Here is a 113,608-nt window from a genome sequence, read left to right as displayed (position 1 = left end):
GACGTCGTCACCGTCACGGCCATGGACTTCCTCGAGAACCAGCTGCTCGAAGACGCCACCGGTGGTGTCCGCGTCATGGACATGCTGAGCCGCAACCTTGCCGGCATCATCAACTCGCTCGCCTTTGTCGTGGTCGCCTTCGTGGTCGTCTGGATGGGCCTGCGGCCTCTGGTGCGTAGCGTCAGCGGCAACGGCAGCTCTACGGCTTTCGGCGACGCCACGCCGGATGCGGCCGGCCTCGAACTTCCGGACTTCGCGCCGGCATCGGGAGCAGCCGGGGGCGCTCTCATGGACGGCTTCGGGTCCGATTTCGGCTTCGACAGTACCGAGGACCTGCTCAGCCTCGGCGACGACGACGGAAACTTCAATCGGCGCGTCAAGGAAGGCCCGGAACGCAAGCTTTCCCGGATGGTCGAGATCAACGAGGAACGCGCCGCGAAAATCCTCAGGAAATGGGCGATCGACGAGGCAGCGTAAAACAAAGGCCGGGCAACCGGCCTTTTTTTATGTCGGTACCGAAGCTTGTTTCCCCAACCACTGTTTGCTGAAAAGCCGTGACTGGGATGCGAGAAACTCGGGCATGGCAATCAGGGTCCGGAATTTGAACAGGGCCGTATAACCGACCGCGTTGAAATGCGCCTGTAGGGCGACACGATGAGATCGACTCGCGTAAAACGCGAAGCAAGTTGCGGTTCCGCCAGAATCACCTTAGCCTCCCTCTATCTTGAAGGCTGGAATGAATGGTCGAATCAGTGCATTGGCGACTGCGAAAGTAAATCCCTAGAAGTCGGAGATGGTGATTTGCATCGACTGGCTTACCCTTGGGTGATTCGAAATGGGATTCGAGTGGGACTTGAGTTGAATCCCCTACAGAAAAATTGCTGTTGCACCGAGTTCGATCGTTTCTCAGCCGCAGGACATTGCCAATGGATATGAATGTAATTCAGGCGAGCAAAGGCGAGAGGCATATGGCGAATTTCGCGAGTGCAGTGGTGCCGGATCTGCTGCCACGTGATGAGCTGCTCCAGCGCCTTCACGGTGTCGCTAGCACCGGTAGGTTGCAGTCTGGTTTGCGCGCACTGACGGATTACGTGGGTGCTTCGCACTACCTTCTGGCGCGCTGCGATCTCCTCCAGGAAAGTGGCCTCGATTTCATCGTCTCGTCGGACTGGCCCTTCGACCTGGTCAGGGACATCGCCAATGATCTGGTCCGCGGTTATGCCCGCTCGACCGAGTTGGAAAAATGCATGCAAGTTTTCCAGCCGAATTTTGCCCTCCTGCCTGACAGTGCCGAGATTCCGGACGGCGCTAGCCGCCAATATTGTTCGGTGACCTTCAATGTCGGCCGGTCGCGGCTGGCTCTGATGTTCCTGTTCGGCGAGGGGTTCATCCTTTCGCCGGAGCGCCTGCGGGATGTAGGCCTGCTTGCAGGTTATGTCGCGAGCTTCCTGCGCTGCGGTGGTACGAAGGTCGATCGCGATTTCGAATTGACCGACCGCGAGCTGGAATGCCTGTTCTGGATCGCCGAGGGCAAGACCAGCGACGAGATCGCGATGATCCTCGGAATCTCTCGCAATACCATCAACAACTACATCACCAGCGTGATGCGCAAGACGGCGACCAAGACCCGGTCCGAGGCCATTGCCTTCGCCGTCCGCAATAATCTCGTATAGGGGGATCTATGGCGTATCCAGCAGGCAGGACCATGAGCAGTGCTGAGCAGCTGCGCATGGTGCGTGTGAACAGGATTTCCAGTCGGTCCGATCTTTTTCCGCGGCTGATTGCGATGCAGAAGCTCACCGATGCGCAAGGGTTCGCAATCTTCCGCGTCAGCGGCTCGGGTCTGCCGGCAAAGCAGCGCCTTGTCTGCGAGCTCGAGAACTGGGGGCCTTCCAATGCCGGTTTCAACAAGGCCTTCACGGATGCTTACGGCGATATTCTTCTCGACCATATCGACAAGTCGCTGCTGCCGCTCTCATGGGCCGGCGGTTATGACCGCGCGGCACCCGGACCGGCGGACTTCTCGCCGTTCATGACGCGGCTGCAGGACGGTATTCTGCCTTTCTCCGGCCTTGCCTTTCCGGTGCGGCTCGGCGCCGTCGGCAATGGCTTCATCCTTTTCACTGGTGATGAGCTCGATCCCTCGAGCGATACCATCGTCGAGCTGCACGGTCGCTGCTGCCATATCATGATGGATCTTCTCTCGCTCGACGAACGCCGCACGGCTGCTGCCGAGGCGCTCAGCGAACGCGAGATCGCCTGTCTGCAGCTTGCCGGCGACGGCCGCATCAGCGAAGAGATTGCCGACAAGCTTGGCCTGTCCGTGCACACCGTGAACGCCTATCTCGGCTCGGCGACCATCAAGCTCGATTCCGTCAATCGCATCCAGGCGATCGCCAAGGCGATCCGGCTCGGCTATATCAGCTGAACGCGTGCCATCGCTTACAGCGTCGCGCGTCCTTCAGACCCGCGAGAGCATATCGCGCAAAAGTGTGCAGCGGCTTTGCGATAACGACAGGCGTAAAACAAAGACCTAGAGCAATTCCAGCAAAAGTGCGTAGTGGTTTTGCGTCCGGAATTGCGTGAAAACAAAGAGGTAGAGCATTTCCGGGATTCGGAGAAAAACGGAAATGCTCTAAAGCGCGACAAGCGAATCTGAAAAATCGCGATGTGCTTTAGGACGCTGTAACGCTTTGAATTGCAAGGCGAATGAAAGCTTTGTTGTCGTGAAAGAGGTTAGCCGGCCAGCGCCTGAGGCGGCTGGTTGACGCTGTAACGCGCTTCCCGAAGGCTCTTTTTGAGGAAGATGGTGTTCTCGTCGGGATCGGCCGAGGGATTCTGGAAAGCGATATGATTGATCTCGATGCCGGCGTGATCTTCGGCAAGGGTGAGCTGCGCGTAGACGGTGACGCCGCGCGGCTTGATTTCCAGGTCGAGAACGACTTCGGGCTTGCCGCCCCACTCCAGCGTATAATTGCCGCCCAGGCCGAAATTCACGGTGCCCGGATGAAAGAAAAGCTCCGCCGCCGAAGCGATGAGATCGGAAAGATTGCCGTAATACTCGAAGCGCAGCAGTGAAATAAGGTCAGAAGCATCCAGAAGGCGCAGTTCAGTGGCGACCGGGCTGATGGCGTCTGCGAGGATCTTTTCACGCTGGGTAGAGTGGGGACATTTTTTCATTCGGCTTATCTGACCCGTTTGTTCTTGGCGTCCGCGGCGTAGACCCGGTGGATCAGCTCCGCAACCGCCTTATAGAAGACTGACGGGATGACACTATCGATCGAGACTTGCGCAAACATGGAGCGCGCAAGCGGCGGATCCTCGAACACCGGTATGCCGTTCTGCTCGGCAATCTCCCTGATTTTGAGCGCGATCAGGTCCTGACCCTTGGCCAGCACCACTGGCGCATCGTTCTCTTCACGCGCGTAACGCAGCGCCACCGCAAAGTGCGTCGGGTTTGCAATCACCAGCGTCGCCCGGTGCACGTTGGCGATCATGCGCCGGCGCGCGCGGTCGCGCATCAGCGAGCGCTGCCGGCTCTTGACGAAGGGGTCGCCCTGCGCCTGCTTGTTTTCTTCCTTTATTTCGTGCCGCGTCATCTTCAACTCGGTGAACCAGTGATGGCGCGTCCAGAAAAGATCGGCGATGGCCACGATCGCGGTGGCGATCAGCATGACGATGATGATCTTGCGCATCGCTGCCATTATTCGCACGAGAATCGTCTGCGGATCGGAGAACATCGCGTCGATCGAGCCGAAATATTCGCTCCTGAGCACAAAGAACAGGATCACCCCGACGACGACGACCTTGAACAGCGATTTTCCGAATTCGACCAGGCCGGGCACGCTGAACAGCCGTGACCAGCCTTTGATCGGCGAGATACGCGAGGCCTGCGGGCGGATGCGTTCAAGCACCAGTGTCGGCAGGTTCTGGAAGACGGAGGAGGCGATGCCGAACACCATAAACAGGATGAAGGCGGGCGCCACCAGCGCCGCACTTGCCCAGCCGAGCCGGCCGAACAGCGCCAGCACATCCGGTCCCGTCTCGATCTTCCATTGGTCGGGCTGTTCGAAGATATCGCGCAGCGTTTCACTCATGCGCCCGACGCTGTCGGGAAGGAAGAATACGAGGTAAATGAAGGTAGCGAGGATCGTCGCAAAGATCGAAAGTTCGCGCGAAGACGGCACGTTGCCTTTTTCCGCGGCATCGCTTTGCTTTTTCGCGGTTGGGGCTTCTGTTTTGCTGTCCTTGTCATCGTCTGCCAAGTCGCGGGCCTCCGTCAAAAAAATAGGCCGCAGCTAATGCATGTCGCCCAAAAACGTGCAGCGGTTTGGGATGACGACATGCATCAAAACAAAGACCTAAAGCGCGTCGCACGAACCGAGTTTCATGCGACGCGCTTTAGAGCGCAGCCTGTTGCGGGAAGGGTAGTCGCCTGTGGCACGGCGATCAACAGCGGCCTTTCGGCATGCCGGATTTGTCAACAGTCTCGAAGAGCCAAAGCATGTCGCGCAATGGTGTGCAGCGGTGCGACAACGACATGCGTAAACTAGAGACCTAAGGCGCGAGGAGCGAATCTTAAAGATCGCGATGCGCTTTAGGCGGCTGCCGAAGCGTCGCCTTCCTTTTCCTTGAGCTCGATCTGGCCGGAATTGGCCAGGCGAATCGCTTCCTGTGCCACGGCGCGGCGGGCAATCGCGATCTCGCGCGGATTGACGCCGCCCATGCCGCTCTGCAGATCCGATTCGATCATGCGGCGCTGGCGTGGGCTGATGGCGGAGAGAACCGACTCGCGGATCTCGGGCGGCGACCCGCGCAGAGCGACGGTGAGCACATCCGTCGAGATGTCGTTGAGCAGCATGACGCGGCTGCGCTGCGGCATGTACATGAGGTCCTCGAACAGGAAAATCTTCGGGCGAACCTTGTTGACCGACTCGCGGCTGATCGATTCGAGCGAGGTGAGCAGCGTGTCGACCTGCGGCTTGTCGAGTTCGTTCATCAGATCGGCGACCTTCGTCGAGCCGGCTGCATTACGCTCTGCCTCGACCTCGGCAAGCAGCGTCATGACCTGGTTTTCGATGATCTGCGCAGCCTTCGGGCTGACCGCCTTCATGTTGACCGTTCTGTTCATGATGTCGGCGCGGCGATTGTCGGGAAGCTGCAGCAGCACCTTGGCGCCGAAGGAGGAGGGCATCATCGAAAGAATATAGGCGACGGTCTGCGGATGTTCGCGCAGCAGGAACTGCGCGACGAATGTCGGCTCCGCCTCGCTGAGGCGATCCCAGATCGAGGTTTCGTAGGCCTGGAATGCGGTGCGGCGGCCGAGCAGGCTGTCGACCTCGTCGGGCGTCAGGCCTTCTTCCAGAATGGCCTCGATCGCCTTGGCGTTATCCATCAGTCCGGCGCCCTCGGTGAAGAGGTCTTCGAACTCGGAGACGAGCAACAGCAGTTCGTCCGGCGGGATGGCGCGCAGCGATTGGGCGGAAGAGATTATGGTCTGTAGTTCAGCCTGGGTGAAATATTTCAACAGCCGGCCGGCGACTCCTTTTCCCATAGCGAGAAGAACAGCCGCTGCCTTTTCAGCCTGGGTCAACGGTTTCCCGGCTAGCGCGCCGCCGAAATCGTCAAAGTCCATCATGGTCTAACCTCTCCGTCCCACACAGGGATCAGGCTTTTTTCGTACTCAAAACTTCTATCAGTTTCACACCGAATCGTGTGTCGTCGTTATCAAGCACCGTAATCTCGCCGCGGGCAATCCTGCGGCCATTCACCATGATCTCGACCGGTTCGCCGATCTTCTTGTCGAGGGCGATCGTCGCCCCTTCATTGAGGTTCATCAGGCCGGAGACCTGCATCCGGCTGGTGCCGAGCATGATCTGGACGTCGATCGGAATGTCCATGATCAGGTCGAAGTTGGAGTTCAAAGCGCTGCCGAGCGGGGCCGGCGACGCCTCGAAGGAGGAGCTGCTGCCGAAATCCATGCCGGCAGCCGGGCTGGCATCGCCGCCGAAGTCGCCGCCGAAATCGTCGCTGCCAAAGGGGGTTTCCGAAGTCTCGCCGCCAAAGGCCGCCAGGTCCGTTCCTGCTGCGAAGGGGTCGCTCTGCAGGTCGTCGCCAAACTGCGACAGGTCGCCATCGGCATCCTGCTTCAGCACGCCGCGCAGATCGTCGATCGCCTGGTCGAGATCTGCTTCGCTGCCCGGAAGATCCAGGGAGAGGTCGCTGTTCTGCTGTGTTTTCTTCGTAGCCATGAAATCACTATTCCAGTTGAAACTTGCCTCAAACTGCCTTTGCAGCCCAAAAGCCAGAGAACCGATTAATTCATTAAATGACGGATGAGTTCATCATCCGAGTTCATCGTATCCTTGACGCGGACCATGTAATTTTCGCCTGAGCGCCCGAACTCGCACACATACAATTCCTTGGTGTTGGCGCTGACCTCGACGCGCACATCGCCGTGGTCGCGGAACGGAATGACGTCGCCGACCATCAGCTTCGATATTGTCCGCAGCGTCAAGTCCTGCAGCCTGATCTTGGCCTCGAGCGTGACATGGGAGCGGCGGACCTGATCGCCGAGCTGTTCGGTCCATTCCGCTGAGTTGCTGCTGGCCTGGCGTTTCGGCTTCGGCGGCGTCACCTTGGTCTTGAGCAGTGCCGTCTGCGGAACGATCAACGAAAATTCCGAAACGATGCCGGCAAGCGTGATCGACATGTTGATGGCAGCCGCGAATTCGTCCGGACGATCCTCCGGCGGCCGGGCGCGCATGTCATGGGCGTGCGGGGCCGAAAGGCTCGGTTCGAAACCGCCCGGCGCGTTGACGGCCGAGCGCAGCACCTTGGCAATCTTGTCGAAGACCATGACCGCCAGATCGAGCTCGATGATCGAAAGCAGCCGTTCGGCCGGTTCCTCGATCGTATCGGCTGTGGCCCCGAGCAGATGCTCCATCAGCGTGATGACGAAGCCGTTTCCGCAGGCAAGCGTAATGTTCTGCGACCAGTTGCGCAGCGTCGCGTCGACGAGTGTGACGTTCGCGCTCAGGTCTTCGATGAGGTGGTTCTTGTAGCCGATCTCGCAGCCGAGATAGTTGACCGTCACGTCGAGGCCGGTCTCGCTTTTGATGACGTCGGGAAAGAATTCGCTGTAGATTTCCCCGAAGGAACTGCAGATCTTGGCGACCCTGCCTCTGTCGCCAAGCCCGCCTGTCAGCTTGGCAAGGAGGGCAGGATCCATTGCCGGTTTGTCGTGCGAAGCATTGCTCATAGTCATTTAAGCCGCCTTGTTTTCGCCACCTGGGTTCATCATTTCCTGCTCGACCGCATCGATGGACGGACGCTCGTAAGCCGAGATCGTCTTGCGGCCGTATTCGAGCGCGACCTGCGGCACCGAGCCGTTCATATAGGCAAGCAGCGTCTGCTTGACGATGACGTAGAGACGGTGCTGCTTGTTGCGCACCACCTTGATCTGGGAGACCAGCGGCGAGCAGACGCAGTAGGACAAGAGAATGCCGAGGAAGGTGCCGACGAGCGCCGAGCCGATCAGGTGGCCGAGCACCTCAGGCGAATCGTTGATGTGCGCCATCGCCTTGATGACGCCGAGAACGGCCGCAACGATGCCGATCGCCGGGAAGGAATCGCTCATGATCTGGATCGAGTGGTAGGGCTTCATCTTGTCGTGCATGATGGTGTTGAGCTCTTCGTCCATCAGCGCCTCGATCTCGTGGCTGCGGGCGTTGCCGATGATGATCAGGCGGACGTAGTCGCAGATGAACGCCGTCAGCTCCTTGTTCTTCAGAACCGTCGGAGCCGACTGAAAAATTGTCGATTCGGCCGGATTGTCGATATGGGCTTCGATCTCGTTTCGCGACTTGGTGCGCAGGTCTCGCATCAGCGAATAGAGCACGCCGAGCGTATCGAGATAGTTGCGTTCCTTCGGCACGGCGTGCCTGAAGGCTTCGCTGAGCGCCTTGCCGGAATCCTTCACCACCTTCATCGGGTTCGCCATGATGAAGCTGCCGAGGCCGGCGCCACCGATGATGAGGAATTCGAAGGGCTGGAGCAGCGCATCCACTTCGCCGCCCATCGCCATAAAGCTGCCGACGATACAGCCGCAAGTCACTATAAATCCGATAATGATATTCATCGTCAGCCCAATCTGAACGTTGCTTTTCTTTGAGACGGATAGGGTTTCTGCCTTGCGTGAGGCTGATGAAAGGCCCGGTCGCCAAGCATTTCCGCGTGCCAGCTTCGCGCAAGCATCTGCCGTCAGTCTAAAGGAGACGAATGGGTGCCCGCACCCGTTTCTGAGATGCTGCCTCAGCGAAATCCCGGCCGAACCAGATGTGACGACGCCCGGCTTTTCGTCCCGTTCATCGCCAATGCTTGGAGCTTACCGACATGCAATCCGGTCTTTATGTTTCTCTGTCGTCGCAGATGGCCCTCGAAAAGCGTCTAAACACCATCGCAGACAACATGGCGAACGTGAATACGACCGGTTTTCGCGCTACTGAGGTGAAGTTTGACGAAATGGTGGCGAATACCAAGAACAAGCTGAACACCAAGGTCGCCTTCGTTTCCCAAGGCAACGACTACCTGAACGAGGGAAACGGCGAACTGCAGCACACCGGCAACATGCTCGATTTCGCCATCAAGGGTGATGCCTGGTTTTCGCTCGATACGCCGGCCGGCCGCGTGCTGACGAGGGATGGCCGCTTCACCATCAAGGAAACCGGCGAACTTGTTTCGATCCGGGGATACCCGGTTCTCGATGCCGGCGGTGCCCCGATCCAGCTCAACACCAAAGGGGGCGAGCCCGCCGTCGGCACCGACGGCATCATCTATCAGGGCGGCCGCCAGGTCGGCTCCCTCGGCCTGTTCGAGGCCGATATCAGCAAGGGTTACCTGCGCTACGAAAACAGCGGCATCATGACCACCGACCAGCCGCGCGCCGTCGTCGACCGCTTCAATGTCGGTGTCGAGCAGGGTTATCTCGAAAACTCCAACGTCAACGCCATGCGTGAAATCACCCAGCTGATCGAAGTCAACCGCGCCTTCGAAAGCGTCTCGTCGCTGATGCGCGACAGCGAAGATTCCTTCAAGGAAGCCGTCCAGACACTTGGGGGCAGCCGCTAATGCATGTCGCTCAAAAGTGTCCGGCGGTTTTGGAAGGACGACATGCACAAGAACAAAGACCAAAAATACGTCGCATGCAGCAAGCTGCACGCGGCGTATTTTAGGGCGAGAGTTAAAGCATGAGCACCACGCTACTGTCTGAGGACGGCCTTTCCCCGAAGCTGGCGCACCTGGCGAACCTCGTCGACCGATACGCATCGCCGGAATTTGCGGTTGCCCATGGCGGTCGCGTGCAGACCATCGCCGCCGGCCACTACACGGTTCACGGTCTCTCCCGCCATGTTCGTCTCGGCGAGTTCGTGGCCCATAAATCCGCGACCGGCATCCATCTCGGCGAAGTCGTGCGCGTCGAACCGGAGCTGATCTATGTCTGCCCGATCGAACCCGGCGAGCCGATCGGCATCCACGATACCGTGATCCGCAAGGGCGCCTTCCGCATTTCGCCGTCGGACAGCTGGTGTGGGCGCACCGTCAACTCGCTCGGCGAGCCGATCGACGGGCTGGGTCCGATCACCGAGGGGCTCGATCGCCGCTCGATCTCCAATACCGCGCCGCCCTCGATGACCCGCAAGCGTGTCGAGACCGGCTTCAAGACCGGCGTTCGCGCCATCGACATCTTCTCGCCGCTCTGCCTCGGGCAGCGCCTCGGCATCTTCGCCGGCTCCGGTGTTGGCAAGTCGACGCTCCTGTCCATGCTCGCCCGCGCCGATGCTTTCGACAAGGTTGTCATTGCGCTCGTCGGCGAGCGCGGCCGCGAGGTGCGCGAATTTATCGAGGATACGCTCGGCAGCAATATGAGGAAGGCGATCGCCGTCGTCGCAACCAGCGATGAGAGCCCGATGCTGCGCAAGATGGCGCCGCTGACGGCCGTCACCATCGCCGAACATTTCCGCGACAAGGGCGAGAACGTTCTCTTCATCGTCGACAGTGTCACGCGTTTCGCCCATGCGATCCGCGAGGTGGCGACCGCCTCCGGCGAGCCGCCGATCGCGCGCGGCTATCCCGCTTCCGTCTTCACCGAGCTGCCGCGCCTGTTGGAACGCGCCGGCCCCGGCCCCGAGGGCGCCGGCACCATCACGGCGATCATCTCGATCCTTGTCGACGGCGACAATCACAACGACCCGATTGCCGATTCGACGCGCGGCATCCTCGACGGTCATATCGTCCTGCAGCGCAGTCTCGCCGAAGAGGGGCGTTATCCTCCGATCGATCCGCTCGCCTCGATCTCGCGTCTTGCCCGCAAGGCCTGGACGCCGGATCAGGAAAAGCTGGTGTCGCGGCTGAAGGTGCTGATCCATCGTTTTGAAGAGACGCGCGACCTGCGCATGATCGGCGGTTACCGCCAGGGGGCCGACCCCGATCTCGACATGGCGATCAAGCAGGTGCCGATCATTTACGACGTTCTGAAACAGTCTCCGGGGGATCGCGACTCGCTTGATGCCTTCGCCGATCTCGCCGGCGCACTCAAGGCTGCGGCCGGCATGGGCAATCAGGGCGCACCCATTCAGAGGAGAGGCTAGACGTGGCTGAATTCGACGACGAACGCATCGCTTCCCTGAAGCAGCGCAGGAAAACCGTCATCCTGGATCGTGTGCTGACCTTCAGCGGCCTGGCGCTTGCCGGCGCCTCCGCTTTTTTCCCCTGGTACGTGTTCTTCAACGCGGACAAGTTCGGCATCAATGTTGCCACCAGCAGCAATTCGCGCGAACTGCCGGATTGGCCGGCCCGCAATGTCTTTAGCGTCTCGCCGCTTGCCATGGTCAACAAGAACGAGGGGGACAAGAAGGCCCCGCCGATCGATCCGCTGACGACCGCAACGGTGTCCGATCTCGGCAAGGAGCGCGATGGCGGCCCCATATTGGAGGATCAGCCCTTCCCCGGGAAGTCTTCTTTTCGCCTGCTGCACGTCTCCAACGGCCGGGCGCTGATCGAGGATCCCTCCGGCATGTATGTGGTGCGCATCGGCTCGATCCTGCCCGACGAAAGCCGCCTTGCGACACTTGAGCAGCGCGATGGCAAATGGGTGATCGTCACCTCAAAGGGTGAGACCTACCAGAACAACTGAGCCTGGCCGCAAATCCAGGCAACAGGGGCTCCGCCGCGAACCGGCCGGAGCCCCTGTTCTTTTGCCCCTGTTCTTTCGATGGCGGCGGCGTTCGCAGAAAAGCCTCTCGAAGCCTGAATTCCCGTAAGTCCCACGCAAGATTACCGCACTAGGTTCGGGACAGTAAAAACGGAGAGTTTCATGCAACCAATCCAACTTTTCGACTTGGCTTCGCGACAGGCGGAATGGCTGACGATCCGTCAGCAGGTTGTTGCCGGCAACATCGCGAATGCCAATACCCCGAAGTTCCACGCCAAGGACGTCACGCCCTTTGACGCGGTGCTCGACAAGTCCGACATCGCCATGGCGCGCACCAATCCGGCGCATCTCAGCGGTAACGATTTCAGCAACAGCGGCGATATCGACGTCAAGGAGGCCGCACTCGACCAGGAAATCGGCGTCCAGGAATCCGGCAATACGGTCGGTTTGGCCGAGGAGCTTTCCAAGTCCGGCGATATCAAGCGCCAGTACGATCTGAACACGTCGCTGGTCAGTTCCTTCAATCGCATGATGTTGATGACCGTCAGGAAGTAAAAGTCATGGATCCGCTTTCAGCAGCAATGAAAATCGCCGGTTCCGGGCTCGAGGCGCAGTCGACGCGGTTACGCATCGTCTCGGAAAACATCGCCAACGCCCGCTCGACCGGCGACACACCCGGCGCCGAGCCCTATCGGCGCAAGACGATCACCTTCGGCCAGCAGATGGATCGCACCAGCGGCGTCGAGACGGTCGGCGTCAAGAAGGTCGGCGTCGACGAAGGCGACTTCAGCACCGAATTCGATCCCAGCAATCCGGCCGCGGACAAGAAGGGCGTCGTCAAGCTGCCGAACGTCAACATCCTGGTCGAGATGGCCGACATGCGCGAAGCCAATCGCTCGTATGACGCCAATCTGCAGACCATCAAACAGACCCGCGATCTCATCTCCTCCACGATCGACCTCCTGAAGAGCCAATAATCAATGATCAGCAGCGTCCAGAATGTCAGCAACCTGTCGATGACCCGTGCGCTTGGCGCCGTCGACACCGAAAATTCCGCCTCCTCGTCTGCCGCCGCCATGCCGGGCACCGCGGGTGCCGCCAACGGCATGAGCTTCGCCTCCGTCATGGGCAACATGGCGAGCGACGCGGTCAGCAGCCTGAAGGGTGCGGAAAGCATGTCCTTTGCCGGCATCAAGGGAACGGCGACGACGCGTGAAGTCGTCGATTCCATGCTCCAGGCCGAGCAGACGCTGCAGACCGCGATTTCCATCCGCGACAAGGTCGTCTCGGCCTTTCTCGAAGTCACCAAGATGCAGATGTAACTGATTTGAGGACGAACACATGAGAGCGCTCGCCATCGCAGCAACGGGCATGGATGCCCAGCAGACCAATCTGGAAGTCATCGCGAACAATATCGCGAACATCAATACGACGGGTTTCAAGCGCGCCCGCGCCGAATTCTCCGATCTTCTCTACCAGACCGAACGTGCCAAGGGTGTCGCCAACCGTGCCAACCAGGCCGTCGTTCCGGAAGGTGCCAATATCGGCCTCGGCGTCCAGACCTCGGCGGTCCGCAACCTGCATCTCCAGGGCGAACTGACCCAGACCGGCAACGATCTCGACGTGGCGCTGATCGGCAAGGGCTTCTTCCAGATCCAGTCAACCGACGGTACGACGCTTTACAGCCGCGCCGGCGCCTTCAACAAGAACGACCAGGGCCAGCTCGTCACCATCGATGGCTACGAGGTCCTTCCCGGCATCACTATTCCGACCGGCTCGACCGAGCTGACGATCAGCCGCTCGGGCGAAGTCTCGGCCAAGCTGCCGGGTGCGGCGGCGGCGACCGTGCTCGGGCAGCTGACGCTTGCCGACTTCGTCAACGAGGCGGGTCTCCAGCCGCTCGGCGACAATCTCTTCCAGGAGACGCCGGCCTCCGGCGAAGCCGTCATCGGCAATCCCGATGAGGAAGGTTTCGCCTACATGAAACAGGGCTATCTGGAATCCTCAAACGTCGACCCGGTGAAGGAAATCACCGAGTTGATTTCGGCCCAGCGCGCTTACGAAATGAATTCCAAGGTGATCACCACCGCTGATGAAATGGCCTCCATCGTCAGCAAGAACCTGAAGTAAGGGAAGGGCCGAAACATGATGTTTTGCCGGGCAGGACACATCTCAGGATGGGTGGCAGCAGCCACGATCGCAGTCGCGGGCATTGTCTTGCCCGCGTCGGCGGATGCCGGCATGGGTTATGCCGTCGTCCCGACCACGATCATCTACCCCGGCGACACATTGTCGGCCAGCCAGCTCCAGGAAGTCGAGGTCACCAACCCCAACCTCGCCGGCGATTATGCCAAATCCGTTTCGCAGGTCGAAGGCATGGTTTCCAAACGCACGCTGTTACCGGGCCGCACGATCTCGGTCTCGGCCCTGCGCGAGGCCTATACGGTGACCCGCGGCTCTTCGATTCGCCTGGTCTTCACGCTCGGTGCGATGACGATTTCCGCCGCTGGCACGCCGCTTGAAGACGGCGCGACCGGGCAGGTCGTCCGCGCCCGCAATATGGATTCCGGCGTCATCGTCAGCGGCACGGTGCTTGCGGACGGCACGGTCCATGTGAGGGCAAAATGAAACTGTTCTTCCGTTTCGTCACTCTTGTCGCGGTTCTCGCCATGAGTTTGGCTGATGTCGCGCCCGCCTGGGCGCTGACCTCCCGCATCAAGGACATCGCCTCCCTTCAGGCCGGCCGCGATAACCAGCTGATCGGTTATGGACTCATTGTCGGCCTCCAGGGGACCGGCGACGGCTTCCGGTCCTCGCCCTTCACTGAACAGTCGATGCGCGCGATGCTGCAGAATCTCGGCATCTCGACGCAGGGCGGCCAGTCCAACGCCAAGAACACCGCGGCCGTGATGGTCACCGCCAACCTGCCCCCTTTCGCAAGCCCCGGCAGCCGTATCGACGTGACGGTGAGCTCGCTCGGTGATGCGACGTCGCTGCGCGGCGGCACGCTCGTCATGACCTCGCTTTCCGGCGCCGACGGACAAATCTATGCCGTTGCGCAGGGTGCCGCCATCGTTTCCGGTTTTCAGGCGCAGGGCCAGGCGGCGACCGTGACCGAAGGCGTCACCACTGCCGGCCGCGTTCCGGGCGGCGCGATTATCGAGCGCGAACTGCCGTCCCGCTTCGAGGACTCTGTCAATCTCGTCCTGCAGCTGCGTAACCCTGACTTCTCGACGGCGATTCGTATCGCCGACATCGTTAACGGTTATGCCTCGGCGCGCTTCGGCGGCCCGGTTGCCGAAGCCAAGGATTCGCAGGAAGTCGTGATCCAGAAGCCGCGCACGGCCGATCTCACTCGGCTGATGGCCGATATCGAAAATCTCATCGTCGAGACCGACACGCCGGCCAAGGTGGTCATCAACGAACGCACCGGAACGATCGTCATCGGCTCGGACGTCCGCGTCTCGCCGGTCGCCGTCAGCTACGGCACGCTGACGGTTCAGGTCACCGAGACGCCGCAGATCATTCAGCCCGAACCCTTCTCGCAAGGCCGGACCGCCGTCCAGCCGCAGACCGATATTTCCGCCGAGCAGACCGGCGGGCGCGTCGCCATCATCGACGGCCCCGACCTCAGGACTCTCGTCGCCGGCCTCAACAATATCGGCGTGAAACCGGATGGCATCATCGCCATTCTCCAGGGCATCAAGTCGGCGGGAGCCCTGCAGGCGGAGCTTGTGCTGCAATGATCGATATCATCAACCGTGACATGACGGTTCTGCAACTGCTGCGCCGGTTGGCGCTGCCGGCCGCGGGCCTCGTCCTTCTGTCGATCCCCGGCGCCTTCGCGCAGGAACATGCGCCGGCTGGCGACATCATCTCCCAGGACGAGGTCAAGCAATTCTGCACCAACATTGCCGATCCCGCCCGCGACCAGCGTTACCTCTTGCAGAAGCAGGAACTGGAAAAGCTTCGCGCCGATATCGACGCCCGCATGGCGGAGATGGACAAGCGCAAGGCCGAATACCAGGATTGGCTGAAGCGGCGCGACGATTTCCTGAAGCAGGCGGAAGCCGGCCTCACCGAGATCTACAGGAAGATGAAACCGGATGCGGCCGCCCTACAGTTGCAGGACATGAAGATCGAGGTGGCTTCTGCCGTGATCATGCGGCTCGGCCCGCGTCAGTCGAGCCTCATCCTCAACGAGATGGACCCGCAGAAGGCCGCTGTCATCGCCAGCGTCATTGCCAGTGCGTCCGATCCCAACACGTCGAAGGATCCCTCATGAATATGCGTTTCCCGGCCGCGATCGCCGCCCTCGCACTCCTTGCAGGTTGCCAGTCTCCGACGGCTGTCAGCGAGATCGGCCGCGCGCCTGCCATGAGCCCGATCGGCAGCGGCCTCGCCTATGGCCAGACGCCGCAGATGGCGCTTTATCCGAAGCAGCCGCGCGCCGTCGCGCAAGGCTATTCATTGTGGAGCGATTCGCAGGCCGCACTTTTCAAGGACGCGCGCGCGCTCAACGTCGGCGACATCCTGACCGTCGACATCCAGATCAACGACAAAGGCTCCTTCGACAACGAGACCAACCGCAGCCGCAAGAATTCGAGCGGCATGAACTGGGACGTCAACGCCCAGATCTTCGGCTGGACGCCCGAGTCCAAGACCGACCTGACCTATGGGTCCGACACCAGCACCGACGGCAAAGGCAAGATCGAGCGCACCGACAAGCTCACCCTTCTGGTCGCCGCCGTCGTCACCGGCATTCTCGAAAACGGCAACCTCGTCATATCGGGCTCGCAGGAAGTCCGCCTGAACCAGGAACTGCGCATCCTGAACGTCGCCGGCATCGTTCGTCCGCAGGACGTCAATGCCGAAAATCAGATCTCCTATGACAAGATTGCCGAAGCCCGCATCTCCTACGGCGGCCGTGGCCGCCTGATGGAAGTGCAGCAGCCTCCGCGCGGCCAGCAGGCCGTCGATCTTTTCTCGCCGCTTTGAGGCTGAACGACGATGGCAGAGCCAGACGTAAGCGCAGGTCAACCGAACAAGAAATCCGGCTCGTTGATGACGATCATCGGCATCGCCGTCCTGACGCTCGTCGGCGCCGGCGGCGGCTGGGCGGTCGGCACGATCGTCGCACCCAACATCAAGGGTGCCAAGGAGGTCGAGCAGGCCAAGGGTGCCGAGGCCAAGAAGAAGGCCGAGGAAGGTCTGGCGCGGATCTCGACCGAGGCCAACAACGTCGTCCAACTCGAGCCGATCACCTCGAACCTCGCCTACCCCTCGGAAAACTGGGTCCGACTCGAAGTCGCGCTGCTGTTCAACGGGCCGCCGGATGTCAAGGTTTCAGAGGATATTCATCAGGATATCCTCGCCTATATCAGAACCGTTTCCCTTCAGCAGATCGAGGGGCCGCGCGGCTTTCAATATCTCAAGGATGACATACAGGAACGTGTTGACCTTCGCTCGCAAGGGCGGGTATCGAAGGTCATGTTCAGGACATTTGTCATCGAATGATTCGTCTCATAGTTTTCCTTGCCGCCATGATGGCGGTACCGGAACTGGCGGTGGCACAGCAGCTGCCGACTGACTTGTTGAACGTCCCGGTCGATGGCTCCGTCGCCGCCTGGATCATCCGCACATTCGGCCTGCTGACCATTCTTTCGGTCGCGCCGGGCATCCTGATCATGGTGACGAGCTTCCCGCGCTTCGTCATCGCCTTCTCGATCCTGCGCTCAGGGATGGGCCTCTCTTCGACGCCTTCCAATATGATCCTTTTGTCGCTGTCGCTGTTCATGACCTTCTACGTCATGTCGCCGACCTTCGATCAGGCCTGGCAGAACGGCGTGCAGCCGCTGCTTGCCAATCAGATCAATGAGACCGAGGCGGTCCAGCGTATCGCCGAACCCTTCCGCACCTTCATGGCGGCCAATACCCGCGACAAGGATCTGGCGCTTTTCGTCGATCTGGCGCGCGAACGCGGACAGAATATCCAGACGACCAATCCGATCGACTATCGGGTGCTGATCCCGGCCTTCATGATTTCCGAAATTCGCCGCGGCTTCGAGATCGGCTTCCTCGTCGTGCTGCCGTTCCTCGTCATCGACCTGATCGTCGCGACCATCACCATGGCGATGGGCATGATGATGCTGCCGCCGACCTCGATCTCGCTGCCTTTCAAGATTCTCTTCTTCGTGCTGATCGACGGCTGGAACCTGCTGGTCGGCAGCCTGGTGCGTTCGTTCAACTGACCGGCTGCCGCCGGTTGATATTCGCCAATGAGAAACCCGCCGGATCGCTCCGGCGGGTTCTTTTATGCGGATCGAAAAGCCCTCACTCGGCCGCGAACGGCGCCGTGCGCGGCGGCAGCGCCGGAATGTCCATGTGATCGGGTGCAAGACCCTGCTTGGCACGGTCGGCCATGGCTTCATAGGCCTGCTCCAGATGGTCGCAGAACCGTTCGGCATCGAAGAGCGGCGCGATATAGCGCTTCTCCTTGAGATGCGCCTTGTATTGCGCGATCCGCACGGGGTTCTGCGCCAGTTCGACGGCAAGATCCTCATAGGCCTGCAGGTCGGCTGCAACGAGTTCGGGCAGGTCGATGGCCCTGAGCAGGCTCTCGCTGACGCGTGAGGCGAAGTTGGTGCCCTTGACGGTCAGGACCGGCAGGCCGCCCCAGAGTTGCTCCGAGGTGGTCGTGTGGCCGTTGACGGGGAAGGTGTCGATGCCGATGTCGGCCGCCTGCTGACGGTCGATGTGCTCTTCATAGGGCGCGCGCGGGCAGAAGATGATCCGCTTGGCGGAGATCCCTGCCGCCTGGAATTGCTTCAGGAGGTTCGCCTGGTTGCGCGGCGTGTTCGCCATCAGCCAGAGCACGCTGTTCGGCGCGCGCTTGAGAATGCGGCACCAGCTGTCGATCGTCTCCGGCGTGATTTTGCGGTTGCCGTTGAAGGACGCGAAGATGAAGGCGTCTTCCGGCAGGCCGAGCTGCTCGCGGCTGACAGGGCGCGGCTTCGGGCGATGCATCGGGTCGTTCGGCTGGTAGCTCTCCGGCAGCCGGCAGAATTTCTCATGGTAGAAGGGCTTGGCCACCTCGGGCAATACCGAATGGTCGCCGATGACGTAGTCGAGATCGATATTGACCGTGCTGCCGGGGAAACCGAGCCAGCCGACATGCACCGGCGCGAGCGGCAAATTGAAGGCCGACGCGCGGCTGCCTGAAGTATGACCCTTCAGGTCGACCATGATGTCGATATTATGCTCGCGTACCGCTGCGAGCATCCCCTGGTCGGAGAAGCCGTGAACGGTGACGACCCGGCCCCAGCGGCTGCGGTCGGTATTGTTATGCTTGAGGTACTCAGGGCCTGTATGGCAGAAGAGCGTCACCTCGAACCGGTCCTTGTCGTGCAGTTCGAGGATGCGCTGCAAGAGCTTCATCGTCGCGTGGCGGTCCCAGAAGTCAGATGACATGTAGCCGATCCGGATCTTGTCCGACCAGTTGTGCGGCTGGTTGCGGCGGAAGGCCACCCGTTCCGGGTTGAGGGGAGTGGTGCCGATTGTCGCATATCGATTGAAATCCTCGTTGCCGCACCAGTGCAGATGATAGAACGGGTTATCCTTGCGCAGGATCTCGACATCGCCCTTTGCGAGTGAGGCATCGATCACCGCCTGGTGTTTACTTGCCTCTTCGAACTCATTGAATTCGCGAGCGAAAACCAGATGCAGGAAGCGGAATGCGAGATTGCCTGGAAACCGCTTGAAGAGGTTACGCGACAGGCTCTGGTTGGTTGCGTCGTTCAGATCGTCGCTCAGAAGCAGGGCTGCCAGGCGCATATGATCGGGATTGGCACTCTGCGACAGCACCGTCTTGAACGGGCGGATGATATCGCGCTGCTGCCGCTTCAGATAGATCGCGGTGATGATGAAGGCGAGTTCCGGGTCTTCCTGCGCCTTGCTAAGGTTTCGCATGGCGATCAGCAGAGCATCGTCCTCGCTGCCGGTCTCGTAGTGCAGCTTGGCCGCCTGCTTCTGGTATTCGTAGGAATTCGGTCCTTCGCAGCTGCCGGCCAGGCCATAGGCTTTCGCGGCATCGGCCTTGAAACCGAGCTGCACGAGGTTCTTGGCCAGCAACGCATAGGTCTTGGCGTCCTGCTGAATATCCATCAGCTGATTGAGCGTCGCCAAGGACTGTGTGTAGCGGCCCATCTGGTAATCCTTGGATGCCGCAGAGAACGAAACTTTGCTGTTCAAAACCCAACTCCGTGAAGGAAATGTTCTGGCGTCGACCGCCGAGGCACGGACAGGCCGTCCGCCGCAAAACGGGGCGGTTCGGTCCGATGGTGCTATCCCGGCGCCTGCCACATTGGCATTCGAAGCTTGCTTGAAACCGGTGCGCTTGATGAGCCTCTGTTTTTGCGGGAAAATGCCGACTTTGCCTAGGGAAAGCGCTTGGTTTTCAAGAAAAATAGGATGCCAAGGAATATATTCAGCAAGCATTAACTATGCCCGCGAGGAGCCGGTCTGGGCCCTGTATTTTTAAGGAGTTGGCAAGCATTGGCTGCGAGATTGCCCTGGACATGACGGGTTTGGGCCAAACAAAAAAGGCGCCGAGTAGCATGAAGCTGGTCCGTCATCGCCGGTACTATAGTCCGGTATGTCCTCCTTTTTGTATCTAGTTTTCCAGGGGACAGACTTATGACAAGCATTAACACGAATACTTCCGCAATGGCCGCTCTCCAGACGCTGCGTAGCGTCAACCAGGGCCTCAACCAGACGCAGAACCACGTTTCGTCCGGCTATCGCGTTGAAAAGGCTTCCGACAACGCCGCTTACTGGTCGATCGCAACGACCATGCGTTCTGACAACAAGGCTCTCTCGGCTGTTTCCGACGCTCTCGGCGTAGGCGCTGCCAAGGTTGATACCGCTTACACCGCCATGGACAGCGCCATCGACGTCGTCGGCGACATCAAGGCCAAGCTGGTTGCCGCCACTGAAAACGGCGTCGACAAGGCCAAGGTGCAGGAAGAAATCGGCCAGCTGCAGCAGCAACTCCTGAGCATCTCTCAGTCGGCTTCCTTCAACGGCGAAAACTGGGTTGCCGGCGCTAGCGGCACCAAGAGCGTCGTCTCCTCGTTCGTCCGCGACGGCTCCAACGCCGTTTCGATCAAGACGACCGACTACGTTCTCAACAGCGGCTCCGCGGGCAACGTTCTGTTCGGCATGAGCGGCGGCGCGGTCGAAACCTCCACGGGTATCCTCGGTACTTCGAATGGTGCGACCGGTTCTGTCTACGCAATGGACATCACCAACTTCACCTCAGGCCAGATCGCGTCGGCTCTGACCAACGTTGAATCGGCTCTGAAGGCCATGACCAGCGCCGGCGCTGCTCTCGGTTCGCTCTCCAGCCGCATCGACGCCCAGGACAACTTCGTGTCCGCTCTCAGCGACTCGATCGACTCCGGTGTCGGCCGTCTCGTTGATGCCAACATGGAAGAAGAGTCCTCCAAGCTCAGCGCCCTGCAGACCCAGCAGCAGCTGGCGATCCAGTCGCTGTCGATCGCGAACTCTTCTTCGCAGAACATCCTGTCGCTCTTCCGTTAAGACCGGTCGGCACAAGGTTTCCAAGTTTCGCGGCCGGGTCATCCCCGGCCGCGAAATGTTTTAATATAAGGTTAATGAAAAACCTTCTAAGTCTCAGATATTTTTGATTAATTTCCGATCCTGATTTAGCTTTCCTTAACCATCTTGCTGTTTTCTAGGCCCATCGAAACGGCGAGTTAACCCTAACAGAGATGGTTAACAGGCATGATGCTGATCGCTGTGGGCCGGCCGAAAATCCGGAATGTCCCTTCTTAAAATCTGCCAACAAGGGGCAAGCAAACTATGACGAGCATCAACACCAATAACGCTGCAATGGCAGCCCTCCAGACTCTTCGTGGCATCAACCAGGGTCTCCAGGAAACCCAGGCCCACGTTTCGTCCGGCTATCGCGTCGGCAAGGCTTCCGACAACGCTGCTTACTGGTCGATCGCAACGACCATGCGTTCTGATAACAAGGCTCTCTCGGCTGTTTCCGACGCTCTCGGCCTCGGCGCTGCAAAGGTCGACACCGCTTACTCCGCCATGGACAGCGCCATCGACGTCGTCGGCGACATCAAGGCCAAGCTGGTTGCCGCCACTGAAAACGGCGTCGACAAGGCCAAGGTCCAGGAAGAAATCAGCCAGCTGCAGCAGCAGCTCCTGAGCGTCGCTCAGTCGGCTTCCTTCTCCGGTGAAAACTGGGTTGCCGGCGCTGACGGCACCAAGAACGTTGTTTCCTCGTTCGTCCGCGACGGCTCCAACGCCGTTTCGGTCGTGATGACCGACTATATTCTCGACGACAGCTCCACGGGCAACGTTCTGTTCGGCATGAGCAACGGCTCGGTCGAAACCTCCACGGGTATCCTCGGTACTTCGAATGGTGCGACCGGTTCTGTCTATGCAATGGACATCACCAACTTCACCCTCGGCCAGATCCAGTCGGCTCTGACCAACGTTGAATCGGCTCTGAAGGCCATGACCAGCGCCGGCGCTCAGCTCGGCTCGATCTCCAAGCGCATCGAACTGCAGGAAAACTTCGTATCCGCTCTCAGCGACTCGATCGACTCCGGTGTCGGCCGTCTCGTCGATGCCAACATGGAAGAAGAGTCCTCCAAGCTCAGCGCCCTGCAGACCCAGCAGCAGCTGGCGGTCCAGTCGCTGTCGATCGCGAACTCCTCTTCGCAGACCATCCTCACGCTGTTCCGCGGCTAATAGCCCTTGGAAATATTGGCCCGCCGGTCTCCGGCAGGCAGCCAGGAATCGAGCCGCGCTTCCATGGAGCGCGGCTTTTTTAGGTTCCGTTAACTGTTGATTAACCATAATGCTGTCTTCTGCGGTCAACGAGACGGCGGGTTAACCAAATTTAAGAACCGGTTAACAGGCATGAGGCTGGTCCCCGTTCCCGGTAGCTTTCCGGAATGTCCCTTTTTTCCATCTGCCAACAAGGGGCAATCATTTTATGACCAGCATTTTGACGAACGTCGCGGCGATGGCCGCTCTTCAGACACTCCGCGGCATCAACGACAGCCTTGAGACGACGCAGAACCACGTATCGTCGGGTTACCGCGTCGAAAAGGCCGCCGATAACGCCGCCTATTGGTCGATCGCAACGACCATGCGTTCGGACAACAAGGCACTATCCGCCGTTTCCGACGCTCTCGGCCTCGGCGCCGCCAAGGTCGACACCGCTTACTCTGCCATGGACAGCGCCATCGACATCATCAGCGAAATCAAGGCGAAGATCGTTGCCGCGACCGAAAAGGGCGTCGACAAGACCAAGATTCAGGAAGAAATCAGCCAGCTGCAGCAGCAGCTCCTGAGCATCGCGCAATCGGCTTCCTTCTCCGGTGAAAATTGGGTTGCCGGCGCTGACGGCACCAAGAGCGTCGTTTCCACCTTCGTGCGCGATGGCAACGGCAATGTCTCGGTCAAGACAACGGACTACATTCTCAACTCGGGCTCCGCAGGCAACGTCCTCTTCGGCATGACCACGACTGGCACGATCGAGACGAGCTCCGGCATTCTCGGCACATCATCCGGTACAATCGGCTCGATCTACTCGATGGATATCAGCACGTTCGGCTCACCTGAGATCGCCATGGCCCTGACCTCAATCGAGGCCGGCCTCGAAGCGATGACCAAGGCTGCGTCGCAGCTCGGCTCGATTTCCACTCGCATCGAGCTGCAGGAAAACTTCGTCGGCGCGCTCAGCGACTCGATCGACTCGGGCGTCGGCCGCCTCGTCGATGCCGACATGGAAGAGGAATCGAGCAAGCTGACGGCGCTGCAAACGCAGCAGCAGCTGGCCATCCAGTCACTGTCGATCGCCAACTCCAGCGCTCAGAACATCCTCACGCTGTTCCGCAGCTAAATCAGACGCTGAAGCTGGACCGAATCTTGCGCCATCGTCTGGCAGCAATCGAAAACCCTCCTGGACCGCGCCCGAAACGGCGCGGTTTATTCTTTTATATCAAAGCCTTGGTCGGCACTTCGATCGCTGCGCCATGCTCAGTGCTGCGCTCTTGCCCAACAGGTTGTTATCGAGTTAACTTCGCCTCGAGTTGATTTGCTTTTGCGACACGCCGGTAGAAACGCTGCCGGAGGCATGACGCCACTTCAGTCGCCGCCGGCAATCCGGCCTGCCCTATCACCCCGATTCCGAGACCTGTCGATGACCGTTAAGATTACCAGCGCGGCCGCGGTGAATGCGCTTGCGGTGCTGCGCAGCATCAACAAAGAAGCCAACCAGACCCAACAGCAGGTGTCCTCGGGGTATCGTATCGAGACGGCCGCCGACGATGCGTCCTACTGGTCGGTCGCGACCGTCATGCGCTCGGACAGCACCAATCTCGGAACGATCGGAGATGCGCTCGGTCTCGGCGCTGCCAAGGTGGATGCCACCTACACGGCGATGAACTCGGCGATCGATCTCATAGGCGACATTCGCGCCAAGTTGGTTTCGGCAAGAGAGCCGGGCGCCGACAAGGACAAGATCAACGCCGAGATCGGCGAGTACAAGGAACAGCTGCAGACGGTCGTTGAATCGACGTCGTTTGCGGGTGAAAACTGGCTGTTGAACGGCGATACCGCCGCGCCGCCGAACTGGCAGGTCATCTCTGGTTTCGTGCGCGCTCCGACCGGCGAATATCAGGCCCAGACCATCGATTTCCCATCCTCGCAGACCATTCTCGTCGATAAGAACAATGCGAGCGGCGGCCTGCTGACCAAGCCGGTCGATGCCAACGCCATCAATAACAGCGGCACGACGTCGCGGAACTACTATTTGCTGAACGCCAATTCCACCACGCCGGCTATCGGTACGGAAATTGCGATTGGCAAGAGCACGACCGATGCGCAACTTACCGACATGCTTGACGTCACCGACTCGCTGCTCTCCTCGCTGACGACGACGGCCGCGTCCATCGGCGTGATGAAGACCCGCATCGACGATCAGATCGACTATACCGCCGATCTGTCCGATTCGATCGACAAGAGCGTCGGTGCGCTCGTCGATACCGACATGGACGAGGCTTCGATCCGGCAGAAGGCGATCGAAACCCAGAAGCAGATGGCCGTCGAAGCGATCTCGATCCTCAACACCGCCGCCAGCAAGGTCCTGATCCTGCTGGAGTAGGGGGTGGGCGCGATCACGGGTGGCGGCGCCATTCATCCTCGCGCAAGTTTGACTTCTTAGTTTCCGGCATGAAGGCATCGTTCGAATCCGTGCCGGCGCAGGGTCAGGCCCTTGCCCGTTTCGAAGGGAGATGCCGGCGCGCAAGGTCACTTTGGGCGGGGGCGGGCATGTTGCATGCCTCCCGAATGCTGGATGGTTTTTTATGAGCATTACGCTTTCCCGGTATTTGAAGGATTTCGGTGAACCGGAATCGTCAGCGCCGATCCTTGATATGGACGATTTCGGCGGCGACCCTTTCCCCGAAATGCCGAGCGAACCGGCGATCGACGTCGAGGCGGAGCGCCGCGAAGCCTATGCGGAAGGTCATGCCGCAGCGACCGTGGAATTGACTGAGAAATACGAACTCGAGGCGCGGATGCTGGCGGAGGTCCATGCGCGTGAACTCGAAGAGCTGAAGCTGCGTTACGAAGTCGAGGCGGCGGCGGTCATTGCATCCCGCATCCGCGATATCGCCGAAGAGGTCGCGCAGCTGGTCAGCGCCGGCGCCGCCGTTGCCATCGCGCCTGTGATGACCGAGGCGCTTGCCGCCAAGGCTGCCGAGAGCCTCGCCTTTCTGCTGCGTGACGCGATCCTCGAAGGCGCGGCTGGAGCGGTCGTCGTCAGGGGGCCGACCCGGCTTTTCGACATCTTGAAGGCCGAGCTCGGTGAACATGCCAGCGCGGTTCGCCACATTGAGACCGACGATATCGATCTTGCCGTCGAAATCGGTGATTCCGTTATCGTCACCCGTATGTCCGCCTGGGCGGCCAGCTTGAAGAAAGTTCTCGAATGAGCGAAGGCGAAAACCACCACCACGGCAAGAACGAGATCATCATCGTCAAGAGACATGGCGGCGGTGATCACGATGGCGCCCATGGCGGTGCGTGGAAAATTGCCTATGCCGACTTCATGACGGCGATGATGGCGTTCTTCCTGGTCATGTGGCTGGTCAATGCCGCCAACGAGGAGACCAAGGCCTCGGTCGCGACCTATTTCAATCCGATCAAACTCTCCGACGAAAAGCCGACCGAGAAGGGCCTGAAGAAGCCCGTCGACAACGCCGAGGGCGAGGAGAAGCAGGAGAAGTCGAAACAGAAGGAAGAAGATCCGAACGACGGCAAGGCTGCGGCCGATGGTGACGACCAGACATCGACATCAGGCGACCAAACCAATTATTCCGAGGCCGATTTCTTCGAAAATCCTTATTCGGTTCTGGCCGAAATCGCCCAGGAAGTCGGCCAGCAGGCCAATGTCAGCGCCAAGGGCGACGGCGGCGCCGCCGATTCCGGCCCGGCCACCGGCGCCGATGGCGGCGAGGCCTATCGTGATCCCTTCGATCCGGATTTCTGGACGAAACAGGTTGAGGTCACGACGGCCGGCAAGACGTTGCCGCCCGGCAAGAGCGACCAGCAGGCGGTCGAGAGCGAGACAAGCGAGATCGCCAAGGTCGAGGATATGAAGCCTTTACCGCTGACCACCGATCAGAAGGCCGCCAAGGAAACCAAAGAAACCAAAGAAACCAAGGAAACCAAGGAAACCAAGGGCGCGGTCGACGCCAAGGACGGCAAGGCGCCAGCCGGCAAGTCGCCCGAGAACAAGAAGGCCGAAGCTCAGAAAGACGCCGATCACCAGAAGGATGCGGACAAGCGCGCCGCCGAGACCGAGCAGCAGCAGAAGGAAGCCGAGCAACTGCAGGCAGAGATCGCCCAGCAGATCGGCGGCGTTGCAGGCAAGCTCGCCGAAGGCCTGAGCGTGACGGCGTCCGAGGGCGGATTGCTGGTCAGCATCTCCGACCAGACCGACGATCCGATGTTCAATATCGGTTCTGCAGTTCCGCGCCAGGAGATGGTGCTCGCCATGGAAAAGATCGGCGCGATCCTGAAGGCGAGGGGTGGTGCGGTTGCCATCCGCGGCCACACGGACGGGCGCCAGTATAAGGGCACGCAGAACGAGAACTGGCGGCTTTCGATGGATCGTGCCCAGAGCGCCTACTACATGCTTGTGCGCGGCGGGCTCGACGAGAAACGCATCTCGCAGGTCTCCGGCTTCGCCGACCGTCGGCTGAAGCTGCCGTCTGACCCGTTCAACGCGACCAACCGCCGGATCGAGATTCTGGTGCAGGCGGATCAAGGATAGTCGAATGGCGCGTCGGCAGCATCGCTACGTCGGATTTATGGCCCTTGGCCTGGCGATACTTTCGCCGGCCGCAGGCAATGCACAGGATCCGGATGATCTCGCGCCATACAAGATGCTGCGGTCGTTGCAATTCGTGCAGGATTCCGTCGTCAGTGGCGATCATTCGGCCGGCGAGATGCAGCGCTTCATGCTGGGTACGATCGACGAACGGCTGCGCACCGTCGATCCTTCGACGTTCGACGACGACCGCAATGTCGACGCAGCGCTGATCTACGCGATGAGCGGCGGCAATCCCCAGACGCTCGAATATCTGATTGCCCACGACGTCAACGGCTATTTCGACAACCGCGTCACCGATGTGCTGCGCAAATATCTGAGCGGCAAGGGGCTCCTCGTCGCCAAGACGCTGGTGGAGACGGCCAGGGAATATCGCGACAAGAAGATCGGCCCCTATCTTGCGCTGATCGGCGGCAACGTGTTGATCGCGACGAAACCGGCTGACGCGCTGGATCTCTACGACCAGGCGCGTCTTGCAGCACCCGGTACGATCGTCGAGGAGGCGGCGTTGCGCCGCTCCGTTGCCATCTGCGTCGACAAGGGAATGCTTGATAAGGGAATGGCCTATTCGCAGCGTTATGTTAGACGCTTCCTGCATTCGCCCTATGCCAGCCAGTTCGCCGATCTTTTCGTCACGCTCGTCGTCGGTCACGATCACGACGTGAAACCACAGGACGTCATCGACATCCTGTCCTTCATGGACGCTCCGCGCCAGCGCGAGGTCTATTTGCGCATTGCCCGCGCAGCCGCGATATCAGGCAAGCCGGAGCTGGCGCGCATGGCGGTCGGACGTGTGCAGTCGCTGGGCGCCGGCACCGACAATGCCTTCGGTCCGCTCGCGGATTTCTATGGCGGTATGGCCGGCCTTCCGACAGAGGATATCGACCGGGCAGCGAAGAATGTCAGCGGCATCGACGGCAACGCGCTTTCGCCGCGGGATCAGGCGCTGCAGGAGGCGGCGCGCTCGGTTGCCGAGCAGATCCTGCGTGCTCCCGACCCGGCAAGCCTGACGCAAGCCTCAGATCCTAACACTGACCATCAAGAAATCACTTCTGAAAAGGCTGTGGCTATAGCTACGCAACCGGGAGCGCCAAGCGCGCTTCCCGAGCCTGTTCCAGGAGGTGTGGCATCGACTGGCCAAAGCCGGGATACCGACCCCTCATTCAACGCATTTGTGACGACCAATCGATCCAAGCTCGACGAGATCGACGGTCTTCTGGCGCAGGAAGGCAACGAACAATGATGGATATGAGCGTCTCGGGCGGAGCCCCCGGTGCGGAGTCCGCCGCGATTGCGAAATCTGCGCGACCGGCCGGAAAAGACGATGCCGCCGGCCAAAAGAACGGCTTCTCCGACGCGCTGGCCAAGGCAAGCGGCAGTGCTGCCAATGACGATGCCGATGATGCGCAGCCGGATCAGGGCGTGGTTGCCGATGGCAGCACTGAGAAAGCGGCGCGGACGATCCGCGGCCGCAACGGCGCAAAGCCGTTGATCGATCTTGGCGACGCCGCTCTGAAGGCACAGGCGGAGGTGCAGCCAGAAACGATTGCCAATGTTGAAAAGGTCGCGCCAAAACCCGCGAAGGCCGAGATCAAAATGCCGGCCGATCTCGCCTTCGGCAAGCGCGATCCGAAGGACAGTCCCGCAGACGAGGTTGCTCCGGCAGCCAAGGGCGGCAAACACACCAAGGCCGACGCGCTGGAAACCGATACGGACAACGCTGGTGACGATGATGACGGCGGCATTTCCGATGTTCTCGGCTTGCTGAAGCAGGAACCTGCCGATGGTGCGGTGACCTTGCCGACGGCGGCAGCCGCGCATCACGTCTCCGCCAAGGTCGATGAGGCTGGAACGGCCGACAAGAAATTCGACGCCAAGGTGGACGGCCATGCGTCCGACGCCCTGGCGGCGGTCAGCAGCAACATCGAGAGCGGCACGGCGGATGACATCAAGGTTCCCGGATCGGAGGCTGCCGAAGCTGCCGATGGCAAGACATTCAGGATCAGTCGCGCCGATGGCCGCGGCGTCTCGATGGATGTCCAGATCGGCGCCGATCAGGCCGGACCGAAGGATGGGTCGAAGAAGGCCGATGTCGAAAACGTTTCGGTGCTCGAATCGCGCCGCTATATCGGCCTGATGCAGAATTCGAATTCCGCCGCCGTGACCGCTGCTCTCTCGGGCAATTCCGAATGGGCGCGCGCCATGGAGCCGAGCTCGGCGCTCTCCAACGCAGCGGAATGGACGAGCACCGGCAAGGTGGTCAATACGCTGAAGATCCAGATGAACCCGCTCGATCTCGGCCTGGTGACGGCGACCATGCGCCTGTCCGGCGACGCCCTGAACGTCGACCTCAAGGTCGAAACCGGGGCGGCTTACCGTCAAATGAAGGAAGATCACGGCAAGATTCTCGAAGCTCTGCGCAGCCAGGGCTATGCGGTCGAAAACGTCACCATCAGCATGGCGCCGGTCGAGCGTCCCGACGCCGGCAACCAGGGCCAGGCCTCCCAGCAGCAATCGCCTCCCCAGCAGGGGCAGGGCGGCGAGGCGCGCGAGCGCCACAATCAGACGGCACAGCGGACGGACGGAGGCTTCAATGGTGCAGGCGAGACGGGTATTGAGGACGCTCGTACTGGCGGCAGCAGCGGCACTGGCGGTGTTTACCTCTGAGGCGGTTGCCTCCACCGGGGCCTGCGAACGCGAAATCCAGTCGGCAGCGGCTAAATACGGCATCCCGGAAGGCATCCTCTATTCGGTCGGTCTGACGGAGACCGGCCGCAAGGGCTCGCTCTATCCTTATGCCATGAACATCGAAGGCAAAGCGATCTTTCCGCCCTCGGAGCAGGACGCGATGCGGCAGTTCGATGTCGCCCGTGGCAGTGGCGCGAAGCTCATCGACATCGGCTGCATGCAGATCAACCATTATTATCACGGCGAGAATTTCAGTTCCGCCGAGGAGATGTTCGACCCACATCGCAACGTGGAGTATGCTGCAAAATTCCTCCGCAACCTGCATGACCGTCATGAGACATGGACGATGGCGGTAGCAAGATACCATGCCGGACCCAACAACAATCCGGCACAGAAGCAATATGTCTGCCGCGTCATCGCCAATCTGGTCGCCACGGGCTACGGTAAGTGGACTCCCAATGCGAGTAACTTTTGTCAAAATTGACTCAACCAAAGATGGAAGAGCCACATTGTGACGAAATTGTGTCACAATGTGGCGGGAATCCGGCGTGAATCCCCTGCGCAAGTCATATTTAACCGACCGTTAACTTTTCCACGAAATTTTGGTGTGCATAGTCAGGCGTACCCACTAGATATAGATCAAATCGCTACGCAGATCTTAATCAATTATTAATTTCTGCCATTAACTTTAACGAGTTGTCGCCGATTCGTGCGATTCGTACCCATAGATCATCGAAGTGCCACACTGATTCGGAGGCGGACGAATGATCGTAGTGGTTGATGAGCGTGAGCTTGTGAAAGACGGTTACACATCTCTGTTCGGCCGTGAGGGTATTCCCTCCACCGGCTTTGATCCGGCGGAATTCGGCGAGTGGGTACAGACCGCCGCCGATTCCGACATAGCTGCAGTCGAGGCCTTCCTGATCGGGCAGGGCCAGCGCAACTTCGAACTGCCCCGGGCGATCCGGGATCGGTCGATGGCGCCGGTGATTGCGGTCAGCGACCAGCACTCGCTCGAAAACACCCTTGCGCTGTTCGACTGCGGCGTCGACGACGTGGTGCGCAAACCGGTGCATCCCCGCGAGATCCTCGCAAGGGCGGCTGCGATCCGGCGCAGGCTGAAGGCGATCGCCAATTACACCGAGATCGGCGGGATCCGCGTCTACTCGGATGGTCGTGACCCCGAGATCAACGGCGAAGTCTTCGCACTTCCCCGCCGCGAGCGCCGCATCCTCGAATATTTGATCGCCAATCGCGGTCGCCGGGTCACCAAGACCCAGATCTTCAACGCTATCTACGGCATCTTCGATGAAGAGGTCGAGGAGAACGTCGTCGAAAGCCACATCTCGAAGCTGCGCAAAAAGCTGCGCAAGAAGCTCGGCGTCGATCCGGTCGATTCCAAGCGCTTCCTTGGCTACTGCATCGATTGGGCCTGATTTTCTCGGCCGGGCGGCGGCGCCCGGCTGAACCTCAAAGTCGGCCTCGCAACTCGCCATGACAGACAGCTTCACGCAAGGCCCGACAAATACTCTCGTGCATAACAGGTAAAACGAGGTTTTCAGATGAGCATTTTCGGCAGCATGAAGACGGCAGTATCGGGGATGAACGCTCAGGCCAACCGCTTGAGCACGGTCGCCGACAACATCGCCAACGTTAACACCACCGGTTACAAGTCCGTGTCGACGAGCTTCTCGTCGCTGGTTCTGCCTTCCTCGGGCGGCAATTACAATTCCGGCGGCGTTCAGTCCTCGGTCCGCCAGTCTGTCTCCGACCAAGGCGATATTTCCTACACCACCTCGGGCACGGACCTTGCGATCTCAGGCGATGGCTTCTTCATCGTTCAGGGTGCGGACGGCACGCCGGTTCTGACCCGCGCCGGCGACTTCACCAAGGACGACGAAGGCAATCTCGTCAATGCCGCCGGCTTCATGCTGATGGGCTATTCCTACGACGCCGGCTCTCCCGCTGTCGTCGTCAACGGCTTCGATGGCCTCGTTCCTGTCAACGTCAACCAGGAAGGGCTGACCGCCATCGCCTCGACATCCGGGGTCTTCAAGGGCAATCTCGATTCCGGCGCCAACATCGCCCCGGTCGCTCCTGCGACGCTGCCGAGCGCCAACGCCGCCACCACGACGGCCGACACCAAGAAGTTCTCGATGGTCGCCTACGACACGCTTGGCAACAAGGTGATGTACGACTTCTACTTCACCAAGACTTCGGTCGCGGCGACGCCTCCGCCGGCACCTCCTGCCGTTAACAGCAGCTGGCAAGTTGCGATCTTCCGCAACGCCAATGCGGCAACGGGCGGGACGACTTCCTTTCCCTACAGCGCTGGCGGCGCCGTTGGCACAACCACGCTCGATTTCGACGCCAACGGCAAAATAACCAACTCGACGGGCTCCGTTAACATCGCCGATACTGTGACGGGTCAGACCATCAAAATGGATCTCTCCGGCTTCACGCAGCTCGGCGCAGCGTTTGCCGGCACGGGTACGCCGAACGGCCAGGCGGCAAGCCCGGTCAAGGACGTCACGATTGATGGCGACGGCATCGTCTACGCCAAGTACGAAGATGGCACCAATAAGCCTCTCTACCGTATTCCGCTGGCAAACGTCGCCAGCCCCGACAAGCTGACGCTCCAGAGCGGCAACGTCTACAGCGCCAACGGTCAGTCCGGCGTCACCGTTACCGGCTTCCCGCAGACCAACGGTCTCGGCACCATCAAGTCAGGCGCCCTCGAAGGCTCGAACGTCGACCTTGCCGGCGAACTGACCGAGATGATCGAATCGCAGCGCAGCTATACCGCCAATTCCAAGGTCTTCCAGACGGGGTCCGACATTATGGACGTCCTCGTCAACCTCAAGAGATAAGCAAGGTACCGGGTAAGCCATGTCGCTCACATCCGCACTTAATACCGCGCAGAACATATTCAACAATACCGGCACTCAGAGCAGCGTGGTATCGAACAATATCTCCAATGCCGGCAACAAAGATTATGTGCGCCGGCAGGCGATGCTCACTACGTCCTTGAATGGTGCCCAGGTCGTCAAGATCGACCGGGCGCAGGAAGATGCGCTGCTGCGTCAATACCTGAAGACATCCTCTCAGGACAGCGCCCAGCAGGCGTTGCTCGGCGGTCTCGAGGACCTGAAGTCGATCGTGGGTGGCAACGACTACGAAACGTCGCCATCCACCTATCTCGGTGTTTTTCAGCAGAAGCTTCAGGCCTTCCGCACGACGCCGGGCAGCACCGTCGCCGCCCAGGGCGCCATCACCGCCGCCCAGGACGTCGCCAACTCGCTGAACAATGCCTCGCAATCCGTTCAGGACGTTCGCGCCACCGCCGACAAGCAGATCGCCACCGACGTCGATAAGCTGAATACGCTTCTCAGCGACTTCGAGAAGGCCAACAATGCGGTGAAGACCGCCACGGCCTCGGGTGCGGATGTATCCGGAGCTCTCGACGAACGTGAGAAGGCTCTCAAGCAGATTTCGCAGATCGTCGGCATCAACACCACGACGCGCGACAATAACGACATGGTGCTGAGCACGTCTGACGGGACGATCCTGTTCGAGACGGTTCCGCGCACCGTGACGTTCAAGTCTCAGGATATCTATACCGCCACCACTGTTGGCAATTCGGTTTATGTCGACGGTGTGGCCCTTCCGCGCGGCAGTGGATCGACGACGACAGGGCAGGGAAGCCTTCAGTCTCTCCTCCAGGTCCGCGACGAGATCGCCCCGAACTTCCAGAAGCAGCTCGACGAAATCGCCCGCGGCCTGGTCTCGCTCTTCAAGGAGCAGAACACGGCGGCTGGCCCGGCCTATGTGCCCGGTCTCTTCACCTGGAGCGGCGGCACGGTCGATACCGGCGCCACCGCGGTTGCCGGCATGGCGTCGACCATCAGCGTCAGCAGCACCGTCATCACCTCGCAGAACGGCGATCCGATGCGCCTGCGCGATGGCGGCATCAATGCTACCGGCCTCGTCAACAATCCTACCCACCTCAGCGGCTACACGACGGACCTCGATCGTCTCTATACCGCCTTGGGCTCCGACATCGATTTCGATCCGGCGGCGGGACCGGCGGTCGGCTTCGACGCCACGACGGGTATCGATTCGAACGTCAGCATCATGGAATTCGCCACGAATTCGCTGGGCTGGCTCGAGCAGTACCGCAGCAACGCCACGACGGCGGCGGAAAACACCTCGGCGGCGCTGTCGCGCTCCGACGAAGCCTATTCGAATGAGACGGGCGTCAACCTCGACGAGGAGCTGACGCTGCTCCTCGATATCGAGCAGTCCTACAAGGCGGCGACCAAGATCCTGAACGCCGTTGACGAAATGTTGAAGTCATTGCTGGATATTGCGAGTTAAGCCATGAAGAGCTCTTTTATTTCAAGTTCGGCCATTCAGAACGCGATGCGCTTGACGATCCGTCAGGGGCAGAATCAGATGACCAAGGCAACGATGGAAGCGACGACGGGCGTCTATGCGGATATCGGTATCTCGCTCGGCGGCAACGCTGCCAGGAGCGTCGACTTCAGCCGCGAGGTCGACAGGATAGACTCGATCAAAGCAAGCAATTCGCTCGTCACTGCGCGCATGGAATCCTCGCAGCTCGGCCTTTCCAAGATGAAGGATGTCGGCGATGGCCTGGTTTCGAAGCTGACGGCGCTCCAGGGCAGCCACGACCCCGGCAGCATCACCGTCGCCATCCAGTCCGCCACCAGCGCCTTGTCCACCATGATGGACACGGCCAATACCATGGTGAACGGCGAATATCTGTTCTCCGGCATCAATACCGATGTGCAGCCGCTGACCGACAAGACAACCGCGACGAGTGCCGCCATCGTTACGGCCCTGAACGCTTATGCGGCAGGACTCCCGAAGGCGGTCAAAGATCTGACTGGCGCCGAAATGAGCACCTTCATCACCACGACGGTGGAGCCGATGTTTAGCCAGGCCAACTGGACCAACGCGACGACCGGCTGGTCGCAGGCATCGAACCAGAACATGACGAGCCGCATCAGCAACTCCGAAGTGATCGAATCCTCGACCAATGCCAATTCCGAGGGCATGCGTTACTTCGCGCTCGCCTCGGTGATGACCTCGGCGCTGTTGGGCCAGGATCTCAGCAGCGATGCGATGAGCACGGTGTCCAAGCAGGCGATCAGCTATACGACGAAGGCAACCAGCGGCCTGGTGACGCAGGCAAGCCAGCTCGGCCTTTCGCAGGAGCGCGTCAAGAAGTCCAACGACGCCCTCGATGCCCAGTCGAATATCATCAAGAACAAGCTCGTCGATCTCCAGGGTGTCGATCCCTACGAAGCCTCGACCCTCGTCAAGACTTTGGAAACGCAGCTTGAAACCGCTTACACGATTGTCTCGAAGATCCAGCAGTTGAGTCTAGTAAACTACCTTTGATGAGCAAAGGCGCGCAATAAAGAAGGATGCATGAATGTATCAGTTCTCATATGCCGAAGTCATGCAGGACTCGGTGGCCGACGCTAAAGAGCGGGAATGGCAGGTTCTCGACCGGTCCATAGACCTGCTGTCGTTGGCGCGCGACAAGGAAAAATACGGCCGGGAAGCCATTGAAGCCCTGTTTTATACCCGCCGGGTGTGGATCAGTTTCATCGAGGATCTCAAACATCCCGACAACCAGCTGGAGATCGGGCTCAGGGCCAACCTCATCTCGATCGCAATCTGGATATTGAAGGAATGCGACAGGATCAGAAAACGTCAGTCCAATAACTACCAGGGCATCATCGACGTTACCACCATCATCAGGGATGGACTTAAATGAAAAGTACACTTCGCATTTCTCTGAAAGCCGGAGAAAGAATCTTCATCAACGGCGCTGTCCTGCGCGTCGACCGCAAGGTCGCGCTGGAATTCCTGAATGATGTGACGTTCCTTCTGGAAAATCACGTCCTCCAGCCGGAGGGCGCCACAACGCCGCTGCGTCAGCTCTATTTCATTGCGCAGATGATCCTCATCAACCCTGAGGGCAAGGATCACTCGACGGCGTTGTTCCGCAAGTCGATCACCATGCTGCTCTCCTGCTTCAAGAACGAGGAGATCCTCGCCGAACTGAAGCGCATCGATGCACTCGTCTCGACGGGCCGCGCCTTCGATGCGTTGAAGGCGATCCGCGGCCTCTACGCGATCGAAGACAATATCCTCAACAACCACGAAATGCCGCCGACGATGGTCGAGCAGATTCGCAGGGAGATTGCACCATGGCGGTAGATGCAACATCAAGCGTGGCCAAAACGAGTTCGACGAGTACGACGAACACGGCCCAGCAGAAGGCGACGCTGAACTACGACAATTTCCTTCAGCTGCTCATCGCGCAGATGAAGAACCAGGATCCGACCGATCCGGTCGACGCCAGCGAGCAGATGTCGCAGCTGGCGAGCTTCTCGCAGGTCGAACAGACGATCCAGACCAATACCAAACTGGATACGCTGCTCGCCAGCTCGAGCCTCACCCAGGCCAGCAGCTATGTCGGCAAATACATGGAAAGCGCCGACGGCACCGTCAAAGGCACCATCGAATCCGTCAAGGTTTATTCCGACGGAATCATTGCGACAACCACGGCTGGCGGTAATATACTCGTGCAGGCGGGAATCACTGTTGCCGACAAGGCGCCGACCAGCGATACCTGAGACTAACGGCGCCGGTGCGCAGTATGGCTCGGTTGATACCAATCAATGGCGGTCCGGCCACGGCGGGGCCACTTCAAGGCGATATGAGGTTGCCTTCAGATGAATGAAGCTGATGCATTGGATCTGTTCCAGGCGGCGATCTGGACCGTCCTGATTGCCGCGGGTCCCGCCGTCATCGTCGCGATGGCGGTTGGTCTCATCATTGCGTTGATCCAGGCGCTGACCCAGGTGCAGGAAGCAACGCTGACCTTCGTGCCGAAGATCGTCGCGGTGCTGATCACGGTCGGCGTCACCGCACCTTTCGCCGGCTCGCAGATCTCCATTTTCACCAATCTGGTCTTTTCGCGCATCCAGTCCGGCTTCTAGAACAGGATGATTTTAGGCTGGGTCGGCCCAAAATCTGGATCCTGTTCTACATTATATAGTCAGAGCATGACGTCGTCCGAAAACCGCTTACACTTTTCGGCATCATGCTCTAGAGCAATTCCAGCAAAAGTGCGCAGCGGTCGGGCCACCTTCGCGCAAGCTTCGCCATTTAACTCTCGATCCGAATTGGGCGGGCCGCATGTCCGCCTCCTCTCATGAAGAGACGGAATCGTCATGGCGCAACCACCTGCACTGCCCCTTCCAAAAGTCGCCCCGAGCCTGCGCGATGTCGGATTTGCCCTTGGAATCATCGGCATCATCTGCATTCTCTTCCTGCCGATCCCGCCCTTCCTGATCGATATGGGGCTGGCCTTCTCGATCGCCTTTTCGGTGCTGATCCTGATGGTCTCGCTGTGGATCCAGAAACCACTCGACTTTTCGTCTTTCCCGACCATTCTGCTGATCGCGACGATGACCCGGCTGGCGCTGAACATCGCAACGACACGCGTCATCCTGTCCCACGGCAATGAAGGCCATGAAGCAGCGGGCGGCGTCATCGCCGGTTTCGCAAGCCTGGTGATGTCCGGCGACTTCGTCATCGGTCTGATCGTCTTCCTGATCCTCATCACCATCAACTTCATCGTCATCACCAAGGGCGCCACGCGTATCGCCGAAGTCGGTGCGCGTTTCACCCTGGATGCCATCCCCGGCAAGCAGATGTCGATCGACGCCGATCTCTCGGCCGGTATCATCGACGAAAAGGAAGCCCAGCGCCGGCGCAAGGAACTCGAGGAGGAAAGCTCCTTCTTCGGTGCGATGGATGGTGCGTCGAAGTTCGTGCGCGGCGATGCCGTCGCCGGCCTCATCATCACCTGCATCAACGTCTTCGGCGGCATCATCATCGGCTACTTCCGCCACGGCATGCCGATCGGCGAAGCGGCCGACGTCTTCGTCAAGCTCTCTGTCGGCGACGGCCTTGTCTCGCAGATGCCGGCTCTCATCGTCTCGCTCGCCGCCGGCCTTCTCGTCTCTCGCGGTGGTACCGTTGGCTCCACCGACCAGGCGGTCGTCAACCAGTTGAGCGGGTATCCCCGCGCGCTTTCCGTCTCGGCCGTGCTGATGTTCGTGCTGGCCCTGATGCCGGGCCTTCCGTTTGTCCCCTTCGTAATCCTCGGAGGTCTTCTCGCTTTCGGCGCCTGGTTCATCCCGCGTCAGGTCGAAGCTGAAAACAAGCTTCGTCGCGAGCAGGAAGAAAAGAAGGTCGTCCAGAGCAAGGAGCTGGAAAAGGATTCGGTCAAGTCGGTGCTGCGCACCTCGGAGATTGAGCTCGCACTCGGCAAGATGGTCTCGACGCGCCTGCTTGGCGCCCACCAGGAGCTCGCCTTCCGTGTCGGGAAGATGCGCAAGAAGTTCGCCACGCAATACGGTTTCGTCGTGCCCGAAATCAAGGTGACCGACGATATCGCCATTGCCGAGAAGTCCTACCAGATCCGCATCCACGGCACGACGGTCGCCTCCAATCTGCTGCGCGTCGGCGAAGTTCTCGTCGTGACCGGCGCCGGTCGCCGGCCGAGCATTCCCGGCGACGAAATCCGTGAACCCGCTTTCGGTATGCCTGCCGTCTCGATCCTCGAAAACTTCGCCGACGATTTGAAACGCGAGGGCTTCCAGCCGATCGACAACGTCTCCGTCGTGCTGACCCATATGAGCGAGGTCATCCGCAACAACCTGCCGCAGCTTCTGTCCTACAAGGACGTGAAGGTGCTGATTGATCGGCTCGATCCCGAATACAAGAAGCTTGCCGACGAGATCTGCTCGTCGCACATGTCCTATTCGGGCCTGCAGGCGGTGCTCAAGCTGCTGCTTGCCGAACGCGTCTCGATCCGCAACCTGCACCTCATTCTCGAAGCGGTGGCCGAGCTTGCCCCGCATGTCAGGAAAACCGAGCAGATTGTCGAGCACGTCCGCATCCGCATGGCGCAGCAGCTCTGCGGCGACCTCGCCGACAACGGCGTGCTGCGTGTGCTGCGGCTGGGCAGCAAGTGGGATCTGGCTTTCCATCAGGCGCTGAAGCGCGACGCCAAGGGCGAGGTGATCGAATTCGACATCGATCCGCGCAGCCTGGAAGAGTTCAGCGAGCAGGCCACCAAAGTTATCCGTGAGTTCATGGATCGCGGCCTGCCATTCGCCCTTGTCACATCGCCGGAAACACGCTCCTATGTGCGCATGATCATCGAACGGCTGTTCGCCACGCTCCCGGTCCTGTCGCATGTCGAACTGGCCAAGGGCATCGAGATAAAGATTTTGGGCTCTATTTCATGATAACAGACCCGCAAGGGACCGTTCTCGCGCTGTTTCTGGTTTTCTGCCGGATCGGTGGCTGTGTGCTGGCTCTTCCGGGTTTTTCCTCGGCGCGCGTGCCCGACCAGCTGCGCGTCTTCATCGCCGGCGCGCTCTCGATCGCCGTCATGCCGTTGCTCTGGGACACCGTCTATCCGGCCGTTCACACCGGTGCCGGAACCTATATCGGCCTGATCTTCAGCGAATCGCTGATCGGCGTGATGTACGGCATGCTGGCGAGGATCTACACGATCGGCATGCAGTTCGCCGCGACGATCATCGCGATGATGGTCGGCTACACCCAGCCGGGTTCCGCCGACATCCTCGAAGACACGCCGGAGACCAGTCTTTCCGGCTTCATTACCTTTGCCGGCATCATGATTCTCTTCATCATGGATTTCCATCACATCGTCTTCCGCGCGCTGATCGATTCCTACACGACCATGCCCTTCGGCGGCCTGATGCAGATGCGCGCGACGCTGATCTCCTTTACCGACACGCTGGAGCAGACCACCTACATCATGCTGCGGCTGTCGAGCCCGTTTTTGATCTACGGCATGATCTTCAACGTCTCAATCGGTTTCATCAACAAGCTGGCGCCGCAGATCCCGGTCTACTTCATTTCCACGCCCTATCTGCTGATGGGCGGGCTCTTCCTGATCTATTTCTCGATCGCGGCGTTGATCAACCAGTTCGGCCAGTCCTTCGGCTCGATCTATATCGGGCGATGAGGCGATGATCGAAAAGAAGCGCTCCCAGAAGCTCAAGCGGCTGCTCTCGGTGCAGCGGCATATCGAAAGAATGGCCGAGAACGACCTGGCCGAAACCAGCCGTCAGCGTGTCGAGGTCAATGTGGCGATGGACGATGTCATCCTGGCGCTCGGCTCGATGGACCCCGTCCACCACGCCTTCTCGCAGAATTACGCCGACCGGTTCGGCAGGCTCACCATCAAGGACCAGCAGCTGACCGGCATGCAGCAGGTCCACGAGATGCGGCTGACACGCGAGCGCGCCAAGGGCGACCGCCTCGAAGACGGCATGAAGGAAGCTCTGGAAGCCGAGCGTCGCGAGGCAGATGACAACGCCGTCTACGATGTCATCGATCAGCAATTCGCAACGCCAGCCTCCAGCAAGCTTCAAAAACCATAGTCGTTACGATCTTAAATTCAGAGGATTGTAACGTGGCTATTTCGCCCCCCAGTGATTTGGTCCTGGACGTTGTCAAAGCTGCCGACCCCATGGAGGTTCAGGCAGCCCAGGAAAAGTTGAAGGCAAATCGTGCGGCCTTTGCCGCAACAAGCCTCGCCGAGAATGGCAAGGGCTTCTCCAATACGGTCGACGTTCTCGATCATATCGGCCAGAAGAGCGGCCTCGCAAACATCCAGAACCGCACCAAGGCGGAGGACGTTCCGGAAAGCTACCGGAAGTTCGAGGCCATGGTCCTGCAGAATTTCGTCAAGTCCATGCTGCCGAGCGAAAGCGAAGACGTATACGGCAAGGGCGCGACCGGCGATATCTGGAAGGGCATGATGGCCGAACAGCTCGGCAACACCATGGCCAAGGGAGACGGCATCGGTATCGCCAAGCAGATGTACAGCGAGCAATTGCGCCGGCAGGAAGGCAAGGTCGTCAATGCCTCCACCAACGATGATGACCGCAACACTGCGCTAAGCATGATCGACGACTTCCAGCGCAAGACCTTTGGCACGCCGACCGCCGAAGCCAAGACCGACAGAACAAGATGATTTGAGGCCCGTTGGCCTAAAATCTGAATCCTGTTCTTAATTAGATAGTTAGAGCATGACGTCGTCCGAAAACCGCGCACACTTTTCGGCATCATGCTCCAAAAGACGCATAACCGGGGTTACAATGGAAATAGTTTCGAACGAATACAGGATCAAATCCGTTCTCGGACGCCTCGAAATGATCATCGACAATGAGAACACCCGGATCGGCAACGATCCGCAGTTCGATCTCAAGGTCTCCAACGCGCATAAGAGCCGCTGCCTCTACGAGCTGTCGATGCTTTTCCGCGACACCGACCCGGCCGAGCTTGCCGCTGCCCATCTCGATCAGTTGCACGGATTGAAGAAGAAACTGGTTCTCAATGCCCGTCGCGTCGAGGCGCATCTCGAAGCGGTTCGCGCCGTCGCCGACCTCCTGAAGAACGCGGTTCAGGACGCCGATGCCGACGGCACCTACTCCCAGGAACAATTCGCCGCGCGTGGAAACTGATGATCAAGCTCGTCCTCACCGGTGTCTGGGTTTGCGCCATCACCTTGGCATCGGTCTATTTCTCGGTGTACCTGGCGACGGCGCCGGCGCCGGCAGCAACGGATTCCAAGCAGAGCGCTCTTGAACTAGTGAAGGGCGAAACGATCACGGTGCCGATCATCGGCAACGGTGCGATCACCGGTTACTTCCTCGGCCGCGTTTCGTTCATGATGAACAAGGACATGCTGAAAGGCGTGACGCTGCCGCTGAGCGAGATGACGACGGACGAGCTTTTCAGCCTGCTCGTCGGAAACAAGATGGTCGATATCGCCCACATCAAGTCCTTCGATCCGAAGGCCTTCCGCGAGGAGATCAAGAAGGGCATGAACGAGCGCCTCGGCGGCGAATACGTCGCCGACGTGATGCTGGAACAGCTCGACTATCTCTCCAAGGAAGAGGTCAAGGAAAGCTCCGCCGGCCAGCCGAAGAAGGTGAGTGCACCTGTCAAGATCGTCGAGACCACACCGGCCGCCGAAGCACCGACGCCGGCGGCCCACTAAGCATCATTAGCTCATCGACGACAAACGGCGCCCGAGGGCGCCGCTTGTCGTTGGCGCATGTGGTTAATAATCCACTTATACGAGCATGGAAATTCAAGGAATTTTCCTAAGGGTTGTTTGAAATCGTCCTGTTATATCAGGTGTCACAGCTTGGTATGCGCCGCTTATCCGAGATCGGAGCGACGCCGTCCCGGCGAGACGCGACCGGTCCTTTCGAGACCTCCGGTGCGGAAATATGGGCTTGTTTTCCGGGATGTCGGGCGCATGCAGCACCCTCGGCAGGAGGTAGGAATGAATCTGATTGCAAACTTCGCGGTGCTCGCATCGCGGCGGACGATCTTTGATCTGCCGGTCTGCGATCTCGGCTGGGACGACGCCCTCGTTTTCATCAACGAGTTGGCCTCCATTCCCGTCGGCCAGACCGTGGTTTGTTTCGTCAACGCCCACAACATGTTGACCGCGCTGCGCGACGACGAATATTACCGGATCATGTCGCACAATCTGGTGCTGCCGGACGGCATCGGCCTCAATATCGCATCGCAGATCGCCCATGGTTCGCCGTTTCCCGCCAATCTGAACGGCACCGACTTCGTGCCGGCCTTCCTGACCTTCATGGAGACCCCGCGCCGCATCGGCCTCATCGGCGGCGAGCGCTCGGTCGTCGAGGCGGCGGCGGAAAATTTCCGCAGGCACACGCCCTGGCACGAATTCGTCGTCGTTTCCGACGGTTACTTCGACAAGGTCGATCCTACTGATGTCATCGAGGAGCTCGAGCGCCAGAAGGTCGATATCCTGATCGTCGGCATGGGGACGCCGCTGCAGGAGAAATGGGTTCACGATCATATTCGCGCCGATCATGCGCGCCTGGTGTTGACGGTGGGCGCTCTCTTCGACTTCGTCTCCGGCGCCGTCCCGCGTGCGCCGAGGACGGTGCGGATGATGCGCCTGGAATGGGCCTATCGCCTGCTGCAGGAGCCGACGCGCCTCTGGCGCCGTTACGTTGTCGGCATCCCGGTCTTCCTTTTCCATGTCCTGCGCTACCGCTTCCGCCGACGCGAAAGGATCCTTAGCCATCCGGAAGAGCACGGCAGCGCGCTGCAGCCGCGGTCGGACCATAAGAGGGCAAGCTGACCTCATAGCGTCGCGCGACTCAACAATTCTTGCCCGCTGCGGTTAACCATTTCTTTGCCATGAATATTTAGAGTGGCTTAATCATCTGCGTCCGTGCGGATGAGCGAACCCGGCCATCATGTGCATGAGATGTGGCGCAAATGTACGATATCAGGGCTAGAAACAACTTCCAGGATCGCGCAGCCACAGGACCGCGCCCCCATGACGATTCCTATGCGGCGCCCCGATCGAGCCGGCCTGATATCGCGCCGCCCGAGGCCGAATTGTTGCGCGCCATCGGCCGCGTGCTGGAGGAGCAGCGCGCCAGGACGGTGCGCACCGCACCTCTGGTCGACCGCATCGAAACCATCCTCGGCAACCGCCTCCGGGCCGCCAACGACGTCGGCCATCCGCTTCTTCAGGAGCCGGCGGGCGATGAAGAGCTGAGTGTTGTGGCCGACGAGCCTGTGATCTCACCCGAACCGCTGGCCGCGGTTCGTGAAGAACCCGTCGAGCCCCGACCGGCCGCGCCGCGCCGCCGCGTCGGCGGCATTGGTCTTGCGATGATTGTGGCCGCCGCGACGATCGTCGGCGCGGGCCTGCCGGCGCTGATGCCGGCTTCGCCGGCCCTCTACCGTGCCGAGGCGACACTTGCGGTGAAGAGCGATGCTGCAAGCCGCGCTGCCTTCACCCAGGCTGCGGCAAAAGGGCTGCTGTCGGCGCGCATGGTTGCATCGACGGTCGCCGCCCTGAAACTCGATCGTGATCCCGAATTTGCCGGCACCAGCGCCAATGCGCTCGGCGTCGCGCTCGATCTCCTCTCGGCGACCGGTGCTGCCGCCGATCCGGCCTCGCGCGCCGAGGCGACGCTGAAGCATGCGGTCGAGATACTGCCCGATGCCGCTGCCGGCACGATCCTCGTGAGGGTGACGACCGGCGACAGCGGCAAATCCATGCGCATCGCCGCAGGGCTTGCCAAAGCGGTTTCTACGGCAGACGGACCGGGCGACGTCGAAACCGATGCCGCCTTGCGCAAAACCTATGACGAGGCGAAGGCGGAGCTTGCCGCCTTCACTGCAAAGAGTGGCGAGGGCAACGTCAAGGTGGCGATCGATCTTCGCCGCCAGATCGACCAGCTCGATGCCGATCTGAAAGCCGCCGACCAGAATATTCTTGCCGCCAAGGCGCAGACCGACCGGCTCAAGGCGGCAAAACTTGCCGAAGTGCTCGACGGTTCGCTTCCCTCCGATATGCTTTCGCCGGCGCTGCAGAGCTGGCGCGACAAATATGCCGTCGCCAGGACAGCGCTTGCGCAGCTTTCGGCCGAGCTCGGCCCGCGCCATCCGCGCCTCCTGCAGCAGCAGGCCGAAACCGACGGTCTGAAGGACAATATGGGCAAGGAGCTGACCCGTCTTGCCCAGGCTGCCAACCTCGCTGCCAAGGCCGCCGTTGATGCGCGCAAGGGCCTGAACGACCGCCGCAATACGCTGATCGCCCAGAGCCGGGACACCGGCGTCGATTTGTCACGCCTGACCGAGCTTAGCGAAAAGGCCAATGCCGCGCGCTCGCGCCTCGAAGAGGCGACGTCAGCAGCGGTGGAAACCGCCACCGACGGTCGCATCGTTCTCCTGAAGCCGGCGCTGGCGACGGCGGTATCGGCAACGGATGGTCGGATCGGCCGCTCGCTGATGGGCGCAGCCGCTGGCCTTGGGATGGGTCTTGCCGCGGCTTTCCTGCTGCGGCTGCGTAGGCCCGTCGCCGATCTCGCAAGGGAGAAAATGCCGGTATCCCGGCCGCAGGCTCCACCGCCGTCCATCCCTGCTCCGGTCGACGAAATGGAGGTGCTGCGCTCCGAGATCTCCGGCCTGCGCGACCGGCTTCGTGTTCATGCGTTCGAAGCGCGACAGCCGCTGCGTTGAAGGAACATTTCCTTGCATTTTTGATATTGCATTGCTGCTTTCCGACAGGATAGGGCGTTAGCGAGCATTTGAAGCTCGTCAACTATCCATAGATTGACGTGAAACAGGGCGGAGAGACGCGTGACGACAGTAATCGACGGCAAGAACGTAGCTGCATCGGTCATTCAGACGGTCAAGAGTGCGACGGCAGCGTTGGAAAAAAGTACCGGCGTCACCACCGGCCTTGCTGTCGTCATCGTCGGCGACGATCCGGCAAGCCACGCCTATGTCGGCTCCAAAGGCCGCATGGCCAAGGAGTGCGGCTTCAAGTCCGTTCAGCACACGCTGCCGGCCGAAACGAAGCAGGAGGAGTTGGCAGCTCTGGTCGCCACACTCAACGCCGATCCGTCGATCCACGGCATTCTGGTGCAGCTGCCCCTGCCGAAGCCGCTCGACAGCGAGGCGATCATCCAGTCGATCCTGCCGGAAAAGGATGTCGACGGCCTGAGCGTCGTCAATGCCGGCAAGCTCGCCACCGGCGACCTGAAGACCGGACTGGTCTCCTGCACCCCGGCCGGCGCCATGGTGTTCGTCCGCCGCACCCACGGCGAGGATCTCTCCGGCCTCAACGCCGTCGTCATCGGCCGCTCCAACCTGTTCGGCAAGCCGATGGCGCAATTGCTGCTCAACGCCAATGCGACGGTGACGATCGCGCATTCCAGGACCAGGAATCTCGCCGAGGTCTGCCGCAACGCCGATATCCTGGTGGCCGCCGTCGGCCGGCCGGAGATGGTCAGGGCCGATTGGGTCAAGCCCGGTGCAACGGTCATCGACGTCGGCATCAATCGGGTGGCCGCCCCCGAAAGAGGCGAGGGCAAGACCCGGCTCGTCGGCGATGTCGCCTTCGAGGAGGTCTCGGCGGTCGCCAGCACCATCACCCCGGTTCCCGGCGGCGTCGGGCCGATGACCATCGCCATGCTGATGGCCAACACGGTTATCGCCGCCCACCGCACTGCAGGGCAGGCACCGCCACAGTTTTGATGAGAGCATGATGCCGAAAAGTGTGAGCGGTTTTCGGACGACATCATGCTCTAACTATATGATGTAGAGCAGGATTCAGATTTAGTCCGATCCGGCCTAAAATCATCCTGTTCTAGGCCTGGGGAACAGGACCGGTCGAGGCCCTGACGATCAGCTCGGTCTTCCAGAGCTCCTGGTCGGGGAAGGGGCCGGCCTGCTTCACGGTGCCGATCAGCCGCTGCGCGATGCGCACACCCGCCGCCCGCAATGAAGAGCGCGTCGTCGTCAGCGGCACGGAAAAGCTTTCCGGTTTCAGCAGCGGCAGCACGTCGTCATGGGCGATCAGCGAGATATCCTCACCGAGCCGCAATCCGGCCTGGTTGACCGCGCGGATCGCGCCGAGCGCCAGCACCGTACTGGAACAGAGGATCGCCGTTGGCCGCTCCGGCAATTGCAGAAAATGTTCCATCGCCAACAGGCCTTGCTCGTCCGTCATCAGCGCGTGGCTCATGCAACCCTCCGCGAGCGCGAGCCCGCGTTCGGCAAGGGCTGATATGACGCCGTTCTTCCTGCGGATGGCGAAATCGAGATGCATCGGTCCGTTCATTAGCGCAAAGCGGGTATGGCCGAGCTGCAGCAAGAGCCGCGTCGCATCGTAAAAGGCGCCTTCATTGTCGATGTCGAGATAGGGATAGTCCGGCTCCGAACCAAAGGAGCGGCCGTGCACGACATAGGGCATCGACAGTGATTTCAGCATCGCGAGCCGCGGGTCGTGGCCGCGCATATAGGCGACGAACAGAGCATCGACATTGCCGCTGATCGCAAGGCGGCGAAGGGCCGCTACCTCGTCATCCGGGTCGGCCGGCATGATGACGAAGTGGAAATCGTGGCGGACTGCCTCTTCGCCGAGCCCGGCGAGGAATTCACCGAAATGCACGTCGGACTGGTGGCCGGGCGCCGTCGGCATGACGAGGCCGATCGAGCCTGCCTTGCCGGTCGCAAGCCGCTGCGCTGCCTTGTTCGGCCGGTAGCCGGTTTCCTTGACAGCCTGGAGCACACGCTCCCGGGTCGCCTCGTTGACCTCGGGATAGCCGTTCAGCGCTCGGCTCACCGTCGTCTGCGACAGTCCCAGCAATTCCGATAACTGTTTGAGGTTCACCTGCTATGCTTCCTCCCGGCCCGCCTGTCAGCCGTCCTGAAAAGGCCTGCCGCCTCCCAGTAGCATCCAAAGCGCTTTCAATTATGTATCATCTGGCGCGCTTGACTCAAGAAAAATCGCTCCATATTTCCCGATAGGCATTGCTGCGCCGCGATATCCAGCATGCTTACAGCGGGTTTTCGCGAATTGACTTGACTCCATTCCACCGACAGTGAAATGAGTTGGATGTCAAAGCGCTTTGAAATTTCTTTTGGAGGGAATTCGGCGCGGATTGTGATGGGAGGTTGATCACATGAAAAAGTCATTTTTGATGGGCGTTGCCGTGGCAGCGCTTTTTGCGGGTGCTGCGTCCGCGGCCGATTTGAAATTTGCCCCGGGACAGGATTCCAAGTTCAACTGGAAGAGCTATGACGAGTTCAAGGCTGCTCATGCCGATCTGAAGGGCCAGCCGCTGACGATCTTCGGGCCGTGGCGCGGCGAGGACGAGGCGTTCTTCCTGAGCGTTCTTGCCTATTTCACCGAAGCCACCGGCATCGATGCCAAATACTCCTCTTCCGAAAACTACGAACAGCAGATCGTCATCGATACGCAGGCAGGCTCGCCGCCGAACATTGCCGTTCTGCCGCAGCCGGGCCTGCTGGCCGATCTCGCCAGCAAGGGCTTCCTGACGCCGCTCGGCGATGACAACTCCAAGTGGATCAAGGACAATTACGGCGCCGGCGACAGCTGGGTCGGTTACGGCACCTATAAGGGCAAGGACGGCAAGGAAGCCTTCTACGCCTTCCCTTACAAGGCCGACGTAAAGTCGCTGGTCTGGTATGTTCCGGAGAACTTCGAGGAAGCCGGCTACAAGATCCCGACGACCATGGAAGAACTGCATGCCCTGACCGATCAGATCGTCAAGGATGGCGGCGTTCCCTGGTGCATCGGTCTCGGTTCCGGCGGCGCTACCGGCTGGCCGGCGACCGACTGGGTCGAGGACATCATGCTGCGCATGCAGCCGCCGGAAGCCTACGACAAGTGGACGACCAACGAGCTGAAGTTCACCGATCCGGCCGTCGTCGCCGCGATCGATGAGTTCGGCAAATTCGCCAAGAACGCGAAATACGTCGATGGCGGCGTCGCGGCCGTGGCCTCGACCGATTTCCGCGACAGCCCGAAGGGCCTCTTCGCGGTTCCGCCGAAGTGCTACATGCACCATCAGGCCTCGTTCATCCCGTCCTTCTTCCCTGAAGGCACGAAGCTCGGTCAGGATGCCGACTTCTTCTACATGCCGACCTTTGCTTCGCATCCCGAACTCGGCAAGCCGGTTCTCGGCGCCGGTACGCTCGTCTCGATCGCCAAGGACTCGAAGACGGCCCGCGCCTTCATCGACTTCCTGAAAACCCCGATCGCCCATGAGGTCTGGATGGCGCAGTCGAGCTTCCTGACGCCGTATAAGGGCGTCAGCACCGAGGCCTATGCCAACCCGCAGATGAAGAAGGAAGGCGAGATCCTGACGTCGGCCACCACCTTCCGCTTCGACGGTTCCGACCTGATGCCGGGCAAGATCGGCGCCGGCGCCTTCTGGACCGGCATGGTCGATTTCGTCGGCGGCAAGTCGGCCGAAGAATCTGCAGGCGAAATCCAGAGCGCCTGGGACGGCATCAAGTAATCCTCAAAATTATGCCGCCGGCTTGCCGGCGGCATGGCTTGCATGACTGGCCGGGCTCGCAAAGAGCCCGGCCATCGCAGGATACATTGTGATTGGGCAATACAAATAGATTGACGATGACCGGCGTTGACCCGTCAGAATAACAACCGGTCGGATTAAGATCAGGGGAAGCAGGGGAGGGACGAAATGCTGTCGCAGATAGTGTCCGCTTTGGGCGTCGTGGTCGTCGCCGTTGTCGCGTGCTCGGCCTATTTCTATTTTTCGAACAAGATCCTGGACCTCGCTCTGCCGGTGAAGGACGGCGACATCCGCGCCGCATCCCGCAATCTCAACCGCCGTGCACTCGTCCGGCCGTGGCTGTTCATTGGTCCGGCGCTCTTCCTGCTGATCGTCTATCTCGTCTATCCCGTCGTTGCGACCTTCATCCTCTCCTTCTACGACCGTGCCGGTCTGCAGTTCGTCGGCCTTGCCAATTACAAATGGGCGCTCGGCGACCGCGAATTCCGCCAGTCGATCTTCAACAACATCCTCTGGCTTGCCGTGGTGCCGGCCGCCTGCACCTTTTTCGGCCTCGTCATCGCCGTAATGACCGATCGCATCTGGTGGGGCAATATCGCCAAGAGCATCGTCTTCATGCCGATGGCGATCTCCTTCGTCGGCGCCTCGGTCATCTGGAAATTCATCTACGAATATCGCGGCGGCAACGACGTCCAGATCGGCCTGCTGAACGCCATCGTCCAGACGTTCGGCGGCACACCTGAGGTCTGGATCTCGGTTCCCTTCTGGAACAACTTCTTCCTGATGATCATCCTGATCTGGATCCAGACCGGTTTCGCCATGGTCATCCTGTCGGCTGCCCTTCGCGGCATTCCCGAGGAGACGATAGAGGCCGCCGTCATCGACGGCGCCAATGGCTGGCAGATCTTCTGGCGCATCATGGTGCCGCAGATCTGGGGCTCCATCGCGGTCGTCTGGACGACGATCACCATCCTCGTCCTCAAGGTCTTCGATATCGTGCTGACCATGACCAACGGCCAGTGGCAGACGATGGTGCTGGCGAATTTGATGTTCAACTGGCTGTTTCGCGGCGGCGGCGATTCCGGCCGAAGCGCCGTCATTGCCATCATCATCATGCTCGCCGTCACGCCGATCATGGTCTGGAATGTGCGGCGCGCCAATCGCGAACTGAAGGGCCACTGAGATGACCGCTGTTGGAAGCTATTTCAAGATCGGCCCCGCCCGTCTCTTCGTTCATGCCGCCGTTCTGCTCATCGTCATCGTCTGGCTGATCCCGACGCTCGGAATCTTTGTCAGCGCGCTGCGCGACAAGGACCAGATCGTCGTCTCCGGCTGGTGGACGGCCTTCGTCGGCTCGACGCAGACCGTCGCCGTGCGCTTGGGCACGCCGGACCAGCAACGGCAGGAAGGCGCCAATTACGTCATCACAGGCAACGTGCTGGAGGGACAGACCGGCCGCTCGGTGAAGGCCTTCGGCAACCGGGTGCAGCAGCCGGCCGCTTTCGACGCCGGCATGACGGCCGATCTCGGCGATGGCGAAAGCCTGCAGATCAACAGCGACGGCAGTTATCGCTATATGAAGAACGTCGCCTTCTCGCCCGACGAACGCCCGCGGCGCATCTATGCGTCCGTCTCCGCACCGCCGGAATTCACGCTGCAGAACTATAAAACGGTTCTGACCGGCGAGGGCATCGGTCAGTCCTTCATCAACTCCCTGACTGTGACGATCCCAGCGACGATCATTCCGATCCTGATCGCCGCGTTCGCAGCCTATGCGCTCAGCTGGATGGAGTTTCCCGGCCGCGGGCTGCTGATTGCCCTCGTCGTCGGCCTCATCGTCGTGCCGCTGCAGATGTCGCTGATCCCGCTGCTTCGCCTCTACAACGAGATCGGCAACCTGCTCGGCCAGCCGTCCAAGACCTATCCCGGCATCTGGATGGCCCATACCGCCTTCGGCATGCCGCTCGCCATCTACCTCCTGCGGGCCTATATCGCCGGCCTGCCGAAGGAGATCATCGAATCCGCCCGCGTCGACGGCGCCAGCGACTTCGAGATCTTCGTCCGCATCGTATTGCCTCTGTCCTTTCCGGCACTCGCCTCCTTCGCCATCTTCCAGTTCCTGTGGGTGTGGAACGACCTGCTCGTCGCCATGGTCTTTCTCGGCACCGACAAGGACCACCTCGTGCTGACCGGCAGCCTCAACGCGTTGCTTGGCTCACGCGGCGGCAATTGGGAGATTTTGACGGCGTCGGCCTTCGTCACCATCATCGTGCCGCTGCTCGTCTTCTTTGGGCTGCAGCGTTATCTGGTGCGTGGCCTGCTGGCGGGCTCGGTTAAAGGGGGCTGACCATTTCCGAACGTGACTTCAAACAGGATATTCCATGAACGTGGCTCCCCTATCGATTTCGACCCCCGACAAGGACTGGTGGCGTGGCGCGGTGATCTATCAGATCTACCCGCGCTCCTACCAGGATTCGAACGGCGACGGCATCGGCGACCTGAAGGGCATCACCGCCCGCCTGCCGCATGTGGCAAGCCTTGGCGTCGATGCCATCTGGATCTCGCCCTTCTTCACCTCGCCGATGCGCGATTTCGGTTATGACGTTTCCGACTACGAGAATGTCGATTCGATCTTCGGCACGCTGGTGGATTTCGACACGATGATATCAGAGGCCCATCGTCTCGGCATCCGAGTGATGATCGACCTCGTCATCTCCCACAGCTCGGATCAGCATCCCTGGTTCGTACAAAGCCGCTCGAGCAAGTCCAACGCCAAGGCTGACTGGTATGTCTGGGCCGACGCCAAGCCGGATGGCACGCCGCCGAACAACTGGCTGTCGATCTTCGGCGGCTCGGCATGGGCGTGGGATCCGACGCGCATGCAATATTACTTGCACAACTTCCTCACCTCGCAGCCGGACATGAACCTGCATAATCCTGAGGTGCAGGACCGTCTGCTTGATGTCGTCCGCTTCTGGCTCAACCGCGGCGTCGACGGCTTTCGCCTCGACACCATCAACTTCTATTTCCACGATACGCAATTGCGCGACAATCCGGCGCTTGCGCCTGAGCGCCGCAACGCCTCGACGGCGCCGGCGGTCAATCCCTATAATTTCCAGGAGCATATCTACGACAAGAACCGGCCGGAGAACCTAGCCTTCCTGAAGCGCTTCCGTGCCGTTCTCGAAGAATTCCCGGCAATCGCCGCCGTCGGCGAAGTCGGCGACAGCCAGCGCGGCCTTGAAATCGTCGGCGAATACACCTCCGGCAATGACAAGATGCACATGTGCTACGCCTTCGAGTTCCTGGCGCCCGATCCGCTGACGGCCGAGCGCGTCGAAGAGGTGATGCAGGATTTCGAAGCCGCCGCACCCGATGGCTGGGCCTGCTGGGCCTTCTCCAATCACGACGTTATGCGCCACGTCAGCCGCTGGGGCGGGCTGGTCGCCGATCACGATGCCTTCGCCAAGCTCTATGCCTCGTTGTTGATGACGCTGCGCGGCTCGGTCTGCCTCTATCAGGGTGAGGAGTTGGCGCTGACCGAGGCCGATCTCGCCTATCAGGATCTGCAGGATCCCTATGGCATCCAGTTCTGGCCGGAATTCAAGGGCCGCGACGGCTGCCGCACGCCGATGGTCTGGGACAGCCAGGTCGCCCAGGGCGGCTTCTCCACAGTCAAGCCCTGGCTGCCGGTGCCGGTCGAGCATATCCTGCGCGCCGTGAGCGTCCAGCAGGGCGACGAGGCCTCGGTGTTGGAGCACTATCGCCGCTTCATCGCCTTCCGCAAGCTGCATCCCGCTTTTGCCAAGGGCGAGATCGAATTCGAAGAGCCGCAGGGAGATAGCCTGGTCTTTACCCGTGAATACGGCAACGAGAAGCTGCTCTGCATATTCAACATGAGCCCGGCCGAGGCCGGCGTCGCCTTGCCGGCGGGAGAATGGCAGGCATTGACGGGGCACGGCTTTACCAGCAACAACTATGGCGACAAGATCGATATTCCGGCCTGGGGGGCGTATTTCGCCCGTCTCGCCTAAGGGGAGAGAGAAATGACTGGACTGACGCTGAAGGATATCCGCAAATCCTACGGTTCCGTGGACGTTCTCCATGGTATCGACCTCGATATCAAGCAGGGCGAATTCATCGTCTTCGTCGGTCCATCCGGCTGTGGCAAGTCAACGCTTCTGCGCATGATCGCCGGTCTCGAGGCGATCACCGGCGGTGAGATGTATATCGACGGCCATCTCGTCAATGACGTGCCGCCTTCCAAGCGCGGCATCGCCATGGTCTTCCAATCCTATGCGCTCTACCCGCATATGACCGTGTTCGATAACATGGCTTTCGGCATGAAGATCGCCGGCGAAAGCCGCCAGGAGATCGACCGCCGCGTCCGGGCGGCGGCCGAGAGCCTGCAGTTGACCAATTATCTCGATCGCCTGCCAAAGGCACTTTCCGGCGGCCAGCGCCAGCGCGTGGCGATCGGCCGCGCCATCTGCCGCGATCCAAAGGTCTTTCTGTTCGACGAGCCACTGTCCAACCTCGATGCCGCGCTGCGCGTCGCGACCCGCATCGAGATTGCCCGCCTGAACGAACAGATGGCCGATACGACGATGATCTACGTCACCCACGATCAGGTCGAGGCGATGACGCTTGCCGACCGTATCGTCGTGCTCTCCGCCGGCAATATCGAGCAGGTCGGCGCGCCGCTGGACCTCTACGAGCGCCCGGCAAACCTCTTCGTCGCGAAATTCATCGGCTCGCCGGCCATGAACATCATTCCGGCGACGGTCGCCGGAACCGGAAGCCAGACGACGGTGACGCTGACCGGCGGCATGTCGGTGACCCTCGATGTGGCGACCGACGCGTCGGAAACCGGCAAGCAGGCAAGCTTCGGCGTCCGTCCGGAGGATCTCCGGATTGCCGATGGCGCCGACTACCTTTTCGAAGGTGAAGTGTCGATCGTCGAAGCGCTCGGCGAAGTGACGTTGCTTTATATCGAGGGCCTGGTCCCGGGCGAGCCGATCGTCGTCAAGCTGCCCGGCATCTATGATGTGAAGAAGGGACAGAGGATGCGGTTTGCCGCCGACAGGCAGAAGTTGCATCTGTTTGACGCAACCGGCCATACCTACCGGAAGTGAGGCGGCCATTTTTGGGGTGATGGTCGCAAGAATTGTGCGGGAAGGGCCGAATTCTCACTTTCTGTTAAAGATCGGCTGCTACCTTTTCCTCGTCAATTTATGAGGGGGATAAGCACGTGGCTGCTTCCAATCCGTCACAGCCAAAATCTCATTTCCTGAGCAAGGAAGAATCCTTCATGTATGACCGCGAGGCGCGGTTCAAGATGGAGGACACCATGAACGCCGCGCGCATCGAATATACGGAAAAGGGCGTCATGCACGCGGCTTCGCGCCGCTGCGACATTGTCCGTATTTCGATGAGCAGCGCGACGCTCGCGATCCTGACCCAGTTCAGCCTGCCGAAGCAGTTCTATCTGGATATTCCGGATGCCCGCATCACCAAGGTCGGCTGCCTGCTGATGAAGGTCAACGCCAACAATACGATCGACGTCCGCTTCCTGCGCCTGCTGACGCAGAAGGAGCTGAACAAAATCTTCGTCTACAGCACCCATCCGGCGCATCGCGACTACGTTCTCGATATTCGAGCCTGAAGCCGCCCGTCCGCCAGGACGCGGCACCATCACTGGATTGAAAACAAGAACCCGCGGGGGCTTGAAGCTCCCCGCGGGTTTTTTTGCCAGAAGCCACCCGCTCAGTGGTGGAAGAGCACGCTCGCACCCTGGTCCGAAGGTCCAACGGCGCGGCGGAACGGGGCGAAGAGTTCGCGGCCCATGCCGAATTCATTGTCGGAGAGATCGACAGTCACCGGCTCGCGCTCGGCCATGTCAGCTGCATCGACGAGCAGCTCGAGCGTGCCCTTGACCGCGTCCAGGCGAATGATGTCGCCCTCGCGGATGCGGGCGATCGGACCGCCGTCAACCGCTTCCGGCGTGACGTGGATCGCTGCCGGCACCTTGCCGGATGCGCCCGACATGCGCCCGTCGGTGAGGAGCGCCACGCGGAAGCCGCGATCCTGCAACACGCCGAGCGGCGGCGTCAGCTTGTGCAGTTCCGGCATGCCGTTCGCCTTCGGGCCCTGAAAGCGCACGACAGCGATGAAGTCGCGGTTGAGCTTGCCTTCCTTGAAGGCGTCCTGCAGCTCCTGCTGGCTGTGGAAGATGATCGCCGGCGCCTCGATGATGTGGCGCTCCGGCTTGACGGCGGATATCTTGATAACCGCTTTGCCGAGATTGCCGCGCAGCATCTTCAGCCCGCCATTGGCCTGGAACGGTGTCTCGATGCTGGAGAGCACTTTGGGATCGACGCTTTTTTCCGGCGACGGCTCGCGCAGAACGGCGCCGTTTTCGCCGAGACGGGCGTCGACCGTATAGGCTTGGAGGCCCTGGCCAAAGACGGTGCGCACGTCGTCATGCACCAGTCCGTGCTTCAAGAGTTCCTTGATGAGGAAACCCATGCCGCCGGCCGCCTGGAAATGGTTCACGTCGGCAAGCCCGTTCGGATAGACGCGGGCAAGCAGCGGGACGATTTCCGAAAGCTCGGCAATGTCCTGCCAGGTGAGCTGGATGCCGGCCGCCCGTGCCATCGCGACAAGGTGCAGCGTGTGGTTGGTCGAGCCGCCGGTCGCATGCAGGCCGACGACGCCGTTGACGACCGAGCGCTCGTCGATCATCTCGCCCGCCGGCGTGAATTCGTTGCCGAGCGCGGTGATCGCCAGCGCCCGCTTGGCGGCTTCGCGCGTCAGCGCTTCACGCAATGGCGTGCCAGGATTGATGAAGGACGAGCCGGGCATGTGGAAGCCCATGATCTCCATCAGCATCTGGTTGGAATTGGCGGTGCCGTAGAAGGTGCAGGTGCCGGGGCCGTGATAGGATTTCGATTCCGCCTCCAGCAGTTCGGCGCGTCCGACCTTGCCCTCGGCGAAGAGCTGGCGCACGCGCGACTTCTCGTCGTTCGGCAGCCCTGTCGTCATCGGACCGGCCGGAACGAAGATCGACGGCAGATGCCCGAAGGACAGGGCCGCGATCACCAGGCCGGGCACGATCTTGTCACAGACGCCGAGGAAGAGGGCGGCATCGAACATGTTGTGCGACAGGCCGACGCCCGCCGACATCGCGATCAGGTCGCGCGAGAACAGCGAGAGCTCCATGCCCGGCTGTCCTTGGGTGACGCCGTCGCACATCGCCGGCACTCCGCCGGCCACCTGCGCTACGCCGCCAGCCCGGGCGGCGGCCTCACGGATGATCGCCGGATAGGTCTCGAACGGCTGGTGGGCCGAGAGCATGTCGTTATAGGCGGTAATGATGCCGAGATTGGGAATGCGGTCGCCAGCGAGCGCATCCTTGTCGGCGGGGGAACAGACCGCGAAGCCATGGGCAAGATTGGCGCAGCCAAGCACGGAGCGCTGCACGCCCTGCGAGGCGGCGGCGCGCAGGCGTTCCAGGTAGCGCTCGCGGCTCGGCTTCGAGCGTTCGACGATACGATCGGTGATTACAGAAATGCGTGCGTGAGCGGACATGGAAAATCCCTGCCTTGTTCGTTGTCTCTATCTGTTTCGGCGGCTCTGGCCTGAATCTCAATCCGGATGACGGCGGATCAGGGAGCCCAATAGACCTCGACCGGGGAAGTGGCCCGGCGCAGAATGGCGCGGATCGGCATTTCTGCCTCGTCACCGCTGCCTTCCGCCTTGGCGAGAACGTCTTTTTTGCCTTCGCCCTCGATATGGAGAACCAGGAGTGCGGCATCCTCAAGACTGGAGAAGGTGAAGGTCAGGCGCGGCTCGCCGGCTCCTTCCGCTTCCATGGTGATGATGCCGCGCGGCGTGGATGCATCGAGCGCCTTGGCAAGATTGCTGCCGCCAGGAAAGAACGAGGCGGTGTGTCCATCGCCACCCATGCCGAGGATGACGATGTCGAAGGGGATGCCGATCTCGGCGCTTTTTGCCGTCGCAAGTCTTGCAGCTTCCTCGACGGATGGTGCCGGCTGGTACAGCGGCACGAAGCGCGCCGCCTTTGCCTTGTTTTGAAGAAGATTGGCGTCGACCAGCAGATGGTTCGAGCGCGGATTGTCGGCCGGCACGAAGCGTTCGTCGACAAGCGTGATCGTCACTTTTTCCCAGGCGATGTCGCGTGTCGAAAGCGCCTGGAAGAAGGCCTTCGGTGTGGAGCCGCCGGAAACGGCGATGGACGCCGTTCCGCGGGCGGCAATCGCAGCTGCAAGCGTATCGGCGACCTTGTCGGCGAGACTGCCGGCGAGGTCTGCGGCGCTGGCGAAGGAATGCAGGGTCGATGCCATCGATTTCGTCCTAGATCTCGTCATGCCAGGTGCGGCCGTCGCGCTCGATCAGCGCGATGGCCTGGCTCGGGCCCCAGGTGCCGGCCGTATAGCCCTGCACCTGCTGGCCGGTCGTTTCCCAACCCTTGAGGATCGGATCCACCCATTTCCATGCGGCTTCGACTTCGTCGCGGCGCATGAACAATGTCTGATTGGAGCGGATCACGTCCATCAGCAGGCGCTCGTAGGCGTCGGGATTGCGGACGTTGAAGGCCTGGGCAAAGCTCATGTCGAGCGAGACGTTGCGCAGGCGCATGCCGCCCGGACCTGGATCCTTGATCATCAGTGACTGCTTGACGCCCTCGTCCGGCTGCAGGCGGATAATCAGCTGGTTGGCGACGATGCGCCCGGCCGCCTGGTCGAAGATCGCGTGCGGGATCGGCTTGAAGGTGATGACAATCTCGGACATGCGCCCGGTCAGGCGCTTGCCTGTGCGGATGTAGAAGGGAACGCCCGCCCAGCGCCAGTTGTTGATCTCGGCCTTGATGGCAACGAAGGTCTCGGTGTTCGAGACGCCGCCTTCCAGTTCTTCGAGGTAGCCCTTGACCGGGCCGGTGCCAGATGCGCCGGCGCGATACTGGCCGCGCACCGTCGCCTGCTCGACGTTGGAGGCATTGAGCGGCTTCAGCGCGCGCAACACCTTGAGCTTCTCGTCGCGCACGGCTTCCGAATCCATCGACGAGGGCACTTCCATCGCCGTCAGGCAAAGCAGCTGCAGGATGTGGTTCTGCACCATATCGCGCAGTGCGCCCGCCGTGTCGTAATAGCCGGCGCGGCCCTCAAGGCCGACCGATTCAGCTACGGTGATCTGCACGTGGTCGATGTAGTTGGCGTTCCAGAGTGGCTCGTAGAGCGCGTTGGCGAAGCGCAGCGCCATCAGGTTCTGCACCGTCTCCTTGCCGAGATAATGATCGATGCGGAAGATCTGCTCTTCCTTGAAGGCGCGGCCGATCGTGTCGTTGAGCTGCAGCGCCGAGGCGAGGTCGCGGCCGATCGGCTTCTCGACGACTATGCGGGTCGATTTGGTGATCAGCTTATGGTCGTGGATCTTCTGCGAAATGTCGCCGAAAATGCCGGGCGCGACCGCCAGATAGAATGAGCGCACACGCTCCTTGCCCTCGTCCAGCAGTTTCTTCAGCTGATCCCAGCCGGCATCCGTGCGGGCATCGACCGAGACGTAGTAGAGGCGGGCACAGAACTTCTCCACCTCAGCCTCGTCATATTCCCCCTTCTTCAGGTGCTCCTTCAGCGCGTCCCTGGCGAATTTGCGATATTCCTCATGAGTCAGCGGGCTGCGAGAGGCGCCGATCACGCGGGTCGGTTCCGTAAACTGGCCTTCGATCTGGCGATGATAAAGAGCGGGCAGAAGCTTGCGTTCGGCAAGGTCGCCGCTGCCGCCGAAGACGACATAATCAAAAGGCTCAACGGGAATGATTTGGCTGCTCATGAGCTTGTCTCTCAATCAGGCTGGTTGGCGGCTCTTTTAATCTAATCGATTTAAAAAAGCCAGTGTGCAGTGCAATGAATCTGTCAGGCACCGGTTTTAGAGCGAATTTCCGGAAGAGGAAATCCGCAATCGGACTAAAACTTGTCGCGAAGCGCAAACCACGACAAGGCGAGGAAAAGCAGCGGTGCGCGCATGCGGGATCCGCCGGGAAAGGCGGGAATATCGAGCGACGTGAAGAGGTCGAGATCGCCGGATTTTCCAAGCACCGTTTCCGCATAGAGCTTGCCACAGTAGTTTGACAGCATGACGCCATGGCCGGAATAACCGCCGATCGAGATGACGCCGGGCATGACCTCACGCACGAAAGGCTGGCGCGGCAGGGTGATGCCGACGCTGCCGCCCCAGGCATGGGTGATCTCGATGTCCTTGAGATCAGGATAGACCTCGGCGATCTGCCGGCGGATGTGCTGCGAAATGTCCCGCGGATTGTCCGACGTATAGGCTTCACGCCCGCCGAACAGCAGGCGTCCGTCGCCGAATTTGCGGAAATAACGCACGACGAAACGCGAATCGGCCACGGCCTCGCCCCCGGGCAGCACATCGGGATGCCCGTCGAGCGGCGCCGTGGCGCCGATGAAGGAGCGGATAGGCATGACATGGCTTGCCGTTACCGGCTCCAGATTGCCGATATAGCCGTTGCAGGCGATCAGCGCGCGCTCAGCGGTGATCGTTCCCCTTTCGGTTTCGATCGTCACCTTGCCGCCGCCCTGGCGGATCGCCGTCGCCTTGGTGATCTCGAAGATTTCAGCGCCGGCATTGGCAGCAACCCGCGCCAGCCCCACCAGCAGTTTCAGTGGATGAATGTGGCCGGTGCCGACATCGCGCACGCCGCAATGGAAACGCTTCGAGCCGAGCCTCTCCTGCGTTTCCTCCTCGTCCATGAAGCTGAGAAGCGGATAGCCGTAGCGTAAGGCGGCGATTTCGGCATTTTCATAGTAGTCGCGCTTGTAGCTCGCCTTGTGTGCGACATTGAGCTGGCCGGGCACATAGTCGATCTCGATCTGATGCTCGCGGGCGAAATCGATGAGATGGCGTTTGGCCGCCTCGGCAAGGTCGAACAGCGCCTTCGAGCGTTCGTAGCCGATCTTCTCCTCGAGTTCTTCCGGCCACCATCGCTGGCCGGTGCCGAGTTGACCGCCATTGCGCCCGGACGCCCCGTCGCCGAAGCGGCAGGCCTCGATCAGCACCACTGAAACGCCTGACTTGGCAAGATTATAGGCGGCCTGCAGGCCGGTATAACCGCCGCCGACGATGGCGACGTCGCATGTTTTCGAGCCGTCGAGAGCGGCATAGGTGGGCCGCTCGCCGACCGTTGCCTGATACCAGGACAGCCCGGGCGCGATCGGGCTCTGCCATGTCTCCTGCGATGCCATGATGGTCCCTCACACGTTGAGCAGAAGGAATTCCCGCTCCCAAGGGCTGATCACCTGCATGAAGGTTTCGAACTCGCCGCGCTTGACGCCGGCATAAAGGCCGATGAACTGCTTGCCGAACATCTCTTCGAAGGCGGGTTCGTCCTCGAGCAGCGCCACGGCTTCCAGCAGGCCGCGCGGCAGGTCGATCGAGCCCTCATTGGCCGAATCCTCCGTCGGCGCCGTCGGCTCGATCTCGTTCATGATTCCGAGCAGGCCGGAAGCGAGCGAGGCGGCGAGTGCGAGATAGGGGTTGGCGTCCGAGCTCGGCAGCCGGTTTTCCACACGCCGCGCTTGCGGATCGGAAACCGGCACGCGGAACGCCGTCGTCCGGTTGTCGTAGCCCCAGGCATTGTTGACCGGGCAGGACATATCGGGCTGCAGGCGCCGGTAGGAATTCACGTAGGGTGCAAGCATCGCCATCGCGCTCGGCACGAATTTCTGCATGCCGCCAATGAAATGGAAGAATTCCTTCGAGGCCGATCCGTCGGGATTGGAGAAGATGTTCTTGCCCGTCTCGATATCGACCACTGACTGGTGGATATGCATCGCCGAACCCGGCTGGCCCTGCATCGGCTTGGCCATGAAGGTCGCGTAGATGTCGTGCTTCAGCGCCGCCTCGCGGATCGTCCGCTTGAACAGGAACACCTGGTCGGCAAGCTCGATCGGATTGCCGTGGCGCAGGTTGATCTCCATCTGCGCCGGTCCCTCTTCATGGATCAGCGTATCGATCTCCAGCCCCTGCTTCTCCGAAAAGTGATAGACGTCGTCGATCAACTCGTCGAACTCATTGATGCCGGCGATCGAATAGCCCTGGCCGCCGAGGATCGAGCGGCCGGACCGGCCTTTGGGCGGGTGTAGCGGATAGTCGGGATCGTCGTTCTTGGCGACCAGGTAGAATTCGATCTCGGGCGCCACGATCGGCTTCCAGCCGCGCTCGTGATAGAGGCTCATGATCCGCTTCAGCACGTTGCGCGGCGTATAGGGCACTTCGCCGCCGTCCGAATCGACGATGTCGCAGATCACCTGCGCCGTCGGGTCGGTTTCCCAGGGCACGACCGAAAGCGTCGAAAGGTCGGGCATCAGCTTCAGGTCGCTGTCGCGCGGCTCATATCGGAAGCTCTCCGTCTCGTCTGGATATTCGCCCGAAATTGTGTGCCGGTAGATCGCTGAAGGCAGCGCCAGCGAGGTGTTGGAGGTGAATTTCGAGCTCGGCATCATTTTGCCGCGCGCAACGCCGGCAAGGTCCGGCGTGATGCATTCGATATCTTCGATCCCCCTGTCCCTCAGCCACCGCGCTGCTTCCTTCCAGTTCGCAACGCCGCGCAGGGATCCGGGTTCCGGGGGAGTTTTCTTCGAGGCGGGTACGTTTCTGGCAGGCTTCAGCGTCGTCTTTTTTGGGGACATGACACACCGGTTTGCGTTGATCGTGGCGCCATCATAACCAGACTTTGCCAATTGGCGAGGGGTTGAGAACGTTGACTTTCGCCCTCTGATGGAAAAAGAAGACGCGGGTTTGATCGGGGAAACGGGTTTGCAGCGCAAAAGCGACGTTATCGTCATCGGCGCCGGAGCGGCGGGCATGATGGCCGCCATCCGTGCTGGAAAACGCGGCCGTTCGGTCGTCATCCTCGACCATGCCAGGGCGCCTGGCGAGAAGATCCGCATATCCGGCGGCGGCCGCTGCAATTTCACCAATATCCATGCCGGACCAAAGAATTTCCTCTCCGCCAACCCGCATTTCTGCAAGTCGGCGCTCGCCCGTTTCACGCCCGCCGATTTTATCGCCATGGTCGACCGCCATGGCATTGCCTGGCACGAGAAGACGTTGGGCCAGCTTTTCTGCGACGATAGCGCCAAAGACATCATCCGCATGCTGCTGGCTGAGATGCGCATGGCCGGCGCAGTACTGCATCTTGGCACCGAGATATCAGGCGTTGAAAAGACCGAAGCCGGCTTCCGGGTATCGACGAGCGAAGGCCATTGTGAAGCATCATCGCTGATCGTCGCCACCGGCGGCAAGTCGATCCCGAAGATGGGCGCCACCGGCTTGGCCTATCGCCTCGCCGAGCAGTTCGGCCTGACCGTGCTCGAAACCCGCCCCGGCCTCGTGCCGCTGACGCTCGATCCCGGCCTGCTGGAGAGCATCGCGCCGCTGGCCGGCATTGCCGCCCCGGCCGAAATCCGTCACGGCAGGACCGCCTTCCGTGAAGCGCTGCTGTTCACCCATCGCGGGCTGAGCGGACCCGCTATCCTGCAGATCTCCTCGCACTGGCGCGAAGGCGACGAGATCGTGGTTGCAATCGAACCGGATATCGACATTGCGGCGCATCTGAAGGCGGCAAAGCAGCTCAATGGCCGCCAGTCGCCGCAGACAGCCCTTGGCGACCTCCTGCCGAAGCGGCTGGCACAATTTCTCGTCGAACGCGAAAAGATCTCCGGCAACATGGCCGACCTGCCTGACAAGGCGCTGCTGCGCCTTGCCGCCGGCGCCCAGAACTGGGCCGTCAAACCGTCCGGCTCGGAAGGTTATCGCACCGCCGAGGTGACGCTCGGCGGTATCGACACGGCAATGCTCGATTCACGCAGCATGGAGGCAAAAGCCGTGCCCGGCCTTTATTTCATCGGCGAGTGCGTCGACGTCACCGGCTGGCTCGGCGGCTATAATTTCCAATGGGCCTGGGCTTCCGGTTTTGTCGCTGGTGAATGCGCCTAGAGGTGATTGCACCTGGAAAAGCCGATTCAAGACTTCTTAATAGAGGTGCGCCATCCTGTCTCAATTGGCGGTTTGCGAAGCTGTTCCTAAATTAAGCTTTACCGGCAAGCCGTTTTGTTGGATTGTTGTTGTGCAAGAGAGAAGTGAGGTTTCGACCATGAACAGAAACACACGACGCGCCCGCGCCATCGCAATCGCAGAGGCAAAGCCGAACGCCCGGATGGTCGCCCTGCGTTATCTGATGCTCGCCGCCGGCGCCACCGCCGCCGCCCTCGCGCTGCTGCTCTCGCACTTCATCTGATCCTGTCCGCAGACCTGGAACCAACGTTGCGACATGCCAATTGTCGCACCGCGGCGTCGCGGTTCATAAATTGCAACTATTTCACTGCCTTGGCTTAACCCGCCATAACAGCTTATCCGAAAATTAATATCTAATCTGACACAATTGCTCGCGAATATTTGGGCATCTCCAAGTTGTTTGGACATGAACTGGCAATGACTGCCGCCTGGCCTCCGGGTTCCCCGATGTAAATAAGAATAGCTCGATGTGCACCCGGCTGGCGCCATGTGGCTGCCTGCGGGAGGAGTGGTGTATGAAAGGCCCGGAACGCCATGTTGATTGACAAGATTCTTTCCCGCTTCAGGATCAAGACGAAGGTTTTGATCTTCGTTCTGCCGTTCGTCGTCACCATTTCGGCGGTGGGCCTGACGGGCCTCTACGCTTCGGGACTTCTGCAGGGCCGCATGGAAATATCCAACAGCGTGCTGCAGTCGCTGAGCGGCTTCAAGGATCTCTATGGTTCGATGGACGATTTCCTGCGCGTCACCAGTCCTGAGGCGCGCGACAAGCTGATCGCGGATCTGAAGACCCAGCAAGGCGTGCTCGACCAGACGCTGAACCAGGTTGGTGACGAGGCCGCCGGCCGCGACAGCCTTGCGGAGGCCTCGCGCCGCACCAAAGAGATTTCGGGCGTCGTCGACAAGCTCTGGGCGTTGCACGAGCAGGAGCAGGCATTGCATGAGCAGATCGACGCGGCCCAGAAGAGCGTCATCAGCACCCGCTTCACCGTGTCCTATCAGGCCGAAGAATTGCAGAGCACCGTCCAGAGCGACGAGAGCGCCGCCACCAGCACCCTTCGCACGGCCGACCGTTTGCTGAAGGGCGGCGATTTTCTCGGCACCGTCGCCAGCGGCTTCAGCAAGCCGCAGACACCGCAGGACAAGATCGCCTTCATCAACGAACAGATGCCAGAGATCATCAAATCGCAGCGTCTGATCGCCATCTCGGTTCCGACCAATCAGAAGAATGTCATCGAGGCACTGGCTGCGACCATTGACGGCATCAAGGCGATCGTGCAGACACCCAATCCGACCGACGAAACCGCCACGGAGCTCGGCCGTCTCGTTTCGCGCTTCCGCCAGACCTCGACCTATACGCAGCTGACCGCCACGCAGAAAATGCGTGACGCGACTCAGGAATTCGCCGCGCTCGACGGCCGGATCGCCCAGGCCAATTCGGTGCTGCAGGATACCAGGCGCCTCGAAAATTCCGTCTATTCGCTGCAGATCGTTCTTTCCGACTTTCTCGCCGATTCCAGCAAGGAAAATCTCGTGCGCCTGCAGCAGCAGGCCGGCACGCTCGGCAAGGACATGCAGGTGCTGGTCACCAGCGCCAAGGGCATGGGCTTTGCCGAAGGCATATCCGGCGCGATCCAGCCGGCGCTCGACGTCATCTCCGGCGGCGGCTCGAAGATCGTCGACACGATCGGCGAGCGCGTCACGGCCTATGCCGCGGCCCGCCAGGAACTCGACCAGATCTGGAAAAAGCTGACCGATTTTGCCGAACTGCAGAAGCAGACGGCCGGCACCGAGCGTACCCAGGCAAACAGCATCTCCGTCATGACCACCGGTCTCGGCATCCTGCTGTCGATCCTGGGCGGCATTGCCCTGGTGCTGACGCTGCAGCGCCCGATCAGCCATATCACCGCCGCCATGCGCCGCATCGCCGAAGGGGCGCTGGATACCAGCATCTCCGGCGAACAGCGCCACGATGAAATCGGCGACATGGCCCGCGCGCTCGGGATCTTCAAGGAAAACGCCATCTCGAAAATCCGCATCGAGGAGCAGAGCGACGAGGAGCGCGCCGCCGCCGAACACGAGCGTCAGCGCAACGACGCCGAAAAGCGCGAGATGGATCGTCAGATCGAATACGCGGTCAACGCGCTCGCCGCCGGCCTCGAACGCATGTCGCAGGGCGATATCTCGACGACGATCGAAACGCCCTTCATCGGCCGCCTCGAACAGCTGCGCCAGGATTTCAACGGTTCGATGATGCGCCTGCAGGCGACGATGAGCCAGATCCGCGACAATGTCGAACTGATCCAGGGCAATGGCAACCAGATGGCCCAGTCGGCCGAGGACCTCTCCAAGCGCACCGAACAGCAGGCTGCATCGCTCGAAGAGACCGCGGCTGCCGTCGATGAAATCACCGTGACGGTCCGTTCGTCGGCCGAACGCGCCAAGGATGCCGACCAGATCGTCCGCCAGGCCAAGCGCAGCGCCGACGATTCCGCCGTCGTCGTCAGCAATGCGATCGACGCAATGGGTCGCATCGAGGATGCCTCGCGCCAGATCGAGCAGATCATCGGCGTCATCGACGAGATCGCCTTCCAGACCAACTTGCTGGCGCTCAACGCCGGGATCGAGGCGGCGCGCGCCGGTGAAGCTGGCAAGGGCTTCGCGGTGGTCGCGATGGAAGTCCGTGAACTGGCCCAACGCTCCGCAGCCGCGGCGCAGGAGATCAAGGGGCTGATCAACAAGTCGACCAATGAGGTCAATTCCGGCTCGCAATTCGTGCAGGAGACTGGCACGGTGCTCGCCAAGATCAGCGCCCAGATCGTCACGATCAGCCAGCATGTCGAGATGATCGCCCGCGCCAGCCACGACCAGTCCAACGCGCTGCAGAGCGTCAACGCGACGGTCAACCAGATGGACCAGATGACGCAGCAGAACGCCGCCATGGTGGAGGAAACGACTGCCGCCAGCCGCGAACTGGCCGACGAGGCCGGTTCGCTGCGCCGGCTCATCCAGCAGTTCAAGATCGACGGCGAAGCGGCCGCCGCGCCGACCTACCGCGCCGCCTGATCGTCGATCGATCCGTCTTCAATCGAACGGCCCCGGAGTTTTCGGGGCCGTTTCTATTTATTCTCCAAAATGGTGCTTCGATTGAGAAGATTTGAACGATGGAAGAATAGCCCGAATGCCGGGCAGCTTACACGCCGGGATCATCGGGAAACGCTCGCAAACGAGGCGATGAATATCTCCGACCGCCAAGATTTACGGAGAATCTTCCTTAATGCTTTTAATCTAATTTAACCTTGGTCTATCTCCCCGGGGGTCTCGATGCTACGCCTTTTCTCTACGTCGATCGTACGCCAGATCGTTGCGATCACGCTGTTTCTGCTGGCCATCAGCACGGCCGCCATCGTCGGCGTGACCTACTACAATCTGAGCCGTCAGGTCATGGACGGGGCTGTCTCCGACGCCCGGGATGCCACTCGCGCCATGGCCGTCCTCTACGGTGCTGCCGATCAGGCTGCGAAAGTCGAATTGAAGGACAATCAGCTTTCGACTGTCACGGAAGACGCCATCCCGGCCCTTCCCGACCATTCCCTGGTCGATCGCACTGCGCAATCGATCGCCGGCGTTGCGACCATCTTTCAAAAGCAGGGCAGCGACTACGTCCGTATCTCCACAAACGTCAAGAAGGAAAACGGCGACCGCGCCGTCGGCACCAAGCTGGTCGCCGATCATCCGGCCCAGCCGGTTCTCGCCAGGGGCCAGGCTTACTACGGCCCGGCGGAGCTTTTCGGCCGCAAGTTCATGACTGGTTATTTCCCCATCAAGAATGCGTCGAACGTCAACGTCGGCATCCTCTTCATCGGCATTCCAATGGAGCTCTATTACCAGCGCGTGAATGAGCTGCAGATGCTGGTTCTCGGTGTTGGCTTCATCGTCATGCTCATCGTCGGCGTTCTCGCCTTCTATGCGATCCGCCTGTCGGTGAAGCCTTTGCAGGCGCTGACTGCGAGCGTTCACTCGATTTCCGCGGGCGATCTCGAAGGAGCGATTCCCTGTATCGAAAAGAAGAACGAGTTTGGCGATATCGGCCGGGCCTTGGCGCTTTTCCGCGATAGTGCCCGCGCCAGGCGCGATCTGGAAACGCAGGCCGCCGAACAGCGCGCCTTAAGCGATGCCGAACGCGCCAGGAACGATGCCGACAAGCGTTCGCTCGACGGCCAGATCGACTTTGCCGTCAACCAGCTTGCCGCCGGCCTGGGGCGCCTGTCGCAGGGTGACGTCTCGCAAACGATCGGCACGCCCTTCGTCGGCCGGCTGGAACAGTTGCGCGTCGATTTCAACGCTTCCCTCTTGCGCCTCCAGGATACGCTGTCCGGTATCCGCGACAGCGCCTCGACGATCCAGCGCAGCAGCGGCGCCGTCTCCGCCTCTGCCGGCGAACTTTCGAAACGCACCGAGGCGCAGGCGGCCAACCTCGAGGAGACCGCGGCCGCGGTGGAAGAGATCACCGTGACGGTTCGTTCCTCCGCCGAGCGTGCCCGTGAAGCCAACAATGTCGTGGCTGCGACCAAGAAGACGGCCGACAGTTCCGGCGCCGTCGTCGGCGATGCCGTCGCCGCCATGGATCGCATCGAGCAGGCCTCGCAGCGCATCGAGCAGATCATCGAGGTGATCGACGACATCGCCTTCCAGACCAATCTTCTGGCGCTGAATGCCGGCATCGAGGCGGCGCGGGCCGGCGAGGCGGGCAAGGGTTTTGCCGTCGTCGCCCAGGAGGTCCGCGAACTCGCCCAGCGTTCGGCCGATGCGGCGCGCGAGATCAAGTCGCTGATCGAGACATCGAGCCGGGAGGTGACGGCAGGTTCCGAACTGGTCCAGAAGACCGGCAGCGTCCTTGCCTCGATCAGCCAGGAGATCATCGCGATCAGCGTCCATGTCGAGACCATCGCCACCGCCAGCCGTGATCAGTCGGCCGCGCTCCAGGAGGTCAACGGTTCCGTGAACGCCATGGACCAGATGACCCAGAAGAACGCATCGATGGTTGCCGAGACGACCCAGGCAAGCCGCCTGCTTGCCGGCGAAGCCGATACGCTGATGGCGCTGATCGAGCGGTTCCGCATCGTCGCAGAATCGGCACCGGCTCATCTCGGAGCAAGAAGAGTCGCCTGAACTGCGCGGCCGCAGCGGCTGCGGGATTGCGCAGTGGCCCTGCAGCGCCTTCCGAGGTTGAGGTCGAGCGACGTCAGCCGTGCGGCAAAGCCAATAAGGCTATTGTTTCCGAATTCGGCATAAAATCGGTCCTCTTCCGCCTTGCCACCGCTTCGTTGGGGATAGTGCCGATAGCCGATGGTGACTGCGATGGTGAGCATGTCGATCATGACAATGTCCTTTCCTATGTAAGACATCACCTGATTTAGGCATCGAATTTCTCTTTATAAACGGGGAAAATCCCGCTATGTTTTTCATCTATGAAAAATGCGAGTTGGGATTCCTATCAGCTTTTCCTGCAGGTCGCCCGGCTCGGCGGTTTGACGGGGGCAAGCACCGCAAGCGGGCTCAGCCCGGCGACCGTCGGCCGGCGCATGCTCGATCTCGAGCAGGAGATCGGTCGCGCCTTGTTTTCGCGCAGCCAGACCGGATACCGTCTGACCCAGGATGGCCAGGCGCTGCTCGATCACCTGCAGGAGATGGAGGCCGCCGCCCGCAAGGTGGCGGCGTGGCGGCAATCCGGCGAGGGCGGCACGACCGTCAGGGTCGCCGCCGGCACCTGGCTCGCCTGGCTGCTGACCGAGAATTTCGCCGCAATCCGCATGCCGGGCGATGCCTTCGCCATTTCGCTGACCATCGGCGAGGCGCGGGCAAGCCTTGCCTATCGCGAGAGCGATATCGGTATTCGCGCCTTCGAGCCCGAGGAGGCAAATCTCGCCGCACGTCAGCTCGGGGAGGTGGCCTACGCCGTCTATATCAGGCGCAACGCCGCCGAGACCGACGAGCGCTGGATTGCAGTCGCCGAGGACGAGGCGATATCGGCCTATCTGCGCTGGCCGCACGCCCATGCCGGGACGGCAATCGTCGCCACCGTCAATCGGCCGCGTTCGCTGCCGGATCTGGTGCGCGCCGGCGCCGGCAAGACCGTGCTTCCCTGTTTCGTCGGCGATCTCCAACCCGAATTGCAGCGGCAGGGCGGCGAGTTGCCGGAACTGCGCCACCGGCAATGGATCGTCATGAATGCCGAGGACCGCCACCGCCCGGAGATCCGCACAGTCGCCGACCGCATGACCAAGCTCATCAAAAGTTATGCCGATCTCTTCGCCGGAAAACGACCGAGTCGCGGCTGAAGCGTGTCGCCCAGAACTGTGCAGCGGCTTTGGCGCCACAACATGCATCAAATCGAGACGTAAATCGCCGCGCCCGATAGGTCGCGCGGCGATTGAAGAAGCGGGCCGACTTCACCGGCCCGCCAACGGTCGCCTTTTCGTCAATGCCGGTTGGTGACGACGACGGGAATCAGCAGGTCCCCCCAGTGGCCGTCGCCGCCATGATGACGGGCCGAGCGCACCAGTTCGACCGAGACACCGGCCTCGACGGCTTTCATGACCGATTGGTTCAGCCGATGCAGGTCGTTGGCGAGCATGCGGATCGTCGTCTGCTGATCCTCGCTCATGCTGCTTGCCTGTTCCTCGGCCCGTTCCCTGACGCGTGTAATGGATGCCATGATCTTCTCCTCCTCTTCGAGTTATTCCGCAGCCGGTTTGAACTGCGCATGTTCGGTCGAACCGTGCATCGCCGTGGTCGAAGACCGGCCGCCGGTGATGGCGAGCGACACGGCGTCGAAATAGCCTGTGCCGACCTCGCGCTGATGTTTGGTCGCGGTATAGCCATTGACCTCGGCGGCGAATTCCGCCTGCTGCAGCTCGGAATAGGCCGACATCTGCCGCTGCCGGTAGCCACGCGCCAGTTCGTACATGCCGTAGTTCAGCTGATGGAAGCCGGCGAGCGTGATGAACTGGAACTTGTAGCCCATTGCGCCGAGTTCGCGCTGGAACCGCGCAATCGTCGCTTCGTCGAGGTTCTTCTTCCAGTTGAAGGAAGGCGAGCAATTGTAGGCGAGCAGCTTGCCGGGATGGACCTTGTGTACGCCTTCTGCAAAGCGCCGCGCCTGATCGAGGTCCGGCTTCGAGGTCTCGCACCAGATGAGATCGCAGTGCGGCGCATAGGCGACGGCGCGCGCGATGCAGGGCTCGATGCCGCTTCGCACCTGATAGAAACCTTCGACCGTACGGCCGGCATCATAGTCGACGAAGGGCTGGTCGCGCTCGTCGATGTCCGACGTCAAAAGCTTTGCCGCTTCCGCGTCGGTGCGGGCGATGACGAGCGTCGCAACGCCCATGACGTCGGCGGCAAGCCGCGCGGCATCGAGATTGCGGATATGGGCGGCCGTCGGGATCAGCACTTTGCCGCCAAGATGGCCGCATTTCTTCTCCGAAGCGAGTTGGTCCTCGAAGTGGACGCCCGCAGCGCCCGCCTCAATATAGGCCTTCATGATCTCGAAGGCGTTGAGCGGTCCGCCGAAGCCTGCTTCCGCATCGGCAACGATCGGTGCGAACCAGGTCTCGACGGAAAGTCCCTGGGCTTCCGCGGTCTCGATCTGATCTGCGCGCTGCAGCGTGCGGTTGATGCGTTTGGCCAGTTCCGGACCGGCATTGGCCGGATAGAGCGACTGGTCGGGATACATCGCCGACGCCGTATTGGCGTCGGCCGCCACCTGCCAGCCGGAAAGATAGATCGCCTTCAGTCCGGCGCGCACCATCTGCATGGCCTGGTTGCCGGAAAGCGCGCCGAGCGCATTGACGAAATCCTCCTGGTGAATGAGCCGCCACAACCGGTCCGCCCCCATTTCGGCCAGTGTATGGCTGAGCGCCACCGAGCCTCTGAGCCGCTGCACGTCCGCGGACGAATACGGTCTCTCGATGCCATCGAAGCGGCCTGCTGATGCATTTGGAACAAGCTTGTAGAAATCCGTCATGCTGCTCTCCTCACTAAAAAGCCTGACAAAGGTGCTGCATGACAAGATTGACAATCTGCGCCGATATGACCAGGAAAACCTTTGATTTCCTGCTCGGAAAGAGGTTAAGATGACGAAGATTGACAGAGCGGCGCTGTGAATTTGTAAAATTTTGTAAATACAGCGCTCCCTGCCTGTCAAAGGGTGTGACATGGCGGAACGAAAGATATTCGCAGGCCCGAAAGTCAGGCGCATCCGCAATGCGCTGGCGCTGACGCAGACCGCCATGGCCGAGGCGCTTGAAATATCGCCGTCCTACCTGAACCTGATCGAGCGCAACCAGCGGCCGTTGACGGTGCAGCTCCTTCTCAAGCTTGCAAGCGTCTACAGGGTCGATCTGGAGGAGTTGCGGGGGCAGACCGGCGGCAGTCTCGACCAGCTCAAGGAGATCTTTGCCGATCCGCTGCTGTCGGGCGAGTTGCCGGGAGATCAGGAACTGGTGGAGGTGGCCGAGGCAGCACCCAATGCCGCGAGCGGCATGATCAAACTCTACCGCGCCTATCGCGAGCAGGCGGCAAGGCTGTCCGATCTGACGGCGCTGATGGCCGCCGAAGGGCATGCGCCGATCGCCGCCGGCCGCTTGCCGCTGGACGAGGTGCGCGAGACGCTGGAGCGCAGGTCCGGCTATTTCGGACAGATCGAGACGGCGGCGGAAGCTTTTGCCGCAACGCTCCCTGGCGGCCTCGATCTTGCTGCCGGACTGAAGGATTGGCTGCGCTCGGAGCGCGGCATCGCGGTGCGCGTCTTGCCCGTTCATGTGATGCCGGATCTGCGCCGCCGTTTCGATCGCCATTCGATGCGGCTTTTCATCTCGGAGCGCCTGTCGCAGGCCGACCGTGCGCACGAGATTGCGGTCGAGGCCGCAACTCTGGCACTGTTGCCGGCAATCGATGCCGAGCTCGACGATCTCTCGCTCTCCTCCGCCGAGGCGCGCCGCATCGCCCGCTTCGAGCTTGCCCGCATCGCGGCCTTAGCGCTCGCAATGCCCTATGAAGCCTTTCTCTCGGCGGCCAAAGCAACGCGCTACGATATCGATATTCTGCGTGCGCGCTTCGGCGTCTCTTTCGGCCAGGCGGCTGCGCGCCTTGCCATGCTGCAGCGCCCGGGGGCAGCCGCCATCCCCTTCTTCCTGATCGAGATCGATGCTGCGGGCCACCGGTTGCGCAGGGCAGGCGCCCAGGGCTTTCCGCACGCCCGTTTCGGCGGCGGCTGTCCGAAGCTCAATCTCCATGCCGCCTTCCTGCAGCCGGGCCAGATCCTCGCCGAAACGGTCGTCATGCCTGACGGCGCATCCTTCCTGGCGGTTTCCCGTACCCTCGAAGGGCCGAGCGTCGAATTCGGCGAAAGGATCAGGCGCACCGCGATCCTGATCGGCTGCGACGCTGCCCTTGGCGAGGGGGTGGTCTACGGGCAGGCGACGGCGCTCGATCCTGTCACGATCGGTCCGGCCTGTCGACTTTGCGAGCGGCGCGGCTGCCTTTCCCGGGCCGAGCCGCCGGTGACGAGACCGCTCGGGCTCGACGAGATGGTGGCCGGACTCAGCGCCTTCGACTTCCAGTGATTGTGAATCATTGAGGGCGCAGGATTTTGCGCTTGTGGGCTTAGAAATTCCTTCTTAGTCTGCGTGGAAAACCAGAGGGAAAAGATCTCCGAGGGTGTGGAATCTTTGAACAAACAGGAGAAGTCATGAGGTCAACCATCCTAAGCGTGACGGCCGCCGCCGTTACCGCGCTCCTTGCTGCCGTGCCGGCCTTTGCGCAGGAGCGTGTGGTCAACGTCTACAACTGGTCGGATTATATCGACAGTTCCATCCTCGAGGATTTCACCAAGGAAACCGGGATCAAGGTCGTCTACGACACCTTCGATTCCAACGAGACGCTGGAAACAAAGCTCTTGGCCGGCGGTTCGGGCTATGACGTTGTCGTCCCCACGGTGTCCTTCATGCAGCGCCAGATCGCCGCTGGCGTCTACCAGAAGCTCGACAAGTCGAAATTGCCGAACCTGGTCAACATGTGGGACGTCATCATGAAGGGCGTAGCGTCCTTCGACCCCGGCAATGAATACAGCGTCGACTACATGTGGGGCACGACGGGCATCGGCTACAATGTCGACAAGGTCAAGGCCGCCCTCGGCACTGACGAAAAGCCGAATTGGGACGCGTTGTTCGATCCGGCGAAAGCAGCAAAGCTCAAGGATTGCGGCATCTATATGCTGGATTCCCCGACTGATGTCGTGCCCTCGGTGCTCGCTTATCTCGGGCTCAATCCGAACAGCACCGATCCCGCCGATCTCAAGAAGGCGCAGGAAGTCCTCACGGCTGTTCGTCCCTTCGTCCGCAAGTTCCACTCTTCCGAATATATCAGCGCGCTGGCGAACGGCGATATCTGCATCGCGCTCGGTTATTCCGGTGACATGTTCCAGGCCCGCGACCGTGCCGCGGAAGCCAATGCCGGTGTAAAGGTCGACTATTCGGTGCCGTCGCAGGGCGCCCAGATCTTCTTCGACGTCTTTGGCATTCCGAAGGATGCGCCGCACGTCGCCGAAGCCCATGAATTCATCAACTACATGATGAAGCCGGAAGTGATCGCCAAGGCCTCGAACTTCGTCTTCTACGCCAACGGCAACAAGGCGTCGCAGCAGTTCCTCGACAAGGAGGTCCTCGACGATACGGCGATCTACCCGACGCCCGAGGTGATGGCGAAACTCTTCACCGTTCCGCCGCTCGATCCGAAGACCCAGCGGATCGTGACGCGGCTATGGACCACCGTGGTCACCGGCCAATGAGCTGATAATGGCCCGGACGGAAACGTCCGGGCCTTTTTTGACGATCCCGGCCGGGTGAAACCGGGAATAAAAGCCAATAACAAAAGCAAAGAATGCATTTTCGGGGAACAATATGAAGTCTCTAGGCAATATTCGCCGCTCTTTCGCACCTTGGACCGATCCGACCGCCAAGCCCTTCATATCAATCAAGAACGTCACCAAGCGTTTCGGCAATTTCACTGCCGTCGATAACCTGTCGCTCGATATTTATCACCGTGAGTTCTTCGCGCTGCTCGGCGCTTCCGGCTGCGGCAAGTCGACGCTTCTGCGTATGCTCGCCGGCTTCGAGCAGCCGACCTCGGGCGAAGTCGTGCTCGACGGCACCGACATGGCCGGCACGCCGCCCTATCGGCGCCCCGTCAACATGATGTTCCAGTCCTATGCGCTTTTCCCGCACATGACGGTCGAGAAGAACATTGCCTTCGGCCTGAGACAGGACGGCATGGCGAAGGACGAGATGACTGACCGCGTCTTGCAGATGTTGAAACTCGTCAAACTGGAGCAATTTGCATCCCGCAAGCCGAACCAGCTTTCCGGCGGCCAGCGCCAGCGCGTGGCGCTGGCCCGATCTCTCGCCAAGCGCCCGAAGGTGCTGTTGCTCGACGAACCGCTCGGCGCACTCGACAAGAAGCTGCGCGAGGAAACTCAGTTCGAGTTGATGGACCTGCAGCAGAACCTTGGCCTCACCTTCGTCGTCGTTACCCACGATCAGGAAGAGGCGATGACCATGGCCGACCGTATTGCCGTCATGAGCCACGGCAAGGTCGTGCAGGTGGCGACGCCGGCGGAGATCTACGAAGCGCCGAATTGCCGTTTCGTCGCGGATTTCATCGGCGATGTGAACATCTTCGACGGCAAGGTTGCCTCATCGGGCAACGGCACCGTCGAGATATCAGTCGATAGCGGCTTCAGCGTGCGCGTCGCCGCTTCCGAGACACCTTCTGCAGGCAGCGCCGTCGGCTTTGCCATCCGGCCGGAAAAGATGCGGGTCGGGCGCACGCCACCCGCCAACGCTTCGGTCAACGCTGCCAGGGGCGAACTCTGGGATATCGCCTATCTCGGCGACATGACCGTCTTCCATGTGAAATTGCAGAGCGGCAAGGTCGTCAAGGCTTCCTCCCTCAACGCGCAGCGCTTGGTCGACGACCCCTTCACCTACGATCAGGACGTCTGGGTCTCCTTCGACGAAAATGCCGGCGTGCTGCTGAAGGATTGACATCATGGGCAAGTTTACGTCCGGCCTCTACAATCGCCTCGTCATCGTCATCCCTTATGCTTGGCTGCTGCTCTTCTTTCTGGCGCCCTTCTTCATCGTCTTCCGCATTTCGATGTCGGCGACGGCGATCGCCATGCCGCCCTATGAGCCCGTCTTCTCCTTTGCCGACGGCTGGGCTGGCCTCTTAAGCAAGCTCGGTGAGCTCTCCTTCGACAATTACACCTACCTCACCGACGACCCGCTCTATTTCAACGCCTATGTGTCGAGCGTGGTGATCGCCGCGATCTCCACCTTCCTGACGCTGCTGATCGCCTATCCGATCGCCTACGGCATGGCGCAGGCGCCGCGTGGCCTGCGCCCGACGCTGGTGATGCTGGTGATCCTGCCCTTCTGGACGAGCTTTTTGATCCGCGTCTACGCCTGGATCGCCATCCTGAAGCCGGAGGGCCTGTTCAACCAGCTGCTGCTGTCGCTGCACCTCATCGACACGCCGCTGATCATCCTCAACACCAATACCGCCGTCTATATCGGCATCGTCTATTCCTACCTGCCCTTCATGGTGCTGCCGCTTTATTCGGCGCTCGAGAAGATGGACGGCACGCTGATCGAGGCCGCGCAGGATCTCGGCTGCCCGCCGATCACCGCCTTCTGGCGCGTCACCTTCCCGCTGTCGATCCCCGGCGTGGTGGCCGGCTGCATGCTGGTCTTCATCCCGGCCGTCGGCGAATTCGTCATCCCCGACCTGCTCGGCGGGTCGCAGACGCTGATGATCGGCAAGACGCTGTGGAACGAGTTCAATTCCAACCGCGACTGGCCGGTATCCTCTGCGGTGGCGACTATCCTGTTGCTGATCCTGGTCATCCCGATCGTCTTTTTCCAGAATGTCCAGGCCAAAGCCGAAGAGCGGGGGAAATAAGACATGCTGAAATGGACCCGCTTCAACATCCTCTCCGTCACCCTCGGCTTCGCCTTCCTCTATCTGCCGATCGTGCTTCTGGTGATTTTCTCCTTCAACGAATCCAAGCTCGTGACCGTTTGGGGCGGTTTCTCGACGAAATGGTATGTCTCGTTGATGAGCAATCAAGCCCTGCTCGACGCTGCCTGGGTAACGCTGCGCGTCGGGCTGTTGTCGGCAACGTTAGCAACCATCCTCGGCACGATGGCGGCGCTGACATTGGTGCGCTACACCCGCTTTCGCGGTCGCATGCTGTTTTCGGGCATGGTCTATGCGCCCCTCGTCATGCCCGAGGTCATCACCGGCCTGTCGTTGCTGTTGCTCTTCGTGGCGATCGGCCTCGACCGCGGCTTCTGGACGATCACGCTCGCGCATACGACGCTGACCATGTGTTTCGTCGCCGTCGTCGTGCAGTCACGCCTGTTGAGCTTCGATCATTCGATCGAGGAGGCGGCCCAGGATCTCGGCGCGCCGCCGGTGCGCACCTTTTTCGAGATCACCCTGCCGATCATCGCGCCCGCCGTGGCCTCCGGCTGGATCCTGGCCTTCACCCTGTCGCTCGACGATCTGGTGATTGCGAGCTTCACGTCGGGGCCTGGCGCCACCACGCTGCCGATGAGGATTTATAGTCAGGTCCGCCTCGGCGTGACGCCTGAGATCAACGCGGTGTGCACGATCCTGATCGGCATCGTCGCAGTCGGCGTCATCTGCGCCTCGATCATCACCAAGCGCCGCGAAACGCAGCGCCAGAGGGACGAACGCGCCGCTGCTGCCGGCGCCTGATCAAAAGTGCGCGGCGGTTTTGCGTAAAAACAAAGGGATAGAGCACTTCCGTGATTCGAAGAAAAACGGAAATGCTCTATTGCGCGTGAGGTGTATTGCCGAACAGCGGCACCGGCGAGATCACCGGGTTCGGCCATGAACCGCCGATGAAGAACGGCAGAAGCGGCAGCTCCGCGGCCTTCGCCGGATCGGTTGCCTCCAGCGATCCGGAAAGCGCCAGCCCGTTCGAATGATAGGTGATGACGCCGGAAAGCGTCAGCGTCTGCGTGGCGCCGGAGATATGGGCGTCGTGCATCTCGGCGGTGCCGTTGGCGAAGTCGGCCTGAAGGTTCAACTGGTTGAAGGCGAAGGCGCCGCCTGCTGCCGCGCTCAGCGGAAAGAACGGCTTTTCGGCCGCCTGCGTCCGGAGTGCTGCGGCATCGATGCCGGGAATGGTACCTTCCCCCGTCCAGAAGTGCAGCTTGCCGGTGACGTCGGCAAGGCCGGTCGTCCAGATCGCCTTTGGCGACTGCAGGTCGAGATCGAGCGATCCTGTTGCAAGCGGCAACGGACCCTTCAGTGCGAGGCGCTCGGCAAGGGCTGCGAAGTCGGCATTGCGAATCGACAGCTGCAGCTTGCCGCCCCCGTCGAAATCGCGCTGCGTCGCTTCCAGATGCGCGGTCATCTCGCCGCCCTCGAACTGGCTGTCGCCAATATCGAATTTGGCCTCGCCGCCGGCAACGATCATGCTGGCGCCAACGTCGGAAAGCTCGAAGAGACCCATCTGGGCGCGCCGCGCCGAAAGCCTGACGTCGACATCGAGCGCCTGCAGCGGCCCACCTATGCCGGCGGAGATTTCCCCTGCCTCGCCGGCGGCGAGCCTCAGCGCGAAGGCGTCGAGGAAGGGCTTGAGGTTCATCTGGTCGAAGGCGAGCGTGCCGCCGATTTTCGGTCGTTTGCCGGGTTGAGTGAAAAGGTCCATCACCCCGGTGGCGCTCGCTTCGTTCAGCGAGAGACTGAGATTGTTAAAGCGCAGCCCATTGCCCGACGACATGATGTCGGATTCCACCGAAGCGCTCTTCAGCGTTGCGATACCGGGGATCGACTTGCCCGACCATGTCAGCAGCGCCGGCACATCGGGAATGCTGGCGGTGATATTGCCGGAAAGGGCCGAAAGGCTGGCGATGCTGGCAATGCCCTGAAAGTGCGCGGTCAAAAGGTTCGATGTAAGCGATGTCCGTGCCTCGGCATTCCTGCCGGCAAAGGCGAGCAGCGGCTGGCGCGAGGCGAAATCGACCTTCAGATCCTCGCCGTTGATGCGGGCGATGACGACCGCCGAGATCGCGCCGGAAAGTCTCGGCCAGGCAATATCTGCGGTGACGCTGCCGAAATGATAGGCCTTGGCGGTCTTGATGTCGGTGACCACAAGCGTGCCGTCCTCGACGGTCACTGCGCCGATCTCGGCATCGAGATCAGGATTGAGCACCTCAGCGCCGTTTTCGTAGCGTACGCCACTGATCGCGCGTGCAAGCAGTCCGGCATAACTCCAGTCGATCAGGCCTTTCTCGTCGCGCGTCAGCGCCAGGTTGGGGCGTACCAAATGGAACTCGTGGAAGCTCGTCCGGCCTCGCAAAGCATCGATGAGGCTGAAATCGGCCGACAGGCTTTCAATGCTGCCGAGCAGCTTATCGCCATTTTCGCGCGGCTGGCGGATGGTGATCTGGTTCAGCGTGATGCGCGGTGTCGGCCAGAATTCGAGAACCGGGCTACCCTTGATCTCGGCATGGTAGCCCGTCCATTTCGACAGCGCGTCCTCTATGCCGGAGCGCACGAATCCGGTCGAAATGAGATAGGGCGCGGCAACCCTGAGCGCCACGAAAAGGGCCAGCGCGATCAGCAGGAATACCGTCGACAGGCGGGCGAAGGCCGGAAGCCAGCGCGAAACGGGTCCGATCTTCCTGCGCCACCTGCGATGTCTTGACGTGCTCATGATCTCCGCCGGCAAATTCAGCCGGTCATCCCGTTATGCGCTGATTTCGCCGGATATAGGAAATATCGGGCATATGCAAATCCCTACAGCGCCGCGCGTCTTTTCAGACGCGTAAAGGACGCTGTAGCACTTTCAAATAAATAGTTGGAGCATGATGTCGTCCGAAAACCGCTCACACTTTTCGGCATCATACTCCAGGCGTCGGATCGCGTCGGTTCCACGCTTTATAATGCAATGCAGCATGATATAAGGACGGCATTGGGGAGGAGGATTGAATGCAGGATAACAAACCACTTTGGGTGCCCTCGCAGGATGCCATTGCAAAAAGCCCGATCCATGCCTTCATGGAGCGCTGCAATGCCGATTTCGGGCTTTCTCTTTCGGGCTTTGAGGATCTGCATGCATGGTCGGTGGCCGAGCGGGAGAGCTTCTGGTCGACCGTCTGGGATTTTTGCGGCGTGCAGGGAGAGCGTGGCGCAAAGGTGCTTGCCAATGGTGACCGCATGTTGGACGCGCGCTTCTTTCCTGATGCGACGCTGAACTTTGCCGAAAACCTGCTGTCTGGCCGCGGTGAGGGTGATGCGATCATCTTCCGCGGCGAGGACAAGGCCGAGGACCGCTGGTCGTGGGATCGGCTCCGCGCGCTGGTCTCGAAGCTGCAGCAGGCTTTCGCAGCGCTCGGCATCGGCAAGGGTGACCGCGTCGCCGCGATGATGCCGAACATGCCGGAGACCGTCGCCGCCATGCTCGCCGCCGCCTCGATCGGCGCCATCTGGTCGTCGTGTTCGCCTGATTTCGGCGAGCAGGGTGTGCTCGACCGCTTCGGCCAGATTGAGCCAAGGCTCTTCATCGCCTGCGACGCCTATTGGTATTCCGGCAAGCTGCAGGATGTCGGCGCCAAGGTCGCGACGGTCGCAAAAAGCTTGGATGTCCCGACGATCATCGTCCATTACGCCGGCGATGCCGAGGCGGTCGCGCTCAAGACCCCGGGGGCTTTAACGCTCGACGCCTTTGTCGCGCCTTACGAGGCAAGGGAGGTCGAGTTCACACGGCTCGGTTTTTCGCACCCGCTTTACATCCTGTTTTCATCGGGCACCACTGGCGTGCCGAAATGCATCGTGCATTCGGCCGGCGGCACGCTGCTGCAGCACCTCAAGGAGCAGCGGCTGCATTGCGGCCTGGAGGCCGGCGAGAAGCTGTTTTACTTCACCACCTGCGGCTGGATGATGTGGAATTGGCTGGTCAGCGGCCTTGCCAGCGGTGCGACGCTCTGCCTGTTCGACGGCTCGCCCTTCGCCCCCGATGGCAATGTGCTGTTCGACTACGCCGAGGCTGAAAAATTCGCCATCTTCGGCACCTCGGCGAAATATATCGACGCGGTGCGCAAGAGCGGGCTGACGCCGCGCGCGAGCCACGATCTCTCCAGCCTCCGGCTGATGACCTCCACCGGTTCGCCGCTATCGCCGGAAGGGTTCACCTTCGTCTACGACGGCATCAAGGAGGACGTCCAGCTCGCCTCGATATCGGGCGGCACCGATATCGTCTCCTGCTTCGTGCTCGGCAATCCGCTGCAGCCGGTCTGGCGCGGCGAGATCCAGGGGGCCGGCCTCGGCCTTGCCGTCGACGTCTGGAACGATGATGGCAAGCCGGTGCGCGGGGAGAAGGGCGAACTCGTCTGCACCAAGGCCTTCCCGTCGATGCCGGTGATGTTCTGGAACGATCCCGATGGCGCCAAATATCGCGCCGCCTATTTCGACCGGTTCGACAATGTCTGGTGCCACGGCGATTTCGCCGAATGGACGAAGCATGGCGGCCTGATCATCCATGGCCGTTCGGATGCGACGCTCAACCCCGGCGGCGTGCGCATCGGCACGGCCGAGATCTACAATCAGGTAGAGCAGATGGAGGAGGTGGCCGAGGCGCTGTGCATCGGCCAGGAGTGGGACGACGACGTGCGTGTCATCCTCTTCGTTCGCCTTGCCCCGGGTGTGACGCTGACGGAGGATCTTGTCAAGGCGATCAAGACGCGTGTCCGTACCGGCGCCTCGCCGCGGCACGTGCCGGCGAAGATCATCGCAGTTGCCGACATTCCCCGCACCAAATCCGGCAAGATCGTCGAGCTTGCAGTGCGGGAGGTCGTTCACGGCCGGCCGGTGAAGAACCAGGAAGCGCTTGCCAATCCCGAGGCGCTGCGGCTCTTCGCTGGGCTAAGCGAACTGAAGGATTGACTGCGATCGGAAACTACAAGCTTTCACCCTCTATCAATCTCCTGTCATGAAAACCTTTCGTTAAGAAAGGTTTGTCAAATGTGAAGCTAACTTGGGGGCCGCACATGAACGAGGCGGCCTGGGGCCTTCGGGCCTTCGAAACATGACGTTGATCGACTGAGCTCTTGTTGAACAGCACTAAATTCTAGGCGGCCTCTGGCTGCCTTTTCTTTGCGCTCCGATCAGCCGGCCAGCACCCGCTGCGACGGGAAGGTGATCTCGACGAGCGTGCCCTCGTTCGGCGTCGAACTGATCGAGAACGTTGCCCGGTTGGCATCCACCATCGCCTTGGTCAGCGGCAGGCCGAGCCCGGTGCCGTCGCCGCGATGGCGCGATTGGGTCGACGAGACCTGCCGGAACGGCTTCATCGCCTGGTCGAGTTCGCTGCGCGTCATGCCGATGCCGGTATCGCGGACCCTGAGGACGACGCTGCCATTGGCCTCATAGGAAGTGGAAACGACGATCTGCCCGCCTGATGGGGTGAAGCGGATGGCGTTCGACAGGATGTTCAGGGCGATCTGCTTGATCGAGCGGAGATCGGCCACCACCTCGGGGACCGCCTGCGACAGCGCCGTGCGGATGATGACGCGCTGGCCATTCGCCTGCGGCTGTATCAGTGCCACTGCCTCGGAGACCGCTTCGTTGAGACCGACGGCATCAAAATCGAGATCCATCTCGCCCGCTTCGATCTTCGAAATGTCGAGCAGGTCGTTGACGATGTCGAGCACGTGCCGTCCGGAGCGGCCGATGTCGTTGGCATATTCGATATAACGCGGATGGCCGATCGGGCCGAAGCGCTCGCCCGCCATCATGTCGGAAAAGCCGATGATGGCGTTGAGCGGTGTGCGGATCTCATGGCTGACACGGGCGAGGAAATCGGTCTTGTGAGCGTTGGCGGTTTCGGCCGCACCCTTGGCGTTGCGCAGTTCGTCCTCGGTGCGCTTCCACTGGGTGATGTCGCGGATGACGGCGCAATAGCCATTGGAGGAGGTGAGCTGGCCCATCGTCATGAACAGCGGCACGAAACCGCCGGCGGCCTCGCGGCCGATCACTTCGCGTCCGTCGTTTAACACACTTGCCACGCCATGGCCGGAGAGGCCGTTCAGATAGTCCATGACCGCCTTCTGGCTCTCATGGGCAAACAGCATGACGAAGGGTTTGCCGCGCGTCTCCTGCTCGTCGTAATTGAAAAGCGCGCTGGCCGAGCGGTTCATCGAGCGGATGTCGCCCTCCGTGCCGATGACGACGACGCCGTCGGTCGCCGTTTCCAGGATGGAGCGCAATTCTTCCACTTCGACCTGGAGTTTGGCGACCTTCTCGACCATCCGCTCGGGGCGACCTTCGGAACGGCTTGCTTCGCCGCGCGTGTCTTCCTTGCCTTCCACCGGCATCAGCGCCAGCATGAGGGCGTTGGCATCTTCCCAGCGCACCGATTGCAGCCGCGCGGTCACCGGCGCCAACGTATCATCGGCCTTGACGAGCATCATGGTGCCGGAGCCTGCGGCATTTTCCTCGAGTTCGCGGCGTTGCAGCAGGGCTTCGATGCCGCCCACCTCGCGCAATGCCTCGAGCGAATTGTAGCCGGTCAGCCGCATGAATTCCGGATTGGCGTGGAGCAGTGCATCGCCGATATGGATCAGCACGGCAACAGGCAGCTGGTCGACCGTTCCGATCGACAGCCCGTCCGTCATCTTGACGCGGGGTGGGATGAAGCTTGTGAGAACCTCGATCTGGCTGACCGTCTCCTCCAGCCCTTCCGTCGCCTCGTCCTCGGCGATGACAGCCGGTTCTTCGGTGGCGCCGTCGTCTTCGCGCTGCGCCTCGATGGCATTCTCGAAGATCGCCTCCTGTGGCGCGATTTCCTCGATCGACGGTATTTCCGTCTTGTCGGCGGTGGGCGTTTCGGCCTCGAACTCTTCGGATCCGGAGGCCTCGTCGAAGCCCGCCGTTTCCGTGGCGGCGGGTTCCGCCGGCGCCGCGGCGCTGGGTTCCATCGATGCTGCGGCGGCAGGCTCTTCCTTGCGGGTACCGAAGGCTTCCAGACGTTTGGCGATCTCGCGGAAATTGGCCTGTTCGGCAGCCGTCAGTCCGGCGCCGCTGTTGTGGAGCTGAACGATCTTGTCGGAGAAACGGCGATTGGGCGTTTCCGAAATCCGAAGCGCCGGCGGCTCTTGCGAAAGTTCTGCTACCGGCTCGGCGGCGGAAACGTCGCCGGCATCGGCGCTGCCTTCCGTTTTTTCTGCAGCACTTTCCGGGGCAGGTGTCTCGATAGTCGCCTGCTCGGTAGACATCTCTTCCGGCGTTGGCTCCGTCTGCGGCTCGCTTGTTGCAAGCGCCTGATCCTCGACCTCTTGCGTCAACGCAGGTTCGATCAGGGGCTCTTCAAGCGCTGTCTGCGCTTCGCGTGCCACCTCGGCAATGGTCTCGGCGGGCGGGCCGAGGCTCGCTGCCTCATGGCCGATGCCGTCCGGGCCGAGTGTCAGGCCGAGTGCCAGCGGATCCTCCTGGGTATCGGAAAGCCGGACGACGCCGAAGCCGCGGAAACCATCGAAGTCGCGGTTGCGGGTATAGGTCGGCAGCGCCGCCAGATCGACCGGAACGACGAGGCTGGTGCCTTCGACCGGCCAGAGGATCGTCTTGCCCGACCATGTGTCGCGGCGGGCGAGCGCTTCGGAAATCTTGCCGTCAGGATCGAGATTGAAGAGGGCGGCGACGTCGCCGAAGGCAGAGCCGATAATGTCGGACGCATGCGGGCCGACGGCCTGGGCAAATTCGTGGCTGACTTCATTGAACCGGCCTTCCGCATCGATCTTCCAGACGAAGCGCGTGGCGCGGCTGTTCGGCCTGAAGACGAAGCCGGGCTCAGCCGCAAGCTCAACGGCAGGGCGCGCGTCGGGGACAGGCGCTGCGATGACGGTTTCTTCGTGGACCGCATCCGGCGTGCCGTCGATAGGCGTTTCGCTGGTTTCGACAGGCGCTTCCGCCGTCGCCGCTGTTTCCACCGTCTCGGCAACGGAGGCCAAGTCGTCCCCGATGACCGCGGCAGGCTCATCGGCCTCATCCGCGCCACCGTCGATCACGCCGCCGTCGCTCTCGGACTCCGCATGCCCGGCAGGATGCGTCGCTTCAACCGCCTCGTCAGCGGATGCCGCCGCAGTCTCCGTCGGCTGTTCGCTTTCGCCGGCGATCTCCTCCAGCGTCTCCTCGACCTCTTCGATCCCCGCGACCGCGTCGATAATCTCGGTGAAGCCTGCGGTGGCGAGAGGCTCGTCCTGAAACGCTTCGGCAGGTGACGGGCTTTCTTCCTGTGCGGGCGCATCGACCGGGTCGAGCGCGGGCGTATCGACCGTGTCAAGATGACCGATCGCGGCCTCCACAGCAAAGAGCAGATTGAGGGCCGGATCGTCGCTGAGCTTGCCGACCGCGGCCGGAAGATTGCCTCTGGCGGTGGCGACGGGACGCTTCACCAACCGGTCGGGATGTGCGCCGGCAAGGTTGATCAAGGTCTTTGCCGTCTGCTCGGAGATCCCGAGCGAGGCAAAGCCCGGCGAAGCCGCGATGACCTCGCCATTGGCGCCGATCACTGCCATATGCGTATCGGGATCATCAAGTCCCTGCAGCATCTGGGCCGCCGATGCGCCTGACGCGAGCGGCTTTGCCGAGACTGGCACCGAAAACAGGATGGCCTTTTCGCCCTGGGAAAGGCGGATCAGTTCGGCAGCCGCCTGTGCCTGTGCACGCTGAAAGCCCTTGGCAACGCGGATCATCAGGCTGCGGCTGTCGCCGATATCGGTGAGCTGGCGCGCCGCCGTTTCCAGCTGGCGGAAGGTGATGTCGGCGCGGTCGACGCCCTGATCGAGCAGATCATAGACCGCCGAATGGCCGAAAAGCTCCGCACCTGCACCATTCGCCCAGAGCAGACGGGCAAGATCGGCCGAAAACAGCACCATGGCCTCGCCGCGTGAAAAGCGTTCCCGCACCCGTGCATGCACGGCGATGTCGATGAACGGATATTGGACTGCGGGCATGTTCGAACCTTGTCGCTGTCGGCCTTCTTAAATTAACGGCTTATTAATAACTGCGGGGCGCATGCCGGTCCAGCAGAGGAGGGGGTTTTCGGCCGGAAAGGTTAACGTCTTGTGCGTTGCACAATAATTGTTGCAATGCACAATGAATTGTCTTATATAAGCATCATCCCAACTACCGCAGGCAGCGACTGCCTCAGCCCAAAGGATGCGACCCATGGCTACCATAAAGACCGATGACGTTTTTTCAATCGCTTCTTTCGACCCGTCCAAGTTCACGGAATCCTTCCGTGAATTCGCCGAAAAGGGCGCACAGCAGTCGAAGGACGCCTATGCCAAGCTGAAGACCGCTGGCGAGGAAGCCGGCAAGACGCTCGAAGCCACCGTCCAGACGGCACAGGCCGGCACGGTCGAGATCGGCCTGAAGGCGATCGACGCTCTGCGTGTCAACGCCGAGAGCTCGATCTCGCACCTGGAAGCGCTGCTCGGCGTCAAGTCTCCCGCCGAATTCTTCGATCTGCAGACCTCGTTCCTGCGCAAGCAGGCCGAGCTGGCTGTCGAACAGGCGAAGTCGATGCAGGAAACCACCAAGCAGGTTGCCGAAAAGCTCGCAAAGCCTTCCAAGGACGCCGCCGAAAAGGCCATGGCATCCTTCAAGGTTGCCTGATCGGTCTTTATCGACCAGAAACAAAAGGCTGGACCTCGCGTCCGGCCTTTTTGTATATTGACGAGGAATGGGGCTTGAATTCCTCGCCAAGTCCTCGTATGTGACCCCCGTCGCGCCAAGCGCGATTTATGCGGTTGTAGCTCAGTTGGTTAGAGCGCAGGTTTGTGGCACCTGAGGTCGGAGGTTCGAGACCCCCCAACCGTACCATCTCCCCACGCCAACTCCCTATCAGACGAGTCGTTTTAGCTAATGTCATTTCGGCCAAAATTGTCGGTATAGACGCTTAACTGTCTGACGACCCTGCATTGATGTGGCAGTGTTTGCCAAAAGCGCGAACTTTCACGTGTGGAATAGCCTACGAAGTGTGCCCATGACCAATCCCATGGCGCGGCGCCCTGAAGAGCGCCTACATTTTTTTGCCACAGAAAGTCGAACATTTGTCCGTATGCGCCATACTGCTGTGTGAGCTGCGTGTGCGGCACGCAGCAGCAGCAAGGTCCGCAATGCGACAACTCGCCACTCGATACGGAACGATCCGCCCAGGCGGAGACATCGCTCGGCGGGCGCCAAAACAATTCGGACCTTGCTTTCCCGAGCTCACCGAGCGTGGAAACTTATTAAATTTCAGCAAATGGCTGTAACGCCAATTTAAGTGCCGTCATGCCAGCAATTGCGGAGGTTCGGACAGGCTGAGCACAGGATCCCTGGAATAGCTTCTAGCCTTTGATCGAGTTTGCGGACGAAGGGCTTCATAAGCGTTGGTTACTAAGATCAAAAACTTTCCTGAAGCGAAATAAAGCTTTTGGTTGAAATTTCCTCTGGTTTGGGGCAGAGGGAAACTGGCATTAGGCACGGCCGAACGGAATAGGCAAACGGATATTTTATGACGAATCTTATTACTTCGACAAAGGACGTCAGCTCGACTGGGGATGAGAAAGTTGACGGGCTCTTCAGTGGCACTGCCTGGGACGGAACGATAACCTATGCGTTTCCTACCACCTCGTCATCTTATGCCTATAGCGGCGAGAAAGACTATTCTTTCTCTTCAATTTCGACGCAGCAGCAGTCTTATGCTTTGTACTTTATGGAGCAGTCCTACGGGAGTGCGGCAAATGACGGCTTCTCCGTCGAGGGGTTTACGAACGCCAACTTTGAGGCCGGAAGCGCTGGCACCGCAACGGTGCGGTTCGCTCAATCGTGGCTACCTCCGACGGCATGGGCCTATACCCCAAATATCGGCGGCAGCGGCGGCGATGTCTGGTTCGGCACGGAATATGCTGGCACCGAAGATGATTATCGCTTGCCGAGGTTCGGCAACTACGCGGGCCATTCTTTGGCACACGAACTGGGTCACGCTCTCGGACTGAAACATGCTCAGGAAGGGTATAATCTCAATCCGACAGTCGTTCCGAGCGCCTACGACTCGCTCGAATATACGATCATGACCTACCGCACATATGTCGGAGACAATGGGAATGGGTACACGTATGAGCATGACGGCGCGCCGCAAACCTTCATGATGCTCGACATCGCCGCCCTGCAGGAAATGTATGGTGCGGACTATACGACGAACAGTGACAATACCGTCTACAAGTGGAATCCGAACCAGGGCATCACCTATGTCAACGGCGTTGCGGCCATCACACCCGCCGCCAACCGCATCTTCGCGACAATCTGGGACGGCGGCGGTATCGATACCTATGATTTGAGCGCTTATACCACCGCCCTCAAGATCGACCTGCGAGCAGGGGGCTACTCGGTCTTTTCCCAGGGCCAGTTGGCCGACCTGGGAGGAGGTCCGAATAATGGTTATGCCCGCGGCAACATTTTCAACGCCCTGCTTTATCAGGACAATGTTGCATCGTTGATCGAGAACGTTAAGGCCGGCTCCGGCAACGATACGGTTACGGGGAACGAAGCGGACAATACGCTCTGGGGCAACGCCGGAAATGATTCCCTGACCGGCGATTCCGGTAATGATACGCTCGACGGCGGGACCGGAATCGACAAGCTGTCGGGCGGGGTGGGCGACGACATCTACATCGTCGACAATGCCAGCGACACCGTGATTGAGAATGCCAATGAGGGGACGGATACGGTCCGGACGACGCTTTCTTATACACTCAGCGCTAACGTCGAAAACCTGACCTACACCGGCACCACCACGTTCATCGGTGAAGGCAATGCGGCGGCCAATGTGATCACCGGCGGGACGGGATCTGATTGGCTTGATGGGGAGGCCGGCGACGACACGCTGATCGGTGGTGCGGGCGACGATACCTATGAGGTCGATAGTCTCGGCGACGTCGTGGTCGAGGCGGCCGACGGCGGCACTGACAAGATCCGGACCGATCTTGCTGCTTATTCGCTTGCGGACATCGCCAATGTCGAGAATCTATCCTTCGTAGGTAATGGCAATTTTACCGGTACCGGTAATAGCCTCGACAACATAATCACTGGTGGGTTAGGCGACGATACGCTCTCCGGTGGGGCAGGCAACGATACTCTGAATGGTAAGTGGGGAAATGACTCGCTTGCCGGTGGGACCGGCAACGATATTTATGTCGTGTACGATGCCGGCGACACTATCATTGAAAACGCCGACGAGGGCATCGACACGGTTCAGACGTATGCGGCGAGCTACACACTGAGCGCCAACGTCGAGAACCTCACTACCGTTAGCGGGACTGCATTTGCCGGCACTGGCAATACCCTCAACAACACGATCACCGGCGGCGCGGCCATCGATATTTTGTCGGGCGGTGCCGGTGATGATACCCTGAATGGCGGGGCTGGCGCCGACACGCTGATCGGCGGGACGGGCAACGACACTTACATCGTTGATAACACGTCCGACGTCGTCACCGAAAACGCTGATGAGGGCATCGATACGGTGCAAACGGCGCTGGCAAGCTATACTCTTGCCGCCAATGTCGACAATCTCACCTATAGCGGCACGGCAGCCTTTGCCGGGACAGGCAATGACCTTGCCAACACGATCCGGGGTGCGGCAGGTGCCGACACGCTGGACGGAAAGGCTGGAGCAGACATACTGATCGGCGGAGCGGGCGATGACACTTATGTTGTCGATAACCTTGCCGACGTCGTCACTGAAAGGCCGAATGAAGGAGCCGATCTGATCAAGACGGCGCTTTCACTCTATACGCTCGGCAACAATGTCGAGAACCTGCTCTATACGGGATCCGCCAGCTTCACCGGTACCGGCAATGCGCTCGTCAATACGATCACCGGCGGCGCCGGCAACGACACGCTGGACGGCGGGGCCGGCAACGACACGATGTCGGGCGGGACGGGCGACGATATCTATGTGGTCGACAGTGCGACCGACGTGATCACCGAGGCGGTCAGTGCCGGCACCGACGAAATCCGCACGGCGCTTGCAGCCTATTCGATCGCCTCCTTGGTCAATGTCGAGAACCTCACCTACACGGGGTCCGCCAGCTTCACCGGCACCGGCAATGCGCTCGCCAACACGATCACCGGCGGCGCCGGCAACGACACGCTGAACGGCGCGGCAGGTGCGGATACCTTGATCGGTGGCGCGGGCGACGACACCTACATCGTCGACCATGCCGGCGACGTCGTCACCGAAGCCGCCGACGAGGGGATCGATACGGTTCGCACGACTCTGACAAGCTATACGCTTGGCAGCGATTTCGAGAACCTCACCTATACCGGCACGGTAGCCTTTACCGGAACAGGCAATGACCTTGCCAACACGATCCGGGGCGCGGCAGGTGCCGACATCCTGGATGGGAAGGCCGGAGCAGACATACTGATCGGTGGTGCCGGCAACGACACTTATATTGTCGATAACGTTGGCGACGTGGTCACCGAAGGGCTGAATGCAGGAACCGATCTGATCAAGACGGCGCTTTCACTCTATACGCTCGCCAGCAATGTCGAGAACCTGCTCTATACGGGATCCGCCAGCTTCACCGGCACCGGCAATACGCTTGCCAACGCAATCACCGGCGGCACCGGCAACGACACGCTGGACGGCGGCGCCGGCAATGACACGCTTGACGGCGGTGCTGGCAACGACATCTATGTGGTCGACAGTGCGAGCGACGTGATCAAGGACAGCGCCGGCACCGACGAAATCCGCACGGCGCTTGCAGCCTACTCGATCGCCGCCTTGGTCAATGTCGAGAACCTCACCTACACCGGGTCCGCCAGCTTCACCGGCACCGGCAATGCGCTTGATAACACGATCACTGGCGGTATCGGCAACGATACGCTGAATGGTGGAACTGGCGCCGACACCTTGATTGGCGGTGAGGGCAGCGACACCTATATCGTCGACAATGCCGGCGACCTCGTCACCGAAGCCGCCGACGAGGGGATCGATACGGTTCGCACGACTCTGACAAGCTATACGCTTGGCAGTGATGTCGAGAACCTCACCTATATCGGCACGGTAGCCTTCGCCGGAACAGGCAATAGTCTCGACAATACGATCACGGGTGGCGCTGCGATCGATACGCTTTCCGGCGGTGTCGGCAACGATACGCTGAATGGTGGGGCCGGGGCAGACCGTTTGATCGGCGGGGCGGGTGGCGACATCTATATCGTCGACAATGCCGGCGACCTGGTCACCGAGGCGATCAATGAGGGGATCGACACGGTTCGAACGACCCTTGCCGCCCACACATTGGCGGCCAATGTCGAGAACCTCACCTACATCGGAACGGCAGCCTTTACCGGGGCGGGCAATCTGCTCGACAACATTATCATCGGTGGTGTTGCTGCCGACAAGCTGATGGGGGCTGGCGGCAACGACACTTTGATCGGCGGGGCTGGTGCCGACACGATGTTGGGTGGGACGGGTGACGACATCTATGTGGTCGACATTGCGACCGACCTGGTGATCGAGAATGTGAACGAGGGGACGGACACGGTCCGGACGGCGCTTGTCAGCTATACGCTCGGCAACAATGTCGAGAACCTGACCTATACGGGATCCGCCAACTTCACCGGCACCGGCAATGCGCTCGCCAACACGATCACCGGCGGCGCCGGCAATGATGTGCTGAATGGCGGGGCAGGTGCGGATACCTTGATCGGCGGGGCTGGCCACGACACCTACATCGTCGACAATGCCGGCGACATCGTCACCGAAGCGGCCAATGAGGGGATCGACACGGTTCGCACGAACCTGGCGGCCTACACACTGGGGACCAATGTCGAGAACCTCACCTTTATCGGAACTGGGGCGTTTGCCGGAACAGGGAATGCGCTAAACAACGTTATCATTGGCGGCAGTGGTTCTAATACCCTGACGGGTGGCGCCGGCAACGATATCCTCACTGGTGGAGCGGCAGCCGACATCTTCGTTTATTCGCCGAACTGGGGCCATGATACGATCACAAACTTCGTGGCAACCGGCTCCGCACATGACGCGATCTCGATCGATCACAGCATTTTCGCCGACTGGGAAGCGCTTTTTGCGGCAATCGAGCAGTCCGGAAATGATACAATTATCACAGCCGATTCCGACAACACCATAACGTTAACGAATGTTGCTCTTTCAAGCCTGCAATCGTGGGACTTCTTCTTTGCGTAATCTTTCTCGGACCTCGCGGCAACTTGTTTGGCGGGAAGAGACTAACCGGTAACGGCGGGTACCAATTCCGCTGAGACGGCAGCGCCGCGGCTGGCCTGCATAAGGTTTGCAAAGTGAGATCCGGAAGCGCACGTGCAGCCTCTCGAGTGCAGGAACGAAACGAGGATCCTGTCGTTTCGATGGAACCCGTGCCTTCTCGGACCGTTCTCCATGTTAGCGGGAGAATATGCATGTCGAAAACCCTTCTCTACGGTGCGACGAAGATCGACGAGACAAACAGCGCTTATGCGGCGGCCGAAAGCCTCGCCCAGTTCCAGTGGAAGAACCGCGTCTTCGTGGTTTTCGCCGACAGGGATAATTCTCGCGCCGCCCGGCAGGAAAATCAGTTGCTGGCCGATCGCTCGGCCCTCGATGAGCGTGATCTGGTGGTGCTCAAGGTTTCCGGCGCCGGCGTTCGATCGCTCTTTGGTGCGGCTGACGGTCTCGACGGCGAAGCCATCCGCCGCGATCTCGAGGCACCTGATGTGGGCGAATTCGCCGCCTTCCTTGTCGGAAAGGACGGCACCGTCAAGCTGAAGGCCAGCGAGCCAATTACCGATGGCGAGCTCTTCGCTATCATCGATAGCATGCCGATGCGTGCTGCCGAATCGCTGAAGCCAGGCAAATAGCCCGAACGTCGCGTAAACTGAAATCATGAAAGGGAGGCGGTCATGTCCGTGCCCAACGAACCCATTCCCGATCAGCCGCCGATGCCGGCGCCCGGCTGGAAGCCGGTGCCTCCGATCAAGGAGCCGGAGCCGGACCGGATGCCCGACGAGGCGCCGGTTCCCAATCCCGATGAGAACGACGAGCCGGCAAAACAGACTTTCGAATCTTAAAGAAAGATGTGCCGTTCGGCGCTGACGAGTTCCTGGAGGAAATCGGCGACGCTCCTGACGCGCATGAGGTCGCGCGCCGTTTCGTGATAGGTCGTCCAGTAGGCGCGGCGGATCGAAATATCAGGCAGGATGCGCTGGAGTTCCGGATACTGCCGAGCGATATAGTCGTGCAGGATGCCGATTCCGGCGCCTGATCGTACCGCCTCCGTCTGGCCGATCGCCGTCGAAATTTCGAAGCTTGCATCCCAGCTCCGCATCACCTCGCCGGAGAAATTCAGCGAGGCGGTGAAGATCAGGTCTTCGACGTAACCGATGCGCGGATGCACCTTCAGTGCGTCGATATCCCCTGGTGCGCCCTGAGAGGTGAGGTAGTCGCGTGAGGCATAAAGGCCGAGCGTGTAATCCGTCAGCTTCGAGGAAACGAGCCGGCCTTGGTCCGGTCGCTCCAGCGTGATGGCGATATCGGCCTCGCGTTGCGACAGCGAGAAAGAGCGCGGCACAGGTACGAGCTGGATCTTCAGCGCCGGATGGCGCTCGATCAACCTGCCCATGCGCGGAGCAAGAAAGGAAACACCGAAGCCGTCGGGCGCGCCGACGCGCACCGTCCCGGCAATTGCCGTATCGGTGTGGCCGAGGCTCGCCTGCACGGCCAGCATTTCCGTTTCCATCCGTTCTGCGGATGCCAGGAACACTTCGCCTTCGGCCGTCAGCTCGCAGCCATTCGTCCGGCGGATGAAAAGCCGCGTCTTCAGCGCCTCTTCCAGCGAAGTCAGTCGACGTGAGAGCGTGGCGTGATTGAGCCCCAGCCGCTTCGAGGCGGCAAGGATCTGTCCGGTGCGGGCGACGGCGAGGAAAATACGAACATCGTCCCAGTTCATGGCTTGGCACGCATCGCGATCGGATCGACCTCGATCAGCGTCAACGATGTCACCATGTGCGCCGTCTGATTCTTGTACTTAAGGAAATGCGGTGTTCGCAGATGGGCCTCGTATGCTTCCTGGTCGGCGTAGATTTCAAGAATACGGATCTGGTTCGGGTTGTCCCTGATGGAAACAGCATTCAGGGAAAGGACGCCGTCTTCCAGCGCTAGGGATGCTTCGATTTCTTCCGTGAGCAATGCGCGATAGGTTTCAAGCGTGTCCGGATCGATCTCCAGCTCCGCCATTCTGACGATGGGTTTCCGGCTCATCGGTTTGACCTCCCTTGGGATTTGACTTGTTGGCGCGCGGTGCCAAGTTTGGAAGTAGCCGCAGCGCCCGATGCAATGATAGGGGCTATAATTTACGCACAACGGTTGCTTATATCAGCGCATTGATTTGTGCAAATTGAAGTGCGATTGTCGGCCATCGAAAAACAGGAGGAACACCCATGCGTGAGATCGGTCATTTCATCGGCGGCAAGCAGGTTGCCGGCACCAGCGGCCGCGTAAGCAACGTCTACAATCCGGCAACAGGCGAAGTACAGGCGACGGTCGCACTCGCAAGCGTCGAGGAACTGCGCGCTGCCGTCGAAAACGCCAAGGCTGCACAGCCGAAATGGGCTGCCACCAATCCGCAGCGCCGTGCCCGCGTCTTCTTCAAGTTCGTCGAACTCCTGAACAAGCACATGGACGAGCTTGCCGAAATCCTCTCCAAGGAGCACGGCAAGACCATCGAGGATGCCAAGGGTGACGTCATTCGCGGCCTCGAAGTCTGCGAATTCGTCTGTGGCATTCCCCATCTCGCCAAGGGCGAGTTCACCGAGGGCGCCGGGCCCGCGATCGACATGTATTCGATCCGCCAGCCGGTCGGCATCGGCGCCGGCATTACCCCCTTCAATTTCCCGGGCATGATCCCGATGTGGATGTTTGCGCCGGCGATCGCCTGTGGCAACGCCTTTATCCTGAAGCCCTCCGAGCGTGATCCTTCCCTGCCGATCCGCCTCGCCGAACTGATGATCGAGGCCGGCCTGCCCTCCGGCATCCTCAACGTCGTCAATGGCGACAAGGGTGCGGTCGACGCGATCCTCACCGATCCCGATATCGGCGCCGTCTCCTTCGTCGGCTCGACGCCGATCGCCCGCTACGTCTATGGCACCGCGGCGATGAACGGCAAGCGCGCCCAGTGCTTCGGCGGCGCCAAGAACCACATGATCATCATGCCCGATGCAGACCTGGATCAGGCCGTCAACGCCTTGATGGGCGCAGGCTACGGCTCGGCCGGCGAGCGCTGCATGGCGATCTCGGTTGCCGTTCCGGTCGGCGAGGAGACCGCCAACCGCCTCGTCGAGAAGCTGACGCCGAAGATCGAATCCCTGCGCATTGGCCCCTATACCGACGACAAGGCCGACATGGGCCCGCTCGTCACTAAGGAAGCCTATACCCGTGTTCGCGGGTTGATCGATCGCGGCATCGAAGAAGGCGCCAAGCTCGTGGTCGACGGCCGCGATTTCAAGCTCCAGGGCTATGAAGACGGCTATTTCGTCGGCGGCTGCCTGTTCGATCACGTCACGCCGGAGATGGATATCTACAAGACCGAGATCTTCGGACCTGTGCTCTCCGTCGTTCGCGCCAACAACTATGAGGAAGCGCTGTCGTTGCCGATGAAGCACGAATACGGCAACGGCGTTGCGATCTACACCCGCGACGGCGATGCCGCCCGCGATTTTGCCTCGCGCATCAACATCGGCATGATCGGCATCAATGTTCCGATCCCGGTTCCGCTCGCCTATCACTCCTTCGGCGGCTGGAAGGCCTCGAGCTTCGGCGACCTCAACCAGCACGGCACGGATTCGATCAAGTTCTGGACGAAAACCAAGACCGTCACGGCCCGCTGGCCTTCCGGCATCAAGAGCGGCGCGGAATTCGTCATGCCGACGATGAAGTGATCGTCACGACATTCCAAGAAATCAGTAATTCGGGGGCCTTTTGGCTCCCGAATTTTTCCTCGTCATGCTGATTGCCGGCGATGTCGGTCGGCATCGAGAATATTCTGAGACAAGGGCGTAATCTGTTCGCCATCTCCCATTTTACCAGTGCCGAGGTCAAACTGATGCGCAAGGCACGCCCGAGCGCAGGCGGGGCGATCCTCGATGACGTCGGGATCCTGGAGCGGGATTGACGTCGCGGCAAATGGCCTCATAAGCTGAATGCGAATTTCATATTTTGGAATTGTTCAAAACTAGCAAACCGCCTATATAGGTCTGAACAGACGAGTCAGGAGAATGGCATGCGGTTGACGAAGCAGACGAACTATGCGGTTCGCATGTTGATGTATTGTGCTGCCAATGACGGGCACTTGAGCCGGATTCCCGAAATCGCCAGGGCCTATGGCGTTTCCGAGCTCTTTCTTTTCAAGATCCTCCAGCCGCTGAACAAGGCGGGTCTGGTCGAAACCGTGCGCGGTCGCAATGGTGGCGTGCGCTTGGGCAAGCCGGCCGCCGACATTAGTCTTTTCGATGTCGTTCGGGTGACGGAAGATAGCTTCGCCATGGCCGAATGCTTCGAGGATGACGGTGAGGTCGAATGCCCGCTGGTCGACAGTTGTGGGTTGAATTCGGCGCTGCGCAAGGCGCTCAACGCCTTCTTCGCCGTGCTGTCGGAATATTCCATCGACGACCTCGTCAAGGCGCGTCCGCAGATCAATTTCCTTCTCGGCATTACCGGCGAGCCGGCATATCGCAAGCCCGCGATCGTTGCCCCCGCCGCCTGATTTAAAGAGCAGAATTTGCTTCTGAACCGCGGTTGCCTGGCAACCGCGGTTTTTTGTTTTTGCGGACGTCTCATCGGCCTCCGAATGCTGGGAAAATGCCCGTTGCATGTCGCGATAGGCGCGCTTTTATACCAAATGCGACAAAATTTCGGTCATTTTTGTCCGAATATTTCCAAATGCGGCCGATTTTTGACTGAAAATTTCTAAAATTGTCCAGCTGGAAAATTTTTCTGCATAGCCCGTTGCTTTCAGTAGATAAATATCGTTCCATCAACCGTCGATCGAGATGCATTCTACGATCTCCAAACATCAAGAAGAACAACCGGGAAACAATATTATGAAAAAGATCTCTGTCCTCCTGGCAGCGACGGCCCTGATTTCCGTCATGGCGACGTCGGCCTGGTCCAAGACCCTTGTTTATTGCTCCGAGGGCTCGCCGGAAGGCTTCGACCCGAGCCTCTATACGGCAGGCACGACCTTCGACGCGTCGTCGCGCACGGTCTATAGCCGCCTCGTCGAATTCAAGCATGGCGGGACCGAGATCGAGCCCGGTCTGGCCGACAGCTGGAGCGTTTCGGCCGACGGCACGGAATACACCTTCAAGCTTCATCCCGGCGTCAAGTACCAGACCACCGACTTCTTCACGCCGACGCGTGAATTCAACGCCGACGACGTCGTGTTCTCCTTCGAGCGCCAGCTGAAGTCCGACAATCCGTGGAACAAGTATGTCGAGGGCGGTTCCTACGAATACGCCGCCGGCATGGGCTTCCCGGAGCTGATCAAGTCGATCGCAAAGGTCGACGACCTCACGGTCAAGTTCACGCTCAACCATCCCGAAGCGCCGTTCCTCGCCGACCTCGCCATGGACTTCGCCTCGATCGTCTCCAAGGAATATGCCGACAAACTCGCCGCCGACGGCAAGATGGCGCAGATGAACCAGCAGCCGCTCGGCACCGGCCCGTTCACCTTCGTCGCCTATCAGCCGGATGCCGTCATCCGCTACAAAGCGAACGAAACCTATTTCAAGGGCAAGGAAAAGATCGACGATCTGGTTTTCGCCATCACCTCTGATGCGGCTGTCCGTGCTCAGAAGCTGAAGGCCGGCGAATGCCATCTGATCCCCTATCCGAATGCAGCCGACGTCTCCGAGCTGAAGAAGGATAACAATCTGACCGTGCTGGAGCAGGCCGGTCTCAATGTCGGCTTCCTCGCCTACAACACGCAGATGGCTCCGTTCGACAAGCCGGAAGTTCGCCGTGCGCTCAACATGGCGATCAACAAGCAGGCGATCATCGACGCCGTCTTCCAGGGTGCTGCCGCCGTTGCCAAGAACCCGATCCCGCCGACGATGTGGTCCTATAACGACGCTGTTCAGGACGACAAGTACGATCCGGATGCTGCCAAGAAGGCTCTCGCCGATGCCGGCGTCAAGGATCTCAGCATGAAGATCTGGGCGATGCCGGTTTCGCGCCCCTATATGCTGAACGCGCGCCGCGCCGCCGAATTGATGCAGGCGGATTTCGCCAAGATCGGTGTCAAGGTCGAGATCGTCACCCATGAGTGGGCCGAATATCTGAAGCTCTCCTCCGACGTGAAGCGCGACGGCGCCGTCATCCTCGGCTGGACGGGCGATAACGGTGATCCCGATAACTTCATGGATACGCTGCTCGGCTGCGATGCCGTCGGCGGCAACAACCGTGCTCAGTGGTGCAACAAGGAATATGACGACTTGATGACCAAGGCCAAGCTGACCGCCGATGTCGGCGAGCGTACGAAGGCCTATGAGCAGGCGCAGCTGATCTTCAAGAAGGAAGCTCCCTGGGCGACCCTCGACCACTCGCTTGTCTTCGTTCCGATGAGTAAGAAGGTCTCCGGCTTCCAGATGGACCCGCTCGGCATTCACCGCTTCGACGGCGTCGACGTATCCGAATAACAAGAATAATGTAAGAATGCCCGGCAGAGCTGGGCGCAGCCGGCGGTCAGGGTCTCCTGACCGCCGGAAACTATTGGATACCTGCCATGTTGCGTTTTTTCATCAGCCGCTTCGCGGTGCTGATCCCGACATTCCTCGGCGTTTCCCTCATTGCCTTCTCGTTCATCCGCATGCTTCCCGGCGATCCCGTCATGCTCCTGTCGGGTGAACGTGTCATGGCGCCGGAGCGTCACGCCCAGATCATGCACGATCTCGGCTTCGACCGGCCCATGTATGTGCAGTATTTCGACTACCTCGTAAAAGTGCTGCACGGCGATCTCGGCACCTCGATCATCACTAAGCGGCCGGTTCTCGGCGAATTCCTGACCCTGTTTCCGGCAACGCTGGAGCTTTCGCTCTGTGCCATCATCATTGCGGTCTGTCTTGGCGTGCCCGCCGGCGTCTTTGCGGCGGTCAAGCGTGGCACGTGGTTCGATCAGAGCGTAATGGGTGTTGCCCTCATCGGTTATTCCATGCCGATCTTCTGGTGGGGTCTGCTGCTCATTATCTTCTTCTCCGGCTATCTCGGCTGGACGCCGGTTTCCGGTCGAATCTCGCTGATGTATTTCTTCAAGCCGGTCACCGGTTTCATGCTGATCGACAGCCTGCTGTCAGGCCAAAAGGGGGCTTTCGCCTCCGCCGTCAGCTATCTCATCCTGCCGACCATCGTGCTGGCGACCATTCCGCTTGCCGTCATCGCGCGCCAGACGCGTTCGGCGATGCTCGAGGTTCTGGGCGAGGACTATGTCCGCACCGCGCGCTCGAAGGGCCTGAAGCCGCTGCGCGTTGTCGGCGTGCATGCGCTGCGCAATGCGATGATCCCTGTCATCACCACGATCGGTCTGCAGATCGGCGTTCTTCTTGCCGGCGCCATCCTCACCGAGACGATCTTCTCCTGGCCGGGCATCGGCAAATGGATGGTCGATTCGGTCTTCAAGCGCGATTATGCCGTGGTCCAGGGCGGTCTTCTGCTGATCGCCGGCGTCATCATGCTGGTCAATCTGATTGTTGATGTTCTCTACGGCTTCATCAATCCGCGCATTCGTCATTAGGAGCGGTCCATGAGCACGGTCACCGTCAAAACCGGCCAGCCATCCGCTCTTGCGGATTTCTGGCATTATTTCTCCCGCAACAAGGGCGCCGTCATCGGCCTGGTGGTTTTCATCATCATCCTGATCGTCGCAGTCTTCGCGCCGCTCTTTGCGCCGCATGAGCCGAACGAGCAGAACCGTGCGGTACTGCTCGCCGTGCCATTCTGGATGGAGGGCGGCAGCGCCTCCTTCCCGCTTGGAACGGATGCCGTCGGCCGCGATATCCTCTCGCGCCTGATCTACGGCGCGCGGTTTTCGCTGTTCATCGGCGTCGTCGTCGTCACGCTTTCGGTCATTTCAGGCGTGCTGATCGGCCTCGTCGCCGGATTTTTCCGCGGCAAGGTCGATACGGCGATCATGCGCCTGATGGATATCATCCTGGCCTTCCCGTCACTGCTGCTCGCTCTGGTGCTGGTGGCCGTGCTCGGGCCAGGGCTTACCAATGCGATGATCGCGATTTCGCTGGTCAACCAGCCGCATTTCGTGCGGTTGACGCGCGCCTCGGTCATTTCAGAACGCGAGAAGGAATATGTGATCGCCTCGCGTGTTGCCGGTGCCGGCACCTTCCGGTTGATGTTCAAGACGATCCTGCCGAACTGTCTTGGGCCGCTGATCGTTCAGGCGACGCTCGCCTTCTCGGCGGCGATTCTCGATGCTGCCGCCCTCGGCTTTCTCGGCATGGGCGCTCAGCCGCCGACACCCGAATGGGGGACGATGCTGGCCGAATCCCGTGAGTTCATATCGCGCGCCTGGTGGGTGGTGACATTCCCTGGTCTTGCCATCCTCATCACCGTTCTCGCCATCAATCTGATGGGCGACGGTCTGCGCGACGCACTCGATCCCAAACTGAAGAGGTCGTGATGCCACTCCTCGAGATTGAAAATCTGACTGTCGAATTCCAGACCTCTTCCGGTCTCTTCCGCGCCGTCGACGGCGTATCGCTTGCCTGCGACAAGGGCGAGATCCTGTCGGTCGTCGGCGAATCCGGCTCGGGTAAATCCGTTGCCATGCTGGCCCTCATGGGGCTTCTGCCCTGGACGGCGAAGATCACCGCCGACCGGATGCAGTTCGACGGCAAGGACCTGCGCGACATCTCCGCCCGCCAGCGCCGCAGGATCGTCGGCAAGGATATGGCGATGATCTTCCAGGAGCCGATGTCGAGCCTCAATCCTTGCTTCACGGTCGGTTTCCAGCTCGGCGAGACCCTGCGCGTGCATATGGGCCTCAACCGCAAGGAGCGCCGCCAACGCTCGATCGAGCTCTTGAACCTCGTCGGCATTCCGGCGCCGGAAGAGCGCCTGTCGAACTTCCCGCATCAGATGTCCGGCGGCATGAGCCAGCGCGTCATGATCGCCATGGCACTCGCCTGCAATCCGAAGCTCCTCATCGCCGACGAGCCGACGACCGCGCTCGACGTGACGATCCAGGCGCAGATTCTGGATCTGCTCGTCCGCCTGCAGAAGGAGCAGGGCATGGCGCTGGTGCTGATCACCCACGACATGGGTGTCGTTGCCGAAACTGCCGAGCGGGTGCAGGTGCAATATGCCGGCCAGAAGGTCGAGGAACAGCCGGTGAGGGCGCTGTTCCGCGACCCGCATCATCCCTATACCGCAGCCCTGCTCGCAGCGCTGCCGGAACGCGCCAAGGTCGGCCAGCGTCTTCCCTCGATCGCCGGTGTCGTTCCCGGGCAGCATGGTCGCCCGACAGGCTGTCTCTTTGCGCCGCGCTGCGGCTTCGCCACGGTCGAATGCGACCGTGGCGTGGTCCGCCAGGGACCGGAGCTTGGACTGGCGCTCTGCAACTATCCCTTGAAGGACGGCAAGCCGCTCGGGCATCCCGGCATCATGGCCGTTGAAACCGCAGGAGACCTCGTATGACGAGCGCTGTTCTCGAGGGCAGGGATCTCGCCCGCTTCTACACGGTCAACCGCGGCCTCTTCAAAGCCGATGCCACCGTCAAGGCGCTGAACGGCGTCAGCTTCAGCCTGCATTCCGGCAAGACGCTCGCCGTCGTCGGCGAATCCGGCTGCGGCAAGTCGACGCTCGCTCGCCTGGTCACGATGATCGAGAATCCGACTTCGGGGCAATTGCTGATCGATGGCAAGCCCGCTCATGTCGGCGACCGCAGCCTGCGCAGCCAAGTGCAGATCGTCTTCCAGAACCCCTACGGCTCGCTCAACCCGCGCCAGAAGGTTGGCTCGATCCTTGAAGAGCCGCTGAAGATCAACACCAGTCTCGACGCCGCCGCCCGCCGCCGCAAAGTGGAGGAGATGATGGCCCGCGTCGGCCTGCGTCCGGAGCACTATGGCCGTTACCCCCATATGTTCTCCGGCGGCCAGCGCCAGCGCATCGCCATTGCCCGCGCCCTGATGCTGCGGCCGAAGGTGCTGGTGCTCGACGAGCCGGTTTCGGCGCTCGACCTGTCGATCCAGGCGCAGGTGCTGAACTTGCTCATGGACCTGCAGAAGGAGATGGGTCTTGCCTATCTCTTCATCTCGCACGGCCTCTCGGTTGTCCATCACATCGCCGACGAGATAATGGTGATGTATCTCGGCCGCCCGATCGAAACCGGTCCTGCCGCCGAGGTCTTCGCCCGGCCGCGCCATCCCTACACGGCAGCCTTGCTGTCGGCGACGCCGATTGCCGATCCAGACCGTGCGAAGACCCGCATTCGCCTGCAGGGTGAACTGCCTTCGCCGCTGAAGCCGCCGACGGGCTGCCACTTCAATCCGCGCTGCTGGAAGGCGCAGGACTATTGCCGCCAGGTTTCTCCCGAATTAAGTGGAGAAGGCGCACAACAATATGCCTGTCATTTCCCGCTCGACTGAGCGGGGAGATAAGCTGAGGAGCAAACATGCCGGATGAGCAGATGAACAGACCCCATGCGATCGTCGTCATGGGCGTCAGCGGCTGCGGCAAGTCCTCCGTCGGCGAAAAACTCGCCGAAGCGCTGCACCTGCAGTTTATAGAGGGCGATGCGCTTCATCCGGCCGCCAATGTCGAGAAGATGTCGAAGGGCATTCCGCTGACCGATGACGACCGGATGCCCTGGCTCGACCGCATCGGCGAAGAGATGAAGGCCTCGCTGGAAAAGAGCGAGGGCATCATCGTCTCCTGCTCGGCGCTGAAGCGTCTCTATCGCGACAGGCTCAGGGCTGCTGCCGGCGGCAATCTGCTCTTCGTCTATCTCGAAGGTTCCAGGGCGCTGCTGATGAAAAGGATGGGCGAGCGCAAGGGGCACTTCATGCCGGTCTCGCTGCTCGACAGCCAACTGGCGACGCTTGAGGTGCCCACAGGCGAGCCGGGCGTCGTCACTGTCGATATCGACGACACCGTGGACGGCATTGCAGCAACGGCCCTCGAAGGTCTCGCAACACTCGGCGTTACGGGCTGAAACGCTGCGGCGAATAGGCCGCGATATCGATGAACGGCGTCTCGCCGGTGATGAGTTCGGCAAGCACGCGGCCGGTCACCGGTCCGAGCGTCAGCCCGTGATGGGCATGGCCGAAGGCAAACCACAGGCCCTGATGACGCGGCGCCTTGCCGATGATCGGCATCATATCCGGCGTGCAGGGGCGCGCGCCCATCCAGGGTTCGGGATCGAGCCTGCCTCCGAGCGGGAAGATCGTGCGCGCCACGGCTTCGGCGCGGTCGAGCTGGACCGGCGTCTTCGGCGCGTCGAGCGTAGCAAACTCCGCCCCGGTCGTCAGGCGGATGCCGCGGTTCATCGGCGCAAGGAGGTAGCCGCGTTCGGCATCGAGCGTCCAGTTGTTGAGCACGGCATTGCCCTCGGCGGCATAGTGCATGTGATAGCCACGCTTGACGCCGAGCGGGAAGGAATAGCCGAGCCGGCGCGTCGCAACGGCCGCCCAGGGGCCGAGTGCCATCACAGCATCGTTGGCTTCGAGCGCACCTTCCGCGGTCATGATCTTCCAGCCGGAGCCGAACGGACCGAGCGAGGCGGCGTCGCCCGTGACGAACCGGCCGCCGATACTCTCGAAATAGCGGCGATAGGCCGATGTCAGCGCATGCGGATCGAGCACCGACCAGGGATCGCGCCAGCGAATACCGCCGGCGAAATCGCCGGTCATATGAGGTTCCATGCGGGCGATGTCGGCCGAGGTCAGGCTGTCGTACGCCACGTCGAATTCATTCCGCCAAAGTGCTGCCTCTGCGAAAGCCGCGTCGCGCTTGGCTTCAGTGCGGAAAATCTTTATCCAGCCGTCCTTGCGGATCAGCCCTTCGGCCTCCGACGCTTCGATCAGGTCCTTGTGCTCCACAATCGAATTTTCGATCAGCGGCGCATAGGCCCGGGTGATGATGGCGTGGCGCCGCGCATTGGAATTCCACCAGTAGCGGGCGAGAAACGCGATCTGACTCGGCAGCGTGCGCAGGTGATAATGCGCGTCGATGCGATTATTCAGCGCATAACGCAGCAAAATCCCGAGCTGCTGGGGAAAGCCGTAAGGTGCCACACCTTCGCGCTGGATCAGGCCGGCATTGCCGAAGGAGGTTTCGTTGCCCGGATCCTTGCGGTCGATCAGCGTCACCTGCCGGCCGCGCCGCTGAAGATGGATGGCCGTGGAAACCCCGACGATGCCGGCGCCGAGCACGATTGCGTTTTTCGTCATTTCCGCTTGCATTCCGCTTTGTCTAACGCGGTGAAAATGCCCGCGCCGATACCGCGACGCAAACGGAAAATCGCATTCATTTCAAAATCATTGCGCTTTTCAGTGCGGCATTTTCAGCCTTCACGCGGACATGGAGGATAAGCGCGTTGAAAAGGGAAAAGACGATCGCGTAAAGCGGCAGGCCGAAGGCGAGGGGAAGGACGGCGACTTCGCCGACGACGATCGCATAGTTCGGATGGCGGAGGAAGCGATAGGGCCCGGAGCTGACGAGCGGCGCACCGGGCAGGATGACGATACGCGTCGTCCAGCGGCCTTTCAGCGTCGCCAGCACCCAGAGCCGCAGCGCCTGCAACCCCATGAACACCAGAAACCAGAAGAGCGCGATCGGCCTGCCCGGTGCAGTGAGCCAAAGGCCGATAATCCAGCCTGCATGCAGCGCCACCATGACGGGATAATGCTCGGGTGCCACCTCTCTGGCGCCACCGGCAAGAAGCGCGGCCGTGTTGCGCCGGGCGAGCACGAGTTCCGCCAGCCGCTGCAGCGTCACGAATGCCAGAAGCGCGATCGACGGCCACATCATGCGGCCCTCCGCAGCGTCACGCAGCTGGCCGAAAAGCCCGGCCCCATGGCGATCATCGCCGAGCGCGCCGGCAACCCGGCGCGGATTGCCCGCTCCAGCACGAACAGAATGGTCGGCGAGGACATGTTGCCATATTCGGCAAGCACGGCGCGCTCGTGATCGAGCGTCCCCGGCAACAGCGAAAGCGCACTCTCCATCGCCGCCAGCACCTTGGTGCCGCCGGGATGGCAGATGAAGCGGTCGATATCCTCCACCTTCAACCTGTTGCGCGCCAGAATAGCCCCCACCGCCGGGCCAAGCTCCTTTTCGGCAAAGGGCGGCAGCGATTGCGCCAGTACGATGCCGAAGCCGCCGTCGTCTATCTTCCAGCCCATGATATCGAGCGTGTCGGGAAAGAGATGTTCGCCGGTCGATTCCACCTCCGCCAGCCCGTCTTCGCCTGATCGCAGCACGCAGGCGGCCGCGCCGTCGCCAAAAAGCGCTGTGGCGATAATGTTCGGCCGCGTCAACTCGTCCAGCCGGAAGGCGAGCGTGCAAAGCTCGATCGAGACGAAAAGCACGACAGCGCCCGGCCGGCCCCGCGCCAGCCGTGAGGCGATCGCAAAGCCTGATACGCCAGCCGCACAGCCGAGCCCGAAGATCGGCACGCGTTCGATATCGGGCCTGAAACCCATCCGGCCAGCTAGCTGCGCATCGAGGCTCGGTGTCGTAAAACCGGTGGAGGAGACGGTTACGACACAGTCGACATCGCCGGCCTCAAGCCCTGCCTGGCGAAGGGCCGAGCTGGCAGCCTCAACAAAAAGCCTGCCCGCCACCTCTGCAAAGGCCTGCATCCGGTCCTGCCAGCCATGTGGCTCGTCGAACCACGCAAGCGGCCGCGCCGCATGACGCTTTTCGATACCGGCGCTGTCGAAGACGCGGGCAAGATGCCGGAAATCCTCGAAGCGGTCGGCAAACAGGCGGGCAGAGGCTTCGACCGCCTGTCTTTGGAAAATGACATGTTCGGGTGTCGCAACGGCGAGGCTGACGAGTTTCACGGTCTCGGTCATGGTGTTCTCCTTGTCGTTCCCGGCGCAACGACTGAAAACACGCCTACGCCGAAATTATTCGGATCAGCGTGCTTCACGAAACCGTGATGAAAGAAATGCGAGGAGCAGCCGAATAAAGCCCTAAGCAGCGGTGTTCTCTCCTCGCAACGTCATTTCTAGAGGAGTTTCCCCATGACGATCACGCCAGCTCGCATCGCTTCCATCGTTCTCGGCGGCTGCCTTGTCGCTTCTGTTTTCTCCGGCCCGGTCTTTGCGATCGGCGATAACAGTAGCACAACGCCCACCTGCAAGAAGGGCGAGATCTACGACCAGAAGACCAAGAAATGCGTCAAGCAGCAGAGCGCCAACGTCTCGGACGAGAACCGCGCCGATTATGCCTATTCGCTGGCCAAGGCCGGTCGTTACGAAGAGGCGCTTGCCGTGCTCGACACCGTCAAGGACCAGAACACGGCGGAAGTTCTCAATTATCGCGGCTATGCCACCCGCAAGCTCGGCCGCACTGACGAAGGCATCTCCTACTACCTGCAATCGGTGAAGATGGACCCGCAATATGCCAAGGTCCGCGAATATCTCGGCGAAGCCTATGTCATCAAGGGCCAGCTCGATCTCGCCAAGGATCAGTTGAACACGATCAAGGCGATCTGCGGCACCGGTTGCGAGGAATATCAGGACTTGAACGCCGCGATCCTCGACCCTTCGAAGATCTGATCGGCCGGCCACGGGCGAGAATACGGAACCACGAATGGGATGTGAGAATGTCGGTCGCGCGCAGCATATTTCCTGCCTATAGTCGCGCGAGAATGGAATCGCCGGTTCATCCGGCGGTTCCGAGGGATGCAGGATTGGCGGAGGCGGCCATCGCGAGCGAAGCGGATATCAGAAGCGGCCTGACGGAAAATCTGGCAAGGCTCTGGCGTTATGGTCTCGTTCTCTCGCATCAGCGCGATGTCGCCGACGACCTGGTCCAGGCGACCTGCCTTCGCGCGCTGGAGCGCGCCGATCAGTTCATCCCCGGCACCCGGCTCGACCGCTGGTTGTTTTCGATCCTGCATTCAATCTGGCTGAACGAGATTCGCTCCCGCCGGGTGCGCCAGGGCCAGGGTTTCGTCGATGCCGGGGAGACGCTGACCTTCGACGGCGCACACGACACCGAAACGCATGTGATGGCCCATCAGGTGCTGAATCAGGTGAATGCGCTGCCTGAGGCGCAGAGGACGGTGGTTTTCCTCGCCTATGTGGAAGGACTTTCCTACCGCGAGGTTGCAGGCATACTGGATATCCCGATCGGAACCGTGATGAGCCGGCTGGCTGCTGCCCGCGCCAAGCTCTCCGGCGCCGGACCGGAAGGGGGACGGCAATGACCACGAAACACACCATTCCCTCCGACGAGGAGCTCACAGCCTTCATCGACGGCGAACTGACGGCCGAAGAGGCCGCGCGTATTGAAGCCATTGTGAACGAAGACGAGAGCGTCGCCGAACGGCTGGAATTCCTGGCGCGCGCCAGCCTGCCGTTCAAGCAGGCCTTCGCGCCGCTGCTGTCGGAAGCCCCGCGCGAGAAGCTGGAGACGATGCTTGCCGCCATCCCGGCGCAGCCGAGCGCAAGACCCGCCTCCACGCCCGCATTCGCCAGCCGTCGCCGCTTCCTCGGCGCGCTCGCCGCCTCGCTAATCGCCGGCATCGCGATCGACCGCGCCGTCATCGGCATCGGCAAAGGCTTCGCGGCAAAGGACGAAAACAGCGAATGGCGCGCCGTGGTCGCCGATTATATCTCGCTCTATACCGCGGAGACCCTGGCCGGCCCCGTTCCTGGCAGGGAGGACCAGGCCGCCCAGCTCGGCCCACTTGACGAAAAGCTCGGCCTCTCGCTCTCCCCCGAAGCCGTCTCGCTCCCGGGGATCGATTTCAAGCGTGCCCTGCTGCTGCAATATGACGGCAAGCCGCTTGCCCAGGTCGCCTATCTCGACCCCGAGACCGGCCCGATGGCGCTCTGCATCGTCCGCTCCGATGCCGGTCCCAAAGCGCCGGATCTCGAAAGCCGCAAGGGCATGAACGTCGTCTACTGGTCGAACGGCACGCACGCCTTCATGCTGATTGGCCATGCTGCGGCGGATCGGATGACGGCAATTGCGGAAGGGGTGCGGGGGAAAGTGGCGGTCTGACCCGCTATTGGCCCGGCCTGAAATCGGGGCTTGAATCCTGCTATCGATTTCGTTTCACGAACTGACCGAGGCGGTTCACAAGCTTCGATGCCCAGAACATGAGGGTCGAGACCCTTAAGCCGTGATCAGCAAGCGCACGCAGCACTTCCTCGTTCTGACGCGATATGTTCTGAATGTTTTTGTTTGTAGCGCCCCCCAAGCGCATCCTCACCAACACGCGGGGGATATAAAGGGTCCTGATGCGCGCGACTTCCAGAAATCGCATCATAAGTTCGACGTCGGCTGCCAGCCGATAACGCAGATCGAACGTCCCAAACCGTTCATAGATGCGACGCCGAACATAGAATGTAGGATGCGGCGGACACCAGCCGCGTCCAAAAGTACCGGATTCAAACGCACAGGATTTCCAATAACGGACCTTGCGATCGGGATGCTGGTTGGAAACATAGATGAGATCGCCATAGCAGCCATCATAGGCTTCATCGTCCAGCGCGGCCGCCACGGTTTCGAGGGAGTCGCTGCTCTCGAAAGTGTCGTCCGCATTCAAGAAGCCGATGATGTCGCCGCTCGCAAGGCCAATCCCCTTGTTCATGGCCTCATAGATACCTCCGTCCCGTCCCGAAACTACGCGGCGGTTGTCCGCCGGCGTCAAAGCGATGATGGCGAGCGTGGAATCGCTTGAGCCACCGTCAATGATGATGTGCTCGAAATCGCGGTAGGTTTGCGTGTCAATGGACCGCAACGTATCGGCAATGGTCTGCTCGGCGTTCCAGCAAACAGTGATGAGGCTTATCCGAGGAGTACGTGGATCGGCAGTGTCTGCAGCCATTTTGACGGGTGTCTTGCTTACATTCTAAGGGACGAAATCTGGCCAACCCGTAGCAGACGGAAAGGCGGCGTCGCAATCCAGTACTGCAGATTATCCTTGATCAATGCCCGATTGATACGCGATTAGGCCACTTCGCCTATCGGCAAGTGCATTGCATGCCCATCAATCTATCTGTAGTGAGCAGTGTCGAACGCGATCGTCATCACGATAGGCTCGTGAATGCGGATTTACCAAGGTTGCAGGAGGTCTCTTGTCTTCGAAGAAAAAGCTGCGCAAGGGCATCTTGCTCGCCGGTGGCTCGGGCACCCGGCTCCATCCCGCGACCCTTGCCATTTCAAAACAACTTCTTCCGGTTTTTGACAAACCGATGATCTACTATCCGCTGTCAACGCTGATGCTTGCAGGTATCCGAGATATCCTGATTATCTCTACGCCGCAGGACACCCCACGTTTTGAACAGCTGCTGGGTGACGGCGCCCAATGGGGGTTGAATCTTCAATATGCCGTGCAGGCCGCGCCGGACGGAATTCCCCAGGCATTCTCGATTGGCAGGGAATTCATCGGGCGAGAGGCAACGGCCCTCGTGTTGGGAGACAATATCTTTTACGGCAACCTCCTGACTCATGATTTATCCGCGGCTTCTGCGAGATCGGACGAAGCGACGATCTTCGCGTATAAAGTCCACGATCCCGAACGGTATGGCGTGGTGGAATTTGACGGTCAGGGCAAAGTCCTCACCCTGGAAGAAAAGCCATCCAGGCCCCGCTCTTCTTACGCTGTGACGGGCTTGTATTTCTACGACAATGACGTGGTCGACATTGCTGCCGGTTTGAAACCATCGCCGCGCGGCGAAACCGAAATTACCGATATCAATCGGCATTATTTGTCGGCCGGCAGGCTGAATGTTGCCGTTCTGGGGCGGGGGCATGCCTGGCTTGATACGGGCACGCATGATTCGCTCCTTGAAGCCAGTCAGTTCATTGCCACCATCGAGCGGCGCCAGGGGCTGAAGATTGCCTGCCCCGAAGAAATCGCCTTTCATTTGGAATACATAGATGCCGAGCAACTGTTAAGGCTGGCGGCTCCACTTGAAAAGAGCTCCTACGGTCGATACCTCATCAGCCTGGTAACGGAACCAGCTCCGCATTTCCCAACCGGCTGAACCGGCAAAACTGGAAAATCAATCTTGTCTGCTTTTACCCTACTTACGTTAAAGACCATGTCCGACGGACGAGGCGCGCTGACCGTCATGGACGGAATACTGCCATTTCCGGTCGTCCGGAGCTTCTGGATCTATGGAGCCGATGGATATACACGCGGTGGCCATCGTCATCACCAGACTCGACAGGCGTTGGTGGCGCTTTCGGGAAGTGTGATGATTTTGATGGACGATGGAAAAGCCCGAGAGGAAATTACCTTGTCGTCCCCGGACCAGTGCCTGCTAGTAGAGCCAAGGGACTGGCACGAAATGACCTTCGGCCCAGGTTCAATCCTGCTCGTTTTTGCCTCTCGCGGATATGATAAGGATGACTATATCGACACTCCCTATGAACGGCCCTGAGATGATTGAGTATGAAAGTCTTGCGCAGGCCAACCGCGCGCTGATGGAAGAGTTGGAGGCTGTTGCTTCTCGTATCATTCGTTCCGGGTGGTACATACTTGGGAATGAGGTCTCCTCATTCGAAGCTGAATTCGCCGCCTTTGCGGAAAGCAAACATTGCATCAGCGTGGCCAACGGTCTGGATGCTCTGATCCTGTCGATCGAAGCGCTCGACCTGCCGAAAGGCAGCGAGATCATGGTTGCCTCCAATACCTATATCGCGACTATTCTGGCAATTCTTCGCGCCGGCCACAAACCCGTTCTGGTGGAGCCCGAACGCGAAACCTTCAATATCGATCCGGAGCGCCTTCCTCCGGCGCTCACACGCCACACCCAGGCAATCTGTGTGACGCATCTATTCGGCAAAGCCTGCCGGATGACCGAGATCGCTTCGTTTGCAAGTGAGCATGGTCTCCAGGTGATTGAGGATTGCGCGCAGTCCCATGGCGCGCGCTATGACGGCAAGCTGACCGGCACCTTCGGAATTGCCGGCTGCTTCAGCTTCTATCCAACGAAGAATCTTGGTGCCTTGGGGGATGCGGGTGCGATCGTCACGGATGATGACGAATTTGCAGATCGCTTGAGGCACATGCGCAATTACGGCTCAAAGAAAAAATATGAGAACGTCTATATTGGCGTAAATTCCAGGCTTGATGAGATGCAGGCGGCATTCCTGCGGGTCAAGCTGCGTTACCTCGATCAGGTGACGGAACATAAGCGGGCATTGGCCGATATCTATTTCGCCAATCTGCCCAAATGGCTCGCGCAGCCGCTTCGTCGACCTGCCGAGTATGACGTGTTTCATATTTTCGGGATACGACACCCGGCCCGTGACGAATTGCGTCAGTGGCTGCTCGATAACGGGGTCAAGACCGAGATACATTATCCGATCGCGCCGCATAGGCAGAAGGCAATGCAAGGTATCCTTTCCGGCGATTATCCCATTGCCGATGAGCTGCATGCTACCGAGTTGAGCCTGCCTATTTCTGTGGGGCATAGCAACGATGAAATCGAGCGTGTCTGTAGACTTCTTGCGACGCTCCCGGAAAAGCTGAAGTTGGCGGCATGACAGAGCACCTGAAGGGATCGGCCTCGACACGTGAGGACGACGATTGGGATATCATTATCAAGCCTTCAAAGGGCAGTGCGCCGGATCTTGGCCTCGTCTGGCGATATCGCAATCTCATCTGGATGTTTTTCAAGCGAGATTTCACGACATTCTACAAACAAACTATTCTGGGCCCCGTCTGGTACATCATCCAGCCGTCGCTGACGGCGATGACCTATTATGTCGTGTTCGGAAAAATAGCCAATCTTTCCACGGATGGTCTTCCGCCTTTCCTGTTTTACATGTCGGGGACGATCGTCTGGAGCTATTTTTCTGCGTGTCTGACCAATAACTCTGAAGTCTTTTCCAAGAACGCCAATCTGTTCGGAAAAGTCTATTTCCCCAGGCTTGTGGTGCCACTGTCCGTTGCCATGAGTGGTCTTGTCGCATTTGCCATCCAATTCCTGCTCTTGCTGACGGTTGCCTTCGGGATCAAGATTGCGAACCCCGACCTGGTATTAAGCTATCGCTTCCTGTTTTTGACGCCATTGGTGCTGCTCTACATTGCCGTGCTGGGTACTGGTGCCGGACTGGTCGTTTCCGCTCTGACGGTCCGTTTTCGCGATCTCGTCTATGCCGTCGGATTTATGACGCAACTCTGGATGTACGCTACGCCGATCGTGTATCCATTCAGCCAGATCCCGGAACGATATCATTGGTTCTACTACATCAATCCAATGACGACACCGGTTCAGATCTTCCGTTGGGCGCTATTTGACGCTTCAGCTTTGCCCGTCACTCTCTGTCTTGCCAATCTAGCGGTGACCGTTGCGATCACGGTATGCGGGCTGGCACTTTTCTCGAGGGCGGAAGTGAACGCGATGGATACTGTCTGATGAACGACATCGTTATTCGAGCGGAACGCGTCAGCAAGCTGTATCGTCTCGGCGTGATCAATCATGGCACCCTTTATCGCGACCTGCAAAGCTGGTGGGCGAAGTGGCGAAATCTTCCGGATCCGAATATTTCTGTATCCGATTATGCCTCCGACAAGAGAAAGCAGTCGCGATTGAAGGGCGACATCTTTCATGCGCTTGATGATGTCTCCTTCGAAGTCGGGCACGGCGAGATCGTCGGAATTATCGGCAGGAACGGCGCCGGAAAATCTACGCTGCTGAAAGTAATGTCACGTATCACGATGCCCAATTCGGGTTTCATTGGTATACGGGGCAGAATTGCCAGCTTGCTTGAGGTCGGCACAGGATTTCATCCAGAGCTTACGGGTCGAGAGAACGTCTATCTCAACGGCGCCATCCTTGGCATGAGCCGCGCCGAGGTCAGATCTAAATTCGATGAGATCGTCGAATTTGCCGAAATTGGCGAATTTATCGACACTCCTGTGAAGCGATATTCATCTGGGATGTATGTGCGTCTGGCTTTCTCCGTCGCAGCGCATCTTGAGCCGGAGATTCTTCTCGTTGACGAGGTGCTGGCCGTCGGAGACGTCAACTTCCAGAACAAATGCATGGGGCGCATGCAGGAAGTCACGAAGGCCGGTCGAACGATTCTATTCGTAAGCCACAATATGACCGCCATAAGCAGCATCTGCCCGAAATCGATTCTAATGGCCGATGGCAAGGTCGCCGCGATAGGCGATACCGGAGATGTGATAAAGGCCTATCTCGATCGCCCGGAATTCGGCGGTACGGCAAGCTACTCGGTCAATCCCGAAGACGTCGACGGAAAGGCGATTATCTGCCGTGTCGCGGTCTTGAACGACAAGGATGAAGTTTCGGGAACACTGGAACTTTCGAAGGGATTCTCAGTCGAGGTCGAATACGAATTGAGGGAGCCTCTTTCCGGCCTATCGGTCGGGATGCAGATCAAGATGGAGGACGGCTACACCACGCTCGTCAGCCTATCCGATCCCGAACTCGACGTCGGACGCTTGAGTACCCGACCGGCCGGCTACTATCGAGCTCGCGTTAAATTTCCGGGGTTTCTTCTCAACACGGGCACCTTTTACCTGCGACTGGGCATATCGAGCCGGTTCTCGATCTATTCGGTCGCTGAAGGAATCCGGTTTGACGTGGAGGATAATGTCGGAATTATCCAGATGCTGGGCCAGCAACGGAAACCATCGATTTCGGCGATCCAATTGCCTTGGGAAGTGGAGAAGCTCTTCCTGCGCGATTCTGAGGGTGTTTTGAAATGAAGAGAGCGCTTGTCACTGGGGCAGATGGGTTTATCGGTTCTCATCTTGTTGAGACGCTGGTCAGGTCGGGTGTCGAAGTTCGTGCCCTCTGCCAGTACAATTCGTTCTCCAGCTGGGGTTGGCTTGACCAGTCTGAATACCGCGGCAAATTTGAGGTGATTCTCGGCGACGTCCGCGATCCAGCTCAGATGCGCACCATTGCCAAAGACGTGGATACGATATTTCACTTGGCCGCGCTTATCGCCATTCCCTACTCCTATCAGGCGCCGTCAAGTTACGTTGATACCAATATGCATGGCACGTTGAACGTGCTTCAGGGCGCTCTCGATGCAGGCGTTGGCCGTGTCATCCAGACCTCGACGAGCGAAGTCTACGGGACGGCGCGTTTTGTGCCGATCAGCGAAAGCCATCCCCTGCAGGCACAGTCGCCTTATTCGGCCTCCAAAATTGGCGCCGATGCGATCGCCTACAGCTATCATTCGAGCTTCGATCTGCCGGTGACGATCGCACGGCCCTTCAACACCTTCGGCCCGAGACAATCTGCAAGGGCGGTTATTCCGACTGTGATTTCGCAGCTTCTGAGTGGACGAACGACGCTGAAGCTTGGTGCGCTCTCGCCCACGCGGGATTTCAATTTCGTGCAGGATACATGCGACGGCTTTCTGGCACTCGCGGCCTGCGACGAAGCCATCGGACAGACGGTCAATATCGGCTCGGGCAGCGAGATATCGATCGGCGATACCGTCCAGTTGATCGCCGACATCATCGGCGTCAGCGTGGAGATCGAATGCGACGAACAGCGTTTGCGTCCGGCAAATAGCGAGGTGGAGCGTCTGTGCTGCGACAACAGCCTGATCAAGTCTCTGACAGGATTTTCGCCGCGTTATAGCTTGGAAGATGGTCTGAGAGCGACGATCGACTGGCTGCGTCAGCCGCAGAATCTGGCGAGATACAAGGCGGATATCTTCAATGTCTAGGCGCGCAGTCATTCTGGCGGGCGGAATGGGAACGCGGTTGCGGCCCTATACCG

At 60.4% G+C, this 113,608-nt stretch carries 106 protein-coding genes and 1 tRNA gene (2 of these 107 cut by a window edge); 83 read left to right on the top strand and 24 right to left on the bottom strand.

What is annotated here, in order from left to right; genetic code table 11:
* From fliF to visR, 3 genes are all read left to right on the top strand, one after another.
* Window positions 1–477 carry the end of a flagellar basal-body MS-ring/collar protein FliF gene (gene fliF, locus ACIPSK_RS14580; protein ID WP_162117829.1) on the top strand. The gene continues 1,215 nt to the left of window position 1, outside the view, so 477 of the gene's 1,692 nt are visible here — the last part of the coding sequence; the start codon falls outside the window, past its left edge; it ends in the stop codon at window positions 475–477.
* A 449-nt stretch (window positions 478–926) separates the two neighbouring features.
* The gene (gene visN / locus ACIPSK_RS14575) at window positions 927–1,673 is read left to right on the top strand and encodes a transcriptional regulator VisN (RefSeq protein WP_026154436.1); all 747 of its coding nucleotides are present in this window, start codon (window positions 927–929) and stop codon (window positions 1,671–1,673) included.
* 8 nt (window positions 1,674–1,681) lie between these two features.
* The gene (gene visR / locus ACIPSK_RS14570; RefSeq protein WP_162117828.1) at window positions 1,682–2,428 is read left to right on the top strand and encodes a transcriptional regulator VisR; all 747 of its coding nucleotides are present in this window, start codon (window positions 1,682–1,684) and stop codon (window positions 2,426–2,428) included.
* A gap of 308 nt (window positions 2,429–2,736) precedes the next feature.
* Here the strand turns inward: visR and ACIPSK_RS14565 are convergent, their stop codons facing one another.
* From ACIPSK_RS14565 to motA, 6 genes are all read right to left on the bottom strand, one after another.
* Window positions 2,737–3,180 carry a hypothetical protein gene (locus ACIPSK_RS14565; protein WP_162117827.1) on the bottom strand — a complete coding sequence of 148 codons (444 nt, stop codon included), beginning with the start codon at window positions 3,178–3,180 and terminating at the stop codon, window positions 2,737–2,739.
* 5 nt (window positions 3,181–3,185) lie between these two features.
* On the bottom strand, window positions 3,186–4,265 hold the full coding sequence (gene flhB / locus ACIPSK_RS14560) for a flagellar biosynthesis protein FlhB (RefSeq protein WP_026154437.1): 1,080 nt from the start codon (window positions 4,263–4,265) through the stop codon (window positions 3,186–3,188).
* A 332-nt stretch (window positions 4,266–4,597) separates the two neighbouring features.
* A complete protein-coding gene (fliG, locus tag ACIPSK_RS14555; protein WP_003556501.1) occupies window positions 4,598–5,638 on the bottom strand; it encodes a flagellar motor switch protein FliG in 1,041 nt (346 codons plus the stop codon).
* A gap of 28 nt (window positions 5,639–5,666) precedes the next feature.
* On the bottom strand, window positions 5,667–6,251 hold the full coding sequence (gene fliN, locus ACIPSK_RS14550) for a flagellar motor switch protein FliN (RefSeq protein ID WP_017967020.1): 585 nt from the start codon (window positions 6,249–6,251) through the stop codon (window positions 5,667–5,669).
* 65 nt (window positions 6,252–6,316) lie between these two features.
* The gene (locus ACIPSK_RS14545) at window positions 6,317–7,267 is read right to left on the bottom strand and encodes a FliM/FliN family flagellar motor switch protein (RefSeq protein WP_017967021.1); all 951 of its coding nucleotides are present in this window, start codon (window positions 7,265–7,267) and stop codon (window positions 6,317–6,319) included.
* The gene (gene motA / locus ACIPSK_RS14540; RefSeq protein ID WP_017967022.1) at window positions 7,268–8,140 is read right to left on the bottom strand and encodes a flagellar motor stator protein MotA; all 873 of its coding nucleotides are present in this window, start codon (window positions 8,138–8,140) and stop codon (window positions 7,268–7,270) included. It abuts the gene before it with no gap.
* Between the two features lie 254 nt (window positions 8,141–8,394).
* Here motA and flgF point away from each other — a divergent pair, with 254 nt between their 5' ends.
* From flgF to fliP, 13 genes are all read left to right on the top strand, one after another.
* Window positions 8,395–9,129 carry a flagellar basal-body rod protein FlgF gene (flgF, locus tag ACIPSK_RS14535; RefSeq protein WP_017967023.1) on the top strand — a complete coding sequence of 245 codons (735 nt, stop codon included), beginning with the start codon at window positions 8,395–8,397 and terminating at the stop codon, window positions 9,127–9,129.
* 119 nt (window positions 9,130–9,248) lie between these two features.
* Entirely contained in the window at window positions 9,249–10,649 is a 1,401-nt protein-coding gene (gene fliI / locus ACIPSK_RS14530; protein ID WP_162117826.1) for a flagellar protein export ATPase FliI, read from the top strand.
* Between the two features lie 2 nt (window positions 10,650–10,651).
* Window positions 10,652–11,194 (top strand): hypothetical protein, encoded by a 543-nt coding sequence (locus ACIPSK_RS14525; protein WP_017967026.1) that lies wholly within the window; start codon window positions 10,652–10,654, stop codon window positions 11,192–11,194.
* Between the two features lie 180 nt (window positions 11,195–11,374).
* Window positions 11,375–11,767 carry a flagellar basal body rod protein FlgB gene (flgB, locus tag ACIPSK_RS14520; protein ID WP_064249920.1) on the top strand — a complete coding sequence of 131 codons (393 nt, stop codon included), beginning with the start codon at window positions 11,375–11,377 and terminating at the stop codon, window positions 11,765–11,767.
* Between the two features lie 5 nt (window positions 11,768–11,772).
* The gene (gene flgC / locus ACIPSK_RS14515) at window positions 11,773–12,189 is read left to right on the top strand and encodes a flagellar basal body rod protein FlgC (protein WP_017967028.1); all 417 of its coding nucleotides are present in this window, start codon (window positions 11,773–11,775) and stop codon (window positions 12,187–12,189) included.
* Between the two features lie 3 nt (window positions 12,190–12,192).
* Window positions 12,193–12,534 carry a flagellar hook-basal body complex protein FliE gene (locus ACIPSK_RS14510; protein WP_162117825.1) on the top strand — a complete coding sequence of 114 codons (342 nt, stop codon included), beginning with the start codon at window positions 12,193–12,195 and terminating at the stop codon, window positions 12,532–12,534.
* Between the two features lie 19 nt (window positions 12,535–12,553).
* On the top strand, window positions 12,554–13,342 hold the full coding sequence (flgG, locus tag ACIPSK_RS14505) for a flagellar basal-body rod protein FlgG (RefSeq protein WP_064249918.1): 789 nt from the start codon (window positions 12,554–12,556) through the stop codon (window positions 13,340–13,342).
* A gap of 15 nt (window positions 13,343–13,357) precedes the next feature.
* Complete coding sequence (gene flgA / locus ACIPSK_RS14500; RefSeq protein WP_162117824.1) at window positions 13,358–13,840, top strand: flagellar basal body P-ring formation chaperone FlgA; 483 nt, start codon at window positions 13,358–13,360, stop codon at window positions 13,838–13,840.
* On the top strand, window positions 13,837–14,958 hold the full coding sequence (locus ACIPSK_RS14495; protein WP_162117823.1) for a flagellar basal body P-ring protein FlgI: 1,122 nt from the start codon (window positions 13,837–13,839) through the stop codon (window positions 14,956–14,958). The genes flgA and ACIPSK_RS14495 overlap by 4 nt, the downstream gene beginning before the upstream one ends.
* Window positions 14,955–15,497, top strand: a complete 543-nt coding sequence (locus ACIPSK_RS14490; RefSeq protein WP_162117822.1) for a MotE family protein — start codon at window positions 14,955–14,957, stop codon at window positions 15,495–15,497. Before ACIPSK_RS14495 ends, ACIPSK_RS14490 begins: the two co-directional genes overlap by 4 nt.
* Complete coding sequence (flgH, locus tag ACIPSK_RS14485) at window positions 15,494–16,210, top strand: flagellar basal body L-ring protein FlgH (RefSeq protein ID WP_003556536.1); 717 nt, start codon at window positions 15,494–15,496, stop codon at window positions 16,208–16,210. The genes ACIPSK_RS14490 and flgH overlap by 4 nt, the downstream gene beginning before the upstream one ends.
* 12 nt (window positions 16,211–16,222) lie before the next feature.
* Window positions 16,223–16,729, top strand: coding sequence for a flagellar basal body-associated FliL family protein (locus ACIPSK_RS14480; protein WP_017967034.1), 507 nt, complete (start codon window positions 16,223–16,225; stop codon window positions 16,727–16,729).
* A complete protein-coding gene (gene fliP, locus ACIPSK_RS14475) occupies window positions 16,726–17,463 on the top strand; it encodes a flagellar type III secretion system pore protein FliP (RefSeq protein ID WP_017967035.1) in 738 nt (245 codons plus the stop codon). Before ACIPSK_RS14480 ends, fliP begins: the two co-directional genes overlap by 4 nt.
* Before the next feature lie 82 nt (window positions 17,464–17,545).
* Here the strand turns inward: fliP and ACIPSK_RS14470 are convergent, their stop codons facing one another.
* Window positions 17,546–19,462 (bottom strand): O-linked N-acetylglucosamine transferase, SPINDLY family protein, encoded by a 1,917-nt coding sequence (locus ACIPSK_RS14470; RefSeq protein WP_162117821.1) that lies wholly within the window; start codon window positions 19,460–19,462, stop codon window positions 17,546–17,548.
* Window positions 19,463–19,906: 444 nt separating this feature from the next.
* Between ACIPSK_RS14470 and ACIPSK_RS14465 the strand changes: the two genes are divergently transcribed.
* From ACIPSK_RS14465 to folD, 26 genes are all read left to right on the top strand, one after another.
* Entirely contained in the window at window positions 19,907–20,812 is a 906-nt protein-coding gene (locus ACIPSK_RS14465) for a flagellin N-terminal helical domain-containing protein (protein WP_017967037.1), read from the top strand.
* A 282-nt stretch (window positions 20,813–21,094) separates the two neighbouring features.
* Complete coding sequence (locus ACIPSK_RS14460) at window positions 21,095–22,003, top strand: flagellin N-terminal helical domain-containing protein (RefSeq protein ID WP_064249910.1); 909 nt, start codon at window positions 21,095–21,097, stop codon at window positions 22,001–22,003.
* A 247-nt stretch (window positions 22,004–22,250) separates the two neighbouring features.
* Window positions 22,251–23,162 carry a flagellin N-terminal helical domain-containing protein gene (locus ACIPSK_RS14455; RefSeq protein WP_017967039.1) on the top strand — a complete coding sequence of 304 codons (912 nt, stop codon included), beginning with the start codon at window positions 22,251–22,253 and terminating at the stop codon, window positions 23,160–23,162.
* A 300-nt stretch (window positions 23,163–23,462) separates the two neighbouring features.
* Window positions 23,463–24,425, top strand: coding sequence for a flagellin N-terminal helical domain-containing protein (locus ACIPSK_RS14450; RefSeq protein WP_162117820.1), 963 nt, complete (start codon window positions 23,463–23,465; stop codon window positions 24,423–24,425).
* A gap of 202 nt (window positions 24,426–24,627) precedes the next feature.
* Entirely contained in the window at window positions 24,628–25,257 is a 630-nt protein-coding gene (locus ACIPSK_RS14445; protein WP_162117819.1) for a hypothetical protein, read from the top strand.
* Entirely contained in the window at window positions 25,254–26,600 is a 1,347-nt protein-coding gene (locus ACIPSK_RS14440) for a MotB family protein (RefSeq protein WP_162117818.1), read from the top strand. The genes ACIPSK_RS14445 and ACIPSK_RS14440 overlap by 4 nt, the downstream gene beginning before the upstream one ends.
* Before the next feature lie 4 nt (window positions 26,601–26,604).
* Window positions 26,605–27,900, top strand: a complete 1,296-nt coding sequence (gene motC / locus ACIPSK_RS14435; protein WP_162117817.1) for a chemotaxis protein MotC — start codon at window positions 26,605–26,607, stop codon at window positions 27,898–27,900.
* Window positions 27,897–29,324 carry a flagellar hook-length control protein FliK gene (fliK, locus tag ACIPSK_RS14430; RefSeq protein ID WP_162117816.1) on the top strand — a complete coding sequence of 476 codons (1,428 nt, stop codon included), beginning with the start codon at window positions 27,897–27,899 and terminating at the stop codon, window positions 29,322–29,324. The genes motC and fliK overlap by 4 nt, the downstream gene beginning before the upstream one ends.
* Window positions 29,272–29,829, top strand: a complete 558-nt coding sequence (locus ACIPSK_RS14425; RefSeq protein WP_162117815.1) for a lytic transglycosylase domain-containing protein — start codon at window positions 29,272–29,274, stop codon at window positions 29,827–29,829. Before fliK ends, ACIPSK_RS14425 begins: the two co-directional genes overlap by 53 nt.
* Window positions 29,830–30,109: 280 nt before the next feature.
* On the top strand, window positions 30,110–30,781 hold the full coding sequence (gene rem, locus ACIPSK_RS14420; protein WP_162117814.1) for a transcriptional activator Rem: 672 nt from the start codon (window positions 30,110–30,112) through the stop codon (window positions 30,779–30,781).
* A gap of 126 nt (window positions 30,782–30,907) precedes the next feature.
* Window positions 30,908–32,215, top strand: coding sequence for a flagellar hook protein FlgE (locus tag ACIPSK_RS14415; RefSeq protein ID WP_017967047.1), 1,308 nt, complete (start codon window positions 30,908–30,910; stop codon window positions 32,213–32,215).
* A gap of 19 nt (window positions 32,216–32,234) precedes the next feature.
* A complete protein-coding gene (gene flgK / locus ACIPSK_RS14410; protein ID WP_162117813.1) occupies window positions 32,235–33,722 on the top strand; it encodes a flagellar hook-associated protein FlgK in 1,488 nt (495 codons plus the stop codon).
* A 3-nt stretch (window positions 33,723–33,725) separates the two neighbouring features.
* Window positions 33,726–34,772, top strand: a complete 1,047-nt coding sequence (locus tag ACIPSK_RS14405) for a flagellar hook-associated family protein (protein WP_017967049.1) — start codon at window positions 33,726–33,728, stop codon at window positions 34,770–34,772.
* 34 nt (window positions 34,773–34,806) lie between these two features.
* Window positions 34,807–35,154: a flagellar biosynthesis regulator FlaF gene (flaF, locus tag ACIPSK_RS14400; RefSeq protein ID WP_162117812.1), complete on the top strand. Its 348-nt coding sequence runs from the start codon at window positions 34,807–34,809 to the stop codon at window positions 35,152–35,154.
* On the top strand, window positions 35,151–35,600 hold the full coding sequence (flbT, locus tag ACIPSK_RS14395; protein WP_003556571.1) for a flagellar biosynthesis repressor FlbT: 450 nt from the start codon (window positions 35,151–35,153) through the stop codon (window positions 35,598–35,600). The genes flaF and flbT overlap by 4 nt, the downstream gene beginning before the upstream one ends.
* Window positions 35,591–36,019 (top strand): flagellar hook assembly protein FlgD, encoded by a 429-nt coding sequence (gene flgD, locus ACIPSK_RS14390; RefSeq protein ID WP_064249898.1) that lies wholly within the window; start codon window positions 35,591–35,593, stop codon window positions 36,017–36,019. The genes flbT and flgD overlap by 10 nt, the downstream gene beginning before the upstream one ends.
* 99 nt (window positions 36,020–36,118) lie before the next feature.
* Window positions 36,119–36,385, top strand: coding sequence for a flagellar biosynthesis protein FliQ (gene fliQ, locus ACIPSK_RS14385; protein ID WP_017967052.1), 267 nt, complete (start codon window positions 36,119–36,121; stop codon window positions 36,383–36,385).
* A gap of 234 nt (window positions 36,386–36,619) precedes the next feature.
* Complete coding sequence (flhA, locus tag ACIPSK_RS14380; RefSeq protein WP_017967053.1) at window positions 36,620–38,707, top strand: flagellar biosynthesis protein FlhA; 2,088 nt, start codon at window positions 36,620–36,622, stop codon at window positions 38,705–38,707.
* Window positions 38,704–39,456 (top strand): flagellar biosynthetic protein FliR, encoded by a 753-nt coding sequence (locus tag ACIPSK_RS14375; protein WP_162117811.1) that lies wholly within the window; start codon window positions 38,704–38,706, stop codon window positions 39,454–39,456. Before flhA ends, ACIPSK_RS14375 begins: the two co-directional genes overlap by 4 nt.
* Before the next feature lie 4 nt (window positions 39,457–39,460).
* Complete coding sequence (locus tag ACIPSK_RS14370) at window positions 39,461–39,874, top strand: hypothetical protein (protein WP_017967055.1); 414 nt, start codon at window positions 39,461–39,463, stop codon at window positions 39,872–39,874.
* Between the two features lie 32 nt (window positions 39,875–39,906).
* Window positions 39,907–40,470: a rod-binding protein gene (locus tag ACIPSK_RS14365; protein WP_017967056.1), complete on the top strand. Its 564-nt coding sequence runs from the start codon at window positions 39,907–39,909 to the stop codon at window positions 40,468–40,470.
* 124 nt (window positions 40,471–40,594) lie between these two features.
* Window positions 40,595–40,960, top strand: coding sequence for a hypothetical protein (locus ACIPSK_RS14360; RefSeq protein ID WP_003556590.1), 366 nt, complete (start codon window positions 40,595–40,597; stop codon window positions 40,958–40,960).
* A complete protein-coding gene (locus ACIPSK_RS14355; RefSeq protein WP_017967058.1) occupies window positions 40,960–41,499 on the top strand; it encodes a hypothetical protein in 540 nt (179 codons plus the stop codon). Before ACIPSK_RS14360 ends, ACIPSK_RS14355 begins: the two co-directional genes overlap by 1 nt.
* Window positions 41,500–41,790: 291 nt before the next feature.
* Window positions 41,791–42,630, top strand: coding sequence for a WecB/TagA/CpsF family glycosyltransferase (locus tag ACIPSK_RS14350; protein WP_026154439.1), 840 nt, complete (start codon window positions 41,791–41,793; stop codon window positions 42,628–42,630).
* A gap of 140 nt (window positions 42,631–42,770) precedes the next feature.
* Window positions 42,771–44,528 (top strand): succinoglycan biosynthesis protein exop, encoded by a 1,758-nt coding sequence (locus ACIPSK_RS14345; RefSeq protein ID WP_162117810.1) that lies wholly within the window; start codon window positions 42,771–42,773, stop codon window positions 44,526–44,528.
* A 120-nt stretch (window positions 44,529–44,648) separates the two neighbouring features.
* Complete coding sequence (folD, locus tag ACIPSK_RS14340) at window positions 44,649–45,548, top strand: bifunctional methylenetetrahydrofolate dehydrogenase/methenyltetrahydrofolate cyclohydrolase FolD (protein WP_162117809.1); 900 nt, start codon at window positions 44,649–44,651, stop codon at window positions 45,546–45,548.
* Between the two features lie 112 nt (window positions 45,549–45,660).
* On the opposite strand, the gene ACIPSK_RS14335 is transcribed toward folD, so the two are convergent.
* Window positions 45,661–46,686, bottom strand: a complete 1,026-nt coding sequence (locus ACIPSK_RS14335) for a LacI family DNA-binding transcriptional regulator (protein ID WP_017967062.1) — start codon at window positions 46,684–46,686, stop codon at window positions 45,661–45,663.
* A gap of 292 nt (window positions 46,687–46,978) precedes the next feature.
* Here ACIPSK_RS14335 and ACIPSK_RS14330 point away from each other — a divergent pair, with 292 nt between their 5' ends.
* The 6 genes from ACIPSK_RS14330 to ACIPSK_RS14305 all read left to right on the top strand — a co-directional run bounded on the left by ACIPSK_RS14330 (window position 46,979) and on the right by ACIPSK_RS14305 (window position 54,023).
* Window positions 46,979–48,340 (top strand): ABC transporter substrate-binding protein, encoded by a 1,362-nt coding sequence (locus ACIPSK_RS14330; protein ID WP_017967063.1) that lies wholly within the window; start codon window positions 46,979–46,981, stop codon window positions 48,338–48,340.
* A gap of 186 nt (window positions 48,341–48,526) precedes the next feature.
* Window positions 48,527–49,540 carry a carbohydrate ABC transporter permease gene (locus ACIPSK_RS14325; protein ID WP_162117808.1) on the top strand — a complete coding sequence of 338 codons (1,014 nt, stop codon included), beginning with the start codon at window positions 48,527–48,529 and terminating at the stop codon, window positions 49,538–49,540.
* Between the two features lies 1 nt (window position 49,541).
* A complete protein-coding gene (locus ACIPSK_RS14320) occupies window positions 49,542–50,705 on the top strand; it encodes a carbohydrate ABC transporter permease (protein WP_017967065.1) in 1,164 nt (387 codons plus the stop codon).
* Window positions 50,706–50,739: 34 nt separating this feature from the next.
* A complete protein-coding gene (gene bglA / locus ACIPSK_RS14315) occupies window positions 50,740–52,392 on the top strand; it encodes a beta-galactosidase BglA (RefSeq protein WP_162117807.1) in 1,653 nt (550 codons plus the stop codon).
* Window positions 52,393–52,404: 12 nt separating this feature from the next.
* Entirely contained in the window at window positions 52,405–53,493 is a 1,089-nt protein-coding gene (locus tag ACIPSK_RS14310) for an ABC transporter ATP-binding protein (RefSeq protein WP_162117806.1), read from the top strand.
* Window positions 53,494–53,669: 176 nt separating this feature from the next.
* Window positions 53,670–54,023 (top strand): hypothetical protein, encoded by a 354-nt coding sequence (locus ACIPSK_RS14305; RefSeq protein ID WP_018445791.1) that lies wholly within the window; start codon window positions 53,670–53,672, stop codon window positions 54,021–54,023.
* Between the two features lie 101 nt (window positions 54,024–54,124).
* Here ACIPSK_RS14305 and edd read toward each other — a convergent pair whose 3' ends face one another.
* The 5 genes from edd to ACIPSK_RS14280 all read right to left on the bottom strand — a co-directional run bounded on the left by edd (window position 54,125) and on the right by ACIPSK_RS14280 (window position 61,089).
* Entirely contained in the window at window positions 54,125–55,948 is a 1,824-nt protein-coding gene (edd, locus tag ACIPSK_RS14300; protein ID WP_162117805.1) for a phosphogluconate dehydratase, read from the bottom strand.
* A gap of 77 nt (window positions 55,949–56,025) precedes the next feature.
* A complete protein-coding gene (gene pgl / locus ACIPSK_RS14295) occupies window positions 56,026–56,724 on the bottom strand; it encodes a 6-phosphogluconolactonase (protein WP_162117804.1) in 699 nt (232 codons plus the stop codon).
* A 10-nt stretch (window positions 56,725–56,734) separates the two neighbouring features.
* A complete protein-coding gene (gene zwf / locus ACIPSK_RS14290) occupies window positions 56,735–58,210 on the bottom strand; it encodes a glucose-6-phosphate dehydrogenase (protein ID WP_017967071.1) in 1,476 nt (491 codons plus the stop codon).
* Window positions 58,211–58,344: 134 nt separating this feature from the next.
* Window positions 58,345–59,643, bottom strand: a complete 1,299-nt coding sequence (locus tag ACIPSK_RS14285; protein WP_162117803.1) for an NAD(P)/FAD-dependent oxidoreductase — start codon at window positions 59,641–59,643, stop codon at window positions 58,345–58,347.
* Between the two features lie 9 nt (window positions 59,644–59,652).
* On the bottom strand, window positions 59,653–61,089 hold the full coding sequence (locus ACIPSK_RS14280; RefSeq protein ID WP_017967073.1) for a glutamine synthetase family protein: 1,437 nt from the start codon (window positions 61,087–61,089) through the stop codon (window positions 59,653–59,655).
* Between the two features lie 88 nt (window positions 61,090–61,177).
* Here ACIPSK_RS14280 and ACIPSK_RS14275 point away from each other — a divergent pair, with 88 nt between their 5' ends.
* The 4 genes from ACIPSK_RS14275 (at window position 61,178) to ACIPSK_RS14260 (ending at window position 67,648) form a co-directional block, all read left to right on the top strand.
* A complete protein-coding gene (locus tag ACIPSK_RS14275) occupies window positions 61,178–62,398 on the top strand; it encodes an NAD(P)/FAD-dependent oxidoreductase (RefSeq protein WP_162117802.1) in 1,221 nt (406 codons plus the stop codon).
* 157 nt (window positions 62,399–62,555) lie between these two features.
* Window positions 62,556–62,699 (top strand): hypothetical protein, encoded by a 144-nt coding sequence (locus ACIPSK_RS14270; RefSeq protein ID WP_018486423.1) that lies wholly within the window; start codon window positions 62,556–62,558, stop codon window positions 62,697–62,699.
* 311 nt (window positions 62,700–63,010) lie between these two features.
* Window positions 63,011–65,542, top strand: coding sequence for a methyl-accepting chemotaxis protein (locus ACIPSK_RS14265; protein ID WP_162117801.1), 2,532 nt, complete (start codon window positions 63,011–63,013; stop codon window positions 65,540–65,542).
* Window positions 65,543–65,800: 258 nt separating this feature from the next.
* A complete protein-coding gene (locus ACIPSK_RS14260; RefSeq protein ID WP_162117800.1) occupies window positions 65,801–67,648 on the top strand; it encodes a methyl-accepting chemotaxis protein in 1,848 nt (615 codons plus the stop codon).
* Here ACIPSK_RS14260 and ACIPSK_RS14255 read toward each other — a convergent pair.
* Window positions 67,621–67,857, bottom strand: coding sequence for a hypothetical protein (locus tag ACIPSK_RS14255; protein ID WP_162117799.1), 237 nt, complete (start codon window positions 67,855–67,857; stop codon window positions 67,621–67,623). The two genes, ACIPSK_RS14260 and ACIPSK_RS14255, sit on opposite strands and share 28 nt — an antisense overlap.
* A gap of 90 nt (window positions 67,858–67,947) precedes the next feature.
* On the opposite strand from ACIPSK_RS14255, the gene ACIPSK_RS14250 reads away from it, so the two are divergent.
* A complete protein-coding gene (locus tag ACIPSK_RS14250) occupies window positions 67,948–68,817 on the top strand; it encodes a LysR family transcriptional regulator (protein WP_162117798.1) in 870 nt (289 codons plus the stop codon).
* 140 nt (window positions 68,818–68,957) lie between these two features.
* Here the strand turns inward: ACIPSK_RS14250 and ACIPSK_RS14245 are convergent, their stop codons facing one another.
* Together ACIPSK_RS14245 and aceA are read right to left on the bottom strand one after the other, a co-directional pair.
* On the bottom strand, window positions 68,958–69,194 hold the full coding sequence (locus ACIPSK_RS14245) for an SMc00767 family acetate metabolism repressor (protein ID WP_003545603.1): 237 nt from the start codon (window positions 69,192–69,194) through the stop codon (window positions 68,958–68,960).
* A gap of 21 nt (window positions 69,195–69,215) precedes the next feature.
* Window positions 69,216–70,505, bottom strand: a complete 1,290-nt coding sequence (gene aceA / locus ACIPSK_RS14240; RefSeq protein WP_162117797.1) for an isocitrate lyase — start codon at window positions 70,503–70,505, stop codon at window positions 69,216–69,218.
* A gap of 190 nt (window positions 70,506–70,695) precedes the next feature.
* On the opposite strand from aceA, the gene ACIPSK_RS14235 reads away from it, so the two are divergent.
* From ACIPSK_RS14235 to ACIPSK_RS14215, 5 genes are all read left to right on the top strand, one after another.
* Complete coding sequence (locus ACIPSK_RS14235; protein WP_162117796.1) at window positions 70,696–72,105, top strand: helix-turn-helix domain-containing protein; 1,410 nt, start codon at window positions 70,696–70,698, stop codon at window positions 72,103–72,105.
* 125 nt (window positions 72,106–72,230) lie between these two features.
* Entirely contained in the window at window positions 72,231–73,328 is a 1,098-nt protein-coding gene (locus ACIPSK_RS14230; protein WP_017967093.1) for a polyamine ABC transporter substrate-binding protein, read from the top strand.
* A gap of 112 nt (window positions 73,329–73,440) precedes the next feature.
* On the top strand, window positions 73,441–74,583 hold the full coding sequence (locus tag ACIPSK_RS14225) for an ABC transporter ATP-binding protein (protein ID WP_162117795.1): 1,143 nt from the start codon (window positions 73,441–73,443) through the stop codon (window positions 74,581–74,583).
* A gap of 4 nt (window positions 74,584–74,587) precedes the next feature.
* Window positions 74,588–75,499, top strand: a complete 912-nt coding sequence (locus ACIPSK_RS14220; protein ID WP_017967095.1) for an ABC transporter permease subunit — start codon at window positions 74,588–74,590, stop codon at window positions 75,497–75,499.
* Between the two features lie 3 nt (window positions 75,500–75,502).
* Window positions 75,503–76,321 (top strand): ABC transporter permease, encoded by an 819-nt coding sequence (locus ACIPSK_RS14215; protein ID WP_017967096.1) that lies wholly within the window; start codon window positions 75,503–75,505, stop codon window positions 76,319–76,321.
* A gap of 76 nt (window positions 76,322–76,397) precedes the next feature.
* Here the strand turns inward: ACIPSK_RS14215 and ACIPSK_RS14210 are convergent, their stop codons facing one another.
* Window positions 76,398–78,290, bottom strand: a complete 1,893-nt coding sequence (locus tag ACIPSK_RS14210) for an AsmA family protein (protein WP_162117794.1) — start codon at window positions 78,288–78,290, stop codon at window positions 76,398–76,400.
* A 275-nt stretch (window positions 78,291–78,565) separates the two neighbouring features.
* On the opposite strand from ACIPSK_RS14210, the gene ACIPSK_RS14205 reads away from it, so the two are divergent.
* Window positions 78,566–80,518 (top strand): acetoacetate--CoA ligase, encoded by a 1,953-nt coding sequence (locus tag ACIPSK_RS14205; protein WP_162117793.1) that lies wholly within the window; start codon window positions 78,566–78,568, stop codon window positions 80,516–80,518.
* A 221-nt stretch (window positions 80,519–80,739) separates the two neighbouring features.
* On the opposite strand, the gene ACIPSK_RS14200 is transcribed toward ACIPSK_RS14205, so the two are convergent.
* Window positions 80,740–84,585 carry an ATP-binding protein gene (locus ACIPSK_RS14200; RefSeq protein WP_162117792.1) on the bottom strand — a complete coding sequence of 1,282 codons (3,846 nt, stop codon included), beginning with the start codon at window positions 84,583–84,585 and terminating at the stop codon, window positions 80,740–80,742.
* 214 nt (window positions 84,586–84,799) lie between these two features.
* Here ACIPSK_RS14200 and ACIPSK_RS14195 point away from each other — a divergent pair, with 214 nt between their 5' ends.
* The 5 genes from ACIPSK_RS14195 to ACIPSK_RS14175 all read left to right on the top strand — a co-directional run bounded on the left by ACIPSK_RS14195 (window position 84,800) and on the right by ACIPSK_RS14175 (window position 91,714).
* Window positions 84,800–85,249 carry a phasin gene (locus tag ACIPSK_RS14195; RefSeq protein WP_162117791.1) on the top strand — a complete coding sequence of 150 codons (450 nt, stop codon included), beginning with the start codon at window positions 84,800–84,802 and terminating at the stop codon, window positions 85,247–85,249.
* 130 nt (window positions 85,250–85,379) lie between these two features.
* Window positions 85,380–85,456: transfer RNA gene (locus ACIPSK_RS14190), tRNA-His, on the top strand.
* Between the two features lie 676 nt (window positions 85,457–86,132).
* On the top strand, window positions 86,133–90,836 hold the full coding sequence (locus tag ACIPSK_RS14185; protein ID WP_446532941.1) for a M10 family metallopeptidase C-terminal domain-containing protein: 4,704 nt from the start codon (window positions 86,133–86,135) through the stop codon (window positions 90,834–90,836).
* A 230-nt stretch (window positions 90,837–91,066) separates the two neighbouring features.
* The gene (locus tag ACIPSK_RS14180) at window positions 91,067–91,504 is read left to right on the top strand and encodes a DUF4174 domain-containing protein (protein WP_162119474.1); all 438 of its coding nucleotides are present in this window, start codon (window positions 91,067–91,069) and stop codon (window positions 91,502–91,504) included.
* Window positions 91,505–91,546: 42 nt separating this feature from the next.
* Window positions 91,547–91,714 carry a hypothetical protein gene (locus ACIPSK_RS14175; RefSeq protein ID WP_168724984.1) on the top strand — a complete coding sequence of 56 codons (168 nt, stop codon included), beginning with the start codon at window positions 91,547–91,549 and terminating at the stop codon, window positions 91,712–91,714.
* Here the strand turns inward: ACIPSK_RS14175 and ACIPSK_RS14170 are convergent.
* Both ACIPSK_RS14170 and ACIPSK_RS14165 read right to left on the bottom strand, forming a co-directional pair.
* Window positions 91,711–92,592 carry a LysR family transcriptional regulator gene (locus ACIPSK_RS14170; RefSeq protein WP_162119475.1) on the bottom strand — a complete coding sequence of 294 codons (882 nt, stop codon included), beginning with the start codon at window positions 92,590–92,592 and terminating at the stop codon, window positions 91,711–91,713. The two genes, ACIPSK_RS14175 and ACIPSK_RS14170, sit on opposite strands and share 4 nt — an antisense overlap.
* Window positions 92,589–92,903: a putative quinol monooxygenase gene (locus ACIPSK_RS14165; protein WP_017967104.1), complete on the bottom strand. Its 315-nt coding sequence runs from the start codon at window positions 92,901–92,903 to the stop codon at window positions 92,589–92,591. Before ACIPSK_RS14165 ends, ACIPSK_RS14170 begins: the two co-directional genes overlap by 4 nt.
* Window positions 92,904–93,082: 179 nt before the next feature.
* Here ACIPSK_RS14165 and ACIPSK_RS14160 point away from each other — a divergent pair, with 179 nt between their 5' ends.
* From ACIPSK_RS14160 to ACIPSK_RS14120, 9 genes are all read left to right on the top strand, one after another.
* On the top strand, window positions 93,083–94,579 hold the full coding sequence (locus ACIPSK_RS14160; protein ID WP_162119476.1) for a CoA-acylating methylmalonate-semialdehyde dehydrogenase: 1,497 nt from the start codon (window positions 93,083–93,085) through the stop codon (window positions 94,577–94,579).
* Between the two features lie 80 nt (window positions 94,580–94,659).
* The gene (locus tag ACIPSK_RS14155; protein WP_162119477.1) at window positions 94,660–94,812 is read left to right on the top strand and encodes a hypothetical protein; all 153 of its coding nucleotides are present in this window, start codon (window positions 94,660–94,662) and stop codon (window positions 94,810–94,812) included.
* Between the two features lie 108 nt (window positions 94,813–94,920).
* Window positions 94,921–95,403 (top strand): iron-responsive transcriptional regulator RirA, encoded by a 483-nt coding sequence (rirA, locus tag ACIPSK_RS14150; protein WP_003545647.1) that lies wholly within the window; start codon window positions 94,921–94,923, stop codon window positions 95,401–95,403.
* A 337-nt stretch (window positions 95,404–95,740) separates the two neighbouring features.
* A complete protein-coding gene (locus ACIPSK_RS14145; protein ID WP_162119478.1) occupies window positions 95,741–97,336 on the top strand; it encodes an ABC transporter substrate-binding protein in 1,596 nt (531 codons plus the stop codon).
* Window positions 97,337–97,422: 86 nt separating this feature from the next.
* Complete coding sequence (locus tag ACIPSK_RS14140; RefSeq protein ID WP_162119479.1) at window positions 97,423–98,427, top strand: ABC transporter permease subunit; 1,005 nt, start codon at window positions 97,423–97,425, stop codon at window positions 98,425–98,427.
* A gap of 9 nt (window positions 98,428–98,436) precedes the next feature.
* Window positions 98,437–99,327, top strand: coding sequence for an ABC transporter permease subunit (locus ACIPSK_RS14135; protein WP_017967110.1), 891 nt, complete (start codon window positions 98,437–98,439; stop codon window positions 99,325–99,327).
* Window positions 99,327–100,343, top strand: a complete 1,017-nt coding sequence (locus tag ACIPSK_RS14130; protein ID WP_162119480.1) for an ABC transporter ATP-binding protein — start codon at window positions 99,327–99,329, stop codon at window positions 100,341–100,343. The genes ACIPSK_RS14135 and ACIPSK_RS14130 overlap by 1 nt, the downstream gene beginning before the upstream one ends.
* Window positions 100,340–101,293, top strand: coding sequence for a peptide ABC transporter ATP-binding protein (locus ACIPSK_RS14125; RefSeq protein WP_162119481.1), 954 nt, complete (start codon window positions 100,340–100,342; stop codon window positions 101,291–101,293). The genes ACIPSK_RS14130 and ACIPSK_RS14125 overlap by 4 nt, the downstream gene beginning before the upstream one ends.
* Before the next feature lie 26 nt (window positions 101,294–101,319).
* On the top strand, window positions 101,320–101,859 hold the full coding sequence (locus ACIPSK_RS14120; protein ID WP_162119482.1) for a gluconokinase: 540 nt from the start codon (window positions 101,320–101,322) through the stop codon (window positions 101,857–101,859).
* Here the strand turns inward: ACIPSK_RS14120 and ACIPSK_RS14115 are convergent.
* The 3 genes from ACIPSK_RS14115 to ACIPSK_RS14105 all read right to left on the bottom strand — a co-directional run bounded on the left by ACIPSK_RS14115 (window position 101,849) and on the right by ACIPSK_RS14105 (window position 104,725).
* The gene (locus tag ACIPSK_RS14115; RefSeq protein WP_162119483.1) at window positions 101,849–103,096 is read right to left on the bottom strand and encodes an NAD(P)/FAD-dependent oxidoreductase; all 1,248 of its coding nucleotides are present in this window, start codon (window positions 103,094–103,096) and stop codon (window positions 101,849–101,851) included. The genes ACIPSK_RS14120 and ACIPSK_RS14115 overlap by 11 nt on opposite strands.
* 76 nt (window positions 103,097–103,172) lie before the next feature.
* Entirely contained in the window at window positions 103,173–103,676 is a 504-nt protein-coding gene (locus ACIPSK_RS14110; protein WP_162119484.1) for an isoprenylcysteine carboxyl methyltransferase family protein, read from the bottom strand.
* A complete protein-coding gene (locus ACIPSK_RS14105; RefSeq protein WP_162119485.1) occupies window positions 103,673–104,725 on the bottom strand; it encodes a type III polyketide synthase in 1,053 nt (350 codons plus the stop codon). The genes ACIPSK_RS14110 and ACIPSK_RS14105 overlap by 4 nt, the downstream gene beginning before the upstream one ends.
* 171 nt (window positions 104,726–104,896) lie before the next feature.
* Between ACIPSK_RS14105 and ACIPSK_RS14100 the strand changes: the two genes are divergently transcribed.
* From ACIPSK_RS14100 to ACIPSK_RS14090, 3 genes are read left to right on the top strand one after another with little or no spacing between them, the layout of a single operon-like run.
* Complete coding sequence (locus tag ACIPSK_RS14100; protein ID WP_017967117.1) at window positions 104,897–105,433, top strand: tetratricopeptide repeat protein; 537 nt, start codon at window positions 104,897–104,899, stop codon at window positions 105,431–105,433.
* 47 nt (window positions 105,434–105,480) lie between these two features.
* Window positions 105,481–106,086, top strand: a complete 606-nt coding sequence (locus ACIPSK_RS14095; RefSeq protein WP_162119486.1) for an RNA polymerase sigma factor — start codon at window positions 105,481–105,483, stop codon at window positions 106,084–106,086.
* Window positions 106,083–106,886: an anti-sigma factor family protein gene (locus tag ACIPSK_RS14090; protein ID WP_162119487.1), complete on the top strand. Its 804-nt coding sequence runs from the start codon at window positions 106,083–106,085 to the stop codon at window positions 106,884–106,886. Before ACIPSK_RS14095 ends, ACIPSK_RS14090 begins: the two co-directional genes overlap by 4 nt.
* Window positions 106,887–106,926: 40 nt before the next feature.
* On the opposite strand, the gene ACIPSK_RS14085 is transcribed toward ACIPSK_RS14090, so the two are convergent.
* Window positions 106,927–107,715: a glycosyltransferase family 2 protein gene (locus ACIPSK_RS14085; protein ID WP_162119488.1), complete on the bottom strand. Its 789-nt coding sequence runs from the start codon at window positions 107,713–107,715 to the stop codon at window positions 106,927–106,929.
* A 250-nt stretch (window positions 107,716–107,965) separates the two neighbouring features.
* On the opposite strand from ACIPSK_RS14085, the gene rfbA reads away from it, so the two are divergent.
* The 7 genes in view from rfbA to ACIPSK_RS14050 are tightly spaced (at most 24 nt apart) and all read left to right on the top strand, a layout consistent with a single transcriptional unit that may run on beyond the window.
* Window positions 107,966–108,877, top strand: coding sequence for a glucose-1-phosphate thymidylyltransferase RfbA (gene rfbA / locus ACIPSK_RS14080; RefSeq protein ID WP_162119489.1), 912 nt, complete (start codon window positions 107,966–107,968; stop codon window positions 108,875–108,877).
* Window positions 108,878–108,901: 24 nt separating this feature from the next.
* A complete protein-coding gene (locus ACIPSK_RS14075; RefSeq protein WP_162119490.1) occupies window positions 108,902–109,276 on the top strand; it encodes a sugar 3,4-ketoisomerase in 375 nt (124 codons plus the stop codon).
* A gap of 1 nt (window position 109,277) precedes the next feature.
* Window positions 109,278–110,384, top strand: a complete 1,107-nt coding sequence (locus ACIPSK_RS14070; protein ID WP_162119498.1) for a DegT/DnrJ/EryC1/StrS family aminotransferase — start codon at window positions 109,278–109,280, stop codon at window positions 110,382–110,384.
* Window positions 110,381–111,259 (top strand): ABC transporter permease, encoded by an 879-nt coding sequence (locus tag ACIPSK_RS14065; protein WP_162119491.1) that lies wholly within the window; start codon window positions 110,381–110,383, stop codon window positions 111,257–111,259. The genes ACIPSK_RS14070 and ACIPSK_RS14065 overlap by 4 nt, the downstream gene beginning before the upstream one ends.
* On the top strand, window positions 111,259–112,578 hold the full coding sequence (locus tag ACIPSK_RS14060; protein ID WP_162119492.1) for an ABC transporter ATP-binding protein: 1,320 nt from the start codon (window positions 111,259–111,261) through the stop codon (window positions 112,576–112,578). Before ACIPSK_RS14065 ends, ACIPSK_RS14060 begins: the two co-directional genes overlap by 1 nt.
* The gene (locus tag ACIPSK_RS14055) at window positions 112,575–113,555 is read left to right on the top strand and encodes an NAD-dependent 4,6-dehydratase LegB (RefSeq protein ID WP_162119493.1); all 981 of its coding nucleotides are present in this window, start codon (window positions 112,575–112,577) and stop codon (window positions 113,553–113,555) included. The genes ACIPSK_RS14060 and ACIPSK_RS14055 overlap by 4 nt, the downstream gene beginning before the upstream one ends.
* A protein-coding gene (locus ACIPSK_RS14050) for a sugar phosphate nucleotidyltransferase (RefSeq protein WP_162119494.1) crosses the window boundary here: on the top strand, window positions 113,548–113,608 show its 5' portion. 653 nt of this gene lie beyond the right edge of the window; 61 of the gene's 714 nt are visible here — the first part of the coding sequence; it begins with the start codon at window positions 113,548–113,550; its stop codon lies beyond the right edge, outside the window. The genes ACIPSK_RS14055 and ACIPSK_RS14050 overlap by 8 nt, the downstream gene beginning before the upstream one ends.

This window comes from Rhizobium sp. LARHSG275, assembly GCF_052871115.1.
This window is presented reverse-complemented; position numbering and strand designations above follow the sequence as displayed.

Excerpts from the sequence above, each read along its gene's own strand:
- ACIPSK_RS14220 (WP_017967095.1), top strand. The coding sequence starts at position 74,588 with ATGGGCAAGTTTACGTCCGGCCTCTACAATCGCCTCGTCATCGTCATC.
- ACIPSK_RS14490 (WP_162117822.1), top strand. The coding sequence starts at position 14,955 with ATGATCGATATCATCAACCGTGACATGACGGTTCTGCAACTGCTGCGC.
- ACIPSK_RS14065 (WP_162119491.1), top strand. The coding sequence starts at position 110,381 with ATGACAGAGCACCTGAAGGGATCGGCCTCGACACGTGAGGACGACGAT.
- fliN (WP_017967020.1), bottom strand. The coding sequence starts at position 6,251 with ATGGCTACGAAGAAAACACAGCAGAACAGCGACCTCTCCCTGGATCTT.
- ACIPSK_RS14350 (WP_026154439.1), top strand. The coding sequence starts at position 41,791 with ATGAATCTGATTGCAAACTTCGCGGTGCTCGCATCGCGGCGGACGATC.
- ACIPSK_RS14230 (WP_017967093.1), top strand. The coding sequence starts at position 72,231 with ATGAGGTCAACCATCCTAAGCGTGACGGCCGCCGCCGTTACCGCGCTC.
- ACIPSK_RS14085 (WP_162119488.1), bottom strand. The coding sequence starts at position 107,715 with ATGGCTGCAGACACTGCCGATCCACGTACTCCTCGGATAAGCCTCATC.
- ACIPSK_RS14320 (WP_017967065.1), top strand. The coding sequence starts at position 49,542 with ATGACCGCTGTTGGAAGCTATTTCAAGATCGGCCCCGCCCGTCTCTTC.
- fliI (WP_162117826.1), top strand. The coding sequence starts at position 9,249 with ATGAGCACCACGCTACTGTCTGAGGACGGCCTTTCCCCGAAGCTGGCG.
- ACIPSK_RS14165 (WP_017967104.1), bottom strand. The coding sequence starts at position 92,903 with ATGAGCCGGAAACCCATCGTCAGAATGGCGGAGCTGGAGATCGATCCG.
- ACIPSK_RS14135 (WP_017967110.1), top strand. The coding sequence starts at position 98,437 with ATGAGCACGGTCACCGTCAAAACCGGCCAGCCATCCGCTCTTGCGGAT.
- ACIPSK_RS14215 (WP_017967096.1), top strand. The coding sequence starts at position 75,503 with ATGCTGAAATGGACCCGCTTCAACATCCTCTCCGTCACCCTCGGCTTC.
- ACIPSK_RS14145 (WP_162119478.1), top strand. The coding sequence starts at position 95,741 with ATGAAAAAGATCTCTGTCCTCCTGGCAGCGACGGCCCTGATTTCCGTC.
- fliG (WP_003556501.1), bottom strand. The coding sequence starts at position 5,638 with ATGATGGACTTTGACGATTTCGGCGGCGCGCTAGCCGGGAAACCGTTG.
- ACIPSK_RS14210 (WP_162117794.1), bottom strand. The coding sequence starts at position 78,290 with ATGAGCACGTCAAGACATCGCAGGTGGCGCAGGAAGATCGGACCCGTT.
- ACIPSK_RS14155 (WP_162119477.1), top strand. The coding sequence starts at position 94,660 with ATGTCGGTCGGCATCGAGAATATTCTGAGACAAGGGCGTAATCTGTTC.
- flaF (WP_162117812.1), top strand. The coding sequence starts at position 34,807 with ATGTATCAGTTCTCATATGCCGAAGTCATGCAGGACTCGGTGGCCGAC.
- rem (WP_162117814.1), top strand. The coding sequence starts at position 30,110 with ATGATCGTAGTGGTTGATGAGCGTGAGCTTGTGAAAGACGGTTACACA.
- ACIPSK_RS14170 (WP_162119475.1), bottom strand. The coding sequence starts at position 92,592 with ATGAACTGGGACGATGTTCGTATTTTCCTCGCCGTCGCCCGCACCGGA.
- ACIPSK_RS14375 (WP_162117811.1), top strand. The coding sequence starts at position 38,704 with ATGATAACAGACCCGCAAGGGACCGTTCTCGCGCTGTTTCTGGTTTTC.
- zwf (WP_017967071.1), bottom strand. The coding sequence starts at position 58,210 with ATGAGCAGCCAAATCATTCCCGTTGAGCCTTTTGATTATGTCGTCTTC.
- bglA (WP_162117807.1), top strand. The coding sequence starts at position 50,740 with ATGAACGTGGCTCCCCTATCGATTTCGACCCCCGACAAGGACTGGTGG.
- ACIPSK_RS14245 (WP_003545603.1), bottom strand. The coding sequence starts at position 69,194 with ATGGCATCCATTACACGCGTCAGGGAACGGGCCGAGGAACAGGCAAGC.
- ACIPSK_RS14070 (WP_162119498.1), top strand. The coding sequence starts at position 109,278 with ATGATTGAGTATGAAAGTCTTGCGCAGGCCAACCGCGCGCTGATGGAA.
- ACIPSK_RS14270 (WP_018486423.1), top strand. The coding sequence starts at position 62,556 with ATGAACAGAAACACACGACGCGCCCGCGCCATCGCAATCGCAGAGGCA.
- ACIPSK_RS14325 (WP_162117808.1), top strand. The coding sequence starts at position 48,527 with ATGCTGTCGCAGATAGTGTCCGCTTTGGGCGTCGTGGTCGTCGCCGTT.
- ACIPSK_RS14345 (WP_162117810.1), top strand. The coding sequence starts at position 42,771 with ATGTACGATATCAGGGCTAGAAACAACTTCCAGGATCGCGCAGCCACA.
- fliP (WP_017967035.1), top strand. The coding sequence starts at position 16,726 with ATGATTCGTCTCATAGTTTTCCTTGCCGCCATGATGGCGGTACCGGAA.
- ACIPSK_RS14545 (WP_017967021.1), bottom strand. The coding sequence starts at position 7,267 with ATGACTATGAGCAATGCTTCGCACGACAAACCGGCAATGGATCCTGCC.
- ACIPSK_RS14440 (WP_162117818.1), top strand. The coding sequence starts at position 25,254 with ATGAGCGAAGGCGAAAACCACCACCACGGCAAGAACGAGATCATCATC.
- ACIPSK_RS14265 (WP_162117801.1), top strand. The coding sequence starts at position 63,011 with ATGTTGATTGACAAGATTCTTTCCCGCTTCAGGATCAAGACGAAGGTT.
- ACIPSK_RS14090 (WP_162119487.1), top strand. The coding sequence starts at position 106,083 with ATGACCACGAAACACACCATTCCCTCCGACGAGGAGCTCACAGCCTTC.
- motA (WP_017967022.1), bottom strand. The coding sequence starts at position 8,140 with ATGAATATCATTATCGGATTTATAGTGACTTGCGGCTGTATCGTCGGC.
- rirA (WP_003545647.1), top strand. The coding sequence starts at position 94,921 with ATGCGGTTGACGAAGCAGACGAACTATGCGGTTCGCATGTTGATGTAT.
- flgD (WP_064249898.1), top strand. The coding sequence starts at position 35,591 with ATGGCGGTAGATGCAACATCAAGCGTGGCCAAAACGAGTTCGACGAGT.
- ACIPSK_RS14200 (WP_162117792.1), bottom strand. The coding sequence starts at position 84,585 with ATGCCCGCAGTCCAATATCCGTTCATCGACATCGCCGTGCATGCACGG.
- flhA (WP_017967053.1), top strand. The coding sequence starts at position 36,620 with ATGGCGCAACCACCTGCACTGCCCCTTCCAAAAGTCGCCCCGAGCCTG.
- ACIPSK_RS14455 (WP_017967039.1), top strand. The coding sequence starts at position 22,251 with ATGACCAGCATTTTGACGAACGTCGCGGCGATGGCCGCTCTTCAGACA.
- ACIPSK_RS14260 (WP_162117800.1), top strand. The coding sequence starts at position 65,801 with ATGCTACGCCTTTTCTCTACGTCGATCGTACGCCAGATCGTTGCGATC.
- flbT (WP_003556571.1), top strand. The coding sequence starts at position 35,151 with ATGAAAAGTACACTTCGCATTTCTCTGAAAGCCGGAGAAAGAATCTTC.
- ACIPSK_RS14360 (WP_003556590.1), top strand. The coding sequence starts at position 40,595 with ATGGAAATAGTTTCGAACGAATACAGGATCAAATCCGTTCTCGGACGC.
- visN (WP_026154436.1), top strand. The coding sequence starts at position 927 with ATGGATATGAATGTAATTCAGGCGAGCAAAGGCGAGAGGCATATGGCG.
- pgl (WP_162117804.1), bottom strand. The coding sequence starts at position 56,724 with ATGGCATCGACCCTGCATTCCTTCGCCAGCGCCGCAGACCTCGCCGGC.
- flgC (WP_017967028.1), top strand. The coding sequence starts at position 11,773 with ATGGATCCGCTTTCAGCAGCAATGAAAATCGCCGGTTCCGGGCTCGAG.
- flgK (WP_162117813.1), top strand. The coding sequence starts at position 32,235 with ATGTCGCTCACATCCGCACTTAATACCGCGCAGAACATATTCAACAAT.
- flgA (WP_162117824.1), top strand. The coding sequence starts at position 13,358 with ATGATGTTTTGCCGGGCAGGACACATCTCAGGATGGGTGGCAGCAGCC.
- ACIPSK_RS14565 (WP_162117827.1), bottom strand. The coding sequence starts at position 3,180 with ATGAAAAAATGTCCCCACTCTACCCAGCGTGAAAAGATCCTCGCAGAC.
- ACIPSK_RS14445 (WP_162117819.1), top strand. The coding sequence starts at position 24,628 with ATGAGCATTACGCTTTCCCGGTATTTGAAGGATTTCGGTGAACCGGAA.
- ACIPSK_RS14305 (WP_018445791.1), top strand. The coding sequence starts at position 53,670 with ATGTATGACCGCGAGGCGCGGTTCAAGATGGAGGACACCATGAACGCC.
- visR (WP_162117828.1), top strand. The coding sequence starts at position 1,682 with ATGGCGTATCCAGCAGGCAGGACCATGAGCAGTGCTGAGCAGCTGCGC.
- ACIPSK_RS14100 (WP_017967117.1), top strand. The coding sequence starts at position 104,897 with ATGACGATCACGCCAGCTCGCATCGCTTCCATCGTTCTCGGCGGCTGC.
- motC (WP_162117817.1), top strand. The coding sequence starts at position 26,605 with ATGGCGCGTCGGCAGCATCGCTACGTCGGATTTATGGCCCTTGGCCTG.
- ACIPSK_RS14415 (WP_017967047.1), top strand. The coding sequence starts at position 30,908 with ATGAGCATTTTCGGCAGCATGAAGACGGCAGTATCGGGGATGAACGCT.
- fliQ (WP_017967052.1), top strand. The coding sequence starts at position 36,119 with ATGAATGAAGCTGATGCATTGGATCTGTTCCAGGCGGCGATCTGGACC.
- flgB (WP_064249920.1), top strand. The coding sequence starts at position 11,375 with ATGCAACCAATCCAACTTTTCGACTTGGCTTCGCGACAGGCGGAATGG.
- ACIPSK_RS14160 (WP_162119476.1), top strand. The coding sequence starts at position 93,083 with ATGCGTGAGATCGGTCATTTCATCGGCGGCAAGCAGGTTGCCGGCACC.
- ACIPSK_RS14465 (WP_017967037.1), top strand. The coding sequence starts at position 19,907 with ATGACAAGCATTAACACGAATACTTCCGCAATGGCCGCTCTCCAGACG.
- ACIPSK_RS14095 (WP_162119486.1), top strand. The coding sequence starts at position 105,481 with ATGTCGGTCGCGCGCAGCATATTTCCTGCCTATAGTCGCGCGAGAATG.
- edd (WP_162117805.1), bottom strand. The coding sequence starts at position 55,948 with ATGTCCGCTCACGCACGCATTTCTGTAATCACCGATCGTATCGTCGAA.
- ACIPSK_RS14055 (WP_162119493.1), top strand. The coding sequence starts at position 112,575 with ATGAAGAGAGCGCTTGTCACTGGGGCAGATGGGTTTATCGGTTCTCAT.
- fliK (WP_162117816.1), top strand. The coding sequence starts at position 27,897 with ATGATGGATATGAGCGTCTCGGGCGGAGCCCCCGGTGCGGAGTCCGCC.
- ACIPSK_RS14255 (WP_162117799.1), bottom strand. The coding sequence starts at position 67,857 with ATGATCGACATGCTCACCATCGCAGTCACCATCGGCTATCGGCACTAT.
- ACIPSK_RS14370 (WP_017967055.1), top strand. The coding sequence starts at position 39,461 with ATGATCGAAAAGAAGCGCTCCCAGAAGCTCAAGCGGCTGCTCTCGGTG.
- ACIPSK_RS14330 (WP_017967063.1), top strand. The coding sequence starts at position 46,979 with ATGAAAAAGTCATTTTTGATGGGCGTTGCCGTGGCAGCGCTTTTTGCG.
- ACIPSK_RS14060 (WP_162119492.1), top strand. The coding sequence starts at position 111,259 with ATGAACGACATCGTTATTCGAGCGGAACGCGTCAGCAAGCTGTATCGT.
- ACIPSK_RS14195 (WP_162117791.1), top strand. The coding sequence starts at position 84,800 with ATGGCTACCATAAAGACCGATGACGTTTTTTCAATCGCTTCTTTCGAC.
- ACIPSK_RS14355 (WP_017967058.1), top strand. The coding sequence starts at position 40,960 with ATGATCAAGCTCGTCCTCACCGGTGTCTGGGTTTGCGCCATCACCTTG.
- ACIPSK_RS14225 (WP_162117795.1), top strand. The coding sequence starts at position 73,441 with ATGAAGTCTCTAGGCAATATTCGCCGCTCTTTCGCACCTTGGACCGAT.
- ACIPSK_RS14125 (WP_162119481.1), top strand. The coding sequence starts at position 100,340 with ATGACGAGCGCTGTTCTCGAGGGCAGGGATCTCGCCCGCTTCTACACG.
- ACIPSK_RS14130 (WP_162119480.1), top strand. The coding sequence starts at position 99,327 with ATGCCACTCCTCGAGATTGAAAATCTGACTGTCGAATTCCAGACCTCT.
- ACIPSK_RS14180 (WP_162119474.1), top strand. The coding sequence starts at position 91,067 with ATGTCGAAAACCCTTCTCTACGGTGCGACGAAGATCGACGAGACAAAC.
- ACIPSK_RS14495 (WP_162117823.1), top strand. The coding sequence starts at position 13,837 with ATGAAACTGTTCTTCCGTTTCGTCACTCTTGTCGCGGTTCTCGCCATG.
- ACIPSK_RS14510 (WP_162117825.1), top strand. The coding sequence starts at position 12,193 with ATGATCAGCAGCGTCCAGAATGTCAGCAACCTGTCGATGACCCGTGCG.
- flgF (WP_017967023.1), top strand. The coding sequence starts at position 8,395 with ATGCAATCCGGTCTTTATGTTTCTCTGTCGTCGCAGATGGCCCTCGAA.
- ACIPSK_RS14480 (WP_017967034.1), top strand. The coding sequence starts at position 16,223 with ATGGCAGAGCCAGACGTAAGCGCAGGTCAACCGAACAAGAAATCCGGC.
- ACIPSK_RS14175 (WP_168724984.1), top strand. The coding sequence starts at position 91,547 with ATGTCCGTGCCCAACGAACCCATTCCCGATCAGCCGCCGATGCCGGCG.
- ACIPSK_RS14120 (WP_162119482.1), top strand. The coding sequence starts at position 101,320 with ATGCCGGATGAGCAGATGAACAGACCCCATGCGATCGTCGTCATGGGC.
- flgG (WP_064249918.1), top strand. The coding sequence starts at position 12,554 with ATGAGAGCGCTCGCCATCGCAGCAACGGGCATGGATGCCCAGCAGACC.
- aceA (WP_162117797.1), bottom strand. The coding sequence starts at position 70,505 with ATGACGGATTTCTACAAGCTTGTTCCAAATGCATCAGCAGGCCGCTTC.
- ACIPSK_RS14405 (WP_017967049.1), top strand. The coding sequence starts at position 33,726 with ATGAAGAGCTCTTTTATTTCAAGTTCGGCCATTCAGAACGCGATGCGC.
- ACIPSK_RS14310 (WP_162117806.1), top strand. The coding sequence starts at position 52,405 with ATGACTGGACTGACGCTGAAGGATATCCGCAAATCCTACGGTTCCGTG.
- ACIPSK_RS14105 (WP_162119485.1), bottom strand. The coding sequence starts at position 104,725 with ATGACCGAGACCGTGAAACTCGTCAGCCTCGCCGTTGCGACACCCGAA.
- ACIPSK_RS14280 (WP_017967073.1), bottom strand. The coding sequence starts at position 61,089 with ATGTCCCCAAAAAAGACGACGCTGAAGCCTGCCAGAAACGTACCCGCC.
- ACIPSK_RS14235 (WP_162117796.1), top strand. The coding sequence starts at position 70,696 with ATGGCGGAACGAAAGATATTCGCAGGCCCGAAAGTCAGGCGCATCCGC.
- ACIPSK_RS14115 (WP_162119483.1), bottom strand. The coding sequence starts at position 103,096 with ATGACGAAAAACGCAATCGTGCTCGGCGCCGGCATCGTCGGGGTTTCC.
- ACIPSK_RS14285 (WP_162117803.1), bottom strand. The coding sequence starts at position 59,643 with ATGGCATCGCAGGAGACATGGCAGAGCCCGATCGCGCCCGGGCTGTCC.
- ACIPSK_RS14460 (WP_064249910.1), top strand. The coding sequence starts at position 21,095 with ATGACGAGCATCAACACCAATAACGCTGCAATGGCAGCCCTCCAGACT.
- flgH (WP_003556536.1), top strand. The coding sequence starts at position 15,494 with ATGAATATGCGTTTCCCGGCCGCGATCGCCGCCCTCGCACTCCTTGCA.
- ACIPSK_RS14185 (WP_446532941.1), top strand. The coding sequence starts at position 86,133 with ATGACGAATCTTATTACTTCGACAAAGGACGTCAGCTCGACTGGGGAT.
- ACIPSK_RS14205 (WP_162117793.1), top strand. The coding sequence starts at position 78,566 with ATGCAGGATAACAAACCACTTTGGGTGCCCTCGCAGGATGCCATTGCA.
- ACIPSK_RS14275 (WP_162117802.1), top strand. The coding sequence starts at position 61,178 with ATGGAAAAAGAAGACGCGGGTTTGATCGGGGAAACGGGTTTGCAGCGC.
- ACIPSK_RS14110 (WP_162119484.1), bottom strand. The coding sequence starts at position 103,676 with ATGATGTGGCCGTCGATCGCGCTTCTGGCATTCGTGACGCTGCAGCGG.
- ACIPSK_RS14450 (WP_162117820.1), top strand. The coding sequence starts at position 23,463 with ATGACCGTTAAGATTACCAGCGCGGCCGCGGTGAATGCGCTTGCGGTG.
- ACIPSK_RS14250 (WP_162117798.1), top strand. The coding sequence starts at position 67,948 with ATGAAAAATGCGAGTTGGGATTCCTATCAGCTTTTCCTGCAGGTCGCC.
- ACIPSK_RS14140 (WP_162119479.1), top strand. The coding sequence starts at position 97,423 with ATGTTGCGTTTTTTCATCAGCCGCTTCGCGGTGCTGATCCCGACATTC.